This is a genomic window from Acinetobacter sp. A2 (assembly GCF_048537555.1).
Taxonomy (GTDB): Bacteria; Pseudomonadota; Gammaproteobacteria; order Pseudomonadales; family Moraxellaceae; genus Acinetobacter.
The window spans coordinates 980,414-1,095,756 of record NZ_CP183239.1 but is presented as its reverse complement, the minus strand read 5'-3'; the positions used below and the strand labels follow the sequence as shown (position 1 = coordinate 1,095,756).

Below are 115,343 nucleotides of genomic sequence, written 5' to 3'. Positions count from 1 at the left end.
GCAGCAGATTTAATGCATGATCTAAACCCACAACTATTACTACGATTAAAGCAACATCAATTCAATGGTGATGATGTGGTGGTGGTTTCTGCGAGTGTGGATATTTATTTGCAGTATATTTGTCAGCAATTAAATGTTGGTTTGATTTGTACCGAAACAGAAATTGAAAGTCAGCAATTTACAGGGCAATATTCAACACCTGATTGTAGTCGGGAACAAAAGCAAATTCGGATTTTAGAACAGTATGATTTAAAAAATTATGCTGCTATTTATGCGTATGGCAATAGTGATGAAGATGAAGCTATGCTGAGTTTAGCAACCCATCCATATATGGTCGGTGTAGATCAAACCTTACCTGAAATTATGGCTTATAAAAAACTGGCTTGATAAAGCCTAGTAAAAGTATTATTTTTAGGGGGGGATTACCACATAAAAAAAGCGGCTCATCTAAGCCGCTTTTCTATATCATTAAAGATATATTTATCACTGTTTGATGAATCACTTACTAATCTAAAATTTCATAAATGATATTCATGCTTATTTCTTGAATGGAAAAGCATATTTCACAATACGTTTTAATACACTGCCGTATTGCTTAACCAAACTAGCATTGTTGTAGTTCAAGCCATATTTTTCACACACAGCTTGCACTTTTGGCGCCATTTGACGATAACGACGCGCAGGCACATCTGGGTACAAATGGTGTTCAATTTGATGGCTTAAATGCCCTGTCAAAATGTGGAATGCTTCTGAACCTGTAAGATTAGATGAACCACGAATTTGACGCATATACCAATGTCCACGGCTTTCATTTTGCATGACTGACTTTGGAAACACTTCTACATCTTTAGTAAAGTGACCGCAGAAAATAATACTAAATGTCCAAATATTACGAATACCATTCGCAACCAAATTACCTGTAAATACTGGCAGAGCTGATGGCCCAGCAATTAGTGGGAAAAACACATAGTCTTTGAACAATTGTTTGCCAATTTTCTTCTGCATTGGCTGCCATTCTTTTTTAGCTTGTGCTTTGCTTTTTCGGCCATTCAAAATTTTACCAATTTCTAAATTCTGAATCGCAACGCCCCACTGGAACAATAAGCAGAACGGGATACTATATAAAGGTTGTAATAAATAGCCCGATCTCCAACGCTGTTCTGGGAACAAACGCACTAAACCATAACCAATATCATCATCCATGCCTTTAATATTGGTATAGGTATGATGTTTGAAGTTATGGGTTTGACGCCAGTTGTCTGAAGTACCCACAGTATCCCATTCATAGCTTGCGCCATTGAATTTAGGATCATTCATCCAGTCATATTGACCGTGCATGACGTTATGGCCTAACTCCATGTTTTCCATGATTTTGGCAAAGCCTAATAGCCCTGTACCCAATACCCATGCTGGCGGAAACCAACCAGCAAACAATAAGGCACGACCTGCCATTGAGCTATAACGAATCGTTGAGTAAACACGGCGGATGTATTTCGCATCTTTTTCGCCAATATCATCCAAAACTTCTTGTTTAATAGCATCTAATTCACGTGCAAGCTCATCTAATTCTAATTGAGTGAGTTCACGGTTTTTAGGATTGCGAAAGTATTCTATTTTCACTGGCATATTCATAATCGAAACTCGCTTATAAATCAATAATTAAATCTGTTTGTGCTGAGTTAACACATATTTTTAACTGGTTATTTGGTTCACTATTTTGAACACTATCTACCAAGTTTTTTGTTGAGCCTTCAGCTTTATTACATACGCATTTATGGCAAATACCCATGCGGCAACCATATTTCGGTTTGATATTTTGCTGCTCTAGGCTTTCTAAAATTGATTTGCCTTTTGGAATGGTCACAATCTTTTTAGATTTAGTTAAGGTGACTTGTACCAAGCCCACATCGTCCCCTAAAACAGGGGTCATGCTAAAAGCTTCAGTTTTAACCACAGCAGCCTGAGTAAACAGTTGTTCAACCTGAGTAGTAAAACCAGATGGGCCACATGCAAATACGGTGCTCTGATCCATATTTGCCAAGTCTTGTAGATGTTCCGCATTTAAACGACTGTGTTTCAAACTCGGCTCTTGGGTATAAAATACTTGCAATGTAAAGTTAGGAAATTGCTCTGCCCAAGCTTCGAATTGTGCTTTAAAAGCTGCATCTGCAAAGGTTTTAACCCAATACAGTAAATGAATTGAAGTACCACCCAAACGGCCTGACTGCACCAAATTCTGAATGAAGCTGTACATTGGCGTAATGCCACTGCCCGCTGCCAATAAGATTAAAGGCTGCGTTTGAGCAGGCAATTGCATGTCGCCATAAGGTGCACCAAATTCTAATGTGTCGCCCAACTTAGCCTGCTCAACCAGCCATGTACTGACTTTGCCCTGATCGACCTTTTTCACGGTCAATAAAACATGTTGTGCATCTAACTGAGTCAAACTATAAGTTCGCTCATAGCGTACACCTTGAATGTTTACATAAACTGGATGATGCTGACCTGCTGCACCCATTTGAAACTTTTTATTGACTTGTAGTGTGAGACTCACCACATCTTTTGCGGTTTGCTCTTTTTTTACAATTTTGCCGAGTGACTGATTCACCGACCATAAAGGATTTACTTTTTGCAACCAGAAGTTTGCTGCATAAGGGTCTAACACAGCCGTTGCAAGACTACTAAGGGGAGATTTTCTTTTTTCAGTTAGCTGCATGATTCAGCACCACCCGATGAAATTTTAATTATTATACACATGTATATATATTTGTATATACACTTGTATTGTTTCTAATCATTTCACAAGTACTAGCGCAGCCGCTATAATGCCTCTAAGCTTATAAATTATTGAAAATATGACTCAACCTGCCATGAAAACAAACCATGATGTGACTTTCCCAGAATCTGAAACGGTTCGTGAGCCTCTTGTCGTGCGTACGGTTGGGCGAAAAGCCACCATTACCAAACAAGAGCTATTTCAGGCAGCATTAAATTTAATTGGCCCACAGAAAAGTATCGCCTCGTTAAGTTTACGTGAAGTTGCACGTGCAGCAGGCATTGCACCAAACAGTTTTTATCGTCATTTTAAAGATATAGATGAACTTGCAATTGAGTTGATTGATCGTGCAGGTGTGGTCTTACGTCAAATTTTGCATCAAGCACGCTTAAAAGCATCTAAACAAAACAGTATTATTCGCAGCTCGGTTGAAGTATTTATTGAACAATTAGATACCGATGAAGGCAATTTAAGTCTGTTATTACGTGAAGGGTATACAGGTTCAATTCCATATAAACTGGCAGTAGAGCGTCAATTGAACTACTTCCAACAAGAATTGCAGGATGATTTAATTCGTCTAGAACGCTTAAATAACAGTAAGCTGGCGCATCCTGATATTGCAGCCAAAGCGATTACTCAACTGGTGTTTAATATGGGCGCCAAAGTGATTGATATGCCCACGGCTGAACGTAAAGAAACCGCCGAACAAACCATGATTATGATTCGTATGATTTTAGAAGGCGCACGTCATTTGGATGAAGCTAAAATTCGATAAATCTAAACTTTGCTCCTCTCTATCAAAGCGGCTTTGTGAATACAAAGCTGATTTTTTATTTGGAATGAATCTGTTTTGATATACAGCATAATTTACTAAGCAGAAAACCACAACGTCACTTTATGACGCAGAAATTCGACAATAAATCCCAAACTTTCTATGATAATAGTGTAATAACAACAAAATAAAGGAAAAATATGCTCTTTCTTGATGACACGAACGATGCACAACCGCAACAACAATTCAGCCTCGATGTATCACAAAATGCTGCCTCTATTCAGCGACACATCTTAGCACTCTGTCAAAAGCATAAACCTGAAGTGATTGTCGCTGAAGGTATAGAGGCAAATTATATTTTAGAAAATTTACCTGAAATTCAACCTCACTGCGGTGCCATTGCCCTCAAACAACCAACGCTAGAAAATGTTTCTTTTGAAAAGTTACAACAAGCCTTTTTACAACGTGGGCAACAGCGTTTTTATAATGTAATCGTGATGCTATCTCAGGATCATCCTCAATTTAAACAATTGAGTCATTTATTTTATATGATCAAACCCGATGCTAACTTTGAGGCAGAAGTCGAATATTTACTCAATACCTACTTTCTACTAGGTGATGCAACAGACACAGATTAAATGACAAACCCTAAATAGCAAAACCTGCATGACACAACTAAAGTCAAAAAATAAAGCACCCGAAGGCGCTTTATTATGGATACAGTAGATACAGATTTACTGTCACTGATTATGGCTTAACCACCACCATCACCTGAATGGCTTCAGGCGTAACCGACAAACCATCCAACAAACTCAAACCTTCTTTTTGCAATTTCTGTAAGCGTGTAATTTCATCTTCACGAATACTTGGGTTAAATTGCTTTAAATAGCTTAAACGGTCAATTTCGTATTGCCATTTTTTGCTATATACATCTTTGGCTTGTTGCTTAAATTCAGGCAACGCAGCTTTGGCCAATTCCAAGGCTTGTGTATAACGTGCTTCGATTACATCGCGGCGTGCTTTCACCACTTGGCGGCAACTGTTGCCATCTAAATGATGTAAATAAGGTTTTAAAATTTCAGGTGCAATTTTTTGCGATAAGTCCTGACCTTTTTCACTCAATAAAACACGAACAAGTTGCTGCGGCAGACTCGATGGCAAGTTCAGCGCTTTCGGTGCAATTACATCCACTTTAAACCAAACTTCCAGTAATATCGAACCTTGTGGCAAGGCAGCAGATTTTAATACTGCAACGTTAGTACTACCGAACCCTTGAGTATTGATCATTTCCATCACACTTTCTGTGAATGGATGCTCTAGTGTTAGATATTGCGCATCTTCACGAATTTGTGCCTGATCACGATAAAAAGTCGCAGTCATGCCCTCTTCGTCTAAAGTCAAACCTTGAACTTGCATTTGATCCGTAGGTTTAATAATCACTGTACCGTTACTTTGCTCATCGAAGTCAATATTGGTCGAGGCCATAAAGCGCTTCATAAATATTGGCAAAGTGGTATTGTCATCATACTCTTCAAGTGCCTGCACAATTTCTTGTGCTACCACAGGACGGCATGAGTTGTACTCCAACAAACGATCTCGGCCTGCTTGTAATTCTGCTTCCAACGCTTCTCGCTGTACGCTTACTGCTTCCAATAAATCTTCAAACTGTTGTCCCAAATCTGCAAGTAAGCAGTCTTTTAAATCGACAATAAAGTTTTCTTGTAAGGTTTGTGCAGTTGGGGAAATGTTGCTGAAAATATTAAGTGCTTCGTTGTACCAACGGAACATACGTTCTTGTGCTGTACCAATTAAATATGGCACATGTATCTGAATACGGTTTTCCTGACCAATACGGTCTAAACGACCGATACGTTGCTCCAATACATCTGGGTTGGCTGGCAGGTCAAACAAAATCAGGTCTGAGGCAAACTGGAAGTTACGTCCTTCAGAACCAATTTCAGAACACAATAAAATTTGTGCGCCGTAAGAGTCTTCTGCGAAATACGCTGCCGCTTGGTCACGCTCAAGTAAGCTCATACCTTCATGGAACATTGCTGTACGAATACCTGCATGTAGGCGCAGCGCATTTTCAAGCGCCTCTACTACAGGGCCGCTACGCGCAATTAAAAGCACTTTTTTGTGTTTTAAATCGCTGCGCAAACGCTCCATTAACCACATCACACGTGGGTCAGTTTCCATCCAGCTACCATCGAGCTGTGCTTCTTCTGGCCACATTTGTTCACGTAATTTACCATCTTTAGACCAGTTTTCTGGTGCAGCCAATGGCGCAGGCTGACAATCACGACCTGGGAAACCTTGAATTGCTTCACGCGTGTTACGGAACAAAATACGCCCTGTACCGTGACGATCTAATAATTCGTGGATAGCACGGAAACGCTGCTCGGTATTATCTTCAATGCGATGTCCCAACAAACCTTCCAATGCTGCAAAATGGTTTTCTTCCAATGCAGTATCTGACATTAACACTTCAGCAATTTTTGCCGTATGTTGATATTGTGCTTCTTCATCCAAGAAACGATCTAGTGAACTAAAACGTTGTGGGTCAAGCAAGCGTAAACGTGCAAAATGGCTTTCTACACCCAATTGTTCAGGCGTTGCTGTGAGTAATAACACCCCTGCCGTTTGTTCTGCTAACTCTTCGACCAGATCATAGCGGTCATTGCCGCCTTCTTCTTCGCTCCACATTAAGTGATGCGCCTCATCCACCACCAGCAAATCAAAACCGGCTTCTAGGGCTTGCTCACGTAAATCATCGTGGTCAATCATTAAGTCGACTGAAGCAATAATACATTGTTCAGTTAAAAATGGATTCAGGTCAGGGTCATGTTCTTTAATAGATGCTGTGCGGGTTAGATCAAACAAAGAGAATTGCAGATTGAAACGGCGACGCATTTCAATCATCCACTGATATTGCAGAGAATCTGGCACCAAAATCAGGATACGTTCTGCACGCCCTGTTTTGAGTTGCTGATGGATAATCAAACCTGCTTCAATGGTTTTACCCAAACCAACTTCATCTGCTAACAGTACGCGTGGTGCAAAACGCTTACCCACTTCATGTGCAATATAAAGCTGATGCGGAATTAAACCGACACGTGAACCGACCAAGCCTCGTAATGGACTGCTTTGCATATTGGCTTGCATCAACATCGCTTCAATACGCAGGTCGTACCATTCTTTATAATCAATTTGGCTGGCAAGCAAGCGGTCTAAAGGTTTAGACAGTTGAATACTGGCCCCTATACGGGTTTCATTCAGTGATTTATGTTCTTCTGTGCCATCGGCTAAACGGCGTCCGACGTTATAGCGCAGCACCCCATGGCGGTCTTCTACAGATTCAACCGTCCACAGATTGCCTTCTTGGTCTTGAACTTCATCATTTACATTAAAAATAATACGCGATAAAGGTGCATTGTTGCGTGCATAGACACGGGTTTCATCACTTTTAGGGAATAAAATGCTGACCGATCGCTCATCTACATCAATCAGAACACCTAGTCCTAATTCTGTTTCTGTGTCTGATAACCAACGTTGACCAATAGCAAACTGCTGCAATTTTTCCACCTTTATTTAGAAGTTAGGACGTATAAATTTTTGCGCAAAACTTGATGAGTATTTGAGCAAAAATTCAGTGCGTATAGCAATATATTTTGACATAAAGCGCACTAAAAAGAGAGCCTAAAGCACAGGCTTTACATAATCTTTTTAGCTTAAAATGGGACTGGGCAAACAAACTGCACACGTTGTTCAGTTTGCGGATGCAAAAAACTCAATTCGGCAGCATGTAAACACAAACGCGGCATGAGTTGTTGTTGTTCTGGCGTAGCATATAAGGTATCGCCAATAATCGGATGACCTAAATATTGCATGTGCACCCGCAGTTGATGTGAACGCCCTGTAATCGGAGTTAGCTCTACACGGGTCACGGTTTGCCCCTGCAATTCAAACTGTTCCAACGCACGCCAATGCGTTAAAGCTGGTTTGTTATGGGTTGCATCGGCAATATGTAATGGAGGATGTGCAGGATCATACACCACAGGCACATCTACAGTGCCTTCACCTTGCAGTTGCCCTGCTACCAATGCTTGATAGGTTTTGTCGGTTTGGCGCTCTTGAAACTGACGTGAAATTCGCTTTTGCGCCCATTTGCTTAAAGCAAAAACCAAAATGCCAGAAGTATCACGATCTAAGCGATGTATCAGCAAAGTACGTGGTTCAATTTTAACTAAACGACTAATCAGACAATCTTGCAAATCGACTGTTTTACCTGGAACTGTGAGTAGACCTGCGGGTTTATGTATCACCATAAACTCATCATCACGATGAATCAGGTGTTCGCTTAGAAAATTACTCAATTTCAATTCCAGGCCGATCGTGAAAATAAGGCGGCAATGATAAAAAGCCTGACACAGAATTACAATGCAAAATTTGCGAATTCCAGATGAATTTTCCGATTTACATTCCTGAATCCGACAATCTGCTGGATTTTAAATCAGACCACTTTTAGAAATGTGTTTTTATGACGTAGATGATATGGGTGACTTTAAAATCTGCAGCAATTGCAACAAATTTAAGCTCGGTTGATAATCTTCATAACGGATATTGGCGCCATTGGCTCGCCACAATCCAACTAAGCTGACTATTGCCACAGAATCGAGCCCATAATCTTTTAAAGCAACATGTGGATCAATTTCTAAGGCTTCCATATTGAGCTGTTCTGCAAGAGCGAGCAAAATTCCTTTAGGGGAAAGAACATAGTCGGATGGTGCAGTTAAACTCCATAAACGATTCAGCGTATAGCTATTTACATGATGTAAGCCTTGCTTGGAAATAGTATCAATCCATTGAATATGCTGCTCTAAATTGGACAATAAAATGGCGTCATCCACCACACAAATTGTTTCTGTGACACTTTGCAAATAAGGCAAAACCTGTTTCAAAGCGGGTGTGATCTGCCCTGCAAAAATAAGCTGTGGATGACTCGCTGCATATTCTCCAAGTTGCTGCATCCCTTGAATCAGATCATCGCCATATAAATCGACAATTGGAATATCAAGTGCTTTGGCTTTGTTGCTAATTTGAATCAGATGCTGCATGAGTTGGCTTTCTAAAGCCCCAGACAAACTTCTGATATGGTGTAAACCGACTAACACTAAAACTGAAGTAGATGCATGCAGTGACCATTTGGCTTGTGATGCTGCCAATTGGATTTTTTTAGGCATGGGGTAAAACATGAGCGGCTCTTAAAAACAAAGTAATACTTCAATCATTCGATGTTTATTGTAGTTTACAATTGAGTTATCTTTTTGATGTTATTTTCCAAACCTTCATTATCATATGTTATTCCCAAGTAGAAATGTCCTACCTTAAAACCAAATAGAAATGTCCCATACAGACATTATGTTAAATAAGCATACAATTTGTTTCTTAATTCATTTAAATAGTTATTTTCTTTAATAATAGGAATTCCATCACTATGTAAGATGAGATCATTAATTGATCCCATTCCACCAAAACTAATACGCAATTGATACTTTGCATAATCGGGATCTTCTTGAAGACATAAGAGCATATTCTTATATGATTTTTCCCAAATTTCAAATCAAACTCTTCAAATAATGTTATCAGCTTTTAAATTATTAAGGCTCTAGACTTTCAATTTCATTGTTCATCAATTATTTAATTTCCCTAAAATTAACATAGTACAGCTTATACGCAATTCAATTTTTTATTCCATATAAATCACACTCTTACAGCATTCCAAAAAGCCCATTCATACCTGAGTGGGCTTTTTTAATGATTTGTCAGGTTCCACGCTTCATGTTGGAACAACTTTAGTTGAGTTTATTGAATTGAGCTAATCAATTTCTATTTTGAATTAGCTTTGCTGCGCCAAAAACTTCTCAATCGCCACCTGAGCAATTTCCGCATCTTCAAATGACTTGACGCCAGACACACCTATTGCACCCACCAATTGCTCTTGATAGATAATCGGCTCAGCACCTTCGAGCATGCCTGAAAAACTGTCTAGGCTGAGAAAACCTAATTGTCCATTTTTAATCAAATCTTCCAACAATTTAGTTGGGCAACGGCTGAGCGCAGAACACTTGGCTTTTTCCAAACTCAAACTTGCTGTCATTGGCGATGCACCATCCATACGTTTCATCGCCAAAGCAGAACCTGTTTCATCGACCACTGCAATACTGACATTAAAGTTATTCTGAATTGAGTATTGATGGGCTTGGTCTAATAAAAATTCCGCATCGCTTAAAGTCAAATAATGTTTGGTTTGCATCTCGCTATTTCTCTTAATCAAAGTCGTATAAAAAAGCCCGAACGAATTCGGGCCTAATGTTTTGCAAAAATAAAATGTTTAAGCTTTCATTTCCGCAAATGTTTCTTTCGCTGCTTGAATGGTGAAAGCAATATCTTCATCACTGTGTGCAGATGAAATAAAGCCTGCTTCAAATGCAGATGGTGCCAAGTTCACACCACGTTGCAACATACCGTGGAAAAACTTACGGAAAGCATCTACATCACATTTCAGCATAGAATCAAAACTAGTGATGTCTTCTTGATCGGTAAAGTACAAACCAAACATCGCACCAACTTGTTGCGTCTTGAATGGAATACCGACTTCATCTGCTGCAGCTTGCAAGCCTGTAAGCAATTTTTCCAGTTGTGCGGTTAGCTTTTCATAAAAACCTTCGGCACGTAAATGTTTGAACATTTCAATGCCTGCACGCATGGCCAATGGGTTACCCGACAAAGTACCGGCTTGATACACTTTGCCTAATGGTGCGATACATTCCATCACTTCACGCTTACCTCCGAAAGCGCCCACTGGTAGGCCTGCACCAATAATTTTACCCAATGTGGTCAAGTCAGGTTTAACACCATAATGTGCCTGAGCACCACCTAAACCAACACGGAAACCAGTCATTACTTCATCAATAATAAAGACTGAACCATGTTCATCACACACATCACGAATGGCTTGCAGGAAACCATCGATTGGTTTCACTAAGTTCATATTGCCCGCAACAGGTTCAACAATTACACCTGCAATTTCAGCACCGAATTTTGCAAAACATTCTTTTAAGGTTGCAATGTCGTTGTATGGAAGGGTTAAGGTGTGTTTAGCAAAATCGGCAGGCACACCCGCAGAAGTCGCCTCGCCCTCACCACTGGTCAAAAGTCCTGAACCTGCTTTTACTAACAAAGAATCTGAATGACCATGATAACAGCCCTCAAATTTCACAATTTTGTCACGGCCTGTATAACCACGCGCCAAGCGAATTGCAGTCATGGTCGCTTCTGTACCTGAGTTGGTCATACGCACCAATTCAATTGAAGGCATGATTTCACAAATAATATCGGCCAAGGTTGTTTCATGCACAGTTGGCGCACCAAAGCTCAAACCATCTTCTGCCGCAGCTTGCACTGCCTGAATAATTGCAGGATGTGCATGCCCTAAAATCATTGGTCCCCAAGAACCAACATAGTCAACATAGCGTTTGCCATCGACATCATACAAATAAGCACCTTTGGCTTTTTCAATAAACACAGGGGTTCCACCTACCCCATTAAATGCACGTACAGGTGAATTGACCCCACCTGGAATATGTTTATTGGCTTGTTTAAACAATTGTTCTTGCTTTGGAGATAAGCTCATGGAGGCACTCAACTTAAAAGATAAAATTAAAAATTAGGCTTCTGCATTAAAAAGAGCAGACCAATCATAAACTCGCTGTGCAACGGTGTGCATCGGACGATCCAATACATCACTCACTACTGCACACAAATCTACACCTGCATCAATCACAGGTTGACTATTTTCGACCGTTAAACCACCAATGACACAAATAGGCACATTCAAATTTTGCTTAGCATGCTGAATGGTATCTAGGCTGACCTGACTCGCTTCTGGTTTGGTTGGTGTTGGATAGACTGCGCCGAATGCCACGTAGTTAGCACCATCGGCGATGGCTTGTTCCGCCAGTTTCAATGAGTTATTACAACTGCGACCAATCAGAACATTTTTAGGTAAACGCGCGACCGCTTCAACAATTGAACCATCGTCTTGGCCCAAATGCACGCCAACGCCATATTTAACCGCTGTTTCAAGATCATCATTAATCACAAAAGGAACTTTGTATTGATCACACATCGATTTCATATATTCAATTTCGTAAGCCTGCTGTTCTTTCGGCACATTTTTACGGCGATATTGCAATACTGCCACTTCTGCGGTTGCCATTGCTCCTTCCAGCTTTGCCAACAGAAGTTCAATCGGATCATCATTGGTAATCAAATATAAACCGCGCATCATCCCAACCACACAAAATACAATGCGCGCATTATGACATATTCGGATGCACTACGGCAGAAGCCTGCGGATAAAAGCTAAATTTACTCAAATGCTATGCGCTTCATTTATAGAGATAAAAATTTTAAAAATACCCAATTCTAGTGATAGCCGCATCTAGCAAATTTAGTTTTAATTGAATTGCGCAAAACAAAGCAAGAACTGTAAAAAGTTCAATAAGATATGGATACTTGGTGATGTAGACTGAGCAATCCATAATGTTTACCTAACATAATAACAATATATTTCGGTAAGCCATTAGACACCCGAGGGTTTGTGCCAGAGCGCATGTGGGGGTGCGACAAATCATCGGGTGTCTAAATTTTTTAATATATGTTGTATTCAATATAAATTTTTCTAAGGCTATCTCCAACTTACACCCTATAAAAGCTATGCTTAAAGGTATTAGATGGCTGATCTTTATTCATATTAAGTCGAAATTGCACAACCATAAAAAAAGCCTAGAGAAGGTCGCTCTAGGCTTGGAAAGTCACAAATGTCATCAAATTATCATATTAAATTTGATAAACACATTATTAGAATATTCACTCTAGTATTTCAAGAAAAAATTAATTTAATTTGTACATTTTTTATGAAAATAATCACACATCGGTAGTTTTTTGTCTAAACGGTATAAAAATACTTTAAATTCAACTTGGAATTTTATCTTTAGCACGGTTTTGTAAACTTAAATGACCGCGTAATACGTCGGCAAACATACGCCAATCTGAAATAAAACTATATACAGGTTGTTTAAAACTGGCAGGTTTGTTTTTTTCAAATACAAAATGCCCAACCCATGCACAGGCATAGCCCGCAACCAAGCCATACAACACATATTTAGCTTTTTTATGACGTATTGCTTTGCTCACACAATACAACCCAATACTGCTACCCGCCACGTGCAAACGACGACTCATGATATTGCGATGTTCGGTCAAATAAAAACGATAAAAAGTTGAGTAGTCTTGAATAGGTAATTCAAACTCAGGTTCTGGCGTTGGTTCAAATTCTGGTTTTAATGCAGCGTTCATGTTCATCATCCTGATGTTAATTAGCTTGGGCAAATTCTTATGGTCTATTACCACACTCTAAACGATGCTCAAATAAAAACCAACCCATGAAAAAGCATCAGGTCAAGTCTTACATCTTTGCTGATTTTAGTTACAATCAACGGCACTTTTGCAAAACTCAAATTTTGCGCTTTATCACAAATTTATAATACCAATATGTTTGCTGCTTCATGGCAGCTTGCTTTATTTTCAGGACGTCATTCATGGTCGAAGTTGAATTAAAATTTCAAATTCCAGTCGCACGCCGCACTGCTTTACTCAAAACTTTAGACCCTAAAAAATCCACTCAAATTGCATTAAAAGCTTTGTATTTTGATACACCAACTCATGATTTAGCACAACACGGAGTAGCCCTTAGACAGCGTTTAGAAGGCCAACAATGGATTCAAACGTTGAAAGCTGCAGGACAAAGTCATTTTCACAGTTTTGAACATAACCACCCGCTCGAAACAACAGAGATACAAGACACTCCTCCACAGCTTGATCTGCACATTTATCAAAATACTCCAGAAGCACAGGCAATTTTACAGCATGCTTTGGGTACAAATTTCGATCAGTTACAGCTTCAATTTGAAACGGATATTCAACGTACCTCACGTGTGATGACGCTAGAAGACACTGATATTGAAATCAGTTTAGACGTTGGCAAGATTCGTTGTGCAGATTCAGAAGTTGAGGTACACGAAGTTGAATTTGAGCTTAAACAAGGCTCTATTCAGCACTTGTTAGCCTTTAGTTTTGAATGGGTAAAAAAATTCCACCTGTGGTTGGATGTACGTAATAAAGCAGAAATTGGACATTTACTTTCTGTAGAACAAAAAGTCCGCCCTGCAACATTAGCTAAAGAATTTTACTTTAGCAAAAAGGACAATGCAGACCAAAATTTACGCCTCTTGATTGCACAACAATTACAGCATTTGTTGCCTAATATTGCCGCTATTTCTGCGCAAGTGGCGGAGCAAAGTCATATTGATCAGGCACAGCTTGCCTTGCAGCATTTACAATTCACCCTGTCGTTATTTAAAGACTGGTCTAAACATTTGGGTGATAAATGGGCCATGCAAATTGCAGCTTTTAAACAGCATTTTGACCATTTGCAGCACTTGGAACACATGCAGGCCACACTGGGTGCTTTTTTACAGAATCCAACCACAGCAGAAAACCTGAAAAAAGACACATTGTATGCACAGGAAAAACTGGTCAACTTAGTCCGCTCAACGCAAAATGTGCATCACTATTTAGAATTGCTCATGTTTAGTTTGGCACCAAACGACAGCACAGGTATTGACTTAAAAACTGCAGCACAGAATACCCTGCAACAACAATATAAACAGCTGCATGAACAACTACAGCAAAGCAATATTCATGACTTTGAAAGTTTAGATCAGCTGGCTTTGCGTATTCAGGAACTTAAATTTAGCTTCCCAGTTTTAACACATATTTATGATGTGAAAAATTTGCAAAAATATAGTAAAGCCCTGAATGATGCGCAACTGGCTGCACAGGAATATCAAATTTTGGCATCTTCTGCACAATATATTCAGCAAACGGAACTTGAAGCCAGCGACTGGTTTGTTTTAGGTTGGCTCACGGCTAAACAAGAAGTCTATGCACAACGTCTGTTAGAAGCGACAGAACAATTTATGGTGAGCCGTAAATTTTTAAAGTAATCACAAAAAATCATACATAGCAGTATGGGCACTCCCCCTGCTGCTTGGGCAAAACACCAACTTTAGATTTATTTTCCTTTTCAATCTTTTATTCACATTTTCTCTCTTGTTCATTTATAGATTTGCACTATAGTAAAAAGAACTTGGCTTGTTTCATCGAGGGTGTTCCCGATGTCTGAAATAGAATTAAAGTTTCAAATTCCGTCTACTTATCGTGCCGCATTTGAAAAAGCATTTAAAAAGAACAAACTGGTTCAGCAACAACGCTTATGGGCTAAATATTATGATAGCCCTGAACAGCACTTGGCCAAGCAGCGCATTGCACTGCGTCAGCGTTTAGAGGGTGATATTTGGCGTCAGACTCTAAAAGCACCCAGTCCACAACATTATGAACGCTTTGAGCTAGAGCATGAATTAGGATACGAAGCACCTGAACAATGCGACTTGGCATGTTATGAAAACCATAAACAAGCCAGAAAGATTTTGAAAAAAGCATTGGATGGTTCAAATGCGAATTTAACCCTGCAATTTGAAACCGATGTTTTACGCTACAGCCAATTGGCACATTATAAAAACAGTCAAATTGAAGTTGCTTTTGACTTAGGTGAAATCCGCCAAGGCAAACAATCGGTAGAAATTTACGAAGTTGAGTTTGAACTCAAACAAGGTGAGATTGCAGATTTAATTGCCTATATTCAGCCTTGGATTAAGAAGTACCATTTGTGGCTCGATACACGCAGTAAATCACAACGTGGCAATATGCTGCATAACAATGAAAGTATGATTCCTGTGCAACAGCAAAGTGCTTTACAACTGGAACATCCAGAAAATATGCACGCACTGTTGGCACAAATTACCCAAAATTGTTTGGCACATTTACTACCGAATGCAACCGCCATTGCCAGTCAAGATTATGCCAGTGGGCATGTGCACCAAGCGCGTGTCGCTATCCGCCGTTTACGCAGTGCCTTTAAAATCTTTGCTGAATACGATGCGCTGGCCAATCAAAACTGGGAAAGCCAATTGGCCACCCTGTTTCAGCAATTAGGCTCCACCCGCGATCAAGATGCCTTGCGTGAAAGCCTGATTCCACAACTTGAAAGTGCTGGTTCGCCAATTACAGAATTACCACCTGCGGCCAATGAAAATATTGCGATTGATGCGATTTTCCGCTCACCCACAACCACACTCTTACTTTTACAATTGATCAGCTTTAGCCATGCTTCGGCTGCTGAAGACCCTGAGCAAAAACCAATCAAGAAAATTTTGCGTAAACGACTACAAAAAATGCATCAACAGATTTGTGAAGATGCAGGTCATTTCCAACAATTTGATGTAGAAACCAAGCACCGTACCCGTAAACGAGTCAAACGCTTGCGTTATACAGTTGAATTTGTCAGCAGTCTATTTGCAGAAAACGAAGTCAAAACATATTTAAAAAACCTAAAACCGTTACAGGAAACTTTAGGACATTTTAATGATTTGATGGTGGCACAAGGTTTATACGAAAGCCACGCTCAAACTGAACCCAAAACGTGGTTTGTATTGGGTTGGATTGCATCAGAAGAACGTCACATTTCCGTGCAGGCCGAGCAAGATTTACAACAATTTGCGCAAAGCGAACCATTTTGGTCATAGCTGATTGTTCAGTTTTGATAAATAAATAGCTCAACACAGTCATTAGGATTGTGTTGAGCTAAATGGTTTTGTGATCATTTTTGAATCACATTTATTACCACAAGATTTAATCAATACCCCATACCTTCTAACGATACTTACCAAATACTTTCCAAGTCTGATTATCGGCTAAAGGGTCTTGATAGCTGTCACTGCGCTGTTTACGTGGCTTGTCACGAGCATCAACCAGTTCAAAATGCGGCTCTACACTTAAAACAATACCATTCACATAAAAACGGGTACGAGTATAGTCACTTTGCCCATGTTGAAACACGTAAGTGCGCAAATCAATAAACTCACGATGTGCTACCAGTGCTGCTGTATCATCACTATCTAACCAGCGCTGCATGGCCTGAATTTCAGATGGTTCAAATTGCCCACATTTTTCAATTAGACTGGCAATCCCCCGAAAAGTTTTAGACTCTTTGGCACGGGTTTTATTCACCCGAATTCGATCTACATGAAAATAAAACAACGGTAAATTTAAATGGCTAGGCAAATGAATGGCATCGATTACTTCATCTTGCATAAAAGGCTGGAATAAATCCTGAGCACGCTCAATTAACCCCGTCCACTGCCCATAATAATGTGCAACTTCGGCAGCAGTTCCATAGTAAATAGGCAGCCCTTCTACATGTGCAAGCTGTGCAGGTGGCCAAATATTTTGACGTAATAAGGCAATATCACTTTTTAAACTTTGTACTGCAATTGCATCTTGCATGACCCGCTCCAATCTTACTTAGGCTATTTTTAGATTAAGGCAAAGGTTTTGTTTCTGCAAGGCTTTGCCTATAATGAGGCATCTAAATTCTTAGCTTAGGAAAAGTTCATGGTTCAAAAGATTGAAGCAACCGATGTAACCGAAGAAGAAGCATTAAATGCCGCTTTTTTTGAACGTGCCGATGAATTTATTAAACAGGCGAATGGCTTTTGTCACTTTGAAAAAGGCTCTACAGTAAAACCCGCTGAAATTCGTGGTCAGGTCAGTGCTGCCATGTTGTTCGCTACAGCGCGTTTTAATACTTGGGTCGCTGCCAATAACTTTAAAGATGGCAATGAAATGCGCGATGCCAAAGATCAGGTGATGTCGTATATTTTGCAGCAATTTCAAATGATGCTAGAAGATAACTACGACGAATACTGCGAACAGTTTGAAAACTATTTGCGCTTCCGTCATAACGAAGAGTTTCATACCAATAAACATGATCATTCACACGATCACGAACATTAAGTTCTGCATAAAAGCCCTATGGGGCTTTTTTAATGCGCTAGTTTTCCAATTTGTAGTTTTTCGATCAATACCCTTCCCTTTTGCAACGTGATGGCTTTGAATAGTGAAATAACAGCGTTATAAAAAAGGATGATTATGCAGAATCTAGGATTTGCACTCATTGATGCGCATATTCACCAATGGGACCCGTATAACACGCCACACAGCGCAAGATTGGCGGTAAAACTTTTGGGGAAACATCCCAATTTACTCGATAAAACCATCCGCTTGATTAAACCCAAAGCGCTGATTGAAACATTGGGACGCACAGAACACGTTACTTCAGCCTATTTACCTGAACACTATGCACGTGATTTAGGCTTTTATCCTGCCGAAAAAGTCGTGCATATTGAAGCCAACTGGCACGATCATAAAGGCAAAGGTGTGGTTGGTGAAACGGAGTTTATAGAATGCCTAGATTTTAAAAATAATGGTTTCGCCTTGGGTGCAATTGTGGCTGCCGCAGACCCGCGTGACCCAAATTTTAAGAAAATTCTAAAACTGCATCATAAAGCTTCACCGCATTTTCGTGGTATTCGCAAAATGGCTGCAGTGCATGAAGATCGTGGGATTTTTGCATGGGCAGATGAACCTAATTTGTATCGAAATAAAAAGTTTCTAAAAGGCTTTGAAGTCTTGGCACAATACAATTTAAGTTTTGATGCATGGACATATTCGACCCAACTGAGTGATGTCTTGGCACTGGCCAAACAGTTTCCTGAAACATCCATTGTACTTGACCATTTGGGCACACCTGCTGGACTGTTTGGACAGGTGGGCCATCACACAGGTATGACAAAAACTGCACGGGAAAATATCCTGTTCCGCTGGCAGGAAGATATTGCAGAATTAGCACATTGTCCAAATGTTTACAGCAAAATATCAGGCTTATTCATGCCTGTTTTGGGGCACCAATTTCACCCACAAAAACGTGAAGCATCGAAACAGGAAATTATAGATTTGACCGCACCACTCATTCAGCATGCTTTGCAAAGCTTTGGTATGTATAGGTTAATGTTTGCCTCAAACTTCCCTATGGATCGAGTCAGTACCTCTTTGGTCAATTTAATTGATGCAACTAGCGATATTGTTGCTGCATATCATCCAAATGCTTTGCAACAAGTGTTTCATCATAACGCTAAACAGTTTTACCGCTTATAAAGCCGTGAAACAGCTTTTCAAAACGCTCCAATCAAACTTCAAGAAAAAAAAAGCGCATCGAAGTTGATGCGCTTTTTATGTGCCTGTTAAATACTAGATTGAATCTTATTTCTGTGCAGCTTTGGGTGTGACCATATCTGCTTGCACTTGACCGTATTGATCTGCCGCCACTTCCAGTAAATGTTCCAAATTTAAATATTTTTGAATCACAGCATCCACATCAGCTTTACTGAGTTTGGCCAAAGCCTGATCACGGCGTTCACGGAACAATAGATCACGCCCTTGTTCTAATTGCGGCACCAACATACGGTGAATACTGCGTTCATCCTCTAAAGTCGTAACACGTTTTTTTAGAATATCTGCTTTTGCTGCTTCAACTTCTTGCAGCGTAACACCATCACGGCGCAAGTCCATCAACACCTTATGAACAGCTTGCGATACTTGAGCCGACTTGCCTGCACTATACTGTGCCGAAATACTTAGCGCACCCGATTGCTCAAACTCACTTAGACTCAAGCCACTGTTAAAACCATAGACCAAAGCATTTTTTTCACGTAACTCTTGTGCCAAACGAGAAGACAATTGTGATTCACCTAAAATATAACTCAGCACCATCATGGCAGGTGTGTCTGGATGATTCACGCCCAAAGGTAAAGTCAGTAGACTCTGATAACTACCAAATTCACGTTGTTCTGCCAATACATGCAACTTTTGTGCAGGATATGCCGTGTATGCCGAATCTAGGCGTTGATATGGCTGATGACTTCGCCACTGCCCTAAACGCTTGCTCAATAGCTTCTGCATCGATTTCGGGTCGAACTCCCCTGTAATCGCAATATGGGCATGATCCATAGCAAAAAACTGACGATACAACTGCTGTACTTGTACCTGTGTCGCAGCTTGTAATTGCTGTTTGGCAAACTCTGGTTCAAAGTGATAGCGTAAATCGCCCTTTGGGTAAATTTCGATTAAACGTGCCATGGTCAACGCCGCTACAGTTTCAGGCTCGGTATAAGGTCGTTCTAAACTCGATAGACTTTGTGAGCGTATTAAATCGAACTGACTTTGTTCAAAGCTTGGGGCTTGCATCACATCTAAAACAAAGTTAAAAAATTCATCAAATTTTTCTTTTTTTGCCACAATTTGGATATACATACTATTGGCATCGGCTTGGGCAAAAGCTGAACCGCCTGCGGCAATGGATTGATCTGCAATGTCTTGCAAACTATGTTCCTGTGAAGCCCGTAGCAATAAATATGCGGTTAAATCTAGAATTTCACCTTGCTTAAATAAAGTCTGAGCCGTACCTAAATTGACTGAAATAGCGGCATAGGTTTTATCATCACGGGTCGCTGTTGGAAATAATGCATACTTGGCCCCATTTTTTAAACTTCCACGCAGAATCTTTTTTTCATTTTTAATCAAAGACTGTTTGGATTTTTGCACATACTCTGCAACTTCCTGCTGATAACTTTGCACATCTTTTAAAGGTATAACAGGTGCATCTTGCTGATCTAAAGTTTTAGCAACGCTTGAATTATTTTTTGCTGTAAGTGCCTGTTTTTGATCTTCAGGTGTGGGTTGAATATCGCCAATCACCCGATGTTCTGCGGTGAAAAACTGTTTTAAGTGTCGATTCAACTCATCTACATTTAACTGCTGAATATCTTGTAAATCGCGCCAATACTGCGTCCAGTCCCCCTGATAAGCCACCGCATAATCACTCAAGCGACCACCTAAAGCCACTGCATCACTCATAACACTATCTGATTGATTTTGAATCAGATTTTTAACCCGTTGTAATTCTGCTGCATCAAAATTCTTGGCCTGTTCGATGCTCTTATTCAAGCCAGCTTGTACTTGTTTAGCGTCGTGATTTGGCGCATACAATGCCCCCATCAGCACTAAATTAAAATCTTGATCTAGCCATGTGCTAGATTGCACCATGGTGCTTGTACCTGTTTCCACAAGATTTTGGTATAAATATCCGCTCGGCTGTAAGGTATGTAAATAAGGCGACAACACCAAAGCAGTTTTTAACTTTTCATCCTTGCCATTTAAATACAGATTAAATTTGGCCAGCTGACTGCCCTTTTGTACGACAAAATTGCGTGGCTGAATTTTCTTGCTGTCCAATAACGGAACTTGTACCTGCTTTGGAATTTGACGTGCTGCAATTGGACTAAAATGCTGATCAATTTGCTTTAACACTGCGGTCTGATCAAACTTACCGGTCATAACCAAAACAGCATTATTCGGCGCATACCAAGTCCGATAAAACTGGTTCAATTCCTGCATTTTAATGGATTGCAGTTCATTTAAATCGCCAATTGGTAAGCGTCCAAAATACTGATTCCCATAGGCCGATTTCCACACCTGATCCAACAAAACTGAAAATGGCTGATCCATACGCACTTCACGTTCACGTTTCACAATCGCAATTTCAGCAGGCACGTATTTTTCTTGCAGCACTAACTTATCCATACGTTCAGCTTCTAGAAAAATCATTTCATTGACTGCACGTGTTTCAGGACGAATGATATTGGTATATTTGGTCGAATAATAATCTGTACTGGCATTGTGCATTAAGCTGTGTTGATCTAGACGGCGCTGAAATTCCTCTGCAGGCACATTTTTTGTACCTTTAAACGCCAAGTGCTCTAATAAATGTGCTAAACCACCTTTGCCTTGTGGGTCATTGAGTGATCCTGTCAGATACACCATATTCATAAAGACTTTGTTTTCTTTTTGATTAGGTGCAAGAATGACACGCAAACCATTATCTAGTTGATATTCTTGTATATCTTGTTTTGATTTAACTAAAACAGGCTGGGCAAAAACCACACCGTTGAATGCCAACACACATAAAGACAAGCTTAAGGTTTTCAAACGTAGCAACATTATTTTTCCGATAAATTTCATTTTATTTTTGACTGCTACAGTGCACAGTCATCACGCATTTTTGCCAAAACAGCTTAACAAGATGTACTTCTTTGAACAGTAAAAATTTGCAAAATTCAGGATTTAAATCAAACAACCAACGCACTGCCAAATTGGACTTAAAGCATAATTTCACCCTGTAGATATAACTGGGCATAACCTGAAATTTCAATGCGCTCATGCTCTAGCACACGACAATACAACACCCCACCACGTGCTGAAGCCTGATAAGCCACCAATTCAGTTTTCCCTAATAGCTCTGCCCAAAGCGGGGCAATTGCTGTATGAATCGAACCAGTTACAGGATCTTCAGGAATACCCATGGCAGGCGCAAAATAACGTGAAACACAGTCATAATCGGCTTGTGAAGATGCAGTAATTGCAACATCAACACTTGAACATGCGGCAGTTAAAGCAGTACGTAACTGTCCAAGCTGTTTTAATAATTCTAGATTCGGCTGCTCGTCTAGTACATCTTGCACAGATTCATATTCCACAATATAAGCTTGCGCATTCAGATGTACATTTTTAAACGGCTTACTCAGTGCTTGTCGCAAAACTTCAGGATACTCCTTGACTAACTTGGCACGACGGATTGGAAAATTCATACAGATTTTGCCATCTGGCTGTTGATGTACCGTAAAAACACCCAAATTTTTCACATGAAATTGAATAGTTTTGGCAGCGGTATAGTCCTTAAATATAACAAAGCTACTTGCAAGCGTCGCATGTCCGCAAAAATCAACTTCTGTGGTCGGGCTAAACCAGCGGATTTCAAAATTTTCAGCATCCAACATTTTCACAAATGCGGTTTCTGACAGATTATTTTCCTGTGCAATATGTTGCATCAAGTCATCGTCTAACCATGTATCGATCAGCACAACTGCAGCAGGATTGCCTTTAAATAAAGTATGGCTAAAAGCATCGACTTGATAAATTTTCATGGCTAAACGGTTTGTCCTAAAAAAGATGGCATCTACCTAATATAAATAGGCTTGAAACGAAAATGGTGAAAATATTTGATATTTACACAATATTTGAGCTGAAATTAAGGTGCACTTGCCTGTAAATACGGATAAGGATTCACAGCCCCTTGCTCACGTATATAAATGCCATAATGCAAATGTGGTGGTGTGTTTTGGGCATTGCCTGTTGTGCCAACAAAACCAATAACTTCACCAGCTTGCACCCAATCTCCCACTTGAATATGTTCGGCATAATCATCAAGGTGCGCATAATAATGTTGGCTTAATGCAGGCCCTGTAATCCAAATGACTTTGCCACCCAAACCGTCTAAACCAATTTTATGCACAATGCCATCTGTCGCAGCAATGACGGCTGTACCACGCGCTGCAAAAATATCAGTCCCCTGATGCTTACGGCCTTCACTGCGGGCTGCACCCCATGTATCTTGTATTTGACCTATATTTACACCTTTCACAGGAATTTGTAGTGGAGTCGCAGCCAGTTCAGTTTGTTGCAATTTCCAATATAAATATGGAGTTTGAATTCCTGCAGATTCGCCAGACACAGGTGGCTGACATGCACTGAGCAAAGCCAACATTGAGAAGATAAGCGAGAGTTTTAAGCACCAACGACCTTGTTGCATAACATCCTAATTTTTATTCACACCAATTTTATCTTAATTTTATGCACTATAGATGCCTAGCCTGTTTCTGTAATTTTAAATGCACACACTAAAAATAATTGCCAATATGCAATACTTTCTGATGTTCTTATCGCATAATAGCGACATTCAAACCCACTTTATTTGAGTTTTAATTGGGAAATACTAGTTTCCTCATTTTAAAACAACTCACTTTATCTCCAATTTGTTGAATTTAAAGAAGAATTTCTTATGAAAATCGTCATCCTAAATAAGCCATATGACGTTCTCTCTCAATTCCGTGAGGATGAAAAACACCTCACCATGTCGGCTTTTGTAGATGACCCTGACTTACGTTTAGCAGGGCGTTTAGATATGGATTCGGAAGGCTTGGTATTCCTAACCGATCATGGCGGCTTAAATCAGTTTATTACCAACCCTGCCAATAAAAAATACAAAACCTACTTGGTACAAGTCGAAGGTGATGTCACAGAAGAAGCTTTAGCACAACTACGCAAAGGTGTAGAGCTTAAAGATGGTATGACTTTACCTGCACAAGCACACAAAGTAGATGAACCAGAATGGTTATGGGAGCGTGATCCACCTGTCCGTTTCCGTGCTTCTGTTCCGACCTCTTGGGTTGAAATCTCAATTTGCGAAGGACGCAACCGTCAAGTACGCCGCATGACTGCTGCTGTTGGTTTTCCAACCCTGCGTTTGATTCGTACTAAAATAGGTTCAATCGACTTGGTACAACTTGGCTTGCAACCTGGTGAAACCAAAGAAATTGAACCGTTATTGTATCCTGACTTTAAAGATGTCCCTGCGGCAGAGCCATATCGCTCGCGTTCTTATGTGAAAAAACCAGGTGGTACGGGCGGCAAGCCAATGCATCAAAAGAAAAATAAAGATGGTACGCCTAAGAAAAAATCTGGTACGCCACGTATTTGGCAAATGGAAGAAGGTGAAAAACCACGTCGTAAGACCAATGGTACAACACGCCCAAATACCAAAAGCCGTGGACGTCGGGCGCGTTAATGCTTGAGTGCCGCAATAGCTCAACACAAAAAATGGATGCCAAAGCATCCATTTTATTATTGCAGAATTTTAAAATTAACTTCAAATCAACCTTTTAACCACAATTCCACTTTCGCCTGATCTTGCAGTTTTAATTCAACTTCATGTAATTCAGTCTGTGCAGCATTCACTTTAAAGGTCATCAACTCATCACGGCGGAAAGCATGAACAGTATAAGCTGCATCTTGTTTAGCATATTGCTCAAGCGACTTTGTCGTAGCTTTTAAACCATCTATCGCAACAATCACGTCATGTGCAGAAAGCCCTGCTTTTGCAGCCGTACCTTCACGACGCGCAGCTTGGACCAACACCCCTTCAGGCTTATCTGTCAGTTTCAGACCAAATGGCAAAGACTTGTCCTGCTTAAGCTGATACTGAATACCAAATTCAGGCAATAACTGATCTAAAGGCAATTCATCTGTCGTGTTGATTAAATGATGGATTTGCTCTGACCAATCATCTCCTGTCAACTCTTTACATAACTCAAAAATTGTACGCTCATGCACTTGAATGCCCTGTTGCGCATTGGCATATAATTTCTGCATTAAGGCATCTAAACTTGAACCACGTAAACGCAAGCCCAAATCTAAGCACAAAGCAACCAAACAGCCTTTGTTATAGTAGCTGGTTCCTGCATGGTTCGAGTTTTCATCCTGACGATAGAACTTCACCCATGCATCAAAACTTGATTCTGCCACAGTTTGAATCGCACGCCCTGGGTTTTGTAAATAGCGATCAATTTGTGCCTTAAGTAATTCTAAATACGCTGCCTGATCAATCACGCCACTGCGCAATAATAACAAGTCATCGTAATAAGAAGTAAAACCTTCAAAAATCCATAACAGTGAGGTATAGCCTTCTTGATTCAAGTCATAATTAACAAAGTTTTCAGGGCGAATGAATTTGACTAACCAACTATGGAAATACTCATGACTACACAAGCCTAAAAAGCGCTGATAATCTTTAGATGGTTGTTCAGGCTCATTGGCTTTAGGTAAATCATCACGTGGTGTAATCAGGCTAGTACTGTTTGGATGCTCCAAACCACCATAACTATTGCCTGTTGCCATGGTCATAAAGGTATAGTTTTCAAATGGCGCAGAACCAAACATAGCAATTTGTGTAGCGCAGATTTTTTCAATATCTTGCTGCATACGCACAGCGTTCATCGCGTGTTTGCCCGATACCACAAATTCATGTGGAATATCTGCTGCGCTAAAACTAAAACGGGTTTGTTCTGCCAATTCAAATGGCGCATCAATCAATTCTGCATAATTTTTGGCTTTTAAGGTATACCGCCCTTTCACCAAACTTTTTGCAGCCAAACCTGTCGCAAGTTGAAAATGCTTTAATTCATCTGGTAAAAATAATTCGACTTCAACTGCTTTATCTTCCTGACCATCTAAGCCCAAACAAGCACAGGCAGGATTGACATATAAACGGGTCTGATCGACATAAGCGCCACGCACCGACAAATCATAGGCATAAACATCATATTCCACCGTAATCAATTCATGGTCGGTATTGAACAAACGCCATTTATTCTTTTCAAATTTCTGAATTTTGAGGATGCGCCCCGCCTCATCATAAGCACGCACCGACTCAATATGTTTTGAAAATTCACGAATTAAATAACTACCTGGAATCCAAGTGGGTAATGATAAAACCTGAGTAGGATTAGCCAAAAAACGCACGGTGACATGCATAAGATGCTGACGATAATCGTCAAATTCGATTTGATAATGCAACATAATGGGCAATACAAAATGTATAAATAAGAACTTGGCCACAAGCTTAACATTTTTTTAGCAATTGATGCGTCATCGCCTGATTTGTGGGTATTTTTGGCTAGTCATTCGGCAAAAAAAAGCATAGCATGCCTAAGTCACTCGACACCGATTTTATTGTTTAGACACCATTACAGCACCAACGGACTGGTGTACATAAGGAACTTCTTTGAAACGTGTTATTTATCTGATTGCGCTACTCTGCTGGCTTTGCAGCGCAATCACACATGCCGCATTATTGAATATCCAAGCCGAAAGTGTTGAAGCCGAAGCTTGGGCAATTTTAGACCCACAATCTGGACAAATCATTGCAGAGCACAATAGCCACGTACAACGTGCGCCTGCGTCACTGACCAAAATGATGGTGTCCTATATTGTGCTAAAAGATATTCAGGCAGGTAAATTAAACAAGCATGAAATTTTGACCGTAACACCTGTGGTACAGCAAGTGATGTGGGATGAATCACAAATGTACTTAAAAGCAGGTGAACAAATTTCGGTAGATCAATTGTTGGCTGGGCTAATTATTATGTCTGCCAATGATGCTGCGCTGACTTTGGGTGAACGAGTTGCAGGTGGTGTACCGCAGTTTATTGCTCGAATGAATCAGGAAGCACAAGCGCTGGGCATGCAAGATACACTGTTTCAGAATCCATCTGGCGTAACCATGCCAAACCATTATTCTTCTGCGGCAGACATGGCCCGTTTGGCACAAGCTATTGTGACCGAAACACCTGATTATTTGACCTACTCTAAACAGACCAGTTTTACCTATAATCAGCACTATCACCGTGCGACCAATATTTTATTAAAACAAGACCCGAGTGTAGATGGTTTAAAAACAGGTTATACCAAAGCAGCGGGATATAACCTTGCTTTAACCGCAAACCGCCCAACGTTAGACAGCGATGCACCAAAACGTCGTTTAGTGGTGGTAGTTATGGGCACCAAAAGCGTACAAAAACGTGCTGAAGTCGCGCATAAATTGTTAAATTTAGCCTATAGCTACACCCGTAACGAGCTTGCAATTAAACCAAAACAAATGATTGCTGAACTCCCTGTCGTAAAATCGACATTACGTATGTTTAAAATTGAAAGCAGCCAACCAAAGTTTGTGACAACATCTTTATACGAACGTGCAGATGCGATTGATTTAGCAGCATTTGACCAAAATACTTTACGCCTGCAAGTGGCAACAGCAGATGGCCTGCTACATAGCATTGAGCCTGCACAACGGACTCAAACCCACTTGAACATTGAATTGTCAGAAAAGTTACTGACTGCCCCACTTGAGCAAGTTATGAAGTTAGCAACGGTGCATGTCTATCAAAATAATCAATTGATTAATAGCTTCGCAATTGAAGAACAAGTGCAAATTGCAGAAGCCAATATTTTTGAACGTATTATGATGTGGTTTGGAAACTTGTTTAATTTCTTCGGGCAGCAAACTGCAGAAGATCAACATACTTCTTTGGGTTAGAACTAAAACATCACTCAGTTTTAATATAGTGAAGATGGGCCATGTCCCATCTTTTTTATTGTCATCTACACATCACAAAAAACTGGCAGAATCAGTTGCAGCGAAAAACCGTAAAAATTTGCAGACTTGCATATTTTTGCATTGAAATAATAAACTTTGCCCTTATTAATTAAAAAATGTCATAAAAAACTTGGAAAAGTGAAGAATTTGCAGAAATGTCTATAACAAATTCCACATTTCACTTTATGATGTACCCTTAAAAAATTGAATGGATCAATAACATGACTGCTATTGCAAATGACCTCGTGGTTTCTTTCCACTACACATTGACTAACGCAGAGGGTGAAACTCTCGACAAATCTCAAGGTGAACCACTTGCCTATTTGCATGGTGCAGGTAACATCATCCCTGGTTTAGAAAAAGCGTTAGAAGGTAAAACAGTAGGCGAAAAATTTACTGTAAACGTACCTGCTGCTGAAGGTTATGGCGAATACAACCCAGACCTAGTTCAAGAAGTTCCTGCACAAATGTTCCAAGGTGTAGACAACATCCAACCTGGTATGCAATTCCAAGCGCAAACTGATGATGGCGTTCAAATTGTAACTGTAAAAGCGGTTGAAGGTGACAACGTTGTTGTAGATGCAAACTTCCCACTTGCTGGTCAAGATTTAACTTTTGAAGTTGAAATCGTTGAAATCCGTGAAGCTTCTCAAGAAGAATTAGATCACGGTCACGTACACGGTGCGGGTGGTCATCACCACTAAGATCATCTGATCAAATGAAAAGGCAAAGTTATATAACTTTGCCTTTTTGTTTTTATTTTGGAAAGTAATCTTCAAGTCTTATCATTATTATTCTGCGCTATACATTGCCGATTTATTGAGCAAACAAACTTTTTTCATTGAACACAAGGCTGCACAGCCATGCTTATAATGAGACGACATTTCAGCCCACCGCAAGCATATTTTCCATGCGCAGCTATAATTTAGTTTGGTTCCGACAAGATTTAAGAATTTCAGATCACAGTGCGCTTTGGCATGCGAGTCAAAATGCGCCATGTATTGGTTTGGTGGTTCTGTCTCCACAGCAACACCTCTTGCATGATGATGCGCCTATTAAAATTGACTTTTATTTGCGTCAGTTACAGGCCTTAAAAAAGCAGTTAGCACAGCTAAATATCCCCCTTATTATCCAAACAGTTCCACTTTGGTCAGATATTCCAACTGCCGTAAGCCAACTCTGTACACAATTGAGTACCTCACACCCCATACAAAACATATATGCCAATATTGAACTGGGCGTAAATGAGCTAAAACGTGACTTTCAACTACAACAGACCCTGAACAAGCAAGGGCTGGATTTAATCCTCTACCATGATCGTACGCTTTTCCCTGTAGGCAGTGTGCGCAATCAGAGCATGAAACCCTATCAGATATTTAGCGCATTTAAAAAGTATGCCTATCAGCAATTAAGTTTGGCTATACCACGCTGCTTCCCCTCTCCACAGCCGCAATTTGCAATTGAATTACCCTCTGAATATGAATCGACTGTTCCCAATTTAGAAACTTGGGGATGGGCTGCTGTGCCACAAGAACAGCAAAATTTATGGGCAGTTACGGAACAACATGCGCAGCAATTGTTGGATGATTTTGTGCATCAGCACATGCAAGATTATCAGCAACAGCGTGATTTTCCTGCACGGTCAGGCACAAGTCGGCTCTCTGCTTATTTAAATTGTGGGATTTTATCTATTCGGCAGTGTCTGGCTGCGGTTTTTGCTTCGTCGCAAGGTCATTTTCATCTGGAAAATATTGGGCAACAAACTTGGTTAGATGAATTACTTTGGCGTGAGTTTTATCAACATATTTTGTTTGATTATCCCAAAGTTTCCCAACGCCAACCTTTTAAAGACCAGACTGCACAAATTGTGTGGCGTAATGATCCAGCAGGTTTAGCGGCATGGCAACAAGGACAAACAGGTATCCCAATTGTAGATGCAGGAATGCGGCAACTCCTGCATACAGGCTGGATGCACAATCGGGTCAGAATGATTACTGCAATGTTTCTATGCAAGAATTTGTTGATTGACTGGCGCTTAGGCGAACAGTGGTTTATGCAGCATTTGATTGATGGTGATTTAGCTGCCAATAATGGTGGTTGGCAATGGTGCGCCTCGACAGGGACAGATGCTGTGCCCTATTTTCGGATTTTCAACCCTGTAAGCCAGTCCCAAAAGTTTGACCCACAGGGAGATTATATTCGCAGCTGGTTACCTGAACTGGCACATTTAGATGCCAAACACATTCACGAACCTTATGCGAAAAATCCAAATTTAAAACTGAATTATCCTCAGCCGATAGTAGATTTAAAACAGAGTCGTCTGCGCGCGATTGAGGCATTTAAACAGTTATAGGCGAAATGCAGATTGAATCAACACTCCCATCAGCTAAACTTTAGCCATGATGGGAGTTTTAAGAATTAAACCGACAGTTTAGGCCGCCTGTTCATCACGTTTAAAGACCAGTTCACCTTTTAATGAGCTGTCTGCATCGAAATAATAACCTTCACTATTGAATGCTTTTAAGTCTTCTGCGCGTTCTAATTTATTTTCAATCATAAAACGTGCCATCAAACCACGGGCTTTTTTGGCATAAAAACTAATGACTTTGTATTTGCCATTTTTCTGATCTAAAAATACTGGCTTAATAATTTCAGCCTGAATTTTTGTTTCCTGAACGGCTTTATAGTATTCATCTGAAGCCAAATTCACCAATAGATCAGACTGACTTTGCGTTAAATCTTGATTAATCAAATTGGTGATAATCTCACCCCAGAAATGATATAGATTTTCACCACGTGCATTATGCAATTTAGTGCCCATTTCCAAGCGGTACGGCATCATTAAATCTAAAGGACGCAATAAACCATATAGCCCCGAAAGCATACGCAAATGTTGTTGGGCAAACTCAATATCTGCAGGAGACAGACTATAGGCATCTAAACCTGTATACACATCCCCTTTAAAGGCAAACATGGCTTGACGCGCATTGGCAAGATCAAATTCTGCTTGCCAGTCACGAAAACGCTCAACATTCAAAGTGGCAATTTTTTCACTCACGCTCATTAAACTGGCAATTTCAGTCGCTGATAGTTTACGTGCCACATCAATTAATTCTTGTGAATGTTCAAGTAATCTAGGTTGAGTATATACATCGCTAGGTAATGCAGTTTCGTAATCTAAAGTCTTGGCTGGAGAAATTAAAGCGAGCATAAACCACCTAAATAAAAAATACAGAGCTCACTATAGCAGCAGCACAAGGCAAACTCCAATGTGTGTTTTTGCTTAACTGCATCGGAAAAAGTTTTCTTAAAAATATTTTTTAAGTCGCTGTAACTTAGGCGATGTTTAATTTTATTATTCTCTGGGCAATAAAAAACCCACTTAACTCTCCCAAATTAAGCGGGTTAAAATCAGGTTGTTATGTTGTATTTTTCTTGCTGCTCAATATACGGTTAGGATGTGTCAATTAGATGACATATCATTTAAAAAATGAATAATTTTGATTTATAAATCAAGTATAAATTTTAAATGACTCATTTGCATCTACATTGTTTTAACCTTTCCATTCAAACTCGCTAAATGAATGATCTTCTTTCAGGGTGTTTTCTACTGCTTGCGCCAATTGATTTAGCAAGCTTTGCTCAGTAATACGCTCTAGCCAGTCTTGCTCTTCATTTGGGTATGAGGTAATTACACAAACCAAATGCCCATCTTCATCACGGCTTTGACAGTTTACTGCCAATGGTAAAGCGTATTCATCTACACTCACTGCCACCTGCGCACCGCTTTGTGGCAAAGTCTGAAAACCATATTGGGATAAATTCTGTGAAAGTAAATTTGCAACATAATTCTGTGCCAAGGTGCAATCTTGTAACTCTTGTTTATTTTCACAATTCGCCATAAATTTTAATTTGCGCATGCTCAGACCCAAAGGCTTTTTTCTTGTATGGGTTTAGCATAAGCAATAAAACGCAAACAGCCAAGCAAAAGCTTGGCTGTTTCAGCATAAAGTATAGGGTTTGTGATGCTTCATCTCATCCCCTATATCACTTTGGCTTATTCTGTTACTTGAATATTTAAACCCGCCACGCCAGCAAGTTCAGTAAAGGTTGGGAAACTGGTCGCAACAGTTTCTGTACCGACAATTTTAATTTCACCTGAGGTACGCAAACCTGCCATAGAGAAACTCATGGCAATACGGTGGTCATGATGTGATTCAATTTCACCGCCAGTAAATACTGGTGACCAGTCGCCTGCTTTACCTTTACCCTGAATGATAATGCCATCTTCAGTTGGTGTGCAGTCAATACCCATAGTTTTTAAACCATCTGCCATAACTTGAATACGGTCAGATTCTTTCACGCGCAATTCTGCAGCACCTGTCAGTACAGTTTCACCTTCGGCACATGCTGCTGCAATGAACAATGCTGGAAATTCATCAATTGCTAAAGGGACTTGATCTTCAGGAACATGAATACCTTTTAAAGTACGTGAACCACGAATACGAATATCTGCAATAGGTTCACCGCCTGCAATGCGCTCATTTTCTACACTTAAGTCCGCACCCATTTGTTTCAGAATTTCAATTACACCAGTACGGGTTGGGTTAATCCCCACCGCTTCCAAGGTGACATCTGAATTTTCTGTAATGGCAGCACCCACCATAAAGAACGCAGCAGAGGAAATATCGGATGGTACTTGAATATTAGTGCCAACTAATTTACCGCCACCTTGCAATGAAATACGGTTGCCTTCTGTTTTCACTTCATAGCCAAATGCACGCAACATACGCTCTGTATGGTCACGGGTTGGTTCAGGTTCAGTCACTGACGTTTCGCCTTCTGCCCAAAGTCCTGCCAGTAAAATACCTGACTTCACTTGCGCAGATGCCATTGGCAAGTCATATTGAATGCCTTTCAGTGCTTGCGCACCTGTAATAGATACAGGCGGTGTTCCACGTTCACCCGTCGTTTGAATTTGAGCACCCATTTCACGTAATGGTTTTGCAATACGTTCCATTGGTCGCTTGGTCAATGACGCATCACCAGTCATAACAGAGTCAAACTGCTGCGCAGATAACATACCTGCTAACAAGCGCATTGAGGTGCCTGAGTTGCCCATATAAATTGCGCCTGCAGGTGCTTTTAAACCTTGCATGCCCACCCCATGAATAGTGACTTCACCATTTTTAGGGCCTTCAATGCTTACACCCATATCACGGAATGCTTGCAAAGTCGCTAAAGCATCTTCACCTTCAAGGAAACCTGTCACATGCGTAGTGCCTTCAGCAATGGCACCAAACATAATTGAACGATGTGACACAGATTTGTCACCCGGTACGGTAAATTTACCTTGGAAAGTCTTAGCACCCGGCAAAATCGTAAATTGTTGTGTCACGTTATTGTTCTCCATAAAAGGTTTCTTGGCGAGCATGTAGTTAAAATGCTGTCGTGCCGCTTGCGCATGTCCTAGCAAGCCCATTAAAGCATGCGAGTCTTCTTGTTCAATCAATTGGCGAATAATCTCAAGTTGACTTTCAAAGCCATCCACCGCTTTTAACAGTGCAGTTTTATTGGCAAAGAAAATGTCATGCCACATTTGCGGATCACTGGCAGCAATACGAGAGAAGTCACGAAAGCCTCCCGCAGCATAACGGAAAATGTCTAAATTATCTTCCCGATTTGCCAATTGTTCGACCAAATTAAAGGCCATTAAATGGGGAAGATGACTGGTATATGCCAAGACTTCATCGTGCTTTTCCACATCCATGCAAATGACTTCAGCTTTGGCGCTTTCCCACATTTGAATCAGTTTGCTGACTGCCCATGACGCACTACTAGGTAAAGGAGTCAAAATCACTTTGTGGTTGGCAAATAGATCAACCTTACCTGCATGCACACCTGTATGTTCTGCCCCTGCTATTGGATGACCAGGGACAAAACCTTCAGGTAAGTTATCACCGAATACGGCTTTGGCTGCAGCCACTACACTACCTTTGGTGCTACCAACATCGGTCAGAATCACGTGATCTGCCAAATAAGGCTGAATCTGTCGTAAGACTTTTTCTGTCGCTTGTACAGGCAATGCCAACACCACCAAATCTGCACCCTGTACGGCCTCTACAGGATTATTAAAACCTTGTTCAATCAACCCTAATTCTAAAGCATCCTGTAAGGTCTTTTCAGAGCGGGTCGAAGCAACAATATGCTGAGTTAAATTTTCTGCCAGCATTACACGTGCCAAACTCGAGCCAATAAGCCCGAGTCCGATAAATGCAACTTTTTCAAACAATGGTTGCGCCATGTTTTATGCCTTTGCTTCCTTGCCCAATACTTTTGCTAATGCACGTAGGAACTTGGCATTTTCTGCTTCTGTACCAATTGAAACACGTAAATGCGTTGTAATACCTACAGGACGAACAATCACGCCTTCTTTCAATAAAGCATTAAATGTTTGACCTGGATCAGCCTCTACATCAACCAAAATAAAGTTAGCACGTGAAGGCACATAATTTAAGCCCAATGCTTTAAAGCCTGCTTCTAATTGCGCCATACCAGCTTTATTGCTAATACGAGATTTTTCAATAAAATCTTCATCTTGTAATGCAGCAACTGCGGCCACCATTGCCAAATGGTTAACGTTAAATGGCTGACGAATACGGTTTAAATAGTCAGTCACTTCTGCCGATGCCAATGCAAAACCAACACGCAATGCAGCCAAACCATAACATTTAGATAAGGTGCGGCTCACGATAAGGTTCGGATATTGCTCAAGGAATTTCAGGCTGTTGAAGTTTTCTGGGAAATATTCCACATAGGCTTCATCAAGTACCACAATCACCCGTGCAGGAACTTTTTGCATAAAGGCTTCAAATTCAGCCTCTTCAAACCAAGTACCTGTTGGATTATTTGGGTTCGCAATAAAAATTAATTTAGTGTTGTCTTGAATTGCTGCAGCCATTGCATCTAAGTCATGTGAAAAACCTTTGGCAGGTACTTCAATGGCTTGTGCATTAATTGCTTGCGTTACCAAGGCATAGACTGCAAAAGCATGCTGACTATACAAAACTGAATCTTTGTCTGAAACGAATGCACGAGCAAACATTTCAAGCAAGTCATTTGAACCATTACCTAAAGTAATTCGGTCATGTGCAAAACCAAACTGTTTTTGAATTTGGTCTTTTAAAATAAAACCACCACCATCTGGATAGCGACCAATTTCTGCAATTTCAGCCGCTACAGCTTCTTTAACTTTGTCTGAACAGCCCAATGGGTTTTCATTAGATGCAAGTTTGACGATATCTGTAATCCCTAGCTCACGCTCAAGTTCACTGATTGGTTTACCTGGTTGATAAGGCTTTAACTTCGAGATACCTTCATTGGCTGGGACAAACGACATTTTACACTTCCAGTAGACTAGGTGATGGACGTGGTGCGCATCATGGAATGCACACCAACAAATTAAATACGGTTATAGCACTGCAGCAGGATATGAACCCAAGACACGAATTTCTTTGACCAATGGGCGAATTTCTTCAATCGCTGCACGTACATTGTCTTGCTCGACATGCCCTTCTAAATCAATAAAGAACACATACGACCATTTTTCAGGTAAAGCAGGACGGGTTTCAATACTGGTCAGACTAATATTGTGCTTCGCAAATGGTGCAAGAATTTCAAGCAAGGCACCTGCACGGTCATGTGCAGACACTAACAATGAAGTTTTATCATTGCCACTTTGTGGAACTTTCTCACGACCAATCACCAAGAAACGTGTGGTATTTTCTGGGTTATCTTCAATATTACTATGCAAAGTTTCGAGTTCGTAAATGCTAGCTGCAATTTCAGAAGCAATAGCAGCAGAATGCCATTCATTGCGAATACGGCGTGCTGCTTCTGCATTTGAGCTAAGTGCTACACGTTCAACGCCCGGATAATGCACATCTAACCACTTACGGCATTGAGCTAAAGTTTGCTGATGTGCATAAATTTGTTTAATGCTGTCTTTACGGGTGTTTTCAGACACAAGGAATTGGTGATGAATACGCAACTCCACCTCACCAATGACATTTAAGGGTGAAGATTTAAAACAATCTAGCGTGTGGTTTACCACACCTTCAGATGAGTTTTCGACAGGTACTAAGCCATAGTGTGCACTGCCTGCTTCCACTTCACGGAATACTTCATCAATGGTAGGCAGCGGACGCACAATTGCATCCTGACCAAAATGTTTAAGTACGGCAGAATGTGTATAAGTGCCAATTGGACCCAAGAACGCAATACTTTGTGGCGCTTCTAGCGCCAAACATGCCGACATAATTTCACGGAATAAACGTGCCATGGTCACATCAGACAACGGCCCTTCGTTGCGTTCCATAACATTACGTAAAACTTGTGCTTCACGTTCAGGACGGTAAAACAACGGATTCTCTTCTGCTGCAAATTTTGCTTTCGCCACCGCCTCTGCAAGTCGTGCCCGACGGTTAATCAGCTGTTGAATCTGTTGGTCTACAGAGTCAATATCTTCACGGATTTTAGCGAGATCAAGAGAAGTCGTTGTGTTCTGATCGTCTTGGATCATTGTTATGTCGCCCTTCATAAACATTTTGCAAATAGTATAACAATAGTTAGCTTTCAAATGTTGCGCAATACAACTTTCAGTGTTTCAGATTTAAAAACATACAGTTGATCAAAGCATCACCAATCTCTTAAATACATGATGAATATAAGCGATAACTGACTTGGTTATTTGCCCGATTATTTTAACCTGCTCCAAACTTAGTTTGAGTGTAAATAGCAATCAGCTGATTGCTTTTAAGTCTGAATATAAAAAGAGCCAGCACAGGGCTGACTCTCCGTTTAAATTTTGCTGCTTGATATCAAAAATAGATGTATCTATTTAACGTCCTAATAAACTACGTGCCACAATTTCTTTCATAATTTCATTTGTTCCGCCGTAAATCCGCTGGATACGCGCATCCACAAAGAAACGTGAAATCGGATACTCAGTCATATAGCCATAGCCACCGAACAGTTGTAATAATTGATCGGCTATTTTCATTTGCATGTCTGTTGAAAAGCTTTTGAGCGCAGCTGCGGTTTCTACATCGAGTTTGCCTTGCATATACAATTCGACGTTTTGATTATAAAAAGCAGCTGTTGCCAATTCATCAATTTTGGCCTGCGCCAATACAAAGCGAGAGTTCTGGAACTGTCCAATCGCTTGTCCAAAAGCCTGACGCTCTTGCACATATTGTGTGGTTACATCAATCGAGCCGCGAATTGCGCCTAATGCTGTCGCTGCAATAGCAGTACGCTCACGTGGCAATTCCTGCATTAAATAGGCAAAACCTTGCCCTGCCTGACCCAACAATTGATTTTTTGGCACTTTAACATTGTCAAAAAATAGCTCTGACGTGTCTTGTGAATGCAAACCAATTTTTTCCAGATTGGTTCCTTTTTTAAAGCCATCTAAATGCGTATCGACCAACATCAGCGATACACCTTTGGCACGTGCTTGTGGATCAGTTTTTACAGCGAGAACCACTAAGTCTGCATGCTGACCATTAGAAATAAATGTCTTGGAGCCATTTAAAACATAATACTCATCTTGCAAAATGGCATTGGTACGCATGGCCTGTAAGTCAGAACCTGCACCTGGTTCAGTCATACCAATTGCGCCAACCACCTCACCCGACACCATGCGTGGCAACCAGTATTGTTTTTGCTCTTCTGTACCAATATGCAAAATATACGGCGCAGCAATTTCAGAGTGACAAGAAATACCTGTAGACAGTGCGCTATAGCCTGCACGTGCTGATTCTTCGACTAACATTAAAGAATAATGTGTCGGCACGCCATAACCGCCATATTCTTCTGGCACATCAATACATAAAAAACCATTTTCACCGAGCAAATTCCAGACACTGCGCGGCATGATGCCTTCGCGTTCCCACGTTGCATAATGCGGTGCAATATGTTCCTGCATAAAACGGCGAAAGTTATCTCTAAATAATTCTAAATCTGCATCATAAGCCAGCATATAACATCCTTGGTTTTTCAATTGTTGTTTTCAATCCATCCCATGCTATGCATTTTTAACCTAGCTGTCATGCATTATTGTGCGCACTTATATTACTTTGCAGTCAAACTTTAATGCACAGCGCAAATGCTCACTTAAACTTATAGCCAACGCTGTGAATAATGCTGCAAACTGTTGCCGAAGTTTATACACTAAGGTCATTGTGAAATTTCAAATGAAAGACGTATGAACCCGCTTATGCTAAATACAAACCCAAATAAAAGAAATATTTATAAAGATGCAGAACATCCTTTTGCACAATTTATCCGTATTATTGGCAAAGGCAAAACAGGCGCACGTTCACTAACCTATGATGAAGCCTATCAAGCCTTTGGCATGATTTTGCGCAATGAAGTGCTCGATGTGCAATTGGGAGCTTTTTTAATGCTGCTGCGTGTAAAAGAAGAATCGGTAGATGAATTGGCAGGCTTTGTCCAAGCGACTCGTGATCAGTTGCAATTTAAACCACTACACGTCGATTTAGATTGGTCTTCTTATGCAGGTAAACGCAAACATTATCCGTGGTTTTTATTGGCGGCACTGACTTTGGCAAAGCATGGCTATAAAGTAGTCATGCATGGCGCTTCTGGGCACACCATTAACCGCTTATATACCGAACAAGCACTGCAATATTTAGGTTTCCCCATTTGCGAAAACGACCTACAAGTTGAGGAGCAATTGGCACAACGCAATTTTGCCTATTTGCCGCTACATGCCATTTCACCCATTTTGAGTGATCTTATCAACTTACGCAATGTCATGGGTTTGCGCTCGCCAATTCATACCCTTGCTCGGCTGATCAATCCATTTAATGCCAAAGCCACGATGCAGGCTATTTTCCATCCTGCTTACCGCAGTTCACATCAACAAGCGGCATTTCAGCTAGGTTATCAAAACAGTGCGGTCATTAAAGGTGAAGGTGGTGAATTTGAACGCAATCCAGATGCCAGAACTTTAATTTGTGGTATTAAGAATGGCACCTTATATGAGCACGAACTACCTAAATTGACCGATAGCCGCAGCCCTGTAGAAGAAGAACTAGATTTGGCTGTTTTGAAAGCGGTGTGGTTAGGTCAGCAACCGCATGAATATGGTGAAATTGCAGTGACTGAAACCATGGGCATTGCTTTATACACCATGGGCGTTTGTGACGATTATGATGCAGCAATGCAAACCGCACAGCAGCTTTGGCAAAATCGCCATCACTAAAACCCAAAACTTTGCTAAAAATACGGCAATAAAAAAGACACCTTCAGAGGTGTCTTTTTGCGCTTTCAATTCTAAATTAAAAGTTACATGGCGTGATTTAAACAAAACGAATAGGTTTAAATTCCTCATGCTTGTGATGATCGTCATCACATTGCTCGCCTTCTTCTTTAGTGCCACGGTCAATATAGCCACTGCGCTCGGTTTCAGGCAGGTTTTTCATTTCCCATGCATATACCGCTTGCATGCAAATTTCACGTTGCTCCTTGGTCAAAGCAACGCCATTTGGCCATTTACCAATTTCAACTGCCGTTTTTAAACGTCCAACAATTTCAGGATCGAGTACGGCAAGCATTTGTTCAATATTCATCATTCATCCTGCTGTTGCATTGATTCAAAATCTTGGTTCCATCCTAACTTGGTACGACATGCCATATAAAAGTCATAACCAGGTGGATGTAATAAATTCAATTTATAAGGATGTTTGCGGATATGCAAACTATCTCCAACATTTAATGAAACACTATGTTGACCATCGGCACTGACCATTGGCAACACACGGTTTTCACGAATCTGGATTTTAATTTCACTGTGTCCGCCCACCACAATTGGACGCGAAGACAACGTATGTGGATGCATAGGCACCAACGCAATTGCATCCATGCTTGGATGTACAATTGGCCCACCACCCGACAAAGCATAAGCGGTTGAACCTGTAGGGGTTGAAACAATTAGACCATCACTATGCTGACGGTAGACATACTGCCCATCAATGTTCAGCTCAAAGTCAATCATGTGCACAGACTTGCCCGAATGCAGCACCACATCATTTAAAGCAATCGCTTCATAAATGATTTCGCCTTTAGAGCGCACTTCCATTTCCAGTAAAAAACGACGGTCTGACTGGAAATGCCCCTGTAACACCTGATCTAATTTAAAAATAACTTCAGTCGGTTTAATATCGGTCAAGAAACCTAAACGACCACGGTTCACCCCAATCACAGGCGTATTGTATTTGACCAGTGCCCGTGCTGCATGCAGTAATGAACCATCGCCACCCACCACAATCACCAAATCAACCACTTCCCCCAATAAAGCACGGCTAACGGTTTGTGTGTTGGCATAAGGCACAAGTTCAGCAGTTTCAGAATCAAAAACGGGATGCAAGCCCAAGCCTAAAATATGATCATGGATCAGACATAAAGTTTCTACGACAGAATATTTGTCTGGACGACCAATCAGTCCAATGTTCCGAAAGTTCTTATGTGAGAGTTGCACCTGCGATATCGCTCCGCTACGATTCGATGCCTATAATAGCACTAACCCGATTGATTTAAAAAAACTTTAAAACTACATTTTACGGCCTATTTTATGACGTAATTTTCTGTTCAGTCACAGATTAATTATTGCAAATTCAGTAAAAGCTTCGCATGATTAGCAAAATTTATCAGGATCTTATCGCGATTTATGAAGTCTGAGCGTGGCATAGGCATAATTGCATTACTGTTTTGCATTATCGTTATTGGTGGGTTTATTGCATTTAGTATCTACTTGATTCGTCTAGATAATATTGTCAGAGACAAATTCGAGGGACAACGATGGGATATTCCAGCCAAGGTATTTGCACGCCCATTAGAAGTGTATAGCAATGCACCTGTGAGTCAGACTGACTTTACGCAAGAACTAAAACTGCTGGGTTATAAAAATACGGATAATTACGCCAAAACAGGCAGTTATGTCACAGATGGCAATACCTTATTTGTGCATACCCGTGGTTTTGACTTTGGCGATAGTGTCGAACCTGAACAAGTACTAAAAGTAAGTTTTGCCAATAACCAAATTAGCGAAGTGAGTGCCACCAAACCGTCTAATACAGGTATTGCACGCTTAGAACCTATGCTGATTGGCGGGATTTATCCGCAGCACAATGAAGACCGTGTCCTGATTAAACTCAATAAAGTACCAAAACCTTTAATTGAAGCGTTAATTGCCACTGAAGATCGTAATTTTTATCAACACCACGGGGTTTCAATTCGTGGTACTGCACGTGCCATTGTCAGCAACGTCACTGGCGGAAAGCGTCAGGGTGGTTCTACACTCACCCAACAGTTGGTGAAAAACTTTTATTTAAGCCCAGAACGTACTTTAAAACGTAAAGCCAATGAAGCACTTATGGCTATGCTTATTGAGCTGCATTACAACAAAGATGAAATTTTAGAAGCCTATTTAAATGAAGTAAATTTAGGCCAAAATGGTAACTATTCAATCAATGGTTATGGCTTGGCTTCGCAATTCTATTTTGGGATGCCATTACGTGAACTGAATATTTCACAACAAGCTTTTTTGGTCGGTTTGGTACAAGGCCCTTCTTTATATAATCCGTGGCGTAACCCAGAAGCTGCAAAAAAACGCCGTGACATTGTTTTAAATAATATGTTGGTGATGGGTTATTTAAACCAAGAACAATATGAAAAAGAAACTGCACGTCCATTAAATGTCATTGCAAAACCAACCTTAGGCCCTGCCCGCTTCCCAGACTTTTTGGATATTGTGCGTCGTCAATTGCGTACCGAATACCAAGAAGGTGACTTGACCAATCAAGGTTTGCGGATTTTTACCACGCTTGATCCAATTGCCCAAACCAATGTGCAAAGTGCGTTTAAAGCTTCGGTTGAGCGTTTAAGCAAAATCAATCCAAAACGATTAAAAGACCTACAAGGTGCGGTGCTGATTTCTCATCCTGAAAATGGTGAATTGGTGGCAGCTGTGGGTTCAACTCAAGATTTCACAGGCTTTAACCGTGCATTAGATGCCAAACGTCAGGTTGGTTCATTACTCAAACCTGTGATTTATTTGAGTGCTATTGAGTCCGGGCGTTATAACTGGGCCAGCCCTGTAGAAGACAGCCACATCAGTATCCCAATTGATGGTAAGTCTTGGACACCACGTAATTACAGTGGCAGTGATCATGGTATTGTGTCTATGTCTCAAGCGCTCTCTCAGTCTTATAACCTGTCTGCAGTGCGCTTGGGTCAAGAGTTTGGACTCTCTACTTTCCGCAATCACCTGATCAAATTTGGTGTACCGAGTGATGCAGTTCCACAATACCCATCTATTTTCTTGGGTGCGGTAGATTTATCACCTATGCAAGTCATGGATATATACGGCAACTTTGCCACAGGTGGCTTCAAATATCCGACCAAAGCCATTCGTTCAGTGGTCGATGCCAATGGGCGTTTATTAGATCGTTACGGCTTAACCGTACAACAAACCATTGACCCATCGGCAGCCTATATTTTGAATTATGGCTTACAGCAAGTCATGAGCTCAGGTACTGGTCGCTCGGCATATAACAGCTTATCCACCGATTTAAAATTGGCAGGCAAATCAGGCACCACCAATGATACCCGTGACTCATGGTTTGCAGGTTATTCTGGCAACTATTTAGCGGTGGTTTGGTTAGGTTTAGATGACAACAAAGTCACTGGATTAACAGGTTCATCGGGTGCACTGCCAGTGTGGGCCAATGTGATGCAGCAATTGCGTCAAAAGCCAGTTAATTTACGTCAAACCGAGCAAATTCAATGGCACTGGATTGACCGCAGTTCTGGGCATCTATCTGCACAAGGCTGTGAAGGTGCAATGTATATTCCTGTGAATCGTAACAATGTACCACGACAGGCAACAGCATGTGGTATGCCACATTATCAGGTCGAGCCTATTTACCAACCCGATACCGAAACTCACCAAGCTACACCTGAAACGGACGACAGTATCGAGAATTATATCCGTGAAACTGAATCTGAATTTGATGACAATGCTGAAGGACGTGTCATCTCTAGCGGTAGTTATATCAATTAACACTTGAGGATATAGGTCATTGGGTCTTATGAAATTACATTTTACAGGTAAAACTTTTTTCAGCGCACTGTTGCTCGGTTCACTGAGTTTAATTGTGGGCTGTCAAAGTCTGCCTGAATCAACTCCTGCTCAGCCAACACCAGAAAAACCTAAAACGGTGACGACACCCGAGGGTGTGGTCATTCGACCTTATGAACGTGAAGAAATTAAACGTCAATCTCTGCAAGTGGTGGTGCCACAACAGAAGGTACAACAAAAGTTAGAAGATGGTCGCAGTTTACCTGCTTTTAAAAAGTTAATGCAGCAAACCCAAACGGCGTATAAACAAGGGCAATTTAATCAGGCTGAAACTGCAGCCTTACAAGCACAGCGTCTTGCTCCACAAGCGGCTGAAACTTATTTATATTTGGCTTTAATCGCCAATCAAAAAAACCAACCCGCCAATGCCGAAGCGTTGGCACGTCGCGGTTTGACTTATGCACAAAGTGATGCCATGAAGCGCCAATTGTGGCTGGTGATTCAAAAAGCTGCACAAAAACAAAATAATGCGAAAAGCCTAGCGCAAGCCCAACAGGCTTTAAAGAATTTGTAATGACAAGTGCATGAGCAAAATTTAGAAAATCGCTGAGTTAGACCACATCAGCGATTTTTTTGTTTGGGAATCAAAAGATCAAATAAAACGCACGCCCGCAATACCATAGGCATGGTGTTGCTCTGCCACGGCGAGATCATCCTGCGTTAAGCCCCCCAAAGCAAACACGGGAATATCGACAAGTTCGGTAATCTGTTGGAATTTTTCCCACCCTAAAGCAGTTGCATCTGTATGGGTAGCCGTTGGTAGAACGGGGCTAAGTAAAATTGCTTCACAGCCAATCTGCTGTGCATGCTGTGCCGAAACAATATCATGGCACGCTGCAATATAGCGCAGACCAACTTTTAAATCGCCTTTTTGTAATTGCATCAGTTGAGATTGTTTAAGATGAATCGCAGCGACTGCTTGCTGCTGCATCGGATTAAGCTGCTTCCATAATTCCAAATTAATAATCACCTGCCCCAATTGTTCAACGCAGTATTGGATCAACTCCATTTTCTGCTCAGCTGTTGGCTCGACTCGCCAATACAGTAATTTTTCTTTTGGTAAGCTGCTTAAAAGGCTTAAATCTTCACTAATTTTAATAGCTTTTGGCCAAACTAGCCGCTGTAGAATTGCACGGTTGGCTTGAGGGAAATTCAAATCTAATAACTGTGAGCGGCTAAACCAAGCCCAAGGCACTTGAATATCCTTTAATAAAGCAGTGGGTACTGCAGCATGAAAGATGTGTAAATTGACAATCACATCGTCATATTCATGGCAAATCACATCAAAGTCATGCCAATGCTGAAGTCCAATGCCTACTTCTTCAAATACCTCACGACGGCAAGCCGCTACAGGGCTTTCACCTGCTTCCACTTTACCACCTGGAAATTCATGCTTATTGCCTTGATGCTGTTTGGCTTCCCGCCATCCAACCAAAACTTTATTTTGGTGAAAAAGTAAGGCTATTGCCACATGAATAGTTGGCTTGAACATGAATCTCATTCCTTCTGTAATGCAGCATATTTCGGTAGGCATTACCGATTTTATAAATTCTACAATAATTCGTTGACAGGTTTACATGATAATGATTATCATTTAAAACAATTCTTACACACCACGGAGTATAACAATGAATGCCCCATTTCGCTTTTTTTCAGGTCATTCCGACACTCAGCATGCCTTACCTATGTTACATTCAAATAACTTATTTGCGCTAGGACGTGAAATTCGTATTCTGCATGCGGGCGAAGAGTATCGTTTGCGTTTAACCCGCAACAATCGCCTTATTCTCACAAAATAACAAAAATAACTAATACAACAATAAACGTGGGAACAGCAGTATGAATCAGCGCATACTGCTTTTTTGCGCTGAAGGATTTATTTTTTAGATCAATTTTAAAAACTAACGAGGCCTTTTAATTATTTTTAGGCAGTACAATTCGCACTTGCAAACCACCTTGTTCGGCTCGTGCAAACTCAATTTTACCTGCATGTAATTCTATAATTTTTTTACAAATGGAAAGCCCCAAACCAGAACCTTGAGTTTTACTGCCCAAAGCCCGATAAAAGCGCTCCCCCAAACGTGCCAAGACTTCATTGGTTACGGTTTGCCCATTATCGGCTATGCAAATTTCCTGCGTAAATTCATGGGTTTTGGTCTTTATCCAAATCGTCCCTTGTGGCGCAGCATAGCGCACTGCATTATCAACCAAGTTACGTAAGCAGCTAAATAATAATTCTGCATTGCCCAGTACCTGTATGGGCTGTATATCCAACTGAACATGCATATTTTTTTCCTGAATGAACGGCGCCAGGCTTTGTAGAACCTCATCCATGAGGGTTTGGACAGATACCGCACTTTTGTTTAAGGACTGTTCATCTGTCGGGTCTAAACGTGCCAGTAACAGCAAATTTTCCAACACTTGTGTACCACGGCTAACATCACGCTGAATTTGCTCTAGATCTAGTGCAAGCTCAGGTTGCTGTTGATATTTACGCTTCAATACCTGTAAACGCATTTGAATGGCAGATAAGGGGGAACGTAATTCATGCGACGCATCTGCCGTAAAACGCTGTTCTGCAATTAAAGATTGTTCCACACGTGATAGTAATTTATTCAGTTGCTGCACCATCGGTTGCAGTTCTTTCAATTCGGGTTGGCTAGGCACAATGGCACTTAAATCGTGCTGATTTTTAGCTGCAATTTGTTGAGATAATTGCTGAATCCGCTTAAATTGGCGACCAATCATAAAATGTACAATTGCCCATTGCAGTAACCATAACACCAATAAAATGGCGGCATAACCCAAACTAGTAGCAGCAATTTCCTTGAAGCGATACTTTAGCGGCTGCGTAACAATTACCTGTAAGCCATCTTCTTGCGCAATATAGCTTCGCCAAATTTGAGCATCGTGCCAATGAAATGAAAAACTATCTGTCGAAGTTTGAACTAGCTGAGGCAAGTTAAGCTGAGAAAGGTCATCTTCATCTTCTGATGTCGTCAGAATCAGATCATCCAAAGTTAATTGATAGCCAATATGAAATTGTTCGCTTAATTCATCAACTTGATTACCTGCATGATCACGCAAGTCTGCCCGCAGCAGCATATCGGCAATTTCATCCATAATTTCATCATGCACTTGCATGGTCTGATAACTTGCAACTGCCAACAGTAAAATTAAGGCAAGGCTTCCCGCCAAGACTGAACTCAGTACTGAACTTTTGACCAGTTTTGACTGTAAAGAAACCGTATGTTGTGACATGCTTAATCAGCTTTAGGTTGTATCTTGCTGCATACGATAGCCTAAACCACGTATGGTTTTAATACGAGTACTGCCAATTTTTTTACGTAACTGATAAATAAAAACCTCAATCGCATTACTTTCAATTTCATCGCCCCATGCATATAAAGATTCTTCTAACTGCTCGCGAGTCACTACATGCTGCGGGTTTTGCATCAGTTTATGTAAAATCTGAAACTCTTTGGCAGTTAAATTCACTGGCTGATCATCTACTTTCACCTGTTTGCTTTGTGTGTCTAGAACCAAATTAGCAAAAACCAAATCATGGCTTGGATGGCTTTGTGCATTGCGTAACTGACTGCGCACCCGAGCCGATAACTCTTCTAAACTGAATGGCTTGACCAAATAATCATTGGCACCCAAATCAAGTCCTTGCACCCGATCTTGAATGCTATCTCGTGCGGTGATGAAAATGACTGGAGTATCTTGTTGCTGTTGTCTTAAGGCTTGCAGAATTTCATCGCCACTGTGTTTAGGCAAACCACGATCTAGCAACACACAATCATATTGATGCTGCTGAATGGCTAAAATAGCATGATCACCACGCTCGACCCAATCGACGTTATAGCCATCCATTTCTAACCAAGTTTTAATACTTTCTGCTTGAGATACATCATCTTCAGCCAAGAGTAATCGCATGCCATCCTGTTCCTTAAAATGTATCAAACATACTCAAGGACTAATTCGCACTCTGTTAATGTCTTGTTGCCAAGCGTGTAACTAGAGCCTGAGTCGGTCAGTTCCGACTTGTAGCGGTCAGTCCGTTCTTGCAATATACGCTTTACAGTTTTATAAGGCGTATAACGACTTATCTCATTGTCGTTTAATCTTGCAAGCACGTTTCTCGCAGCATTCCAATCAGCTTGCACAACTTCCCCATTGAAACGGTGAAAACGATCTCCCTTACGTGTACCTATTAAAAGGCCATGCAAGAAAGAATCACTTTGCGAAGTATATGCAGAATTGACTAGATGCACCGTAGAACCTCTACGGTGAGATATAGAAGTTAGGGCATTAGCTAACAAACCTTTAGCCCATGTATTTAAGCGTCTATTGGTGTTTTTGCCATAGTTGCGTTTACTTTGAATTGGGGATGTTAAATCTTCCGCAACAATCACTTTGGCTTTATCAACCAACTTGTGAGTTGCTGTAAATATTAATGTTTTGAGCTTTGCTTTTTGAGTATCTTGTCGCTTATCTAGTTTTTTTCGACCTAGATTATTTAACTTAATTTTCTGTTTCTTGTGTGGTTTAGCTTTAGCAATCGCTCTGAGCTTGTTTCTGTGCTTGTACTTTTGATTTAAATAATCTGATTCACTTGAGATCAGCTTGCCTAGACCACTCCCATATACATCGCCATCAGAGTCCACAAAGGCTTCTGAGTACCCTTTATCAACACCTACTGTTTCCTGACCACAATCTTGTGTTTCAACTGCATCATAGGTTGAATGAACTTCAATATTGCCATTTTTTAGAATAATTCTTAATGTGCCTTGCGGTGCAAAATCAACAGTCGTATTTAATGGGATTTTAATGGTTTGTCGAGGGATTAGGCTTGGTACTTTAAGCCAACATTGACCATTTAACTCAAAAGTTTTACACATATCCGCACGAACAATAATTTGATTATGTGTGTGATTAACACCATGCTTAAAGTGATTACGCATTTGACGATGGAGGAAATTATCAGTCATCCATTCATCTTTTTTAAGCAAGGTGTATAGTCTTTTTTGTTCATTATTACAGGAGGTGCGTTTTCGGATCGCCTGCTTTACTTTGTCTTTTGATGCTTCTCGATAGGCTTTAATATCACCTATGCAATCACGTAGCGTTTCTTTCCACGCATTTGCAGAAACACCAAAGTCACGACTTTCTTTCATCCACGCATCACGAATAGCTCTGTCACTGATATTCAAACCTGAAATAGCACCATATTTAGCCCACACCTCGCTACGAATACGACCAAGTAAAACAGCTTGTTTCTCAAGCTGTTTGTACTTTTGCACATTCAAGTTTTTACAGTGATGAATGCGTGTTAATTTCACAAAGTCATGCCTAGGTTAAGGGATTGGATAATCAATAGATATGGATGCTAATATACCAAGACACTCACCTAAAATACAAAAGATAATCATTTAAATCTCTAATAAATACCCACCTTGCCACTACTGAATCGACATAGACAAAATGAGAACTTATGCAAATATTTGTCTATATTTTTAGTTATAGTTAATTACTCTGTTCATTATTAAAATCATTCGTGCTTGGAATAAGCCTTAAATTAATAAAACCACATACACCTTATGGCGTATGTGGTTTTTTAGTGAGATCAAGACGATGTAAAATGAATCTTGTCTTTACACTGCACAAACTTAGTAGCGCACCTGATCTACATCAATTTCAACACGTTTTGCAGGTTTGTGGTCTACATCCACTTCACCAATTAAAGTTACAGGCGTTTTGGCAGAAACTGCTTTGCCATTCCATAAATCATCATCAATATCAACAGTGATGGTGCCCGTGCTATCACGGAACTGATATTTTTCATCACCAATGGCTTTAACGACATAGCCTTTTAACTGCACTTTGCTGTCATCTTTTAAGCTTAGGGCTTGTTTCACCGTCACATTTTTATGCAGTGCTTGGGTGTTAATAGTGTCATCTGCCATCGTAACTGATGCTGCTGCCATTAAACCCGCCATCAATACTGCTTTCATTGTAAATTTCATTGCTTCACCTTTTTTGTGTGGCTCATTTCGTTAAATGTATTAAAACAAAGTAAGATGAGCTGAATCTTAAGATTGCATCATTTTTTTAATTTAATGGCACCACACGCAATACTTCTTCTAATGTAGTCACGCCTTCCAAAACTTTTCGTGCGCCTGCAATACGCAAGGGTTCAATCCCCTCTTTTTTAGCTTGCTGACGCAATTCATTTAAATTGGCATTAGCGCTGATCAATTGTTTGGTATCCAAACTTAAAGGCATAAATTCGTAAATTCCGACTCGACCTTTATAGCCAGTTTGACGACATTCATCACATCCAACCGGTTTAAATACCTGTGCTGGCATTTCCATAATGTAGTCAAAGGTCAAATGTTCCCAATCTTTTTCATTGATTGAGCCTTCCTGTTTACAGTGTGGGCATAGTTTACGCACCAAACGCTGCGCCAAGACTCCTAAAATTGTGGCGGCTGTTAAAAACGGTTGCACACCCAAATCATGCAAACGAGTCAAACTTGATGGTGCATCATTGGTATGTAGTGTAGATAAAACCAAGTGCCCTGTGAGCGCCGCTTGAATTGCCATGTTTGCCGTATCATGATCACGAATTTCCCCGACCATAATAATGTCTGGGTCTTGACGCATTAAGGCGCGTACCCCATCGGCAAAGCCAAGATCAATTGCGGTATTGACCTGCATTTGGTTAAAACTCGGTTCTAACATTTCAATTGGGTCTTCAATAGTACAGACATTGACTTCTTCTGTGGCCAATTGCTTCAGAGAAGAATACAAGGTGGTGGTTTTACCCGAACCTGTTGGGCCTGTCACTAAAATAATGCCATGACTATGTGCCGTCAGTGCATACCATTCGTTCAGTAAGCGACTGTCAAAACCGAGCTGCTGAAAGCTGCGCACCAGAACTTCAGGATCAAAAATACGCATGACCAGTTTTTCACCAAATGCCGTGGGTAAGGTCGATAAACGCAGTTCTGTTTCTTGTCCTTTAGGTGTTCGGGTTTTTAAGCGTCCATCTTGCGGCTTGCGTTTTTCAGCGACATTCATGCGACCTAAAATTTTAATTCGGGAAATTACTGCTGTGAGCGTATTGGCCGGCATGTTGTAGATGGTATGCAGCACCCCATCAATACGAAAACGCACTTTACCTGTGTCTTTACGTGGTTCTAGGTGTATATCACTTGCACCCTGCTCAAAGGCAAATTGCAGCACCCAATCCACCAATTTCACAATATGCTGATCATTGGCATCTGGGTTTTGGGTGTCGCCCAATTGCAATAATGCTTCGACCCCTTTATTTTCACGGTCATGCGCAGAAGATTTTTGCGAAGAATGAACAGCGCGACTGACTTGGTAATATTCAACCAAATAACGCTGCAGTTGATCTGGACTGAGCAAAACTCGCTGAATTTTTTTAGGCAATAAACTACGTTCTAAATTTGCGACCCATTCATTTTTATAAGGTTGGTCTGTCGCAATCAGCACCGCATCTGCGGTAATTTCAACGGCTAATATGCGATTACGCAATGCAAATTCTTGTGACATCACTGCCGTTAAAGCAGCAACATCGGCTTTTAGAGGATCAATAATATAAAATGGTAAGCCTGCTTTATCGGCCAGCCACTGGCATAAACGGTTGAGGGTAAGTGTCGTTTGGGGATGGCTTTGATCGACCAAATTAAAGTTTGCAATCCATTGCAGCGGATGCCATTTTAACTGGTCACGCTGACGATGCGTGGTTTGTACCAAAGCCTGATCGCGCTCGGTAATTTTGCCATCTTTGACTAATTGTTCTAAGCACCAAGTACTGTCTATCTCAAAATTAAAATTCATTGTTATTTGCCCCAAAATCTGGGTTTACTATAGCAGAGTTTACTTTCAGGACTGAATGTCTTCTTCAACTCATGTATGCCGTATTGTTTAATCTAGTCAGGAATTTACTGGAAAAATCGATTCTTAAATAGCGATAAGCGCATTTCAAATATATGATGTTTAAAATAGCGTATTGTATTTGGAATGTTGCAGTGGATTCACTTACACCACCCTCTTTAATCACAACCAATTTCCCCGAACTGCTCACCATTTTTGCAGCAGCGCTAGGCTGTGGTTTACTCATTGGTTTAGAGCGTGAGCGCAGCAAGAGAAATGGACAACATCATCACTTCGCGGGAGTGCGTACCTTCGGTATTTGCTCGCTGTTAGGTGCAATCTGCTTTTTATTTGGCACACCGCTCGCTATTGTGGGTGCACTGATTGTTGGTGGAATTGGTTTGTACTCCCTTAAAAACCAAACGGAAGATGACCCCGGTGCAACCACCGAATTGGCCTTTGTTATGACCTATTTTATAGGCGCATTGTGTTTGTGGAATATTCCACTTGCTGCGGGTTTGTCGGTTATTTTGACTGGCTTACTCATGACCAAACACACCATGCATGGTATTGTCAGCCAATGGATTACCGAAGCAGAACTGCGTGATGGCTTGTTCTTATTGGCCCTAGTGCTGATTGCTTTGCCATTGACTCCCAATACACCTTTATGGGGCAATGTCCTTAATCCTTATGTGATTTTAAAACTGCTGATTTTAATTTTAAGTGTGCAGGCGTTGGCACATATTGCTAAACGCTTACTTTCCAGCAGTAATGCGCTCATGCTTTCTGCCATTGCTTCAGGTTTTGTTTCCAGTACAGCAACCATTGCTAGTTTAGGCATGGAAGTGCGTGCAGGTCGTGGTGATGCACGTGCTAATGCTGGTGCAGCTCTGATGTCTTGTGTTGCAACACTTGCGCAAATGCTAATTATTGTGGCGGGAGTCAATTTGGCATGGTTTAAGCTGTTAATTCTGCCATGTTTAGCAGGAATATTGGTGCTCACTGTTGCAGGGGTATGGCTGCTCAAAAAGCATAAAAGCACCACAACAACAAAACCTGAAACCGACACACGTATGTTCAGCCTAAAAGAAGCTGCAATAATTGTAGCGACTTTAACAGCCATTCAAGCAATGGTTTACGGCTTAGAACAAACCTTGGGCGATGCAGGCTTAATCATTGGGACCTTACTCGCATCTTTATTTGAAGTTCATGCCGCCATTGCAACAGTGGTGATGCAAGGCCCACCTAGCCAGCAAACATTACTCTATGCCTTAATTTTAGGTGTGGTTGCGCATGCCATTGCCAAATGTGTGAATGCTGCGCTGATTGGTGGTTTGCGATTTGCCTTATATTTTGCCCCGACCCAAATTTTACACATGCTGGTTTTGGTCGGTATTTTATATATGTTGGTTTAATCCGTATGAAGTAAGACGATTTTGCAAATATAAACGCAGTTCAGATCAACTTTAAAACTCACATCAAAATCTGCAAAACGCATATTGTAAATTCGCTCAGGGTCATCCTGATATGCAGGTCGTGGGTCTAAAGCCAAGACCTGTTCCAGTTCCTGCACAATCTGCGGCTGCAACAAGCCTAAACTGAGCAACTCAGCTTTTTGTATTTCAGCAGTCTCCATCCACAATACTGTTTTTCGTATCGGCTCATCTTGCGCATAGCCACTTTGTGCATGAGGCACAGCATCTGAATATTGAATATAGGGCTTAATGTCTAAAATAGGCGTACCGTGGAGTAAATCTGCCCCTGTCACATAAATTCGGAGTGACTTACCCACTTTTTTGACCTGTTTAAATTGCACCACAGATAAACCAATGGGTGCAGGACGATACATACTGCGTGTCGCAAAGACACCTATTTTTTGATTACCGCCTAAACGTGGCGGGCGCACTTGGGCACGAAACTTATTGTTTTGCTGGGTTGATGCTGTTTGCTGATCTTCAATTTGATTTTTATTGTCATGAAACTGCCAAATTAACCATAAATGACTAAATGCTTCAATCCCTTCAAATGCCAGTGCATCATTATACGGCGCCTGCATTTCAATATAAGATTCGACCTGTACCAGATTCGGTTGACGAGGAATACCAAATTTTTCTCGGTAGGGAGAATGCATAAATCCGATTATTGGCATTTTTAGATCAGTCTTCATCACTTTTTCTGATAAGCTCAATTAAATATATTCAGTTTATAGAGAATGAATTTAGATTAGAATAGCAAGCTGTTCTAATTTGATAATTTATTGAGACCTTTAATGGCTGCTTTCAACGTCGAAAAGATTACTCACGTACACCACTGGAATGACACCCTATTCAGTTTTAAAACTACCCGTGACACGTCACTGCGTTTTAAAAACGGTCAATTTGTGATGATTGGTCTGGAAGTCAATGGCAAGCCCTTAATGCGCGCTTACTCAATTGCCAGTGCTAATTATGAAGAAGAACTAGAATTCTTCTCTATTAAAGTACCTGACGGCCCGCTTACTTCAATTTTACAAAAAGTGAAAGTTGGCGATGAGTTACTTGTTTCTAAAAAGCCAACAGGAACTTTGGTACTTGACGATTTAAATCCAGGTAAAAACTTATACTTGCTTTCATCTGGTACAGGTTTAGCACCGTTCTTAGCAACCATTCGTGACCCAGAAACGTATGAACGCTTTGAAAAAGTCATTGTCGTACACGGTACTCGTTTTATTTCTGAATTGGCATATCAAGACTTAATCTTAAATGAACTGCCAAATCATGAGTTTTTCCAAGAACTTGGTATTCGTGAAAAACTTGTGTATTACCCAACAGTGACCCGGGAAGAATATCCAAACCAAGGTCGTGTGACTACAGCAATCGAGTCTGGCGAAATATTTGAAAAAATTGGTTTACCACGTTTTAACCCTGAAACTGACCGTGCAATGTTATGCGGTAGCCCTGCTTTCTTAAAAGATGTTGCATCTTTGCTTGATCAGCACGGTTTAAAAGAATCACCACGTATGGGTGAACTAGGTGACTATGTGATTGAACGTGCTTTCGTTGAAAAATAATTGAATGTAGAAATAGTCTATTTAAATAAAAAACCGAGCATTGATGCTCGGTTTTATATTTAATATCAATTAGCGTACACTACGGCCTTCTTGGTTGGCACGCCCTTCACAGTGTGCACCACCGCCAATTACAAAACCACGCTCTGCTTGACATGAACCAATTACACGACCACTCGAATCATAAGTCGTAACTTTTGAAGCACAACCTGTCATTAAAATAGCCGCTGTTAATGCGATTAAACTAGAAATTTTCATTGGATTACCCCTCTTAAAAAATTAATCTTGTTGCAGCGAAATCTGCGTATTGGTCGGTACGGCAGGCAATAAACCCGTACGTTCATCTACTTTAGAATAGTTAATCCCTTGTAAATTGGCACCGCCATAACACACCGCTTTTGCCCCTAAAATAAAGCCCTGTGTCGCCACACATGAACCAATTACCTGCCCCGCAGTGTCATAAGTAACAACTTTAGAACTGCAACCAGCCAAAGCAACTAGGCTTGCTATAGAAATTAGTTTGATTAGTTTCATTAAACCCTCAATTCAAAAAAAATAATAAATATAATTTTTAAAATCATTTAAAATACATCAATTTATTTTTAATTTTAGATATATATTATTTTTTGTAAATAGCAATTCAGCATAACTTTCAAATATTTTTGACGTCAAATTCAACTTTCTCAACCATTAAAAAAACTCAGGAAAGTGTTTGACCTGAGTTTTCTAAATTAGATTTAAAATTTATTCTTTTATTCAGGCACATTCATCCGTCTCTCCGCCAAGGCTTGTTGAATCACATGATAACCTGCGGTTAAACCTAAACTGGCCATAATCACTGCTACCACAAGGTCAGGGATTAAACTGCCTGTGCCAAACACACCAATGGCCGCTAAAATCACTGCAAAATTACCAATCGCATCGTTTCGGCTACACAGCCAAACCGATTTCATATTTGAATCACCATCACGGAAGGTAAATAAAATATAAGCAGTAAATACATTGGCCAACAAAGCGATTGTGCCAATAACACCCATGGTCATGGCTTCAGGAGGAATGTCTTGCACATAGGCATATATCACCTTGCCCAACACAACAACACCGAACAAAGCCATAGTCATACCTTTCAGCAATGCCACTGTAGCACGCCAATATAAACTTGCGCTCAGCACTGCCAGTGAAATACCGTAATTCACAGCATCGCCGAAAAAGTCCAGCGAATCTGCCCATAAAGCAGATGAATGTGCATAAGCACCACCAATCAACTCCACCACAAACATGCTCAGGTTAATCACCAAAGCAATCCACAGTGCTGTTCTAAATTTACTGTTGGGTTTAATGGGTGCAGGTTCATGACTACAAGTACAGGCCATAGATACACCTTCTTTCAAAATACAACTGAGATGATGCTGCTGATTTAAAAAGACAAACTAGTCTTTATTTCATTTTAACAAATAAGATTATGCCTTGCTGATGATTGAGCAAAACTGTCATATTTAGCTACCCTGATCAATCTGCAGCATTTCTTTTTGAGTTCATCACTTATTTTTAAATTTTAATCCACAGCAAACCTATCTTTGATATCCAAATATTGATGGTCAACATGAGTTTTCTTCTGAATCCCGAGCTATTTACTAGGTTGAATCCTAAATTTAGATTCATACAATAAAGCCATATTTCTGCTATTGCTTTTTTGATCATGACCATTTCCCACGTCACCGAACTTCTTTCTCCTGCTGGCTCTTTAAAAAATATGCGCTATGCCTTCGCTTATGGGGCAGATGCTGTCTATGCAGGGCAGCCGCGTTACAGTTTACGCGTGCGCAACAATGAATTCGATCATGACAATTTAGCCATTGGCATTCAAGAAGCCCATGAATTAGGTAAAAAGTTTTATGTAGTGGTCAACATCCAGCCACACAATAGCAAACTGAAAAACTTTATTCGTGACCTAGCACCTGTGGTGGCGATGCAACCTGACGCCCTGATTATGTCTGACCCAGGTCTGATTATGATGGTGCGTGAAAACTTCCCTGACATGCCTGTGCATTTGTCGGTACAGGCCAATGCCGTGAACTGGGCCACGGTGAAATTTTGGCAGAATATGGGACTCACTCGTGTCATTCTTTCACGTGAGTTGTCGATTGATGAAATCGAAGAAATTAAAAACAACGTGCCTGGCATGGAAATTGAAGTATTTGTACATGGCGCATTGTGCATGGCCTATTCAGGTCGCTGCATGCTTTCAGGCTATATGAATAAACGTGATGCCAACCAAGGTGCATGCACCAATGCCTGCCGCTGGGAATACAAAATTCACGATGCTGTTGAAGATGAAACAGGCGACGTGATTCCTGTCAAAAATATTTCAGCAGAAGCCGATGCAGATGAACAGCACATGCAGGCGCAGCATCAATTCAACGAACCTGTACTGTTACAACGTAATGAAGAAGATATGTTTGCTGCCGAAGAAGATGAGCACGGCACTTACTTTATGAATTCTAAAGATTTACGTGCGGTACAACACGTAGATCGTTTAACTAAAATGGGTATCCACTCCCTTAAAATTGAAGGTCGTACCAAGTCTTATTTCTACTGTGCACGTACCGCACAAATTTACCGTAAAGCCATTGATGATGCGTTGGCAGGTAAACCATTTGACCCAGCGCTTATGACACAGTTAGAAGGTCTAGCCAACCGTGGTTATACCGAAGGTTTCTTGCGTCGCCATGTTCACAGCGAATACCAAAACTACGAAACAGGCTCATCTAGTTTTGATCATCAACAATTCTGTGGTGAAGTTTTAGAGCGCAATGGCGACTATATTAAAATTGATGTGAAAAACCGTTTTGTGGTGGGCGACTCGTTAGAATTGATGACACCACAGGGCAATATCTACTTCAACTTAACCGAAATTAAAGACAAAAAAGGTAATTTGATTGAAGATGCCAAAGGTTCAGGGCATATTGTAGAAATTCCTGTTCCTGCGGATGTTGATATGCGTTATGCCCTGCTCATTCGCAACCTGCCAAATTCGACTGCCGATATTTCTGCGTCTTCTTTGGCCTATCAAGCCTAAGTGGCAATGAACTAAGCGAGTTTCTGCAATGGCACTACTGATTACCGATCAATGCATCAATTGCGATATGTGTTTGCCAGAATGCCCGAATGAAGCGATTTATGAGGGTGAAAAGGTCTATGAAATTGATGTAGATCGTTGCACGGAATGTGTTGGATTTTACGACTATCAAACCTGTGTATCTGTCTGCCCAATTGAATGCATTATTCCGCATCCTGAGCATGTAGAAACCAAGGAGCAACTGCAAGAAAAGTTTAAGCAACTGAATCTGTTTGGACAAAATAATCCAAGTCATTAAAGCAAGCCTGGAACTATCTTCAGAAAGTCCAATCGTAACTTAGAAATAAAGCGGACTATTTAAGAAAAAAAGAACTGAGTTGTTAGCCGACTCAGTTCTTAAAACAAAAAATAGAATAAATAATCAATACTGTGCAGATACGCACTTTAGCGAATATAGCGCCTGAGTATTGGGGAACTCAGGCGCTATCCTTTTAGTTAGAGGGGTTCAGCACTTACTGACCTGAACGGATGATGTAATCGAATGCTGAAAGTGATGCTTTCGCGCCTTCACCAGTTGCAATAATGATTTGCTTGTACGGTACAGTTGTACAGTCACCCGCAGCAAACACACCTTTTACATTGGTTTCATTACGCTCATTAATTACAATCTCACCACGATTTGTTAGCTCTACTTTTGACTCTTTTAAGAAGTCCGTATTTGGCAATAAACCAATTTGTACGAAAATCCCTGCAAGTTCAACTGTATGCTCTTCATCTGTTGCGCGGTCTTTGTATTTCAATGCAGTGACCTGTGCACCATCACCAATCACTTCAGTCGATAACGCATTGGTAATCACGGTTGTATTTGGCATGCTGTTTAATTTGTTTTGCAAGACTTGGTCTGCACGTAATTTAGTATCGAACTCAACCAAAGTCACATGCTCTACAATTCCTGCAAGGTCAATCGCAGCTTCTACACCAGAGTTACCACCACCAATTACTGCAACACGTTTGCCTTTAAACAATGGGCCATCACAGTGCGGGCAATACGCTACACCACGAGTACGGTATTCTGCTTCACCCGGTACATTCATTTCTCTCCAACGTGCACCTGTAGATAAGATGACCGTTTTCGATTCAAGTACCGCACCATTTTCCAAAGTCACTTCAACCAAACCATTGGCTGTTTCGTCAGCACCTTTAATTGCAGATACTTTTTGTAGATTCATAATATCTACATCGTATTCACGCACGTGTGCTTCCATTTCTGCTGCAAATTTTGGACCTTGGGTTTTCTGGATTGAGGTAAAGTTCTCAATGTCCATCGTATCCATAACCTGACCGCCCATGCGCTCAGCCACAATACCGGTACGGATACCTTTACGTGCAGAGTAAATTGCAGAAGTATTACCTGCAGGGCCACCACCAATCACCAAGACATCAAACGCTTCTTTGGCATTCAATTTTGCAGCATCTTTGCTTGCAGAATCTGTATCCAATTTAGCCACAATCTCTTCAAGTGTCATACGACCTTGACCAATATGGTTGCCATCTTGGAATACCATTGGTACAGCCATAATTTTGCGTTGCTCAACTTCGTCTTGGAAGAAAGCACCATCAATCATGGTTGCAGTTGTACCTGGGTTGTAAATCGCAATCAGGTTCAACGCTTGCACCACGTCTGGACAGTTATGGCAGCTTAGCGATACAAACACATCAAAGTTAGATGTAAGATTTAATTCTTTGATTTGCGTTAAAACTTCATCCGATACTTTTGGTGCATAACCTGAAGTTTGCAATAAAGCCAAGATTAATGAAGTGAATTCATGTCCCATTGGCAAACCTGCGAAAAATACGCGCGGTTGCTCACCTACTTTTGCAATCCCAAAACTTGGTGCACGTGAATTTTGACCGTCAAAACGTGCAGTAACTTGAGGCGAAAGTGCCGCAATTTCTTCGACCAATTCTTTAATTTTGGCAGATTTATCTGAACCATCTAAAGTCGCCACAAGTTCAATCGGGCTTTCAAGACGTTCTAATAAAGTTTTAAGTTGTGCAGAAGTATTTTGATCTAACATGGCTAACGTCTCCAATGGAGTAAAATTATGTCGTTGAAGTTATCTTACGAAAATTTCATGTATAGGTGAAACGGTTTATTTTTATATTTATGATCGTTTTTTCAAATGGTTGCTCAATTTTACAAATACTGCATAAAATTTAGCGACACTCATTGAACACAGCAACTACACCTAAATCATTCATATTTCACAATAACATAATTTAGGTGTGACTGCTGAAGCGATTACTACGAAATCACGTTTTAATCCTACTTTATTCTAAACGCTGTTGAATACGGTAGATGCGCTGCTGCAAGTGCCATGATAAAAACCACAAAAATGCCGAAACAATTGCCATCATAACAATGAGCGCAAGACTAAGATAATGTGCCACTGTATTGAATTGTTCGGCTTGCTGCACTTGTTTACTTACACTTTGTGCCATAGGCGTTAGTGCTTTTCCATAAACCTGTTGCTGCATCGTCCATAACTGCTCAGGCTTAAAGCCATAATGTAAAAACTGAGGGTCTAGCTGTTCTGCTTTAACCAAATTCAGCACTTGTGGAATAGCTGCATCTTTATCTGCAGGATGATGCATCAGCGCAGTTTGTGCCAACAAATAGGCTTCCACTGGTGCAGCAAGGTCGGCCTCTTGTAAATAACGTGCCAGTTCGCTTTCCTGAATATTGCGCTCATAATGCACAATTTTGGCATACACATCCTGCGTATCATCTTGCAGATCATGCTGTACATAGCTCAAAGCCGACCATAACACAATAAAACTGATTAACCAGCCTACAAATTTCAGCACAAAAGACTGAAAGCGAATATAAAAAAAACGTATTTTTTTAAGCAAATAAATAAGGAAAAATGCGCCAATGAATGAGACCGATAATTTCAGTATCAGCCAGCCAAACCAAGACAACAAGCTAAAAAAATAATCAGGCTGCTGCCCTAAATTGGCTAATGTCGCATCCACACTTGCTGGCATGTGTAACTGCTGAACTTCAGTGCTTAAGCCAAAAAAACTGTAAATTACGTCTTGCTGAATAAAAAAGCCGATCACCGATGCTAGCAAAAGTGTCATAGACACTACTGCCAAAATACCCAGCTTTTTTTGGCGCTGCTGTAATGCCACAACACCTGTTTGCAACTGTTGTGGCTGGATGGCATATTCATCGAGTGGTGGCAAAATTAAACTCCTATTCAGCAATTTTCAGATTAAATTTACAATACCTGCCCATTAATGGCCTGAATGTTGACTGGAACTAATGACCAGTTGATTCAGATTATCCTGCAAAGCACGCAGACGTGTAGTTGCTTCAGCACGTTTTTGCATCCCCTCTTTTTGCACCTGAATCACATCATTAACCGTTTTAATGAGGGTATTTTGTACGTGTTCAAGGGTTTCAATATCAATCACCGAACGTTGATTGGCTTTGGCGGTATCTACAGAATTTTGATGTAATAAGTCTGCATTACGGCGTAGCAATTCATTGGTGGCATCATCAATACTGTTGGCCAACTGCACACTATTTTTCTGCTCGTTTAGAGAAATTGCTAAACTGATCTGGTTTTTCCACGCTGGTAAAGTAATGTTCTTAATCGCATAAAACTTATCGACCAACATTAAATTATTGGACTGAATAATCCGAATCATAGGTAAAGTTTGCATGGCAGATTGCTGCAACACTTGTAAATCACTGACCCGTTTTTCCAAATTATTGGCAAGATGATTCAGGTCATAAATTTTTTGCGTTGTGGTTTGGTCTTGGGGTTGTGCTGAAAATTCAGCGAGTTGCTGCTGAATTTCCTGCTGCTTTAGTTTGCCCGCTGCAATATAAACTCCTAGTTGCTTATATTCATCCTGCACACCCTGAAACATTTGATCAAGCGTGTTTACACGGGTTTTTAAACCATTTTGTGAGCTTTCAATTTCAGTGACTAAACTATCAATCTGCTCTTTGGTACTGTTAAAATTTTGATCAAAACTTTGCTTAGCGCCTTTGAGTTTATTGAATAAACCACCTAAGAAACCACTACTTTTTTGTGGATTTAAAATACTGTTGGTATTTAACTGCTGTGCAACCTGCACCACCTGATTCAGCTTCTGCCCAGTCACATCTAAATCTTTATTTTGTACTAAGCCTAAAAGCTCATCGGTATAAGCTGAGGTTTTACTGGCAATATTTTTTCCATATTCTGCAACTGCATGATGATTCAAATCACTCAACTCTTTACGCACAGCCAATACCTCTTGAAAATCTTCAGCCTGCAAACCAATTTCCTGCAAATTAAGTTGCTGAAACTGCTGTTCAGCCTGCGCATCACTCACTTGGACAGATAGCTGATGTTGCTCAGAAGTTGACATATTTTTACCTCTCTATAGTGCAAGACTGAACGCATTACGATTGCGCAGGCTTTTCTAAGGATTTTCTTAAACTCTTAATTAAATGTTCACGACTATGATCCAGCTTTTCTAACTGACTGTGCGAACCACTTTGCTGACTTTGTTTAACATGATATTGCCATGCAGGAATCAACACCTGTTGTGCTTCTTTAAAACGGTCTAACAAACTAAAAGAAAGTTGCTGTGAAAGTTGCATTTGTGTAATGGCAATATCATTGCTGCTTTGCAACGTCTTTAAACTATAAATTTTCTTGGTCAGTCTTTCGTTAAAATTATCTAAGGGATGCTGATTACGCACAAACTTAGGATATTCCAATAAAAATTCATCAGCCGCTTGAATATATTTGGCCATTTGCTCACGTAAACCAATAAGCTGCTGAAAACGTGATTGGGACTTTTGAATCTCAATTTGTAGCTTCTGACTCAGCGTATCTGCTTGCTGTAACAAAACATCTAGATGCTTATAGTATTGCACCTGCCCTGCACCATATTCCAAATCAATACCCAGCCACTTTTGCAGCGCATTGAACTTACGTTGCTTCAACACTTTTTTAGAATTACCCAAGGCTTGTATGAGTTGCTCAATGGTCGCACTCAATTGTTGGGTTAAATGCGGATCTACACCATCCAACAATACTGCTTGTGCCTGAATCAGCTGATCTGCATAATGATTTAAACGATATTGATCATTCAGCAAAGGCACCAAGTCATTACGCTGAATAGCCAATAGCTCAGTACGATCGACTGGAATATCTTGCAAGGCTGGTAAAATTTCAAACTGAGACATAGACCAATACAACCCTCGTTTCTGATTTTATAGTACGTGTTTTATGGCTAAGGTCATGTAATATTTTGCAATTTTTTATTTCGATCTGCATTCAAGGCTAATTAATATTCATGCTCACTCATCCATGTGTTAAAGCCTAATTGATAATTTCAGTGCATAAAAAAGCCATGATCTACATGGCCTTTGAATGTTCCAAACGCAGGATTATAAATAATCCCCTTCGCGCTCTGGTTGATACAGAATTTTCTCAATCTTGACTCTCATCAAATGACCGTCTGGCTGTGGCCATTCAATTTCTTGCCCTTCAGCTAAACCTAAAATGGCCGTGCCTACAGGTGCAACCACATTCACCTGTCCTTTCTCACCTTTAAAATCATGTGGATAAACCAAGGTAATTTCAGTCGGTTCTTTTGCAGGTGCAATGGTAATCAACGCACGGGCATTCATACTCACTACATTTGCAGGTACGTCTTGAGGAGCAACGACTTCGGCACGTGCTAACTCATCTTCTAAATGTTGCATCGTAGGCGTCAATTTTGGTTGATGCTCAAGCATTGTTTCTAAACGATGCAAATCTTGTTCTGAAATAATAATCTTTGGTTTAATCATTTACTTATATTCCTGTCATTAGACAAACACTGAATCAATCAGCTTATCTACCCTCATATTCAATACGCTTAAGTTATAACAGAAATTCAGCTTATTGAATGAAGAATCATTTTTTTACATCCATAAAAAAAAGCCCCTTGAGGGGCTTTTCTCAAGGATGTGCTTATTTTGCGTAAACTGGGAATTTCGCGCAAACAGCTTCAACTTTTGCTTTTACAGTATTAATTACAGCTTCGTCACCTTTGCTGTCAAGAATGTCTGCAATCCAACCTGCAAGATCACGCACTTCAGCTTCACCAAAACCACGTGTAGTTACTGCTGGTGTACCAATACGGATACCAGAGGTTACAAATGGAGAACGTGGGTCATTTGGTACTGAGTTTTTGTTAACAGTAATGTGCGCCGCACCTAACCATGCATCTGCATCTTTACCAGTAATATCTTGCTTGATTAAAGAAAGCAAGAACAAGTGGTTTTTCGTACCGCCAGATACCACATCATAGCCACGTTCAATAAGAACTTCAGCCATTGCTTGTGCATTTTTCACAACTTGTTGCTGATAAGCTTTGTATTCAGGCGCCATTGCTTCTTTAAAGCAAATCGCTTTTGCTGCAACTGCGTGTACCAATGGGCCACCTTGGTTACCTGGGAATACAGCAGATTGTAATTTTTTCTCGATCTCTTCGTTGGCTTTAGCAAGGATTAGACCAGAACGTGGACCACGTAATGTTTTGTGTGTAGTAGTGGTCGTTACGTCTGCAATTTGAACAGGGTTAGGATAAACACCTGCTGCCACTAGACCCGCAACGTGAGCCATATCTACGAATAAATATGCGCCTACTTTGTCTGCGATGTCACGGAAACGCTGCCAATCTACAATTTGGCTGTACGCAGAGAAGCCCGCAACGATCATGCGTGGTTTGTGTTCAAGCGCCAAACGCTCTACTTCTTCGTAATCAATTTCGCCAGTTTCTGGGTTTAAGCCATATTGAATAGCGTTATACGTTTTACCAGAGAAGCTTACTTTTGCACCATGTGTCAAGTGACCACCGTGAGCCAAGCTCATACCCAATACAGTATCGCCTGGGTTAAGTAAGGCTAAGTAAACTGCAGAGTTTGCTTGAGAACCTGCGTGTGGTTGAACGTTAGCATAATCTGCACCAAAGAGTTCTTTAGCACGGTCAATCGCCAGTTGTTCAATAATATCTACATACTCGCAACCGCCATAGTAGCGTTTGCCTGGGTAGCCTTCTGCATATTTATTGGTAAGTTTTGAACCTTGTGCTTCCATTACTGCAGGTGAGCAGTAGTTTTCAGAAGCAATTAACTCAATATGAGCTTCTTGACGCGCATCTTCATTGGTGATCGCTTGAGCTAATTCTGGATCAAATTCGGCAATAGAAATATTGGCAAACATTAGCGAGGTCCTATTAATTTAGGGCTTTTAAGCCGTGCTAAGATTGGCGCGTATTGTAGCATAAAGTTTGCGAACTGAGAGAATGAACTTTGCTCAGTTTTACATAAAAATAGCTCATGTTTCAGATAAAACACGAGCTATTTCAGATCAACTCAATATTATATCGGTATTCAAAGACTTATTGAATAGGCATTAAAGCTTTTACATCATTAACGATATATTCAATATTATTTGTTAAGACCGTGTGGTGATCCCAAGTTGCTTCTGCATGATATTGAATACTCGATTGCTTTGCTGCTGCACCACTCAACAATAAATCTGTTGCAACTTTAGGTACCACCGCATCAGCTCCACCTTGGTAAATAATAACTGGCTGATTAACTTTGACTTGTAATGGTTGTGAATCTTTCGATAAAAATTGACTCACATCTGCCAAGCTTAAGAAATTCGGTTGCGTCCGAGGATACCCATCGATACTCCACTCATTTCCAGCAGCGTATTGCCCCATTGCCACCCCTAGTTTAACACCTAAAATATCAGAACATTCAGTGTCTGCAAGTGCAGCAATCCCATCAGTTGGAGATTTAAACACTTGCTGATAACTTAGACTAGGATTTTTATTTCTTAGACCCGCCGTAATCAGTGCTGTATATGTATCCAGCATAGCTAAAGTATTAATTTTTGCTTCTAAATTTGTTAATTGAGCTGCCTGCTGTTCTCCCATGGTCAAAATCGCAGCTAAATTAGAAGCAGGGGCTATCGCAATCGTACCTTTATAATCCAACTGAGCACGTGAAGCATACTGCGCAGCCCCTAATGCAGCATGTCCACCTTGCGAATGTCCTACAGTCATCCATTGTTTAGCGGCTTGATTACCCAAATAATTACGTGCTGCAACCACCGCGTCTGTAATAGAAAATGCAGCACTCTGCAAGTTTAAGAAAGGATGGGCTTCATTTTCACTTGGCTCACCTAAACCCTCATAGTCTGGGGCGACCACGACATAACCTGCTGCCAGTAATTGATCAATCATCCCCTTAATATACATATTTAAAGGTGCTTTACTCGGTGCACAATCATCTGCCACACCTGTCGTGCCATGAGCCCAAACCACAATAGGCCAACCCGTGATTGGTGGTGCTGTTTTAGGTGTAAATAACAAAGAAGTCGCTTGTACTTCATTTCCATTTACCCCTAACATTTTATAGGTCATTATGACACTTTCCGCTGCTGTTGCTGACATATCTGACGCATCATAAGCTTTAGGTGTAAGCACCAAAGGATTGATAATACTATGTTTCGGAATACCATCATCAATTACTACAACGCTAGTATCGTCATGATCATCATTACATGCTGTTAACAACAAACTACTGCTGGCCAAAGCCACACTTAGCCATATTTTTTTCATTGCTTCGCCCTTCTCTTAATATTGTTATGTATGCGTCCTTCGCAATTTATAGTTGTACGCTTTTTTAGCAATTCAAGCAAGATTAGGAAAATTAATATGCAAATGTATTTTATTTAAAATTAAATACTTACAAACAAACGAAAGATTCATCACACATCAAATATCCAACATCAATCCAATTCAATTTGTCATACGCACATGCAAATGTTAGATTGCTTTTTTTCACCATTCAGTAAGCGAATCAGGACATGCAAGCCATTATTCTCGACACCGAAACCCATACCTTAAATGGTCAACCGATTGAGATTGCCTATGCCCCTATTCAAATTGAAGATGGAAAAATCAGCTTAGATAAAAGTCAAATTTTCGATCAGCTGTATCAAGTCGATGAACCGATTTCATTTGCAGCAATGGCAGTTCATCATATTTTAGAGTCAGATTTGGTCGGTCAACCACACTACAGCAGTTTTGAGTTGCCTGCTGAAACGACTTATATCATCGGTCACAATATTGATTATGATATTCGTGCATTGGAAAAATGTGGTGTAGATACCCGTAATATCAAAGCAATTTGCACGCTTGCGTTGGCACGTCGTGTTTGGCCGAATGCCGAAGCACACAATATTTCAGCCTTAATTTACATGATAACCAAAGGCAGTGAAAAAGCCCGAGACATGATTAAAAAAGCGCACCGTGCCGATATGGATATTATTTTAACGGCTAATATTTTAATGCATGAAGTTCATCAACTTCAAATTAAAAGTCTTGAAGAATTGTATGTCGTTTCTGAAGAAGCGCGTATTCCACAAATCATTAATTTTGGTAAGCATCGTGGAACTGCAATTGCAGAACTCCCTGCAGATTATGTGCAATGGTTATTACGTCAGGAAGATTTAGACCCATACTTACGCAAAGCCTTAGAAAATACCCGCATTCAAACCTTATAAAAATTTCAAGTGAAATTTATTGCATTTACTTGTCATAAATTGTTCATATTAATGTAATTATCAACATTTAAGCTGTGCCTTAATTTATTGGGGAATAAATTAAGGTCATGTTTAATTATCAAAAAACTCAACTCGGTTTAGATGCTCTACAACAACGCACTCGTGATTTAAATGCACGCCAACGTCGTTTGTTGGTACTCATAGGTACTGAAGATTTTGATTTATTGGGTGATCAGTTCAAGCAACGCCTTGCACCACCTGAACTCATTGAGCAGCTTTTAGATATGCAACTCATTGCGCCTGCTGCGCTTGATGAAACCCCAGACTTAACACTTACAGCAACAATCGAAAATACACATCAAGCAGAAACTACTTCTACCCCGCAGGTTTTTCAAACTGAAATTCAAACTCATCTTTCCAGTGCTCCCCAGCCCTCTCATGCAGAAAGTTTGGCAGCGCCGATTCAAACACAACATTTACACCTTACCCCACCACGTGTAAATACAGAAACATACGCCGAAGCTGTAACATCCACAGAAACAGTGGTAGAAGAAAAAACTGCACAGCATGAAGCAGCTCAACTAGAAATTTCAGCCTTAAGTTTTGAAGATGTTAAATTTATAATGATGGATACTTTGCAGCGTCATTGCGGACTCATGGCCAAGCAATTAATTCAGCGCATTTTACAATCGCAAGATATTCGCAGTTTAAAATTATGCCAAATGCAATGGATTACCTCTTTGCAAGAAACACGTTTGCCACCTAAAGAGTTAAATCGAGTTTTGCAGCAAATTAATTATTCTTTACAGAAACTTAATCCTACTTAACGCTTAGATTTTTTTAATTCACTCTAAGTCTTTTAAACGATTAAAAAACCATAAATAAACTTAGGTCTATTCTATTTTTTATTATTTTTCATATAGATTTGAAATCTAAAATAGACTGTAAGTATAGTATTCCAGCATAAACTAAGACTTTAGATGCATAGCTCTAAGCAATCCAAATCAGCGATATAGGGATTATCCAAAATTGTTGAAGCTAGGGTTTAGGCATGGGCAATGCATTTTTTTTAGAGTTTGATGCTTACGACAATCCAATGCAATTAAGCAAAGTGGGCAATTGGGTTATTACCTTTTTAAGCCCGAAAGACCAAGAGCATCAAGTACAACTGGCAATCACTAATGTATTGCCACGTCAAATTTCTGCACAACTGCAACCTCGTCGAATTGTGATTCAACAAAGCGCTGACGCACAGCAATGGCAAATTCAGCAAATTGAATGTTTTGATAGTCAGACGAATCAGGAAATTAGTTTTCAGGCCAAAGATTCAATAGGACAAACAGTCATTCAGAAAGTTATTCAAGAATTTGATAAATACGATGTAAGTATTCAGCTGATTGAAAATGGCAAATGATCAAATCGAATCGATTGATATTTTAATAATAAAGTTGGTCAGCATATTGCTGCATTTGCTTCTGTAAAAAATATCGACCCAAAACAAAAGAAGCTCATCAAGGTGAGCTTCTTTAAACGAATCTTGGAATCACAAAAATTTACTCCAAAACACGGAAAATACTGTCAGATTCACGACTTTCAAATAAAAGTTCGATACTTGGCAAAATCACTTCACCTTCTACAATAATATGTTCAATTTTGTGGAAAAGTGCCAAACCCGCGGCCAATGAGCTTTCTGGAATATTACGCAGCAATGCCTTTGCTTCGTAAATATGGCTGAATTGGTCCTTAACTTTAATATCGACTAGTTGCGTCATTGTTGTTCCCTTTTTTTTCTTGACGGAAATTTTTTATACCATAGCTTATAAATTTTTTAAAAAAGTGAGATGTTAAATTGTTTGACAATGTAGTAATTTTTTAAAGAACAATTTAATTATCGTTATATTTCAACATCATATTTTTTAAAATTTTATTTACAACTTACAAAATCACTGTAAAGTTGCTTGGTTTTTATTCTAGCATAGAAAAAGCTCGCATTGCTGCGAGCTTTTTTATGTTGGAAGGCTAGTGCTGATTTATTGTTTGAACCTATGTTGCAAACTCAACGAGCTGTCATTGATCCGTCCAACTTCATCGTAGCGTCTATTTCATTGAATGACCTACTGTAGTTTTAATATAGGTAAAGTTTTTGATCGCCACAAGGCCCTACTACATTTCAATACGATTGCTCAGCACAAATCATCTTGATTAGTTTGGTATTTACTGCATAATTTTATGCGCTTGCCACAACAAGCAAAATATATATAACTACAATGCAACCTCAGTAAAAAATTAATTAAATTCTTACTCTATCAATTCAATTTCATAATCAACATCTTGCACCATATCTTTGTTATACATTTTCGCCATAGCAGTAGCTGCTGCATAGTCATAAAATAAACCTTCAGCAACCGCTTTACTTCGAAATTCTGTTGTACCAATTTCATTATCATGTGGCACAAAATAAAGATTTTCTGGTATGAGTTTAACGATATAGCCCATCTAGCAGCCCTCAGATGTTTGAGTTTTTAAAATATGTGAGCTTTATAGGCTGAAATAATCAAACACGCTATGGCAAATAGCATCGAACGTTTATCTTAATTTTTTATATACTTTTCAAGTATTTTTATATTTCAGCTAGGTTGTGCTTTTCTTTTATGGAAATTTGGTGCGCTCAGCGCGCACCGAACTCTGCTGCTATCATATTGTTTTACATTAATAAAAACAAAAGGCCATTGAGCTTTACCGTAAAAAATACCGTATAAATATTATTTACTTTTTTCAAATTGCTAATTTGAAATTTATTGACCAAATTTTGATCCAAATCAGATTTAGTGTATTGAATCACTTAGAAATCTTGTTCAAATCCTAATTCAGGATTTGAAATGATGTACTGATTATATCAATATTAAAAGCACTATAAATAGCAACGATATAACATAGCATTTCTTCAATATTCTTTTTTGATGTATCATTCTTTTAGACACATTCAGGGACAAGGTAATGTTTGAAATTATTGATGATTTAAAAAATAAATTAGATCAGCATCGCCCCCTATCACCAGCAATAGTAAAAAATTTACAAGAAGATCTTATTGTACGATGGACCTATCATTCGAATGCAATTGAAGGCAATACACTTACATTGCTAGAAACAAAAGTCGTGTTAGAAGGCATAACTGTCGGTGGGAAGGCATTAAGAGAACACTTCGAGGCAATTAACCATAGAAACGCTATTTATTACGTTGAAGAAATTATTCGAAAAGAAGAACCATTTTCTGAATGGCAAATTCGCAATATCCATCAACTCATTTTAAAAAATATTGATGATGAGAATGCAGGTCGCTATCGTCAGCAAAACGTATTAATTTCAGGGGCTACGACTACACCGCCAGACTATACATTGCTAAATGACAAAATGGCTCAATTAGTCGATTGGTACCATTCAGAAGCACATAAACTTCATCCAATTGAACGTGCTGCTAAAGTACATGCAGATTTTGTTGGTATTCATCCATTTATTGATGGTAATGGACGTACATCACGTCTATTGATGAATCTTGAATTGCTTAAAGCTGGTTATCCCGCTTGTGTAATAACAGTTGAAAACCGATTGGCCTACTATGAGGCCCTAGATCAATGGATGGCTTATGGAAAAACTGAAGCATTTATCCAGTTGGTTTCTGAAGCTGTACTTGAAGGATTTAAACCTTATCAAGTTGTATTGGGCATTTAATCGGCTTGATCGGTGTATTGATCCCTAGTACTAGATACCATCCACAATTGCATCTAAAATCATTTGTAAAATAAACTCATTAGATGCTGTAACACTGAAGATATGAGCGGTACAAAGAATATCGCTAGTGACTCATAAATCCATGGTGATTTACCCAATCAATTTCTATCTGATGAGCGAACAGATTCTGTCTATACTGAGTTGTACGACACTATAGGCTGCAGTTTTTTGAACATATAGAAATATATATGCTTTCTGAACAGATCAATCACTAAAGTCATCATACTGTTTTAAATTAAGTTTATACAATTTGTCCCAATCCATTTCTTGAGATGGTAATGGCTTTACTTTGAAAGAGTTATAGCCTTTATGATGGGTAGATTTATAATTTGTAACAATATCGCGTTGACTATCATAGTCTAGATGAGTGTACTCATTTTTTATATTGTTCTTCGGTGTTGTTGATTGTGGTAAAAGAGAGGAGTAACACTCCCAACAATTACGAAAGCCCAAAATTTCCTGATTAATCTCATGAAGATGAATACGTTGATTTGCATCAAAGTCAATTAATTGAATGGTCAAATTCTTGGTTCTAGGCTGCTTAGCTACTCAGATGGACATATTTGAAATATCAAAATGTTGATGCTTGCCTATATCGTTATAAGAGTCACTAGGCAATCTATTTAAACGTTTGATAAGAATGTTGCCCTGATCACGAATCATCAGATTTGAATATCGTTCAATTCGTGTAATACCATCATGACCTTGCTGTAGGTTTTCATAATCAATTTGAAAATGTTCAGCAGCGCGCGCGGAAGTCACAGGGATCCATAAAATGATCAACACTAAACTGAATACGGATTTACATTTATTATTCATGATCAGTAAACCCTAGCGCCTTGATTATTTGTTGAAAGACCCAGGTATTATCCTGAGTACCTTTGAATAAATGAGCATTTTTCCCATCAGCAAATAACATTACATCACCACCCCCATGTGTTTCAGACCGATTAAGTTGTACACCAACAGCTTGTTGGTAATTATCATCAAATACCTGAGATTCAGTTACACTTTGCTGAATATTTTCTCTTTGCCGCTTACCATTGCCAAAAACTAAGACGGTATTGGTATTACCATTCACGTCAAGTGAAGGAGCATGTAGTTTGCCATCTGCCATTTTTTTAGCTAATGCATCTGGTTGTGTTGTTATTTTATAGTGATAATTTAAACCTAAAATACCTGGCTGATTTGGCGTGGTCTTTCCTGTTAGCGCATTGTACCCATTAAAAGTCATGACATGATCATGGTCTGCAGTGACCACAATTAAGGTATTACTGAGATCTACCTGCTGTATAGCTGCATGAATGGCATCATCAAAAGCTTTAGTTTCATGTAATGCGCGTTTGGCATTATTGGCATGCAAAGCATGATCAATACGTCCCGATTCCACCATTAAAAACCATCCACGTCCCTTAGACTGTGCTTCAAGCATTTGAATAGATTTTAAAGTCATCTCAGACAAACTCGGTTGTTCCACAATATTTTTGTTGATTCGATCTAGGTCATAATGCAGATGAGACGTCGCTGAAAATAGCCCCAGAATTTTTTGATTAGGATTAGCTTGCTGAAGGGCTGATGCTGTTTCTACATATTGATACTTTTGAGTTTGCATTTCCTGAATTAAATGTCGTTGATCAGCACGGCCCTGTGGATTGTTGATAGCATGGTAAGGTGTCCAATGGTTACGACCACCCCCCATGAGTACATGAATCCCCTCTTTAAGTTTTGGGTTATACCCCAATCCATTTGGTACTGCCTGTACTGCAATATCAAACTTTGCATCACGATGACAAATATGAGCATAGGTTGCCGCAGGCGTTGCATGGGTTAACTCTGCAGTGGTCACCACACCAACCGCTTTACCTCGTTGTATTGCTAACTCTAAAAGAGATGGAACTGTTTGTTCAGGTATTCGAGGTTGGCATAAATTAATGGCGTTATGAATACTCTGACCATTCGCAAGTTTTAAATCTTTGGGTTCTTTTGCGAGAGTGCCTGTAGGCATGGAAATCACATCATTTTTGTTTTTTAAGCCCGTCATATAGGCACCCATAGATGGAGCACTATCTGTAGTTTGTGCATCTTCAGAATAAGTTTTAATGCGAGCACTATGTTTTAGGCGATCTATTGTAAGCTTACCAGCCTCACCAACTGCGTAAATCCGACTTGCGGTTACTGTCGTAGGTCCCATCCCATCGCCAAGAAAAAAGATAATATTTTTTGCAGGAGTATTAGATGGTGGATCAGCCATTACAGATGTACAGCCACATAATGAAATCAACAACATACTGAATTTAGATTTCATTTCTCAAATCCCATAATCTGATTAAGTCGAAAAAAGACGTCAATATTTTCCAAACTACCTGAAAATTGATCTGAACCTTGACCTATTGCCCCTAGAAAAACATCTGTGCCACCATGGGTCTCAGAATCCTTAAAACCAGTTTGGATAACGGCCTCCTGCTGAAAATCATCTGCAGCTGCACCTGTACACCATCCCTGATAGGAGGGTGTATAACTAAATGTATAGGATGAGGTATTCATCACAGGACGACATTCATCATCATCACGTAATTGAGTTACCGAATCATCATTTCGATTTAGAGTTGGACGCTTTTTCCCATTGCCAAAACTAATGACTGGATAGGGATTACCATTAATGTCTCGTGTTAATCCATTTTGGTTTTTTACAAGTCCGAGTACACTAGTTTGCTGTCTTGGCAGATAAGGGCCAGTACGCTCTACATAGCCATTCAACATGAGCGTGTGATCATGGTCGGCAGTGATGATAATTAAACTATTTTCGAGCAGAGGATCTTTAATTTTCAGAAAATCAATGGTTGCCTGTAGTGTGTCATCTAGCGCAATCACATCCTGAAGTGCTCGTTTTGCATTGGTATCATGCAATGCATGGTCAATCCTCCCTCCTTCAACCATCAGAAAAAAACCCTTGGTATTAGATGAAAGCTTCTGTAAAGCTATTAAGGTCATTTCCTTCAGGCTAGGTTCATTTATCTGTTTGTTCTGACGGTCTAGATCGTAATTTAAGTGGGAGTCATTGAAGAGGCCTATGATTTTGCGCTGATCTGCAGGATCTAAACTGTTCAGCTGACTACGATTTTCAACAACTTGATAGCCCTGTTTTTTAAGTTCTTTTAAGAGATTACGACCATCTTGGCGTTTCCCTCCAGACTCTGTTGGCAGGAAGTGGCGTTTCCCTCCCCCAAGAATGACATCAATTCCATTTTTTAAACGCGTGTTGTAATTGCTATATCGATCTGCTTTTATCTTACTCGGTACCAATTGTGCAGCGATTTCATTTTCTGCATCACGGTGACAGATATGAGCATAAGTCGATGCAGGGGTTGCATGCGTCACTCGAGTTGTGGTCACAATTCCTGTTGCGTATTGGGCGGAAATTGCCTTTTCAAGCAAGGTTTCACTAAAAGCTTTGTTACGGTTTACTGGATCTGTATCACATTGCTGCTGTCCATTTTTTAGTTCAACGGCATTAGTTCCTGTTTGCATTGAAATGACTTCATTTTTCATTTTTACGCCGGTCATATAGGCTCCCATAGAGGGGGCACTATCAGTGACTTGAGCATTTTCTGAAAATGTTCGGACAAATGCTGTTTCTGGCAATTGATCAATGCTTAAACTTCCTGATTCACCGACCTTATAAATTCTTGCTGCAGTCAATGTCGTGATGCCCATTCCATCACCAATAAAGAACACTACTTGTTTAGGAGCTTTCACAGACATTTGACGACTAGAAACCTGTGTATCAGGAATGCCTTGGCAACCTATAAGCATACTGGTGCAGAATGAAACTCCTAGAAGTTTAAACGAGGACAGGTAATGCAAGGAGGTGAGCATATTTAGTGGCCTTTATTCAATTCGATATTCAAAGGTATTTCTAATTTTAGGTACTTCAACAGCCTGACCATTAACAATATGTGGCTGGTATTTGAACTGACGAGCCGCATTGAGTGAAGGGCGAATGAACACAGGATCACAGTCAGATAAGGCCTTAGGGTTAATAACGTGCCCTTGGGTATTCACGCTATATTCGATAGTACAGTTCCCTTCAAGTTCATTTTCCAAAGCACGCATTGGATAATCAGGTTTAAGCTTTGAAATCGGTTTATAGTTTTTCTCATCAAAGGTTGGAAGCGTTTTAACCTTTTCAGTCGCTGCAGGCTTATTTACAGGTGTAGCGGTGTTTGTTGAGACATCAGACTTGATGGGTGTAGGGGTAATATTTTTAGGCTCTTCAGCAGTGGAAGATATTATAGAAGCTGAATCATTAGTTGATGTTTTTTTAACAACTGCTTTGTCTAGGTTACTTGGTGAAGGTTTGTTTTGAGGTTGTGGCTTTGATGTCTGATTTGTTTTGACAGGTTCAGCCTGTTGAGGCGGTAAGGGCTGAACAGGGGTTGCTAAGGGTTGAGTCACTTTTGGTTCAGGTTGAGCGTGTTCAACTTGAGGTGAAGATACTGTAGTTTTGGGAAGCTGTACAAATTTAACCTGTACAGTTTTTGGCTCTACCTCTTTAATAGGACTATCAAAGTTCTGATTCAATAAACTGTAAATCACAGTTGCATGCAGTAGCGCAGTGATAGATAGAGCGACAGCAGAGCTAGAGTTGATCTGTGAGATACTGTTCACTGATCTTGCTCCTCAGTCACTAAGCCTAATTGCTCAACACCACTTTGTTGCAAAATACCTATCGTCTGAGCAACAAGTTCATAATTGGCAGTACTGTCAGCACGAATGAAAACTTGCAGGTCCTGAGGATTCTGTAACAATGGAGATAACTTCTCTTTCATTTCTGCCAAGTTGGTTGCCCGATCTGTCACTTGTTTTGTATCGACAGTTTCCCCAACATTCCAGTAGTATTGCCCTTCTTCCTGAATAGAAATAGTGATTACTTTCTGATCTTTAGGGGTGACCAATGTTTCTGCTTCTAGATTTGGTAAGTTCACTTTAATCCCCTGGGTGAGCATGGGTGCAGTGACCATAAAAATTACAAGCAGCACTAACATCACGTCGATATAAGGAACGACGTTCATTTCTGCGTTGAGCGCACGCTTTTTCTGACGTTTCTGCATCTGTTGTTAATTTCCTGCTTGTAAAAAACGTAGCATTCGAGTTTGTAACGCATTTCCGAAACTGTAGTAGCTATTAGAAATTTTTTCTGCACGTGCGCTTAGGCGGTTATAGGCAATCACAGCCGGAATAGCTGCAAATAAACCAATGGCTGTAGCAATCAAAGCTTCTGCAATACCAGGAGCTACAGCAGAAAGTGTTGCTTGCTCAAGTTGTGATAGACCAATAAAAGAATTCATGATGCCCCATACAGTTCCAAATAAACCGATATATGGGCTGACTGAACCAACTGTCGCAAGAAAGCTCAAGTGCTTTTCCAGTTTTTCTTCCTGTTCCGTGACACTGCTTAAAAGACGACGCTCAACTTGATCCGTTACCTCGACTGATGAAACCGAAGTTGTGGCATTTCTGAGGGCATTAAACTCATCTAGTCCAGCTTGGTAGATTTGTTCTAAACCACACATTTTTTGTTCAGATTCTTCTACCATGCTAAGAGGAAATTGTTGTTGGTGGAAATGCCCTAAGAAAACTTTATTTGCTAATGCTTCCTGACGCAGTTTGATCCCCTGCTTAATAATGACATACCAACTAATGACCGATGCGCACAATAATATCAGCATGACCATTTGAACAAGTAAACTGGCATGGCTAATCAGTTCCCATACTGAAAGCTGTGCCGTAGTTGGATTTGACATAAAAACCTCAATAAAATCATAATTTAATTCGAATATAGGTACAGCACGGTGCACTGTACCTGATGAAAAGTGTTATTCCAGGCCTAAGGCTTGAGCAATCTTTTCCCATGCTACATACTTATAGTTCTGATTCCCTTCTGGCATCCGCTTACGACCATCTTGAACAACCAACATACCTTGCTTCCAGACCCCACCCAGATTTGCTGAAGTCACTTCCAGCCCATCTGTTTCAGATACAGCATCAATCTCAGAGTTTAAATTGGCTGAAATTTTAAATTTTCCACGTAGTTGATATGGTGCTTCAGCATCGACTACAACGTAGCTGTCATCTCCTTGACTAGAAATGACCAAATAATCGCGTACTTTCCCTTTATAGATTGCAAGTCCTTCAACATCTGCCTTTACATGTTCTCCAACGCTAATAACGTTTTGCAGATTGATTTGCTGTGGATCATTCAGTTTTGTAGTCCAAACAGCTTTAGCCTCTTCTCCGACATAAATACGATCATTTTCATCATCAACTACGCAACCTTCTGGCTGTGATGCAACTTTGAATCTGAGTACCTCCTGTGCAGTTAGGCCTTTAGAATTATTTTGAATTTTGTACTGTACAAAAGTTCCATTTTTATCGTTTGGAATTGCAAAGGTGTCACCTTGTCGATTCTGATACATACAGAATCCGTATATATCCTGCAGGTCTGTAGGAAGTTTTCCTAACTCCTTCACTTGTCCCGTTTTTTGATGAATACTAAACAGATGCAAGCTGTTTTGATCACGATTGGTAGCAATTGCTAGATCCACTTTCTGTTGCCCAAGTTTGAAATTAGGTCGAATATCCACATTATTAAGACGCCCCACTCTCAAATATTGCAACTGCTTACCTTTCAAATCGTATACTGCAAGCCCACCCTGCTTATCTGTACCCAGTACACGTGACAGACTAGGGTTGGATGGGTTAATCCAGATTGCAGGATCATCTGCTGCATCTCCACTGCTAGGCACCAAATCTGTTTCTACATCTGCTGGTACAGCTAGTACAGCCTGTTTAGAAGGAGGTTTCTGGGTGGTCCAATCAAGATTCAACATTTTGATTTCGCCGTCTACGAGCAGGAGTTGTTTTTTATCTTGGTTACCTTTTAGGTGAATACGTTCAGCCTCATCCACATTTTGTAAAGTGATTGGCGGGAGCTTTTTCCAAGATGTTCCTTTAATACTGTAGCGATAAAGGATCGCTTTTGACTCATCTATTGCTGCCAGTGCATTATCTATTAAACTCAGTCCACTGATATTCCCAAGAATGGAGCCATATGGATCGTTTAAATCAACAGGATAACGGATGAGGTCTGCTTCAGGGTCTGCCTCATAAGACCAAATCCCTACGTTTTCTTCATTAATATAGAGCTTGGCATTATGGTCATCTACGACACAAAAACTACTATTAGGTGGCAAGCTCATTTTACGGATAAAACGAGGAGTAATTTGCGCTGAATCTTTGGACTGAATCATCCATTGCTCCCCAACCCCTTCTTCACCGATAAAGAAGCTATAAAGAGACTGATCAGAAGTAAGATATAGACAATTATCTTCAGTTTTAAACTTACGTACAGGGAGATAGGTAGGTTTTGCCCAGGTGCCTGCTTTAATATTAAAATTAAAAATTACAGGCTGCTGTATAGAGAGATCTGTAGTCTGAATAATGAGCTGATTATTAATTATTCGATAATCAATTTTACTAAAAGAACCAGGAATATACTGTATACGTTGACGGTCTTTATTCCACAGGCTTAAACCTTCAGTTTTACTAGAAGTTATCACCTGGGCATCTGAGCCTATGATCTCGATCCAATGAGCATCCTCTACTTTAATCGGCAATTTAAAAACTTGGTCAACATGAAGAGCGGGCTGATCAAGTTCTGAAAGGATATGCTCAGATTGCAGAGAGCTGCTGATATTTTTTTGCTGAGTTAGACTAGTGGATACACAGCCAGATAAAGTCAAAAATGCTGCACAAAAAGCGCTTAATTTAAAAAGTGTTGTCATGAATTTTCTCGAAATAAAAAGCACCCAAAGCCAATCTGGCTTTGGGTGAGCTAAAGGCTTAGAAATGTGTGAATTTCAGACCAACTTTATAGCTTGGACCGTATTCTTCATATTGAGCGTTATAATTACGGTTGCCGTTATAGTTGTAATACACTTCATCGGTAAGATTCTGAGCATTAAAGAACAGTTGCATGTTTTTGTTAAAATTCACATGTCCACTAAAATCAAGAAATACTTGATCATCGGTATATAAATCTTGCTCAGGTTCATCAATACCCGAAACTTCATTGAGATAACGTGATTTATAGTTGGCCGCAAGGCGTAGTCCGAATAGATCATTTTCCCAACCAACCATGGCATTTCCTACAACTTTGGACTGGCTTGGGAAGTTAATTGTTCTAGTCTTTCGTTCTCCATCAACCATGCCATCAATATCTGCTTTAGCACGGCTAAACGTACTATTTAAGCCAAAGATAAAGTTGTTCCATTTTTGGCTATAACCCAGTTCCACACCATAAATTTTGGCAGATGAGCCATTTTTGAAAGTTAGTGCCTCATCAAAATTAGCCCAGTCCCCTGTACCTGCTACATTGGAGTTATAAATAAAGTGCTCAATATCTTTATAAAATGCATTCATGGAAATAATGCTGGCATCACCCAAGTATTTCTCTACACCTAAATCAAAATTTGAGGCTTCAAGTGGCTTGAGATTTGGATTACCAAACTCTGCTTCATCACCATCAATGTAAATACCAGGTCTAGACTGTTCGAAGTTCGGACGTACCACGGTATTGGTCCATGCAGCTCGTAGTATGGCATCTGTGCTTAACTGGTATTTAAGATGTATACTTGGCAGCCAATGATCATAATCATTTTTGGTAGAAATATTGGTGGTTTCACCATCTAAGATTCGATAGCCTTGAGTTTCAAAAGCAGTATCTTCATAGCGTAAACCCGCAATGACGCGTAAACGATCAAAATCAATTGTATTCATGAAATATGCCGCATGAATATCTTCGGAGCTTTTATAGTCATTAATTACGGATTCTTCATCATCAACCCAATCTTCTAGGTTCAATTGAGCCAGTTGATTATGGATTGGAGCACTAGACAACGTTGGGCCGAACTGTGCAAGTTCATAGTGACCATTTTGTCCAAAATGTGCAGGTAAAGTTTGTAAATCCTCTACTTTCCAGATATCTGTATTATTCGTTTTAGTTCGCTGACTGACTTTTGCACCAAATTTAAAAACAGAAGCATAATCTTTGATCAAATAGTCTCGGCTAAGATCAAACTTGGCATTTTTCTCTTTATCTTTGGCAGTACTTTTTTCCCATTCTACTTCATCAAGCTCATACTGTGCCGGATCATACAAGCTAGCATTACCTTTAACCACGGGGATACGTGTACTTGTGTACTCTACATCCTCAAACTCACCTGCAAACCCTGCTTCAGCAATCCCACCAGGATTCTTTTCTGATGCTTCACTGTAGCCCACTTGTGTTTCTAGTGTCCATTGGTCAAAACGATTTTTGCCACCTAGTACAAAAGATTTGATTTCCTGAGTTTCCTCACGTTCTTTTAAACTGCGAACTACCTCTGCATCACTTGGAGTATGCATTGCCAATGGGTCTGAAAACTCAACACCCATACTTTGACGCGTTTCATTGTCTTTAAAGCGGCTATACAATGTCCGTAAATAGTATTCACTGTTCTTATTTGGACGATAGTCAAAATTTAGTCCGGCACCAAGTCTCTCACGTTCAATATCATATTGACGCAGTTCAGTTTCTTCTAACAGGTGATCGTCCCATGCTCCACCTGTTTCAACGTTATCTGAGCCAAAAGTGCGCTCTTGCCAACTTAGTGCTGCCGCAATACCAAGATTGTCAGTACCCGAACCTAGACTAAACTTTTGACTGACCGCGCCTGAAACTTTAGGACTATACTCTTCACGTTTATCATCATAACCACCTTCAACCGCAGCAGTATAGAACAGACCGTCATGATCAAAAGCAGATAAACTCTCTACCTCAATTGTTCCACCAAGTGAATTTGCATCCATATCTGGGGTCAAAGTTTTAACAACAGTTAATGACTGTACAAGTTCTGCTGGCAATACATCTAGCGCAACTCCACGACGTCCTGCTTCTGGTGCTGGGACTAACGTGCCGTTAATAGTGACGGTATTCAGATCAGCTCCTAAACCTCGCACAGTCACAAAACGACCTTCACCTTGGTCACGTTCTGTAGAAACACCAGGAATACGTTGTAGTGCTTCAGCAGCGTTGTCATCTGGCAGCTTCGCAATAGCATCGGCATGTACTACACTAGCTATAGAGTTTGATTTTCGTTGTTCTTTCAAGGCTTCATTAATACTTGCTGCTTGACCTACAACACGAACATATTCAGTTTTTGTTTCTGCAGCCATACTTTGACCAATAGCTGTTATACATAAAACTAAGGTAGTGACTTTAAAAGTGAAAGGTGATTTTTTCTTACTGCAGTGAGTGCTCATTTGTTATTTCCCCAAATAGCGCGATGGCTGTTTGTTGAGCACCTTAAATATGCACAATGACTAAATGATGACAAGGAGATAATCCAAATCTCGCAAAATAAGTTTTCTAGCTCAATTTGAGCTAATTTGATGGGGGATATTGATTTCAAGCCTCGTGTCGAATGACTTAAATGCATGTGAACTATAGAATTAAAAGGAAATTAAGTGGCTTTTTTAAATTTATAGTGAGCTAATTTGAAAGGTTGAAGAAAATATCAGTGCAATGAAATTGTCATCAAATACTGATTAGCTTTATTAAAACGATAACCACACCCCTGCTATGTTAAAACCCTTTCTACACTATCCACGATACTTTTTATTAATTATCACTGTTGCTCTGATCTGCTTAGCTTTATTTATTTTTTTTGGTAGTTTCAAAACTCAAAATGAAATTCAGGTCATTGATATTCTCGGAGAGGGGTTGGCCTGTATACTCGTTTTATTATGGATTTATCTAATTCTTAAAAGTCGCCCGAGAGGATATGTGACGCGCTACTTCTATTGTGGGTTGGTATGTGTATTTTTGGCTTTATGGATGGATGTACTGGATGAATTTATATCAATACCCGACGCACTGATTTGGGATGATTTATTAGAATCATTTACCACACCAATTGGCTTTATTGTACTTACTGCTGCTATGATTAATTGGCACAAAGAACAATTGGTTTTGTCCAAAAAGCTACAAACCAAAGAGCATGTATTTCGCGATCATCGTTTATTTGATGCAATTACCCCCTTGGCAGATGCTCAATACTTTAAACAACAATTACAATATGAAATAAGTCAGCGAAATAATTCAGAAAAAAACATACATTTGATGATGATCAATCTAAAAAATTTAACTTTGATCAATAGACAATTTGGTTTTGAATCAGGTAATCAAGTGCTCTCTATGATTGCTCAGACGATAAGTATGAACATAAGACCTTGTGACTTAGTTTGTCGTTTAGCAGGAGATAAGTTTATTTTGATGTTACTTGATTTGACAGAAATACAAGTCGAAATAATGGCTAGCGAATTACAAAAATGTATTCAGTCACAAATATTTTATACATCTGAAGATTTTCATAAATTTAAAATAGATTGCAGCTATAGCATTAGTCAAGTACATCAAGAAAATCCAGATGTAGAAATTCAAAAACTATATAAACAAATTAAAAATCAGCAGCATCGAAAGCTAAACAATGTAAAGGTTTCGGTATGAGCTATCAAAACGATCAATTGATTTTACCCACATATCTGGCCCCTGCATTATTGATTGATTTGGCTGAGCAATACGGTGTAAATCCCAATATTATTTTAAAGGGAACGCCCGTTTTTCTTGAGAGTTTGATCACAGAGAATCATGCTGTGAGTTTAGAACAACTGATACAAATGATACGAAATATGCATGAGAGTATTACCCATCCGGAAGTTCAATTTCTGTTTGGGCAACGTTATATTGAAACTTTAACTCACCCTGCCTTAAATGCAATTGCCTACAGTCAGAATATAAAAGAAGCCGTACAACGCTATGTTGAATTTCATATATTCCTAACCCCATGGTGCATTCCCGTTGCATTTTATTCGGAAAAAAAGATCATTCTATTTTGGTTAAATAATCAGGAGATTCATGCTAATTATTTAGCAATTAGTGCTATGACCGCTCTTCGGGCTATTTTGATGAATAGCATGCAAGAGGAATTGAATATTAGTTATAGTTTTGTGGGTGCAGAGCCAAACTTTATTGAACAATTCTGGGAACATCTTGGAGAGGACATTAAGTTTAACAACCTTGTCAATGCCATGCATATCGATATTTGTGAGAGCCAACAAAAGCAGAGTTATCAAACTAGTGCAATGCGTCAAGCTTATTATCGACAAGCAAAGTTGGTACAACAGCAATTAGGATTAGAACTGAGTTTTCTTCAAAAAGTTTTTAATTTTCTTATTCGCAATATTCACCAAGTACCGAATCTTGAGGAATGTGCTGAATATTTTCAAATGAGTATTGCTAGTTTTAAAAGAAGATTGCATAAACATCATACTAGTTATCAGCAACTATTAGACCAAACTAGATTATTCACATCAATACAATTAAAAGAATTACATCATTATAGTGATGAGAGAATAGCAAACTATTTAAATATTAATGATATACATAATTTTAAAAGGGCATTTAAGCGCTGGAGTAGCCTAGTTACATCCTAATTGAGCTATTTCTGTTGGGCTGGACTTGGACTGAATAGCAACTTAAGTGTGTGATTCATAGACATCATTTCAATATAATTGGTGTCTATGAACAGAGAAATTCAACAAAGACTCGTATGGGTCAAATTATTTGAAGAGATCAATGATGCTGGCCTAGTCTGTCGGAGATGTGGCATTTCTAGATCAACATTTAGTTCAATAATACTCAATGCAGCATCTACCCCAAAGTACCCGAAATGCAACTGTCATCAATTTGTAATAAAAATCGATTATATCTCGTGTGATAATGCAACTTTTCTTTGCGAGTTTATAAATGTCAGACAAAATCAGCTTAAACTATTTAAATGAACTCATTCGTAATGCTGAGAAAAAAGATAAAAAAATTGACAAGATCTTATTAGGCTATAAGGCGTATTATTTTTTTATGTCTGACAGCGAATTCCATAAAGAAGTCACTAACTCTGCCCTTTCACCAAGTAAACGTAAATATAAAAACTATAAAATCAAAGTGACTCAGGACGAATATCAAATTGATTTAAAATTTCAGGAAAAATAAGCAGGATTGCTCTAATTCTCAGGTTTAAACTCTTTATTTATTGACAGCCATTATGATTAAAGCATCAAAAAAGACAATCTAGACATTAGATGACCTGTTGTACTTAAGATCGTTACCCGCCAATTCAACATCATCTGATACAATCAAAATAACGGTTCACGTATCCTGTGAACTCCTGTTTTCTGACCAAATAGCACTCCGATAGTGTCCTCTTAAAATTTATTGGACACTATCGTGGTATTAATGAGTTAGAAAAGTGGGGCTCAGCGGATGCTTACGATTAAACAAACGATCGAGCCATCCGTTACCCTGCTCACACCATGACGAATCAGCTTTAAAGATTACGCTGATTGACTCGTTTAGACAGTTCTTCAGCCGATTCTTTTCGCTCCGAATAACGGTTGGTCAAATAGGCACTCTGACCGCGAGTCAGCAAAGTAAACTTGTATAGCTCTTCCATTACATCAACAATACGATCATATAGCGATGAAGGCTTCATCCGTCCTTCCTCATCAAACTCCAAAAAGGCTTTAGGAACAGAAGACTGATTTGGAATCGTGATCATCCGCATCCAGCGCCCAAGAATTCGCATCTGGTTTACACTGTTAAATGACTGTGATCCACCGCTCACTTGCATCAAAGCCAATGTTTTACCCTGCGTAGCACGAATAGCTCCTGCAGCAAGTGGAATCCAATCAATCTGTGCTTTAAAGATTGAGCTCATCGAACCATGCCGCTCAGGCGAACACCAAACCATGCCTTCAGACCAAGCCAACAATTCATGCAGCTCTTTAACCTTTGGATGTTCCAGATCACCATCTTCAGGTAAAGGTAAACCTTTGGGATGAAAGATTTTAACCTCACAACCAAAACGCTCAAGAATTCGCCCAGCTTCCATCACAGCCAGGCGGCTATATGAACGTTCTCTGTTTGAGCCATATAGCAATAAGATACGTGGTGGGTGACTCAGTTCTTTAGCCTGCACTTCCGCAAAAGTTGGTGTCGGTAAAAGATCAGATTCAAGATTAGGGAGTGTCATCTTTGCCTCTTAAGAATTTGGATAATATTTTTTCTTCAGCCATAAAGCTACGCTAACCAATGCAATCAGCACGGGCACTTCAACCAATGGGCCAATAATCGTGGTAAAGGCAATCGGTGAAGCCAAACCAAAGGTAGCAATCGCAACGGCTAACGCTAACTCAAAGTTGTTACCTGCTGCGGTAAATGAAATTGCGGTGGTTTTGGGATAGTCATTCCCCATCCACTTACTCATGAAAAAGCTGACAAAGAACATCACGACAAAGTAAAGCGTCAATGGAATTGCAATCCGCAACACATCCATTGGTAAACTCACTACATCACCGCCTTTCAAGCTAAACATGGCTACAATGGTGAATAACAAGGCCAATAAGCTGAGTGGACCAATTTTGGGTAGAAACTGATTCTGATACCAGTCCAGACCTTTGGCTTTCACTAAAGATAGACGCGTCAGGAAGCCCATCAGGAATGGAATCCCCAAGTAGATAAGGACAGCATTGGCAATGGTCCAAAAATCAACATTGATGACATTCCCTTCTATCCCAAAAAGTGGCGGCAGATAGGTCAGGAAGAACCAGGCATAACTACTAAAGAATAGAATCTGAAAAATGCTGTTAAATGCGACCAATGCAGCACCGTATTGATTGTCCCCGCATGCTAGGCCATTCCAAATCAGTACCATGGCAATACAACGCGCCAAGCCAATCAGAATCAGACCTGTCATGTATTCTGGGTAATCACTCAGGAAGACTATCGCCAATACAAACATCAGCACTGGCGCAATCAGCCAGTTCTGAATCAGAGAGAGCGCTAATGTTTTTTTATCCTGAAATACTTTGGGCAAAGCTGCATAATCTACTTTGGCTAATGGTGGATACATCATCAAAATCAAACCAATCGCAATTGGCAAGTTGACTGAATTTACACTCATTGCATCCAATGCGACGGATGCTTGTGGAAATACCACCCCAATCGCAACTCCCAATGCCATAGCCACAAAAATCCATAGCGTCAGGTTGCGATCCAAAAAGGATAATCCTGGTTTAGACATGATCTGCTCGCTTAAAGATGGGAAATTTGATTAATTTCAGCAATAAGCTGAGGACGGCTCATGTGATGGGTATCTAATGCAAAAAGTGCATCTAAGCGTTTGTTGATATGTTCTACAGTACTTAAAAATGCATGTAATTTTTCTTGTTCAGGCAAATCTAAATGTGATGGATCTGATAGACCCCAATGTGCTTTGATTGCTCCTCCTAAATACAATGGACAAGCTTCTTGTGCTGCCGCATCACACACGGTGATGACGACATCGGGCTGATACTGTTCACAGGCATCAATCGTTTTACTCGACAAACCTTCGGTAGACAACCCTAGGTTCTGTAAAGTCTGAATGGTTAACGGATGAACTTGACCAGAAGGTTTACTTCCAGCGCTATAAGCTACCCAACCTTCAGGCGCTCGACTATTAAACAGAACTTCAGAAAGAATACTGCGACAACTGTTACCCGTGCACAGAAACAAAAATTTCATGAAAACTTACTCGCAATGGCTCTGTATCGATAGAGCTGAGGGATCAAATAACACGGGAACATTGCTACGTTTAAGTGTATTCAGAATTTCAAAGCACCATTCAGGTAGTTGTGGGTTAATACTGTAATACACCCACTGCTTTTGCCGACGGTCATTCAGCAAACCACTTGATCTTAACAGGGCTAAATGCCGTGAAATTTTTGGTTGGCTTAACTGGAGTTTATCTGTCAAATTACAAACACACTGCTCTTCATTTTCTGCAATAAGCATGACAATACTGAGACGTGTTTCATCAGATAAACATTTAAAAAACTGAACGTGGTCCATAACTGCTCCCATTCTATTATGCAAATATACACATATCCATATATTCAGTAAAGAGTACTCATTATAAAAGTATACCCATATCTGTATATGCTTGCCAGAACGGGAAAAATTTAAAACTTCTTAATATCTCAAGACACAGATAAAAAAAGACCCGTGGCTTATGCCACAGGTCTTTTTACAGTTTTCCACATACACTTATTTATTTTTTTCAATCAACTCCACAATGGCTTGTGGTTCCAAAACTTTGCCACTTGAAACGATTTGATTATCTATGATCAGACCTGGCGTACTTAACAACCCTGTTTCAGCAATTTGCATCATATCAGTTACATATTCAATTTCTGCCTGAACACCCGTGCTTTTTACAGCTTCTTCAGTTGCAGCCAATAAGGCTTTGCATTTACGACAACCTGTTCCTAAAACTTTAATTTGCATCTTTATTCTCCACACTTTTTATAAAAACCAATAACCCAAAGTATTCAGGGTATAACCAACAATCAAGATTCCCACAAAAACGATCCCTACAAACAGGCTCAATAAACGGGTTTTCACCACTTGTTTTAACAAGATTAGCGATGGCAGAGAAAGTGCGGTGACCGCCATCATAAACGCTAAAACCGTCCCCAAGCCAACGCCTTTAGTCACAAGTGCTTCTGCAATCGGCAAGGTGCCAAATATATCCGCATACATTGGCATTCCCACAATCGTAGCAATCAGTACGGAATACCAGTGTTCCTGACCAAGTAAGGCGGTAATCCACTGCTCAGGAATCCAGTTATGAATTGCCGCACCAATCCCGACACCTATCAAGACATAAAGCCAGACCTTACTAAAAATGTCTGTCACCTGTTCCCAAGCAAATGTACGCCGCTCTTTTGCAGTCATGCTGAAATCTTCATCTTCGCCTGAGATTGTTTGATGATGAGTCACAAATTCAGCCACATACTTTTCCATTTTCAAGTAGCTGATTAATGACCCACCGATGACTGCCAGCACTAATCCAAGTAACACATAGACCAATGCAATTTTCCAGTTAAAGATACTCGCCAATAAAATAATTGAAGCTAAGTCAACAAGTGGTGATGAAATCAGAAAGGAAAAAGTGACGCCTACCGGTAGTCCTGCACGAGTAAAACCAATAAACAACGGAATCGAAGAACATGAACAAAATGGCGTAATAGTACCGAGTAATGCCCCCATGATATTGGCTTTGATTCCTGTCATCCGACCTAAAATCAGCCGAGTACGTTCTGGAGGGAAATAGCTTTGAATATAAGATAATGTATAGATCAACACTGAAAGCAGAATAAAGATCTTGAATACATCATAAATAAAGAAATGGACACTACCACCCAACCGGGTTGCAACGGATAAACCAAATACATTTTCAACAAACCAGCACACCCCATCCGAGAGCCAGGTCATTTTAAGTAGAACATCATTTAACCAAGCAAAAATTGCGACAACGTTCTCCATTTAGATCTCCTGCTCTACACTGATACAAAGTCCAACAGCGTTAGGGGTTTCACCTTTTATTTTAAGCGTCTGCCTTGCTCATCAATGATGACTTCACCATCTTCTTTAACGAAAGCTTTTAATTGCGGCAAAGGTAGAATATCTAGCACTACTTCAGATGGGCGACATAAACGAGTGCCCAAATCTGTCACGACCAAAGGACGGTTAATCAGGATGGGATGTTCAAGCATAGCATCAAGCAATTGCTCATTTGTCCAGTTCGCATCGTCTAAATTAAGTTCAGTATAAGCATCTACATTTTTGCGTAACACATCACGAACACTTAAACCAGAGTCCTGAATCATTTTAATCAGCTGATCTTTTGATGGTGGCGTAATCAGATATTCAATTACTTCTGGTTCGATCCCCGTGTTGCGAATAAGCGCCAAAGTGTTACGAGACGTGCCACAGGCAGGATTATGGTAAATTTGAACTTTTGGTATTTGATCCATGAAAAAACAGCTCGAAGAAAATGATAGCTTAATTATATATGAATATACGGATATTCATAATATCAAATGTCATATATTATTAAAAATGTGTACAACTTGGCTCTATCAGACTCTACATAAAAAACAGACTAACCGCTTATCTTCTACTTTTTATATTGTTTTTAATGGAAGATGACCATTTAAGCTTACTGATCAATCCGTAGCCTTATTCATTAACTGATCTAAATAATCAGACCATGCTTGCATCATCACTGTACGCTCTTCTAAATACTTTGTACGGTTGTATGCTCTTCCGTGCATGTCACGAACCTGATGAGCTAGTTGCTGTTCAATCCGCTCAATTGGAAATTTTAGAACCTCGTCTAATAATGTTCTTGCAGTCGCTCTAAAGCCATGACCTGTCGTCTCACCATTTTCAAAACCATATTGCTTTAAACGCTTGTTAATAGTTGACTCACTAATCGTTTTAGACTGATCTCACATCGATACAAAGCAATACTCGGTATAACCTGTCATCTGGTGTAATTCTTTAAATAAGGTTATTACTTGATCTGACAGAGGAACAATATGCTGTAATGCTGTCTGATTCTTCGTCTTAGGAGGAGTGTATTTCCAAACTCGATTTTCAAAATCAATGTCTGCCCACTTCGCCCCTCTTAATTCTCCTGGACGTACAAAAACATGTGGTAATATTTTGACGGCATAATCTATCGCGATATCACCACGGCCAACACTATTATAAATATTCCTTAATAACTGTCCTAACAGCTGCTCATCTGTGATCGCAGATCTATGCTTGGTTTTACCAACTTTTAAAATCCCACTGATTTGGTCTGCCACATTAAATTGGCATAAGCCTAAAGCAATCGCATAACGAAAGACTTGGGATGCTTTGCTTCTCATGCGCTTTGCAGAATCTGTCTTACCTTGCCTTTCGTATATACGACACACTTCTAAAATTTGCGATGGTGTAATACTGTCTATCGGATAATCTCCAATTGCAGCATACAACTTATCCCAAACAAATTGATTCCTTCGCTGAGTGCTAGGCTCCAACTCTTCTGTTTTACGATATTCATTTGCGATTAGCTTAAAAGTATTTTTTTTATGCGTTATTTCAGCTTCTCGTTTTTTCTGCATGGCAGGATCAATATTCTGAACAAGCTGTTCTCTGAACTCGCCTCGTTTTGCACGTGCTGATGCTAATGTACAGCTTGGATAAACACCAATTGCGATAGTAGCTCTTTTCTTTGTAATTGGGCGAACATAATCAAAGCGCCAATATGCCCCACCTTTTGTATCTAATAACAGATAAAGGCCGCCACCATCTGAAAGCTTAATATTTTTTTCAGATGATTTCTTTTGCATTGATATTGCTGATTTAATTTTTGAGTCAGTAAGACTAACAACGAGTTTAGGCATCTTTTTACGGTATATTTTTGCAAGAAACGGGATATACCGTAAAAAATACCGTAAAACTTTACGGTATCCAGAGGTGGTCCCACTTGTTTGAACAACTAAAAGCGTATTTATAAGTGATATTCCGCTCTAGTTAAGCCACCTTGTTTTGTTGGGGTAGCTGATCATAGTAAAACTCATTTGGTGTCAATTTGTCTAGACTCGAATGAGGTCGTTTCAAATTATAAAACTCAAAATATGCACTCAATTGCTTTTTCGCATCTGTGACACTGCTATAAGCTTTGAGATACACCTCTTCATATTTAACGCTCCGCCATAATCGTTCAACCATCACATTATCTACCCATCGACCTTTACCATCCATACTGATTTGAATGCCATTTGATTTCAATACATCAATAAATCCATCACTGGTGAACTGACTGCCTTGGTCTGTATTCAATATTTCAGGTGATCCATATTTTTCAATCGCTTCATTTAAAGCCGAAATACAAAAATCCACCTCCATACTAATCGATACCCTATGTGCAAGTACCTTGCGGCTATGCCAATCAATCACAGCACATAAATAAACAAAGCCTTTTGCCATAGGGATATACGTTATATCCGTAGACCACACTTGATTACTGCGCTGAATAGCCAATCCTTTGAGCAGATATGGATATTTACGGTGAGCTTGATTAGCCTGGCTTAAATTTGGTTTGCAATATAACGCCTGAATACCCATTTTCTTCATTAAAGTACGTGTATGACGTCGTCCTATATGATGCCCTTGACGATTCAACAAATCACGCATCATACGACTGCCTGCAAAAGGATATTGCATATGTAATTCATCAATACATCGCATCAGTTTCAGATCTGATGAGCTAACAGGTTTTGGGCGATAATAATAACAACCACGAGAGACTTTCAGTAACTTAGCCTGTTTAGATACTGAAATCTGAAGTGAGTGATCGATTAACTTTTGTGGTTGAAGCGGCCCAGTTTCTTCAACACACCTTCTAAAAAATCAATTTCTAATGCCTGCTCACCGATTTTTGCATGTAACTTTTTAAGATCAATGGGGGGTTCTGATGGAGCTTTTGATTGATCGAAAGCTTGCGAGGAAGCTGAGATCAATTGATTTTTCCAGTCAATAATTTGGTTTTGATGAACATCAAACTCAGAACTCAATTCAGCAAGTGTTTTTTCTGCTTTGATCGCAGCAAGTGCTACCTTAGCTTTAAAGTCGTTTGAATGATTTCTTCTTGGTCTACGTGCCATAAAATACTCCATATATTGATGTTTATAACATCATTTGAGGAGCAGAATATCACTTATAGGAGTTGTTCAAATTTCCGGATCCATCTCTTCCTAAAACGCCTTCGGACATTATCGGACAATAGAAGTACGTAAGCTATTTATTTTTAATGATTTTCGTATTTCTTCGGATGAGGTAAAACAGTGAAATGGTGCGCTCAGCGGGGATGGAGTCTACAATATAAGATATTGTTTATACTGAATAACTTTGAAAATAAATTTAAATGTATCCTTATTTATATCCTTATTATCAAACACACCTTTAATTGCTTATATTTTAATCAAACAGTAATTCAAGGTTTCTATTGCTGTCAATCGTCAATCTAGCAACATATTTTACTTCAGTATTCGTATCATTTATCAACCCTAAAGCGCATTGGTAGTGTTCAGCACAAACCTTTCTAACTTCAGGTTCTTCATCTTTCATTAGTTGAATAGCACCAGAATAATATTGAGCACAAGCTTTACGAATTTCTATATCATCATCTGTGACTAGCATTTTTGCAAAATCTTCATCTACTGCAACACATGCCTTTCTAACTTCCGAATCACAATCATTAATCAAGATAGTTGCAATATGGTAGTTATTAAATTCTTTCAAGGCTTCTAATTTTAGCTTTGTATTCTGACTTTCTAGAATCATGGATCGAGCATGCTCTGCTATAGCATCATCTTCATCATCTATTAATCGAATTGCACAGCTTTCATAAAGCTGAACACATGCTGACCTTACATCCCAATCATCTAAATGATCATCTAGTATCTGAAGTGCCAAGTCTTCATCTATACGACATAGCCTAACTAACTCTTCTGCATCTAAACAATACCAATCATTTTCTTCAAGTAGTGTTTCAATACATGTACTTTGGATTTCTGTGTCTTCATCATCAATTAGAGCTAAAGCAAAATCTCGTGAACTTTGAGCACATAAGAGTCGAAGTTGTTTTATTTCTGACTCCAAACACTCTTCAGCAAATTGTTCATCCTCATCAATTTCATTTCGCAAAATTTCAGAAGCGATAGCCTGTAATCCAATATCCTCAGAGCTAATTAACTCTGACGCAACTGTTCTTAGAATATCTGTATCCTCTTCATCCGCTTTAAGAATTAAAGGGTAACAGTACTTCCAATTCAAACATGCCCATCGAACATCCACATCTTCATCTCGATATAGATAACGAGCACAGGACTCCCATTTCTCTGCACATACAGAACGAACCATCGCATCTTCATCTGAAATAAGCTTTAAAGCTAAAAACTCATAATGAATGGCACATAATTGTCTAATTTCTGCATCTTCATCATTAATCAGTATCTGTGCAAAGATTTCACTTTTTGAAATACATCGTTTTTTAATTTCTTTATCAAAATAAGAAAGATATTTACTCGCTGTTATTGGATCAGTAAGTAAAGCATCTACTTGAGCATCAATATTCTTCATAGCCATTACCTACTCAAAGCCCCGTATAAAAAGTCTGAATAAACTTTCTTGTCTTATCCCATAGTTGGTTAAAGACATTTTCACGTTCAAACAGCTTCACTTTAAAGTTTGGCAAGTCTTTAAGTTCTTCTTTTCTCGGTAAACGCTTAGTGAACTCATAATTATCCAAAACTGTTTTCATTACTTCAGGCTTTAGATTTTCTTGTTCACACAAATGCTGGTATGCCTGTTCCTTCTGCACATCCCAATACTCTGCAAAGGCATCTTTGACACTTTGCCCATTGAGCATTTTTGGCATGTTTTCCTCGATGAACTTATTAATCAGTTCTTGCTTGTCATGTAGAGTTACGTCCCCACCAATAAGATCATGGATTTGAGCTTTATACTTCTGACGTTTTTCATCCGTATCAGCATTGACCATCATCTGGAGCAGATTCAGGATATAGCCCACATTGATACGATCACTGTGCAATAAATCAAGTTGGAAATCGACATCATCTAATACAGAGACTTTTTCTTTTTTGGTGGTCTTTCTCACCTCACGGCATAGATCACTATACTTGGATGCAAAATTTGCAAAATGCTGTTTATCTAACGCCGTAACATCTTGGTCATAATCCACAAAAGTCTGTAGCTGAGCGTTGTAACGCATTACCTCACGGAATGCCTTAATAAACTCTAATTGAGCTTCTTCTGTGATCAGCGTATCAACCGACTTATAGTCTGGTGTCAAAGCCAATAGCTTAGCGACAGCATTCTCATAATCATTTTTGATTTCATCAAAGCTCGGCACAAGGACAATTTTCTTGGCATCTTTATTTGAAAAAAGTGCCAATGCTTCATCCGTTGCTCGTTTTAGATTACGGAAACACACGATATTGCCAAAAGGTTTCTTATCATTGAATACTCGATTGGTACGTGAAAAAGCCTGAATCAGCCCATGGTATTTAAGGTTCTTGTCTACATACAGCGTATTCAACGGTTTTGAGTCAAAGCCTGTTAAGAACATATTAACTACAAGCAAAATATCAATCTGCTTTTTCTTCACTCGGTCAGCAATATCACGGTAATACGCATAGAAACGATCACCAGAGTTAAAGTTTGTGCCAAAATGCTCATTGTACTGACTGATATAGCGATCTAGCTTATCTCTGCTCGATTGATTCACCTGTGATGGGATATCAGCACTCTCTTCATCAATCAGCCCATTCTGCCCCTCTACAGGTACAGCTTCATTGGCTGAATATGAAAAGATCGTTGCAATGGTTAAAGGCTTAAATAATCGACCTTGCTCTTCATCCTCAATTTTCTTTTCAGCTTGGACTTTTTCAAATAACTCATAGTATTGAGTCAAAGTATCTACGGAGCTGACACAGAACATTGCCGTAAATTCACGATCTTTGGTTTTCTTGTCGTGTGTATTCACGATATAACGAGCAATCATTTCCAAGCGTTGAGGATTGTCATACAGCTCTTTGGTATCAATACCTTCTACATCTTCATCGTATTGATCATTGGTCTGCATACCTTTCGCCGTGTACTTGCCACGATAATCAATCTGGAACTGCAACACGTTACGGTCACGAATCGCATCAACAATCACATACTTATGTAGGCACTCATTAAACAAGTAGTCTGTTGTGAGTTTTAAGCCTGCTTTCGATAAGCTATTTTCTTCAAAGATTGGTGTTCCTGTGAAGCCAAACATCTGAGCATTTTTAAAGAATTTTTTAATGTTCTGATGGGTTTCACCAAATTGGCTTCGATGACACTCATCAAAGATAAAAACGACTTTTTTCTCTTTGAGGTAATCAATATATTCTAAGTAGCGGTCTGTACTGATTGCCTTATTGAGCTTTTGGATTGTGGTGACAATGAGCTTATCGTGACGTTGATCGAGTTGATTCACCAAGGTCGAGGTATTATCCGTACTATCCACACTTTCAGCTTTAAAAGCATTAAATTCCCTTGCGGTTTGCGTATCTAAATCATTACGGTCTACAACAAATAGAACTTTCTCGACATCAGGCATCTGCATAATGATTTGACTGGCTTTAAATGAGGTCAGCGTTTTACCTGAACCTGTCGTGTGCCAAATATAGCCATTCTGCTTGGTATTTCTAACCTGCTCTACAATCTTCTCTACGGCGTAAATTTGATACGGGCGTAAGACCATGAGTTCTTTAGACGTCTCATGGATCACCATAAACTGTGTCAGCATTTTGGTGAGATGCTGTTTATTTAAAAACACCTCAGCAAAGTCGACCACTTCATTGATATGTTGATTATTGATATCTGCCCATGGGAAGGTGAAATCAATATGTTTTGTGCCATTGGAGTAGTAACGAGTATTTGCGCCGTTGCTGATAATAAAAAGCTGAATAAAGCGGAATAGTCCCTGTCCTGCCCAATAAGCTTCTCTGGTATATCTTTGAGTTTGATTAAATGCTTCGGCAATCTCCATGCCTCGCTTTTTTAGCTCAATTTGTACGATAGGTAGACCATTTACTAAGAGCGTGACATCAAAACGGCTAGTACGCCCATTATGGTCACGGTGATCTACTGTAATTTGATTAGTGACCTGATAGCTGTTCTTATTTGGATCATCCGATAAGAAATAAATATGCTTACTTGTACCATCATCAAATTTGATAGGGAACTGATCACGGAGCTTCTTGGCACGTTCAAATACTGTGCCATTATTTAAAAAGCTAATGACTTGCTTCCACTCTGCTTCAGACAGTGGTGATAGTCCGTTTGCTTTTTCAAGTTGGGATTTGAGATTAGCCAATAGCTGAACTTCATCCTTAATAATGACTCTGCTAAACCCTAAGCTTTCTAGTTGTGCTATGAGTTCATTTTCAAGTTGTTGTTCACTTTGTGCTGTCATTTAACCCTCAAATCTTATATAAAATACTTGTATAATTAATAATTTATGAAAAGATTATATCTTTAATTTTTTTTGTATAAAAGTTGAATAACACTTAAGTATAAAAGTATTTTTAGGGGAATCTCATGGATGGATACAACATCTATAATATAGGTCTATTCATAGGCTTTAGCATTATCATCATTGGTATTTTTTTGGGAGCAGGCAAAAACCGTACTATCATTGTATTCAAAGATTATGATGATCTGGGACTCACTTTTCTTATTCCTACTTCTTTTTTCGGTATTATTTTTATTTTCCACATGTTTGGCGGAAGCCCTAAGTTCAGCCTACCACTTGCTTCCATTGTATCTTTTATTCTGTTCTGCATCATGGTTAGAAATAGTTATATCGATAATGATCGTGTCATTTGGAAATTACTCATGGCATTAGTAACCAAATTACCATTAGCCTTTTTATGGGTAATTAACCTTATCTCACTTATCAAGCCAAGTGGTCAAACTGCAAAACAACGACGTGAAAGTCGTGCAAACGCACTTCTTATTTTAGCTATTATCACGCCCATTATTGGGCTTCTAGTTGCGGATAAATCTGGTGAATTATTTAATCCAAAACAATGGATTAAAGGCAAGCGTGTTGGAAATATTCGAAACCATATGTAAAAAAATCCCTGCTTAAGCAGGGATTTTTTTAGTAATCGTTTAAGTTACTGATATCAACCAATGGTGGCTCGGGTGAATACATTCCATTCGCAAATAATCCGAGAATCCATTTAGTGGAGGGTGTAAATAATTCTGTGTAAATGTGGTTTTAAAAATACTTGGTTACACGTTCTTCAAACATGATACTAAAACGATTCATGGCAGCTTTCCAATTCTGAATGGGCATCGTCCATTTTTTGCTTGCTGCCATAATCGCTAAATATACCACTTTTTTCACAGAATCATCGGTTGGGAAGATTTTTCTTTTCTTGGTGGCATGGCGAATGACACTGTTCAAGGATTCAATTGCATTGGTGGTATAAATCGCCTTGCGAATGTCCATTGGATAGGCAAAGAACGTGTTGAGATTCGACCAGTTGGCAAGCCATGATTTACTGATTTGAGGATATTTATCGTCCCACTTTTGACCAAATTCATCCAGGGCTTGCAGGGCTGCATCTTCGGTAACAGATTGATAAACTTTCTTTAAATCGGCAGTAACAGCTTTGTAGTCTTTCCAGCTCACATATTTCAAGCTATTGCGTACCATGTGGATAATACACAACTGGATATGAGTGTCAGGGTAAACTGTATTGATTGCATCAGGGAAGCCTTTTAAGCCATCTACACACGCAATTAGAATGTCTTTCACACCTCGATTCTTGAGTTCGGTTAAAACCGATAACCAGAATTTAGCCCCCTCGTTTTCTGCTATCCATAACCCCAATAGTTCTTTATGCCCCTCTGTATTGACACCCAATGCAAGAAATACAGCCTTATTGATGATAGTATTATCCTGACGTACCTTGACCACGATGCAGTCTAAATACACGATAGGATACAAGGCATCCAAAGGGCGACTTTGCCATTCTTTGACTTGTTCTATAACTGCATCTGTCACCTTGGAAATCAGGGTGGGTGACACATCTGCATCATACATTTCCTTGAATGTAGCAACAATGTCCCGAGTCGTCATACCTTTGGCATAGAGGGATAAAATCTGGCTATCCATTTGCGTGATACGGGTCTGATTTTTCTTGATAAGCTGTGGCTCAAATGTACCCTCACGATCTCTAGGGGTATCTAGTTCAAACTCACCATCATCAGTCAGTAGACGCTTCGTTGTGTAACCATTGCGAGCATTTTTGCCTGTTCGTGGGCTATTCTTTTCGTAACCTAAATGGTCGGTGAGTTCCGCATTAAGGGCAGTTTCAACAGTCAATTTCTTTAAAGCCCGACTAAAATTATTGAGATCGGCTTCGGTTTTTAGGTTCTTGGCTAACTCTTTAGCGAGTGCCAACATTGCTTCATCTTTCATGGTAAACACCTTTTGTTTGACCCCAACAACGTTGGGGGGTAGTTTAAGCGTTTACACAGTTTTATTTACAGTCTCATTTAGTGATAAAGAAGATAATAATTGCTGCAAGCCCTGACAAACCAAATATATAGTTACCTGCTTCATAGAACACAAAGTTACTGTAGTCTTTAAACAATTGAGCTGCTCCGACTTTATAGTCATTACATAAAAATTCAAATACTAAAGCCCAAGCAACAAAGCCTAGAATCCCTCCTAAGCCTTTTGCTGCCCATCCATGAAACTCTTTCCATCTACTTTGTGGTAAATACTCTAAATATTCTTTAGTCTCTTTCAGGCTTTGCCATTCAGGAACAATATCATCTAAACGATCCTGTACCTGCTTACCCACTTTACTTTTACGACTGAAGTTACCATTTGCATTAATTGAAACTCTATTTCGTCTTGCTAGGCTGTGCAATTCTTCAATTTCGTCATCATAAACAATCCAGCTTTCATAGCTTCTCAAGAACTGTTGTTTCTCTTCTTCATCAAGCCAGAAGTCTGAATAGTTTTTATTTATTTTTTGATATTTGAAATAGAACTTCAAAATGAAGAACAATCCATATAACAGTATAAATATTGGTGAAACGGAAACAACAAATAGCACAAGGATAAAACCAAAATATAAAATTGCTGCACCACCAGATTGATCATTCTTTTTACGCCGTGCCATATCTTCCCCTCAATATTTATCTATTTAATTTATCGTAAAGTCTTTTCTATCTGATCTAGTAACCTTGCTTTTTCAAGTATTAACTTTTCAATTGCTTCAAAAGTTGGTTCAGGTGAATCCCAATAAATACATAACCAACGTTCAGCTCCACCCTTATATTTTTCTATTTTCCAATTTCTTAAACGTGAATCTTCATGACAGTTTAAGATTTGAAACGCCTCTTCTTGTAACTCTTCAGATAAATTTAAAATATAGGTTGTTACCCCAAAAATTGTTTCACCTTTATGTTCGCGAATATGCAAAGTTGTATTTGTTAAATTGCCCCATGCATGATTATAAAAACGGATGCCACCCCATGACTCATATTTGGTAAAAGAGGCATAATTGTCGATCATTAGATTCAATTGCTGGCTAATTTTTTCAACAACTTCTTTAATCGTATTGGTCTTGAGCTTCTGTAATTCTTGAATCTCTTGGTAATGATCAAAAATAAATTGGACACGGTTCATATCTAAGTTCTGTATTTTGTAATAGCTTTCAAAATGAAGTAAGAATTCACGAGCAAATAGGTTCCATTTATTCATGGGATGACTGAGCATCTGCTCCGCCAAATATGGACGTACCGCATTTACCAATTGTTGATAAGAAATACCATACCAATTTGTAGCTTCGCTTTTCCCTGAAATGCTCAGAATAAGCCCTAAAATCTTTTTCCCTCTTGCACGACTATCCGCATATTTCTCATAGTCATGGAATGGGTTATTTTGGTGATGATAGATCTTCGCTTCAACGAGCAATAGATGTGAGTCAGTTTCCAATATCAGGTCAATACGATTACCGCTATGCGTTACACATTCACGTTCTAAACGTTCAATTTGACCCATTGAAACGTCTGTATCCTTCTTTAGCTCCGCCTGAACGACATCGGCAAAGCCTTTCCAAAAGACATCTCCCAACTCGTGAGATTCTTGCGGATTTAAGAAGAACTCTAATAGCTCAGTCGTTGGATTTTCATAATGATTACGGATCGCCGTATCAAAGAAAGTCTTTTCTCGAGGCTGTTTTTTAAATTTCTTAGCAGACTCAAGTAAATCTTTAAAGTGCTCAATTCTTATATTCATTACTTCAATACTTGTTTAACTAAGCTAAGGATATATTCTAAGTTTTCTGTATTTGTAACGACAATTTCACAGTCACCACTTCCATGATGATCTACTCCTGTCATATCTTTGACTAATCCTTTAGGATCATCTATTTCATTGTACTTTCTATTCAAATACATCTTGATTTGATTCTTCCTGATTGAGAAATACACTAAATTTTTATTATTGACTTGAAAGGCGATATAGACTTTTTTAACATTCAGTTCAAAGTTTGAAGAGAGATTCAAAACAGAATCTCTGAACTTTTCATATAACTCTCTAATATCATCAGACTTATCACTTAAATGATGCTCTTCATCATATTGTTGGATTTCTTTGGCAATTTTTTGAATTTGCTCTGACTCAATTTTTTGCACTTGTTTAATCGACGGAGCTGACTTCGCTTTTTGCAAAGGATTTACTGAAATAATACCATCCTGATAACGTTTAATTTCCCAAAGTTCAATACCTAAGTCTTTAAAGTTTGTAGATTGCTTTTGGAAGTCTGTAAAGCTTGGAGAAACAAACATAATACGGCTTTGTGACCAATCCACATCTTGGCGTTTCAAAGGCTTATCTTGAGTTTCATTGTATTCAACAATGAAGTCTGCCTTGTACTCAAGCATTAGGTTCAGATATGAAACACCTTGATCAATCACGCTGTAATTGCGTTCACGCTTGTATTCAATAATCACAAATGCCTGACTTTCAGGATCAAATGCCAGCGTATCTATCCGATTACTCTTAATCGTAAATTCTGACTTAACGAATATAAGCCCCGTAAATTCAGTTAAATTCTGCTCAAATAAGGTCTGAATCTCTCGTTCTAAGCGAAAAGGTTGTTCCACCAGTTCAACTAAGTTATTTGTTTGGCTTTGATAAAGTTGCATTAAAAATCTCGAGTTTTTTATTCTTCAAAAGTTTGTCTAAGCGGATTCTTCAAATGCTCTTTAAAGTAACGCTTTAAATCGTCAATACTGATCGATTCACCATCTTTAGTCTTGTGCAACATGGCATGACAATTTGGGCATACAGGTCGTAGATCCTCTTTAGGATCGACTTCATATTCTTCACCAATTTCATGTAAAGCTTTTACATGATGAACATGAATAAAATCTTTAGCAAATTCGCCGTAAACATGCTCAAAACTCATGGTACAGACGTAACAACGTGATCCATATATTTGTAGGCACTTTGCTCTTGCTTCAGGATTACGCTCATATTTATTAACTACAACGGTTTTTTTTGCACCTTCTGGAAATATTGAATCACTCACATTAACTTCATCAGGATAAGTATTTAGATCATCGCTAATTGCAAAAAAACTATTTGCATGATTGAAGATTTTTTTATACTTCTCGATCACACGAATGTCTTTTGAGCTGTCAGAAACTCTACCTTGAAATCTATCTTTTTTTTCAATGAATCCTTTTTTAATAAGATAGTCTCTAGAAAGCTCATATCGATCAACTTTATTTAGTTTACTAAGAACTATAAATTCACCAGAGTAATCATGAAAGTCGCTTACGTTGACCCAATATTTAATTTGCTCAGGAGGTACTTCTACTTTCGATGCAAAACCTGCCACTTGATATAGATACATAATCTTAGCTTTAGGTTTTGTCACATATATATATAGTAAGTCTCCAATCTCGTGTTTAAAGCTACGCTTTACCCAATAAATATCTAAAAGATCTTCATAGGCTTGATGAATTTTATAGACCCCTTCATCTACAGACATTAACCAATTCGCCATTTTACAACCTCTTGCTTCCCCCTCGTTAAATGGAGAGGGAAAATCTTTTAAACAAACATCTGCTGTAACAAGCCTTTTTTCCACTGTTTCGCTTGTTTAATTTGCTGTGCCACCACTTCAATTTTTTGGTCAATGGCAGATAGAAAATTAGCGATTTTCGTTTGTTCTTCTAGGCAGGGATAACCAATTTCATAATCCTGAATTTGCTTCCCACTTATATGAGGAATACCCGAGCTAGTTTTAACTTGATCCACATATCTATAAAATTCTTTTGATATGATCCATTGATAAACGTATTGAATGTTTGTTTTCTCTTTTTCACGTAAAATACAAACACGCTGAACAAGCAAAGAACCAGCATCTTTTTCTGTGACAAAAGCAGAATTACGTCCTACTTTGGAACCATCCATACTCAAAACAATATCGTTAACTTTGACAAAATATTTTTCTAATTTAGAAATGTCTCTGAGAAAGAAACGATCAAGCTCGAATGAGTGTCTAATATGGTGCTCCCCAATATTAATCCCTCGCATTAGAGGAATACCGCTACTATCCTCAACCATTTCTTTACTATCAAAAGGATAGCCAAAAATTGTTTCTGTAATAGCACCTATTTTCGCTTTCTGCCACTCCCCAAATTCACTACCATCATCCACTTTAAAACGAATCTGCTGACTAAATAGCTTTTGCATCATGCCCTGTTTGTATTGGCTGAGCAGTTCATGTTTTTGTGTCAATTGGCTAATCTTTTCATCCACAGCGGAAAGAAAAGAAGCGATTTTGGTTTGTTCTTCTTTGGATGGAATATTGATTGAAAGATCTTTAATAATTCCAGCACTTAGATTTTTTTGACCACCATCATTACTCAAATCACGTATTTCATCATAACGATTCATTAAGTTCTGAAAAATAAATTGCGTATCAAAACCATCTTTTAATTTAATCGCACAGCAAGCTTGGTTTGTAGTTGCCTCAATACCTAAAATAGCAACCTTTCCACGAGTAATTCCCTGTCCGTACATAGCCATCAAAATAGTATCTTTAGGAAACAATTTAGCTGATGAATTATTTACACCTTCTTTAGTAATAAATTCTTCTGCTGAATGAATCACATTAAAATCAACTAAACTGGTTGTTACCCAAGGAATATCACCATTCCAGTATTCAGGATTGGCTCTACTTGGTGTCCCACCTGAAGTCACTGATGCAATTTCATCTATTTTTGATGTATTCCAATCACCATCAAACTCTTTAAACCGTAACTTAGGCGTTGCCATTACTTCACCTCCGCGAATGGAGAATCAATGCCTAGCTCTTTACAGAAATCTGCAATCACAGCATCGGTTTTTTGACTTTCTACTTCTAAAGCTTGAAGCTGTTTAGCAATTAAATCTAAATCAATCTCAGCTTCGGCTTCAAAGGTATCCACATAACGAGGAATGTTTAAGTTAAAGTCGTTGTCTTTCACTTCCTGCAAAGTGGCAACTTTGGCGTATTTCTCAATATTCTGACGGTTTTCAAAAGCAGCAATAATATTGTCTAAATGCTCAGGCAATAATTTGTTCTGAGTCTTTTGCTTTTCAAACTCATTGCTGGCATCAATAAACAAAATATTGTCTTTATGCTCACGGTCTTTTTTCAGCACCAAAATACAGGTCGGAATACTTGTGCCATAGAAAATATTGGCAGGTAAACCAATGATGGTATCAATCACATTCATCTGCTCAATCAAGTACTGACGAATCACGCCCTCACTTGAACCACGGAACAAAACACCATGGGGCAAGACCACCGCCATGGTGCCGTTGTCATCCAGTTGATACAGCATGTGCTGTACAAACGCCATATCGGCTTTAGAACTTGGCGCCAGTTTGCCATACGCAGCAAAGCGTTCATCTTGTAAAAATAACGGATCGGCAGACCATTTTGCAGAGAATGGCGGATTCGCCACCACCGCATCAAACTTTTTATCTAAATGCTGCGGACGGGTTAAAGTATTTTCCTGCTTAATGTCGAACTTGGCAAAATGCACATCATGCAGAATCATGTTCATACGTGCCAAGTTGTAAGTGGTACGGTTCATCTCCTGACCGTAAATCATATCGACATCTTTCACTTCACGTTTTACCCGTAGCAACAACGAACCTGAACCACAAGTCGGATCATAGACTGAACGTAAACGATCCTTGCCTTGGGTGACAATCTTCGCCAGTAAGGTCGATACCGTTTGTGGCGTATAGAATTCACCAGCTTTCTTGCCCGCGCCTGAGGCAAATTCGCCAATCAGGTACTCGTAGGCATCACCTAGTACATCGGCTTCGGTATTACTAATATCAAAATCAATGTCATCTAAATGACTCAGGACTTTCGCCACCAGTGCATTACGGTCGCTGGCATTATTGCCGAGCTTGGTCGAGTTCAGATCCAGATCTTCAAACAGGTTGGCAAAGTCATCGGCAGAGTCGGTGCCTAAAGTGCTTTGTTCAATCGATTTTAAGGTCGCAGTTAAATCATCTAGAATGAATTCGCCCTGACGACCACGCTCGGCTAAGGTATGGAATAGCTGTTTGGGTGTAAGCGCATAACCGACTTCGGCAATGGCATTCTTTTTAATTTCTTCGATGTAGGGCACATGCTCAGCATTATTTTCATCTAATTCTAAAAAGCTGAGGTCTTCGCCATCTAGCAATTCATTGGCAAAGTTCACCGACTTTTCCGATAAATATTTAAAGAAAATAAAGCCGAGGATGTAATCACGGAATTCATCTGCACCCATCGTGCCACGTAACGTATTGGCAATATTCCAGAGTTGTTTTTGTAGCTGTTGCAGTTGTACGTGGGTCATATTAAAAATCAACCAAAAATCATTATTTTAAGATGACGCTACTTTGCCATATTTGTTCCTTTTTTTTAAGTCATATTACCTATAAATTGATTCAAAGTTCACATTGGTTCGCCCCTAAATATCTTGATTCAAGAGTACAAACCTTTTATAAAAACAAGACGTTTTGCGCCAAGTTCATTCATAGAATGAAGCGTGCGCAGACCGTACGCAGCTAGACATTTTTAGGTACAAGTGCGCACACTGATTATCATATTTTCAACAAGATTATCATTAAAATAAAAATAATATTTATTATTAAAAATCAAATGTTTAATAAAATACAACCTTTTGAAAAACGACTATATCCGTTAAATTCCTACAGGCTTTACGAAGATATATCGTGCGCAAAACTGTGCGCAAAATGGTACGCACTCCAATATTTTTAGATGCTTACGCACACTTACAAATCACTCGTTTTCATTCGTTCATATTTTCAACACCTAAAATAATTAAAAATTAATAATAAAAATCAATATCTTATTAAAATAAGAATACTTTAAGAAATCATTGTACATCTCATAAAAGCTCATCATCTTTTTGTAAAATACACCGTGCGCACGACTGTACGCACCCAAATGGCTATTTTTTTATTTTGCGCACGTTAAATCAAGACCGGTTAGACAACTAGTTCAATGTTCTTTATGAAGTATCTTTACCCTATATATCAATTCACTAATCATTTTTCGCACTAAAACAGTATGTTTTTTAACTATTGATTAATGTTTGATTTCATTGAAATCCGGGAATAAAAAAGCCCTTTTCACAGGGCTTTTTGACTTATTTATTTTGCTCTAACAAAACTTGCTTAATAACTTTCCAACCTGATTCTTCATCTAAGGCTAAAGTGTATTTAAATTTATTGGCAGGAAAATTATTCCCCCCGTCTTTACCGCCATAAATATCATCTGCATAGTTCCAACTAACGATCTCCAACAAACCGTCTTGTGTCTTCTTCATAGAGTTTATAAAACGGTAATTAGTAAAAGATGATCTAGTCGCCCATGCCTTCTCGTTATTATCACCTAAAGCATCATCAGTATTTACTAAAAATGGACGGCTTGTTGAGTATCTTGATACCTCAGAAATATATGCTGACATTGTACCTGAACCACCTTCACATCCTTTATCACCGCTCCAAAGAACATAATAGGTTGAACCTGTATAATCTTCTTTAGGAGGATGAATATTTACAATGTCCTTCAGTTCAACCTTACTTGTTGCACAAGCTACAGCATTAATATACTGATTCATCATTTTCATAATTGCTTGTTTATCTTGAAATTCAGTTGCGAAAGCAGCATTAGAAAAAATCCCTAAAGTTAAAGCAGCAACAATCGTTTTTTTCAGCATTAATTTCCCCTCTAGAATATAAATTATTGCCTCTCATATTAGTTTAATTTTCAATAAATAAGAAAAATATTGATAGATTTTATATGCAACATCGGCAACAAAGGCAACACACCCGCCACACAAACCTTTGCACCGCTGCCTATGTAAAATTAACTCAGGAAACAAAGGCAACAATCCATTCAATGTTGCCCTTGTTGCATCTGTATTATTTATCAGGCAACACATCAAAAGCCTTTATTCATAAGCCTATTGCCCTCGTTGCCTATGTTGCCTTATGAGTTATCTATATTGCAACTAAAGATTAAATCTTTAATGGCGTACACACGGATGGACTGACTTCTATTCGGCAATCGGACAGTTTTGGTTTTCTTATCGGTGTCATGCTCGAGTACATCATGCTCCATCAGTACCTTTGCCACCTTGCGACTGTCATATCCTTTGCAAACTTCATTTTTGAATTGCTCAGGCAATACATAGAAAATCTTTTCATTCTTTTCGATCTTCCAATAGCCGACACGATTCACAACACGTTCGATATTGTCTGCATCAGGTGTAATGGCTTCAAAACGACTGGATTCATTCGCCTCGAAAAATGCTTTCACATGAGCAATGATTTCTCGATTCTCATAATCTCCGACATGCTCAAAACCACTTAACCAATGCTGAAATACTTTAGCAACGGCGTTCAATGCTGTGCCTGTTTGCCATCCTGTAATCTTGGCTTGTGTTGCCATTTCTCCAGCCACTGCCACCACTGCAAAGTAGTTTGCAACTCGACTGATATGCCCTTGAGTATGTTCACCGATTAGACTCTCACGATATTGGTTTAAAAGCTGTTTGGCTTGCTCCATACGCTCAGGTTTATTATTGCTAAGATAATCCAACCATGCTTCACTTGCCACGCCGTAGCAGTCATTCATTCGCTGGCTAAGTTCAATCGCTTGCTTTGCACCATCCTCTGCAAAATCCAAGCAATCAAATACACCATATTGAGATTGATCTATATCAATATCGGCGAGTCTGATTTCCTGTCCTAGCTTGGTCTTTTGACCTTGCTCGAGCATGATTTCTTTCATGCTCTTTTCACCACTGGATAGAAAGATCACTTTCCATTGGTACATGGGCTTGGCTGTAATTTGCTTAGTCATACGACCTTTACCAATGCCATTGGCAAGCATGTAGACTATATTACCAAGCTCTTTTGGATTGGTAATTTCTCCGATTTCGTCCAATACTAAAAAACCGTCATTGTGCATATAGGCTGTATGCTCAAGTGCATTGCCTGTTGCTCTCCATGTACGATAAAACTGTTCAGGATTGCCCCATACAGAACAGGCAAGGTTTAAAGCTGTGCTTTTGCCTTTGGATGAGCCTCCTTTAAAATGAAAACCACATCCCTGTTGTTGTAATGGTCTAAGCAATTGCCCTGCAAACGCTGTACACAAGGCAAAGACTAAAAAGCTGTGTTGCTCCACCAATTGCGCTATTTGGCTTCGCCATTGTTCCAATGTGCCTTTACTTTTATAGCGATTGTCTAAGCCTGTCACCGACTGATAAACAATGTGTTCATTCATCTGCCCATAGTGTTGATGGGGCAATACAAATACATCACCATGCCAACCGACACGATCCACACATAAGGCATATTGCTCGATGGGATAATTCATCAAGTAACACTGGAATAAGTTTCTGCTTCGTTGATCGGATGCAATTCTCACGCCCTGATTGGCTAATGTGGTGCGAAGTTCCTTGCCATCTGTTTGGAAAAGCTCCATTGCCACCGCTTGAGTATGTTTGACCTGTTTATCATCGTGCCATTCGAGCAACACACCCCAATTGTTACTGGCGTTATCTCTCGTTTTGGCTTTGACCAAAATCGGACTACAGATAAAACGTGTATGACTATCTCCCTTACTATCTTCATCCACAAAAAATATGCCGTCCTGTTTGATATGAAAGTATCCTTTCTCCCATTTCATTGGCTTGGCAATATGTCCTTTCGGCAATGTGTATTGCTCAGGCAACAATGCAATCGCATCCTGTAAAAATGCTTCGATTTCCAAAGCATCGTCATCCTGTGATAGTTCGGTCAGATATTCTTTTTCACCTATCAACTGAAATTGATTGAGCAGTCTAAGTTCTGTGTGTTGTTCCAGCTTTTGAAATGAATCAAGCTGTATATGTTCGGCTCTGACTGGCATATATAAGCGCTTATATCCAGCTTTGGATAATTGATTCACCACAGATTGAATCTGCTCAAAATCGAATGCCTTGAGTTCTTTTAATGGCTGTCTGCATAAGTCTTGTAAGATCACCAATACAACGGCGTAACTCGTTTGAGCGATTTTAAAAAATGCTTCCAAACTGTATGTGATTATCACAGGATGATCTTTTTGCAATTCGCCGTAGTAAGCGAATCCTTTTTCCATGCCATCAGGAATAACTTTTACAGGCTGTTGGTTCTGTAACACGGCACATTGCACCAGTTCAAGCTGTGCATTATGTACAGGTAAAATCAAAGGCTGTTCATATTGAATACCGTTTAAATTAACGGTCAGTTCATCTATATAAATGCTTTGTTCAGGACTGCCAAAAAGGTTGATCACAGGATGACGCAAATAAGCGTCATCTTGTGGATTATGTTTTCGGCAATTTGCTAGAATGTCTAAAGGCTGTTCTAAGCTCGGGGCTTCTTGAATTGCAGGGCTTTGTTGCACAAACCTATCTGTAAAGGCTTTTTCAGCGATATAATTTTCAAATGAAGAAGCCTACACACAAAATCTACCGCACAACCAATTGGCCCGCATATAACCGAGCACTCATAAGTCGCGGAAATATTGCCCTTTGGTTTGATCCTGCTACGCAATGGTATGCTCCATCAAAAGGCAAACAAGGGCGAAATCAAACCTACTCCGACGCAGCTATCCAATGCTGCTTAATGATTAAATCCTTATTCCGTCTATCTTTACGTCTGGTCACTGGCTTTGTGCAAAGTCTGATTAAACTTTGCGGATTAAATTGGACCGCACCAGATTACAGTACGCTTTGTAGAAGACAAAAGCATATTGATATTGCAATCAGCTACCAAAAAAGTAGCGATGGGCTGCATCTACTCGTAGACTCTACAGGCATGAAGTTTCTAGGTGAGGGCGAATGGAAACGCAAGAAACATGGAGCTGAATATCGTCGCCAATGGCGTAAACTACATATTGGTATAGATGCCAAAACCCTACAAATACGCGCTATTCAGCTCACAACCAATAATGTCAGTAATTCACAGGTGCTTGGTGATTTACTTAATCAGATTCCACAAGATGAGCAGATTGACTCTGTTTATACCGATGGAGCTTATGACACCAAGCAATGCCGTCAGGTCATTGCAGATCGGCAAGCACATGCGGTGATTCCACCTAGAAAAAATGCGAAACCATGGAAAGATACAAAGAGTAGCTCGCTAGAGCGAAATGAATTACTTCGAACAGTTAAACGTTTAGGCAGGACATTATGGAAAAAATGGTCAGGCTATCATCGCCGCAGTTTGGTGGAAACCAAGATGCATTGCATCAAATTATTAGGCGATAAATTAATGGCAAGAAGCTTTCCTAGTCAGGTGAATGAAATTCATGCACGTGTAGCAGTCCTCAACAGATTTACGGAATTAGGTCGACCACTTACCCAAGTTACGCCTTAAATTTGGCTCAATTAGGGGCGCTTTGCATTTCAAATCTTTGTGCAACAAAGCCGAATTGCAGTCATGTCGCCCCCTTATTCATCATCAAATGGCAACTTCAATTGAAGCTGTTCCATAATGTCCAATATTCTTTGCCGTAGTAAAGGCTTGGCTATTTTTCCTAAAAATTGCAGATTTCGCCCTGCATGACTTGCCCCTTGATCTGCCAACATATATTCCAATGTAGCTTTATTTAATTGTGTATAGAGCGATTGTTCTTCATGGGCAATTTGCTGTGCCATTTCTTCAAATGCTCGAATATACATTTCGACATATTGGTCATTAATACGTCCTCTCGTACGTGAAATTAGAAAAGTGAATCCCTGTTGAGTGATTTTATACATTGGTCGTTTTTGGCCTTTTTGATCGACGTATTCAACCAACGAAAAATTTCTTTGGTTAAATTCGTCCGAACATTTAAAGGAACGAATTTTCTTTAATACATCAAAGTGGCGAATACCAAAATCATGAGCAAACTTGAGGCTAGAAATAGTCGGTTTCATCCTAAAACCTCCTGTTCCGATAATTTCTTTTTTTGTGCTTCATGCCACTGCATGAGTTCAGCATAGTCGATGAAAACTGCCGATTGCTTCGAATCGCCAGTCTTAATTGGTCGTGGAAAATTTGCATCTGTACGAATGATATGCCGTAAGGTTTCACGGCTAATATCTAACAACTCACAGGTTGTTTTAAATTGAATACGGATTGGTTTGATAGTCATAAAAAAGCCCATACATGAAAGGATATGGGCAAGTTTGGGGGATTTTTTTGGTTATTAAAATTTGAGCAAGTACACTTAATATAGATAAAGTCCCACTTACTCTAGATTCTTTTTTCTTCCTGCTAACTTTGCATATGTAGGAGCTATAGATTTAATCCAGCCTTTGATAGACTCCGGTTTATCAGGCAACTCATCTCTATATTCTGAATCGTATAGCGTATTCCAAACTATTTGACACATTTCTCCTGTCTTAATTAGTTCTTCTTTATCATTCTTCCACAAATGCAATGCGATTGCTTTAGCTGATATTTGTGCGTAGTCCTTTGCAGCACTTTTCCCTTTTGGCTTAGAAAAATCATGTTTTTCTTCTAAATCCTTTTGATGAATGCTCTGACTATCACGAACACGTAATTCAGAATTTAATAATCTAAGTAGCTGGTTATACGTTATACAAAGATCTTTTTTTCTGATTATAGGGTGATATATAAAATTACCTTCATCATTTTCAAACTCATAATACTTTTTAGGTCTACTAAAATCCTTTTCACTGATTGATTTAAGCATCGGATAAATAGCCAATATTTTTATTTCATTTATTTCCTTTTCTTCTATATATTTTAAATATCTATGCTTCAGAGTTGTGTAAGATAGAAAATTAGATATATTTTGTGCTTCAGCTTGCAGATTCGTTATATTACAAAAACCAAAATCGTTGGTCTTAGCTTTACCAAAGAGGACTATTTGATGAAGTGAATAATATTCTACTTCCAACAAAGTTCCCCACATCATTTCCGTCTGAATTATATCTTCTGTTATTCTTATTAATTCAAGGTACTTACCACTCTCTTGAGGCAAGGCAATCGGACAGTCAATATCTACTGATACATCAAAATTTCCTAAAAAATATGTATGTAATTTTAAGTCGTATACCAAGGCTATATTTAACAATTTCTGAATGTTGTAACAATCAAAGTCTAACGTCTTATTCAATTCTTGAACTGCGTCTTTTAAACTATAAAATGGTGCAGGATGTTTGATACTATTCATTCTTAGCCTTATTTTACCTACGCATAACCATTAACTAATGGAATCGAATTCAGCACTAGCCTTTCACCCCGTCAGGCTAGGCTTAGTAAACTCAATATAAATGATACTTTGTTATAAGTGTTTATATTTTGGCATTTAATCAGATAAAAAAACCTGGAGGAATCCAGGTTTAACTTCACGAGTAATCTTGTATAGATGAAAGTAATCTACTTAAACACTCTCCACTACATCTCTCTTAATCATTGCTTGTAAGTCTTCAACTGTTAAAGTCTTATCTCTTTTTCTATGCACAACTGCATGACAGTTTGCACATAGCGGCACCAGATCTGTTTCAGGATTCACGATCTTTTCACCAGTTTCAAATAGAGGCTCTACATGATGGATATGAATAAATCCTTTTGCATACTCTCCATAAAATTCTTCAAAATTAAAACCACAGGCAGCACAAGTACACCCATGAATTAAAATTGCTCGCTTCCGAAGCTCCTGGTCTCTCTCATATCTGGTGCCAGTATATGCACTTGATCTACCTTCCACACCTGATTCAAAACTTTGATTATCACTATCAGACAATATCGTTTTCGTTTCCGACACTGGCCCTACAATTGCAAGGCTTAGAATTTCATTATACGTATCTTCATCAATCCGTCTTACACCATCTCTCCAATAGTTTGTTTCCTTACTTTTTGGGATTTTTTCTAAATATTCACCATCTTGTTGAAAATCAATGGCCACTTCAAATGGCCTAAAATTGATAATTTTCGCTAATAACTCTTTACCATTCTTAATGGGAAAAACATCTCCTACTTCAGCAATCCCAAAATAATGTGGAGATTTACTTAAGCGACTTCCCTCAAAACGTTTATCTTTCATTCTGCCTTTGTAGTAAATTACTCTTTCACCAGGTAGCAGTAAATCTCTATACCTTTTAGGAAAATGATAAACCTCTCCTGTTTGGTCATCCCACTGTGAAACATCATTTTCTACAATAACCGTTGGCATACTTATTCCTAATCACAGAGGTGGTCCCACTTGTTTGAACAACTAAAAGCGTATTTATAAGTGATATTCCGCTCTAGTTAAGCCACCTTGTTTTGTTGGGGTAGCTGATCATAGTAAAACTCATTTGGTGTCATTTTGTCTAGACTCGAATGAGGTCGTTTCAGATTATAAAACTCAAAATATGCACTCAATTGCTTTTTCGCATCTGTGACACTGCTATAAGCTTTGAGATAGACCTCTTCATATTTAACGCTCCGCCATAATCGTTCAACCATCACATTATCTACCCATCGACCTTTACCATCCATACTGATTTGAATGCCATTTGATTTCAATACATCAATAAATGCATCACTGGTGAACTGACTGCCTTGGTCTGTATTCAATATTTCAGGTGATCCATATTTTTCAATCGCTTCATTTAAAACCGAAATACAAAAACCCACTTCCATACTAATCGATACCCTATGCGCAAGTACCTTGCGGCTATGCCAATCAATCACAGCACATAAATAAACAAAGCCTTTTGCCATAGGGATATACGTTATATCCGTAGACCACACTTGATTACTGCGCTGAATAGCCAACCCTTTGAGCAGATATGGATATTTACGGTGAGCTTGATTAGCCTGGCTTAAATTTGGTTTGCAATATAACGCCTGAATACCCATTTTCTTCATTAAAGTACGTGTATGACGTCGTCCTATATGATGCCCTTGACGATTCAACAAATCACGCATCATACGACTGCCTGCAAAAGGATATTGCATATGTAATTCATCAATACATCGCATCAGCTTCAGATCTGATGAGCTAACAGGTTTTGGGCGATAATAATAACAACCACGGGAGACTTTCAGCAGCTTAGCTTGCTTAGATACTGAAATCTGAAGTGAGTCGTCGATTAACTTTTGTGGTTGAAGCGGCCCAGTTTCTTCAACACACCTTCTAAAAAATCAATTTCTAATGCCTGCTCACCGATTTTTGCATGTAACTTTTTAAGATCAATGGGGGGTTCTGATGGAGCTTTTGATTGATCGAAAGCTTGCGAGGAAGCTGAGATCAATTGATTTTTCCAGTCAATAATTTGGTTTTGATGAACATCAAATTCAGCACTCAATTCAGCAAGTGTTTTTTCTGCTTTAATCGCAGCAAGTGCTACCTTAGCTTTAAAATCATTTGAATGATTTCTTCTTGGTCTACGTGCCATAAAATACTCCATATATTGATGTTTATAACATCATTTGAGGAGCAGAATATCACTTATAGGAGTTGTTCAAATTTACGGATCCATCTCTCACCACATTTAAAATATTAATCTTCAAGCGCTCATCATTTGCATTTTTTGATGATCAATTGTTATTTCATTAACTTTGCATATTTAAAGTCTATGACATCTTCACTTAATAATTTCTGAGTGAAGTCAAAAGGACTGATATAGCTTTCTTGGTTCGCATCTAAATAATCGCTCCACCAATTCAGCATTGCTTTACGTTCTTCCATATATTCCGCTTGATGGGTATAAGCTAAACGCACTTGGTCACGCTCTTGATGACTCATTTGCTTTTCTACAGCTTCCTTTTGAAACAGCTTACTTTGTACCAACGCCGTACAAGCCATTCCCCTAAAGCCATGTCCACAAACATCCTTTTCTGTGTCATACCCAATACGGCGCAACGTATCATTTACAACCTTGTCACAGATAAAACCTTGAGGGTCGCCGTTTTTAGGAAAAACATGGTTCGTCATTCCGCTATAAACTTTAATATCTTCTAAAATTGAAATAACTTGAGGTGACAAAGGAATAAGATGCTCAGTTTTCATCTTTGCACCACGATCAGAAAAACGCTGCCCTTTAATCAGTTCACGTACTGCTGGAATCGTCCACATTGCATTTTTAAAATCAAACTCTGACCAACGTGCAAAACGAATCTCACTAGATCGAGCAAATACATGTAAAGTAAATGCAGTGCATAACCGTGTTAAAGGATAGCCATTATCTACTTTTAGCCTTTGCAGTAGTTCAGGCAATTGTTCTAAAGGTAATTGGGGATAATGCTTGGTCTTTTTGGTCAGTACAAAAATATCCTTTAAGAAGTATGCAGGATTATCTTCAATCAAACTTCGAGAAATGGCATAAGCGAAAATGGCATTAAAACGCTGGCGTGATTTCTTTAAGACTTCGGTTAAGCCTTTTTCTTCAATTGAACGTAAGACAACAACTAAATCTTTCGACTTCACTTCATCAATCGGTTTATCACCAATTAAAGGAAAGACATAGCTTTCTAAAACACGTAAAGCCTTAATAGAAGTATGTTCAATCCATCTGCCTGTTTTGGTGTATTCCTTGTGCCAATCTCGAGCCACTGCCTCAAAACTAAAAGCATCACTCTTTTTAACTTTTTGAGTGGCTTCATGTTCAATGGGGTCTATGTCCTGAGCAAGCAACTTTTCATATTCACGGCGTTTATCTCTCGCCTGTTTTAAGGTCAAAGATGGAAAATTACCTAAAGTCATTAATCCATCTTTGCCATTGGCTTTTTTATATTTGTAACGCCAAACCTTTGTACCCGATTTTCGGATGTACAAAATTAAGCCACTCCCATCATATAAAGAATAGTCTTTTTCTTTCGGTTTTGCGCCCGAACACTTTGAATCTGTTAGAGGTGTAATCTGCTTAGCCATAGCGAATAAGGATACAAAATTTTGTCGAATCCATTATATCCTTATTTGTATCCTTATTTCTTGCAACTATATTCTGATAAGATAAGGTATATTTTGGCATTCATATTAAATTAAATTGTTATTTTTCAACAACTTTTAACTATATTTTGTTTTATTCTTTTATAAAAGTGGTGCGCTCAGCGGGACTCGAACCCACGCCACAGGCTTCGGAGACCTGTACTCTATCCAGTTGAGCTATGAGCGCGCGCTGCACATCATAACAAAAAATTGCTCAAGGTAAAGCAACTATATATAAGTTGAACAATTTTATGCTTATGCTTTAAGCAATGTTCCAAAGTTGCAACATAGAATTCCATGCTGCTCACTTGGTTTATTGCGCAAGATCGCTCACAATAGTTGCTCTATTCCTCAAGTGAGAATTTCATGACTGATGCATTGACGTTAAGGGACGTATCGAAAACCTATCGAAATGGCTTCCAAGCACTTAAGGGCATTAATTTGAGCGTACCTGAGGGTGAGTTTTACGCCCTACTTGGGCCAAATGGTGCAGGTAAATCTACAACCATTAGCATCATCAGTTCTCTCACCAAAAAAACTTCAGGCACAGTAGAAATTTTTGGTCATGATCTAGATACACAGCCATCGCAAGCCAAGCAGTGTTTGGGTGTTGTTCCGCAGGAATTTAACTTTGGTCAGTTTGAAAAAACCTTTGATATTTTAGTTACTCAAGCAGGTTACTACGGTATTCCAAAAAAGATCGCAGAACAACGTGCAGAAGAATATTTAGAAAAACTTGGGCTTTGG

At 39.4% G+C, this 115,343-nt stretch carries 104 protein-coding genes, 1 tRNA gene and 4 pseudogenes (2 of these 109 running past the window's edge); 30 read left to right on the top strand and 79 right to left on the bottom strand.

What is annotated here, in order from left to right:
• Positions 1–387 carry the 3' portion of an HAD-IB family hydrolase gene (locus ACNS8M_RS05130; protein ID WP_168525426.1) on the top strand. The gene continues 261 nt to the left of window position 1, outside the view, so the window shows 387 of its 648 coding nt (coding positions 262–648); its start codon lies beyond the left edge, outside the window; its stop codon occupies positions 385–387.
• A 150-nt stretch (positions 388–537) separates the two neighbouring features.
• Here ACNS8M_RS05130 and ACNS8M_RS05125 read toward each other — a convergent pair whose 3' ends face one another.
• Both ACNS8M_RS05125 and ACNS8M_RS05120 read right to left on the bottom strand, forming a co-directional pair.
• Positions 538–1,632, bottom strand: a complete 1,095-nt coding sequence (locus ACNS8M_RS05125; protein ID WP_168417957.1) for a fatty acid desaturase family protein — start codon at positions 1,630–1,632, stop codon at positions 538–540.
• A 13-nt stretch (positions 1,633–1,645) separates the two neighbouring features.
• Complete coding sequence (locus ACNS8M_RS05120) at positions 1,646–2,716, bottom strand: ferredoxin reductase (RefSeq protein WP_168417958.1); 1,071 nt, start codon at positions 2,714–2,716, stop codon at positions 1,646–1,648.
• Positions 2,717–2,870: 154 nt separating this feature from the next.
• Between ACNS8M_RS05120 and fabR the strand changes: the two genes are divergently transcribed.
• Both fabR and ACNS8M_RS05110 read left to right on the top strand, forming a co-directional pair.
• A complete protein-coding gene (fabR, locus tag ACNS8M_RS05115) occupies positions 2,871–3,551 on the top strand; it encodes an HTH-type transcriptional repressor FabR (RefSeq protein WP_168461349.1) in 681 nt (226 codons plus the stop codon).
• A gap of 197 nt (positions 3,552–3,748) precedes the next feature.
• A complete protein-coding gene (locus ACNS8M_RS05110) occupies positions 3,749–4,186 on the top strand; it encodes a hypothetical protein (protein ID WP_168461348.1) in 438 nt (145 codons plus the stop codon).
• A gap of 109 nt (positions 4,187–4,295) precedes the next feature.
• On the opposite strand, the gene rapA is transcribed toward ACNS8M_RS05110, so the two are convergent.
• The 8 genes from rapA to ACNS8M_RS05070 all read right to left on the bottom strand — a co-directional run bounded on the left by rapA (position 4,296) and on the right by ACNS8M_RS05070 (position 12,971).
• On the bottom strand, positions 4,296–7,133 hold the full coding sequence (gene rapA, locus ACNS8M_RS05105; protein WP_168461346.1) for an RNA polymerase-associated protein RapA: 2,838 nt from the start codon (positions 7,131–7,133) through the stop codon (positions 4,296–4,298).
• 146 nt (positions 7,134–7,279) lie between these two features.
• Positions 7,280–7,924: an RluA family pseudouridine synthase gene (locus ACNS8M_RS05100; RefSeq protein WP_168461344.1), complete on the bottom strand. Its 645-nt coding sequence runs from the start codon at positions 7,922–7,924 to the stop codon at positions 7,280–7,282.
• 162 nt (positions 7,925–8,086) lie between these two features.
• A complete protein-coding gene (locus tag ACNS8M_RS05095; protein ID WP_168461343.1) occupies positions 8,087–8,803 on the bottom strand; it encodes an acyl carrier protein in 717 nt (238 codons plus the stop codon).
• Positions 8,804–8,967: 164 nt separating this feature from the next.
• A complete protein-coding gene (locus ACNS8M_RS05090; RefSeq protein WP_418910435.1) occupies positions 8,968–9,165 on the bottom strand; it encodes a DUF6966 domain-containing protein in 198 nt (65 codons plus the stop codon).
• 282 nt (positions 9,166–9,447) lie between these two features.
• Entirely contained in the window at positions 9,448–9,864 is a 417-nt protein-coding gene (locus tag ACNS8M_RS05085; protein WP_168417964.1) for a GlcG/HbpS family heme-binding protein, read from the bottom strand.
• A gap of 78 nt (positions 9,865–9,942) precedes the next feature.
• Positions 9,943–11,244 carry a glutamate-1-semialdehyde 2,1-aminomutase gene (hemL, locus tag ACNS8M_RS05080; protein WP_168417965.1) on the bottom strand — a complete coding sequence of 434 codons (1,302 nt, stop codon included), beginning with the start codon at positions 11,242–11,244 and terminating at the stop codon, positions 9,943–9,945.
• A 33-nt stretch (positions 11,245–11,277) separates the two neighbouring features.
• Positions 11,278–11,898, bottom strand: coding sequence for a thiamine phosphate synthase (gene thiE, locus ACNS8M_RS05075; RefSeq protein ID WP_168417966.1), 621 nt, complete (start codon positions 11,896–11,898; stop codon positions 11,278–11,280).
• A 689-nt stretch (positions 11,899–12,587) separates the two neighbouring features.
• Entirely contained in the window at positions 12,588–12,971 is a 384-nt protein-coding gene (locus tag ACNS8M_RS05070) for a DUF962 domain-containing protein (protein ID WP_286429732.1), read from the bottom strand.
• A 242-nt stretch (positions 12,972–13,213) separates the two neighbouring features.
• On the opposite strand from ACNS8M_RS05070, the gene ACNS8M_RS05065 reads away from it, so the two are divergent.
• Together ACNS8M_RS05065 and ACNS8M_RS05060 are read left to right on the top strand one after the other, a co-directional pair.
• The gene (locus ACNS8M_RS05065; RefSeq protein WP_286429731.1) at positions 13,214–14,680 is read left to right on the top strand and encodes a CYTH domain-containing protein; all 1,467 of its coding nucleotides are present in this window, start codon (positions 13,214–13,216) and stop codon (positions 14,678–14,680) included.
• A gap of 171 nt (positions 14,681–14,851) precedes the next feature.
• A complete protein-coding gene (locus tag ACNS8M_RS05060; protein ID WP_286429730.1) occupies positions 14,852–16,318 on the top strand; it encodes a CHAD domain-containing protein in 1,467 nt (488 codons plus the stop codon).
• Positions 16,319–16,445: 127 nt separating this feature from the next.
• On the opposite strand, the gene ACNS8M_RS05055 is transcribed toward ACNS8M_RS05060, so the two are convergent.
• Positions 16,446–17,078: a hypothetical protein gene (locus tag ACNS8M_RS05055; protein WP_168417969.1), complete on the bottom strand. Its 633-nt coding sequence runs from the start codon at positions 17,076–17,078 to the stop codon at positions 16,446–16,448.
• Between the two features lie 108 nt (positions 17,079–17,186).
• Here ACNS8M_RS05055 and ACNS8M_RS05050 point away from each other — a divergent pair, with 108 nt between their 5' ends.
• Positions 17,187–17,588: a DUF3144 domain-containing protein gene (locus ACNS8M_RS05050; RefSeq protein ID WP_019836689.1), complete on the top strand. Its 402-nt coding sequence runs from the start codon at positions 17,187–17,189 to the stop codon at positions 17,586–17,588.
• 135 nt (positions 17,589–17,723) lie between these two features.
• Positions 17,724–18,788, top strand: a complete 1,065-nt coding sequence (locus tag ACNS8M_RS05045) for an amidohydrolase family protein (RefSeq protein WP_286429729.1) — start codon at positions 17,724–17,726, stop codon at positions 18,786–18,788.
• Positions 18,789–18,893: 105 nt separating this feature from the next.
• Here ACNS8M_RS05045 and ACNS8M_RS05040 read toward each other — a convergent pair whose 3' ends face one another.
• The 3 genes from ACNS8M_RS05040 to ACNS8M_RS05030 all read right to left on the bottom strand — a co-directional run bounded on the left by ACNS8M_RS05040 (position 18,894) and on the right by ACNS8M_RS05030 (position 23,337).
• Complete coding sequence (locus ACNS8M_RS05040; protein ID WP_286429728.1) at positions 18,894–21,689, bottom strand: M16 family metallopeptidase; 2,796 nt, start codon at positions 21,687–21,689, stop codon at positions 18,894–18,896.
• A 158-nt stretch (positions 21,690–21,847) separates the two neighbouring features.
• Positions 21,848–22,672, bottom strand: a complete 825-nt coding sequence (locus ACNS8M_RS05035) for a PhzF family phenazine biosynthesis protein (protein ID WP_286429727.1) — start codon at positions 22,670–22,672, stop codon at positions 21,848–21,850.
• Between the two features lie 104 nt (positions 22,673–22,776).
• Complete coding sequence (locus ACNS8M_RS05030; protein ID WP_286429726.1) at positions 22,777–23,337, bottom strand: M23 family metallopeptidase; 561 nt, start codon at positions 23,335–23,337, stop codon at positions 22,777–22,779.
• Positions 23,338–23,586: 249 nt separating this feature from the next.
• Here ACNS8M_RS05030 and ACNS8M_RS05025 point away from each other — a divergent pair, with 249 nt between their 5' ends.
• Positions 23,587–24,372, top strand: coding sequence for an rRNA large subunit pseudouridine synthase E (locus ACNS8M_RS05025; RefSeq protein ID WP_168417974.1), 786 nt, complete (start codon positions 23,587–23,589; stop codon positions 24,370–24,372).
• Between the two features lie 86 nt (positions 24,373–24,458).
• On the opposite strand, the gene ACNS8M_RS05020 is transcribed toward ACNS8M_RS05025, so the two are convergent.
• Complete coding sequence (locus ACNS8M_RS05020; RefSeq protein ID WP_286429725.1) at positions 24,459–26,162, bottom strand: M61 family metallopeptidase; 1,704 nt, start codon at positions 26,160–26,162, stop codon at positions 24,459–24,461.
• Positions 26,163–26,367: 205 nt separating this feature from the next.
• Between ACNS8M_RS05020 and ACNS8M_RS05015 the strand changes: the two genes are divergently transcribed.
• The 3 genes from ACNS8M_RS05015 (at position 26,368) to ACNS8M_RS05005 (ending at position 30,091) form a co-directional block, all read left to right on the top strand.
• Positions 26,368–27,678 carry a D-alanyl-D-alanine carboxypeptidase family protein gene (locus ACNS8M_RS05015; RefSeq protein WP_168525424.1) on the top strand — a complete coding sequence of 437 codons (1,311 nt, stop codon included), beginning with the start codon at positions 26,368–26,370 and terminating at the stop codon, positions 27,676–27,678.
• A 281-nt stretch (positions 27,679–27,959) separates the two neighbouring features.
• On the top strand, positions 27,960–28,442 hold the full coding sequence (gene slyD, locus ACNS8M_RS05010) for a peptidylprolyl isomerase (RefSeq protein WP_168417977.1): 483 nt from the start codon (positions 27,960–27,962) through the stop codon (positions 28,440–28,442).
• A 206-nt stretch (positions 28,443–28,648) separates the two neighbouring features.
• The gene (locus ACNS8M_RS05005) at positions 28,649–30,091 is read left to right on the top strand and encodes a cryptochrome/photolyase family protein (RefSeq protein WP_168525423.1); all 1,443 of its coding nucleotides are present in this window, start codon (positions 28,649–28,651) and stop codon (positions 30,089–30,091) included.
• Between the two features lie 78 nt (positions 30,092–30,169).
• On the opposite strand, the gene yaaA is transcribed toward ACNS8M_RS05005, so the two are convergent.
• From yaaA to ACNS8M_RS04975, 6 genes are all read right to left on the bottom strand, one after another.
• Complete coding sequence (yaaA, locus tag ACNS8M_RS05000; RefSeq protein WP_168525422.1) at positions 30,170–30,949, bottom strand: peroxide stress protein YaaA; 780 nt, start codon at positions 30,947–30,949, stop codon at positions 30,170–30,172.
• Positions 30,950–31,292: 343 nt separating this feature from the next.
• Positions 31,293–31,658 carry a hypothetical protein gene (locus ACNS8M_RS04995; RefSeq protein ID WP_168461328.1) on the bottom strand — a complete coding sequence of 122 codons (366 nt, stop codon included), beginning with the start codon at positions 31,656–31,658 and terminating at the stop codon, positions 31,293–31,295.
• A 137-nt stretch (positions 31,659–31,795) separates the two neighbouring features.
• Positions 31,796–34,042 carry a bifunctional prephenate dehydrogenase/3-phosphoshikimate 1-carboxyvinyltransferase gene (locus ACNS8M_RS04990; protein ID WP_168461326.1) on the bottom strand — a complete coding sequence of 749 codons (2,247 nt, stop codon included), beginning with the start codon at positions 34,040–34,042 and terminating at the stop codon, positions 31,796–31,798.
• A gap of 3 nt (positions 34,043–34,045) precedes the next feature.
• Positions 34,046–35,137, bottom strand: a complete 1,092-nt coding sequence (gene hisC, locus ACNS8M_RS04985; RefSeq protein ID WP_168461325.1) for a histidinol-phosphate transaminase — start codon at positions 35,135–35,137, stop codon at positions 34,046–34,048.
• A 72-nt stretch (positions 35,138–35,209) separates the two neighbouring features.
• The gene (pheA, locus tag ACNS8M_RS04980) at positions 35,210–36,319 is read right to left on the bottom strand and encodes a prephenate dehydratase (RefSeq protein ID WP_168417981.1); all 1,110 of its coding nucleotides are present in this window, start codon (positions 36,317–36,319) and stop codon (positions 35,210–35,212) included.
• 318 nt (positions 36,320–36,637) lie between these two features.
• On the bottom strand, positions 36,638–37,780 hold the full coding sequence (locus ACNS8M_RS04975) for an acyl-CoA dehydrogenase family protein (protein WP_168417982.1): 1,143 nt from the start codon (positions 37,778–37,780) through the stop codon (positions 36,638–36,640).
• Between the two features lie 237 nt (positions 37,781–38,017).
• Here ACNS8M_RS04975 and ACNS8M_RS04970 point away from each other — a divergent pair, with 237 nt between their 5' ends.
• The gene (locus ACNS8M_RS04970; protein ID WP_168417983.1) at positions 38,018–39,028 is read left to right on the top strand and encodes a glycosyl transferase family protein; all 1,011 of its coding nucleotides are present in this window, start codon (positions 38,018–38,020) and stop codon (positions 39,026–39,028) included.
• Positions 39,029–39,125: 97 nt separating this feature from the next.
• Here ACNS8M_RS04970 and ACNS8M_RS04965 read toward each other — a convergent pair whose 3' ends face one another.
• Positions 39,126–39,395 carry a YeaC family protein gene (locus ACNS8M_RS04965; protein ID WP_168417984.1) on the bottom strand — a complete coding sequence of 90 codons (270 nt, stop codon included), beginning with the start codon at positions 39,393–39,395 and terminating at the stop codon, positions 39,126–39,128.
• Positions 39,395–40,312 (bottom strand): NAD(+) kinase, encoded by a 918-nt coding sequence (locus ACNS8M_RS04960; protein WP_236162403.1) that lies wholly within the window; start codon positions 40,310–40,312, stop codon positions 39,395–39,397. Before ACNS8M_RS04960 ends, ACNS8M_RS04965 begins: the two co-directional genes overlap by 1 nt.
• A 180-nt stretch (positions 40,313–40,492) precedes the next feature.
• Here ACNS8M_RS04960 and mrcB point away from each other — a divergent pair, with 180 nt between their 5' ends.
• Both mrcB and ACNS8M_RS04950 read left to right on the top strand, forming a co-directional pair.
• Complete coding sequence (mrcB, locus tag ACNS8M_RS04955) at positions 40,493–42,886, top strand: penicillin-binding protein 1B (RefSeq protein ID WP_168525421.1); 2,394 nt, start codon at positions 40,493–40,495, stop codon at positions 42,884–42,886.
• A 28-nt stretch (positions 42,887–42,914) separates the two neighbouring features.
• A complete protein-coding gene (locus tag ACNS8M_RS04950) occupies positions 42,915–43,478 on the top strand; it encodes a tetratricopeptide repeat protein (protein ID WP_168461320.1) in 564 nt (187 codons plus the stop codon).
• A 78-nt stretch (positions 43,479–43,556) separates the two neighbouring features.
• Here ACNS8M_RS04950 and ACNS8M_RS04945 read toward each other — a convergent pair whose 3' ends face one another.
• Positions 43,557–44,456: an NUDIX domain-containing protein gene (locus ACNS8M_RS04945; RefSeq protein WP_168417988.1), complete on the bottom strand. Its 900-nt coding sequence runs from the start codon at positions 44,454–44,456 to the stop codon at positions 43,557–43,559.
• 136 nt (positions 44,457–44,592) lie between these two features.
• Here ACNS8M_RS04945 and hemP point away from each other — a divergent pair, with 136 nt between their 5' ends.
• Complete coding sequence (gene hemP, locus ACNS8M_RS04940) at positions 44,593–44,763, top strand: hemin uptake protein HemP (RefSeq protein ID WP_168417989.1); 171 nt, start codon at positions 44,593–44,595, stop codon at positions 44,761–44,763.
• Positions 44,764–44,878: 115 nt separating this feature from the next.
• Here the strand turns inward: hemP and ACNS8M_RS04935 are convergent, their stop codons facing one another.
• From ACNS8M_RS04935 to ACNS8M_RS04915, 5 genes are all read right to left on the bottom strand, one after another.
• Positions 44,879–46,225, bottom strand: a complete 1,347-nt coding sequence (locus tag ACNS8M_RS04935) for a sensor histidine kinase (protein ID WP_168417990.1) — start codon at positions 46,223–46,225, stop codon at positions 44,879–44,881.
• A gap of 12 nt (positions 46,226–46,237) precedes the next feature.
• Positions 46,238–46,903: a response regulator transcription factor gene (locus tag ACNS8M_RS04930; RefSeq protein WP_168417991.1), complete on the bottom strand. Its 666-nt coding sequence runs from the start codon at positions 46,901–46,903 to the stop codon at positions 46,238–46,240.
• Between the two features lie 23 nt (positions 46,904–46,926).
• The gene (locus ACNS8M_RS04925; protein WP_419225244.1) at positions 46,927–48,309 is read right to left on the bottom strand and encodes an IS200/IS605 family accessory protein TnpB-related protein; all 1,383 of its coding nucleotides are present in this window, start codon (positions 48,307–48,309) and stop codon (positions 46,927–46,929) included.
• A 327-nt stretch (positions 48,310–48,636) separates the two neighbouring features.
• Entirely contained in the window at positions 48,637–48,993 is a 357-nt protein-coding gene (locus tag ACNS8M_RS04920) for a NirD/YgiW/YdeI family stress tolerance protein (RefSeq protein ID WP_168419244.1), read from the bottom strand.
• Between the two features lie 85 nt (positions 48,994–49,078).
• The gene (locus ACNS8M_RS04915; RefSeq protein ID WP_168419243.1) at positions 49,079–50,836 is read right to left on the bottom strand and encodes a GspE/PulE family protein; all 1,758 of its coding nucleotides are present in this window, start codon (positions 50,834–50,836) and stop codon (positions 49,079–49,081) included.
• Positions 50,837–50,991: 155 nt separating this feature from the next.
• On the opposite strand from ACNS8M_RS04915, the gene ACNS8M_RS04910 reads away from it, so the two are divergent.
• The gene (locus ACNS8M_RS04910) at positions 50,992–52,287 is read left to right on the top strand and encodes a DUF4010 domain-containing protein (RefSeq protein WP_252726726.1); all 1,296 of its coding nucleotides are present in this window, start codon (positions 50,992–50,994) and stop codon (positions 52,285–52,287) included.
• Here ACNS8M_RS04910 and tsaA read toward each other — a convergent pair.
• Positions 52,284–53,039 carry a tRNA (N6-threonylcarbamoyladenosine(37)-N6)-methyltransferase TrmO gene (gene tsaA, locus ACNS8M_RS04905; protein WP_168419242.1) on the bottom strand — a complete coding sequence of 252 codons (756 nt, stop codon included), beginning with the start codon at positions 53,037–53,039 and terminating at the stop codon, positions 52,284–52,286. The two genes, ACNS8M_RS04910 and tsaA, sit on opposite strands and share 4 nt — an antisense overlap.
• A gap of 102 nt (positions 53,040–53,141) precedes the next feature.
• On the opposite strand from tsaA, the gene ACNS8M_RS04900 reads away from it, so the two are divergent.
• A complete protein-coding gene (locus ACNS8M_RS04900; protein WP_168419241.1) occupies positions 53,142–53,921 on the top strand; it encodes a ferredoxin--NADP reductase in 780 nt (259 codons plus the stop codon).
• Positions 53,922–53,990: 69 nt separating this feature from the next.
• On the opposite strand, the gene ACNS8M_RS04895 is transcribed toward ACNS8M_RS04900, so the two are convergent.
• The 3 genes from ACNS8M_RS04895 to ACNS8M_RS04885 all read right to left on the bottom strand — a co-directional run bounded on the left by ACNS8M_RS04895 (position 53,991) and on the right by ACNS8M_RS04885 (position 55,291).
• A complete protein-coding gene (locus ACNS8M_RS04895) occupies positions 53,991–54,176 on the bottom strand; it encodes a hypothetical protein (protein ID WP_168419240.1) in 186 nt (61 codons plus the stop codon).
• Positions 54,177–54,197: 21 nt separating this feature from the next.
• Positions 54,198–54,452, bottom strand: coding sequence for a hypothetical protein (locus ACNS8M_RS04890; RefSeq protein WP_168419239.1), 255 nt, complete (start codon positions 54,450–54,452; stop codon positions 54,198–54,200).
• Positions 54,453–54,670: 218 nt separating this feature from the next.
• On the bottom strand, positions 54,671–55,291 hold the full coding sequence (locus ACNS8M_RS04885) for a cation transporter (protein WP_168419238.1): 621 nt from the start codon (positions 55,289–55,291) through the stop codon (positions 54,671–54,673).
• A 326-nt stretch (positions 55,292–55,617) separates the two neighbouring features.
• Here ACNS8M_RS04885 and yegQ point away from each other — a divergent pair, with 326 nt between their 5' ends.
• Together yegQ and ACNS8M_RS04875 are read left to right on the top strand one after the other, a co-directional pair.
• A complete protein-coding gene (gene yegQ / locus ACNS8M_RS04880) occupies positions 55,618–56,997 on the top strand; it encodes a tRNA 5-hydroxyuridine modification protein YegQ (RefSeq protein WP_168461162.1) in 1,380 nt (459 codons plus the stop codon).
• 28 nt (positions 56,998–57,025) lie between these two features.
• Positions 57,026–57,295, top strand: coding sequence for a YfhL family 4Fe-4S dicluster ferredoxin (locus ACNS8M_RS04875; protein WP_168419236.1), 270 nt, complete (start codon positions 57,026–57,028; stop codon positions 57,293–57,295).
• A 214-nt stretch (positions 57,296–57,509) separates the two neighbouring features.
• Here ACNS8M_RS04875 and ahpF read toward each other — a convergent pair whose 3' ends face one another.
• The 7 genes from ahpF to ACNS8M_RS04840 all read right to left on the bottom strand — a co-directional run bounded on the left by ahpF (position 57,510) and on the right by ACNS8M_RS04840 (position 65,688).
• Positions 57,510–59,075, bottom strand: coding sequence for an alkyl hydroperoxide reductase subunit F (ahpF, locus tag ACNS8M_RS04870; RefSeq protein ID WP_419225243.1), 1,566 nt, complete (start codon positions 59,073–59,075; stop codon positions 57,510–57,512).
• Positions 59,076–59,328: 253 nt separating this feature from the next.
• Entirely contained in the window at positions 59,329–60,246 is a 918-nt protein-coding gene (locus ACNS8M_RS04865; protein ID WP_168419234.1) for a hypothetical protein, read from the bottom strand.
• A 51-nt stretch (positions 60,247–60,297) separates the two neighbouring features.
• Complete coding sequence (locus tag ACNS8M_RS04860) at positions 60,298–61,425, bottom strand: toxic anion resistance protein (protein ID WP_168461167.1); 1,128 nt, start codon at positions 61,423–61,425, stop codon at positions 60,298–60,300.
• Positions 61,426–61,459: 34 nt separating this feature from the next.
• Positions 61,460–62,251, bottom strand: a complete 792-nt coding sequence (locus ACNS8M_RS04855) for a tellurium resistance protein (protein WP_168461169.1) — start codon at positions 62,249–62,251, stop codon at positions 61,460–61,462.
• Between the two features lie 204 nt (positions 62,252–62,455).
• The gene (gene rnk, locus ACNS8M_RS04850; RefSeq protein WP_168461171.1) at positions 62,456–62,860 is read right to left on the bottom strand and encodes a nucleoside diphosphate kinase regulator; all 405 of its coding nucleotides are present in this window, start codon (positions 62,858–62,860) and stop codon (positions 62,456–62,458) included.
• 163 nt (positions 62,861–63,023) lie between these two features.
• Entirely contained in the window at positions 63,024–64,277 is a 1,254-nt protein-coding gene (gene glyA, locus ACNS8M_RS04845; protein ID WP_019836649.1) for a serine hydroxymethyltransferase, read from the bottom strand.
• 178 nt (positions 64,278–64,455) lie between these two features.
• The gene (locus ACNS8M_RS04840; protein ID WP_419225242.1) at positions 64,456–65,688 is read right to left on the bottom strand and encodes an alpha/beta hydrolase; all 1,233 of its coding nucleotides are present in this window, start codon (positions 65,686–65,688) and stop codon (positions 64,456–64,458) included.
• A 248-nt stretch (positions 65,689–65,936) separates the two neighbouring features.
• Between ACNS8M_RS04840 and ACNS8M_RS04835 the strand changes: the two genes are divergently transcribed.
• The 3 genes from ACNS8M_RS04835 (at position 65,937) to ACNS8M_RS04825 (ending at position 68,049) form a co-directional block, all read left to right on the top strand.
• Positions 65,937–66,635 (top strand): exonuclease domain-containing protein, encoded by a 699-nt coding sequence (locus ACNS8M_RS04835; protein WP_325781610.1) that lies wholly within the window; start codon positions 65,937–65,939, stop codon positions 66,633–66,635.
• Positions 66,636–66,742: 107 nt separating this feature from the next.
• Positions 66,743–67,462, top strand: a complete 720-nt coding sequence (locus ACNS8M_RS04830) for a hypothetical protein (RefSeq protein ID WP_419225241.1) — start codon at positions 66,743–66,745, stop codon at positions 67,460–67,462.
• 224 nt (positions 67,463–67,686) lie between these two features.
• Positions 67,687–68,049, top strand: a complete 363-nt coding sequence (locus tag ACNS8M_RS04825; RefSeq protein WP_168419227.1) for a hypothetical protein — start codon at positions 67,687–67,689, stop codon at positions 68,047–68,049.
• Between the two features lie 139 nt (positions 68,050–68,188).
• Here the strand turns inward: ACNS8M_RS04825 and ACNS8M_RS04820 are convergent, their stop codons facing one another.
• The gene (locus ACNS8M_RS04820) at positions 68,189–68,407 is read right to left on the bottom strand and encodes a hypothetical protein (protein WP_168419226.1); all 219 of its coding nucleotides are present in this window, start codon (positions 68,405–68,407) and stop codon (positions 68,189–68,191) included.
• A gap of 526 nt (positions 68,408–68,933) precedes the next feature.
• Positions 68,934–69,131 carry a hypothetical protein gene (locus ACNS8M_RS04815; RefSeq protein WP_168461177.1) on the bottom strand — a complete coding sequence of 66 codons (198 nt, stop codon included), beginning with the start codon at positions 69,129–69,131 and terminating at the stop codon, positions 68,934–68,936.
• A gap of 501 nt (positions 69,132–69,632) precedes the next feature.
• Between ACNS8M_RS04815 and ACNS8M_RS04810 the strand changes: the two genes are divergently transcribed.
• Positions 69,633–70,364: a Fic family protein gene (locus ACNS8M_RS04810; RefSeq protein WP_286381450.1), complete on the top strand. Its 732-nt coding sequence runs from the start codon at positions 69,633–69,635 to the stop codon at positions 70,362–70,364.
• Positions 70,365–70,628: 264 nt separating this feature from the next.
• On the opposite strand, the gene ACNS8M_RS04805 is transcribed toward ACNS8M_RS04810, so the two are convergent.
• The 9 genes from ACNS8M_RS04805 to ACNS8M_RS04765 form a co-directional block, all read right to left on the bottom strand.
• Positions 70,629–70,946, bottom strand: coding sequence for a hypothetical protein (locus tag ACNS8M_RS04805; RefSeq protein ID WP_419225240.1), 318 nt, complete (start codon positions 70,944–70,946; stop codon positions 70,629–70,631).
• A gap of 27 nt (positions 70,947–70,973) precedes the next feature.
• Complete coding sequence (locus ACNS8M_RS04800) at positions 70,974–71,186, bottom strand: hypothetical protein (protein WP_419225239.1); 213 nt, start codon at positions 71,184–71,186, stop codon at positions 70,974–70,976.
• Between the two features lie 49 nt (positions 71,187–71,235).
• Positions 71,236–72,729, bottom strand: coding sequence for an alkaline phosphatase (locus tag ACNS8M_RS04795; protein ID WP_005104753.1), 1,494 nt, complete (start codon positions 72,727–72,729; stop codon positions 71,236–71,238).
• Positions 72,726–74,300, bottom strand: coding sequence for an alkaline phosphatase (locus ACNS8M_RS04790; protein WP_407066138.1), 1,575 nt, complete (start codon positions 74,298–74,300; stop codon positions 72,726–72,728). Before ACNS8M_RS04790 ends, ACNS8M_RS04795 begins: the two co-directional genes overlap by 4 nt.
• Before the next feature lie 12 nt (positions 74,301–74,312).
• Positions 74,313–75,092: an energy transducer TonB gene (locus ACNS8M_RS04785; RefSeq protein ID WP_419225238.1), complete on the bottom strand. Its 780-nt coding sequence runs from the start codon at positions 75,090–75,092 to the stop codon at positions 74,313–74,315.
• Positions 75,089–75,535 (bottom strand): protein TolR, encoded by a 447-nt coding sequence (gene tolR / locus ACNS8M_RS04780; protein WP_005104756.1) that lies wholly within the window; start codon positions 75,533–75,535, stop codon positions 75,089–75,091. Before tolR ends, ACNS8M_RS04785 begins: the two co-directional genes overlap by 4 nt.
• 6 nt (positions 75,536–75,541) lie before the next feature.
• Complete coding sequence (gene tolQ / locus ACNS8M_RS04775) at positions 75,542–76,228, bottom strand: protein TolQ (protein WP_004646183.1); 687 nt, start codon at positions 76,226–76,228, stop codon at positions 75,542–75,544.
• Between the two features lie 72 nt (positions 76,229–76,300).
• A complete protein-coding gene (locus ACNS8M_RS04770; protein ID WP_286381447.1) occupies positions 76,301–78,268 on the bottom strand; it encodes a phytase in 1,968 nt (655 codons plus the stop codon).
• A gap of 58 nt (positions 78,269–78,326) precedes the next feature.
• Positions 78,327–80,699: a TonB-dependent receptor gene (locus ACNS8M_RS04765; protein ID WP_419225237.1), complete on the bottom strand. Its 2,373-nt coding sequence runs from the start codon at positions 80,697–80,699 to the stop codon at positions 78,327–78,329.
• A gap of 649 nt (positions 80,700–81,348) precedes the next feature.
• Here ACNS8M_RS04765 and ACNS8M_RS04760 point away from each other — a divergent pair.
• The 4 genes and pseudogenes from ACNS8M_RS04760 (at position 81,349) to ACNS8M_RS04745 (ending at position 83,574) form a co-directional block, all read left to right on the top strand.
• Positions 81,349–82,032 (top strand): GGDEF domain-containing protein, encoded by a 684-nt coding sequence (locus ACNS8M_RS04760; protein ID WP_286381445.1) that lies wholly within the window; start codon positions 81,349–81,351, stop codon positions 82,030–82,032.
• The gene (locus ACNS8M_RS04755; RefSeq protein WP_419225236.1) at positions 82,029–83,018 is read left to right on the top strand and encodes an AraC family transcriptional regulator; all 990 of its coding nucleotides are present in this window, start codon (positions 82,029–82,031) and stop codon (positions 83,016–83,018) included. Before ACNS8M_RS04760 ends, ACNS8M_RS04755 begins: the two co-directional genes overlap by 4 nt.
• A gap of 87 nt (positions 83,019–83,105) precedes the next feature.
• A pseudogene (locus ACNS8M_RS04750) lies at positions 83,106–83,207 on the top strand (IS481 family transposase); the annotation flags it as partial.
• 124 nt (positions 83,208–83,331) lie between these two features.
• Positions 83,332–83,574 carry a hypothetical protein gene (locus ACNS8M_RS04745; RefSeq protein ID WP_017395738.1) on the top strand — a complete coding sequence of 81 codons (243 nt, stop codon included), beginning with the start codon at positions 83,332–83,334 and terminating at the stop codon, positions 83,572–83,574.
• 334 nt (positions 83,575–83,908) lie between these two features.
• Here ACNS8M_RS04745 and arsH read toward each other — a convergent pair whose 3' ends face one another.
• The 11 genes and pseudogenes from arsH to ACNS8M_RS04690 all read right to left on the bottom strand — a co-directional run bounded on the left by arsH (position 83,909) and on the right by ACNS8M_RS04690 (position 95,491).
• On the bottom strand, positions 83,909–84,613 hold the full coding sequence (gene arsH, locus ACNS8M_RS04740; RefSeq protein ID WP_106986394.1) for an arsenical resistance protein ArsH: 705 nt from the start codon (positions 84,611–84,613) through the stop codon (positions 83,909–83,911).
• A gap of 9 nt (positions 84,614–84,622) precedes the next feature.
• Complete coding sequence (arsB, locus tag ACNS8M_RS04735; RefSeq protein ID WP_419225235.1) at positions 84,623–85,663, bottom strand: ACR3 family arsenite efflux transporter; 1,041 nt, start codon at positions 85,661–85,663, stop codon at positions 84,623–84,625.
• A gap of 11 nt (positions 85,664–85,674) precedes the next feature.
• Positions 85,675–86,145 carry an arsenate reductase ArsC gene (locus ACNS8M_RS04730; protein ID WP_419225234.1) on the bottom strand — a complete coding sequence of 157 codons (471 nt, stop codon included), beginning with the start codon at positions 86,143–86,145 and terminating at the stop codon, positions 85,675–85,677.
• Positions 86,146–86,151: 6 nt separating this feature from the next.
• Entirely contained in the window at positions 86,152–86,472 is a 321-nt protein-coding gene (locus ACNS8M_RS04725) for a metalloregulator ArsR/SmtB family transcription factor (RefSeq protein ID WP_419225233.1), read from the bottom strand.
• A gap of 195 nt (positions 86,473–86,667) precedes the next feature.
• Positions 86,668–86,907 (bottom strand): thioredoxin family protein, encoded by a 240-nt coding sequence (locus ACNS8M_RS04720; RefSeq protein WP_004988479.1) that lies wholly within the window; start codon positions 86,905–86,907, stop codon positions 86,668–86,670.
• An 18-nt stretch (positions 86,908–86,925) separates the two neighbouring features.
• Entirely contained in the window at positions 86,926–87,948 is a 1,023-nt protein-coding gene (locus ACNS8M_RS04715) for a permease (RefSeq protein ID WP_419225232.1), read from the bottom strand.
• A gap of 56 nt (positions 87,949–88,004) precedes the next feature.
• The gene (arsC, locus tag ACNS8M_RS04710; protein ID WP_419225231.1) at positions 88,005–88,439 is read right to left on the bottom strand and encodes an arsenate reductase (glutaredoxin); all 435 of its coding nucleotides are present in this window, start codon (positions 88,437–88,439) and stop codon (positions 88,005–88,007) included.
• 192 nt (positions 88,440–88,631) lie between these two features.
• A pseudogene (locus ACNS8M_RS04705) lies at positions 88,632–89,861 on the bottom strand (tyrosine-type recombinase/integrase).
• Positions 89,862–89,991: 130 nt separating this feature from the next.
• Positions 89,992–91,136, bottom strand: a protein-coding gene (locus tag ACNS8M_RS04700) for an IS3 family transposase (RefSeq protein ID WP_323712719.1) whose coding sequence is annotated in 2 segments (ribosomal slippage) — positions 89,992–90,872 and positions 90,872–91,136 — 1,146 coding nt in all. Because the reading frame shifts where the segments join, the coding sequence is not laid out codon by codon here.
• A gap of 301 nt (positions 91,137–91,437) precedes the next feature.
• The gene (locus tag ACNS8M_RS04695; RefSeq protein ID WP_419225230.1) at positions 91,438–92,601 is read right to left on the bottom strand and encodes a hypothetical protein; all 1,164 of its coding nucleotides are present in this window, start codon (positions 92,599–92,601) and stop codon (positions 91,438–91,440) included.
• Positions 92,602–92,614: 13 nt separating this feature from the next.
• Positions 92,615–95,491 carry a type I restriction endonuclease subunit R gene (locus ACNS8M_RS04690; RefSeq protein WP_419225229.1) on the bottom strand — a complete coding sequence of 959 codons (2,877 nt, stop codon included), beginning with the start codon at positions 95,489–95,491 and terminating at the stop codon, positions 92,615–92,617.
• A gap of 125 nt (positions 95,492–95,616) precedes the next feature.
• Here ACNS8M_RS04690 and ACNS8M_RS04685 point away from each other — a divergent pair, with 125 nt between their 5' ends.
• Positions 95,617–96,153, top strand: a complete 537-nt coding sequence (locus ACNS8M_RS04685) for a hypothetical protein (protein ID WP_153389357.1) — start codon at positions 95,617–95,619, stop codon at positions 96,151–96,153.
• Between the two features lie 148 nt (positions 96,154–96,301).
• On the opposite strand, the gene ACNS8M_RS04680 is transcribed toward ACNS8M_RS04685, so the two are convergent.
• The 10 genes and pseudogenes from ACNS8M_RS04680 to ACNS8M_RS04635 all read right to left on the bottom strand — a co-directional run bounded on the left by ACNS8M_RS04680 (position 96,302) and on the right by ACNS8M_RS04635 (position 108,071).
• Positions 96,302–97,510 carry an IS256 family transposase gene (locus tag ACNS8M_RS04680; protein WP_419225228.1) on the bottom strand — a complete coding sequence of 403 codons (1,209 nt, stop codon included), beginning with the start codon at positions 97,508–97,510 and terminating at the stop codon, positions 96,302–96,304.
• Positions 97,511–97,583: 73 nt separating this feature from the next.
• Entirely contained in the window at positions 97,584–98,222 is a 639-nt protein-coding gene (locus ACNS8M_RS04675) for a hypothetical protein (protein WP_419225227.1), read from the bottom strand.
• 29 nt (positions 98,223–98,251) lie between these two features.
• Positions 98,252–99,343: a PD-(D/E)XK nuclease family protein gene (locus ACNS8M_RS04670; RefSeq protein ID WP_419225226.1), complete on the bottom strand. Its 1,092-nt coding sequence runs from the start codon at positions 99,341–99,343 to the stop codon at positions 98,252–98,254.
• Positions 99,343–100,254 carry a DUF5655 domain-containing protein gene (locus ACNS8M_RS04665; RefSeq protein WP_419225225.1) on the bottom strand — a complete coding sequence of 304 codons (912 nt, stop codon included), beginning with the start codon at positions 100,252–100,254 and terminating at the stop codon, positions 99,343–99,345. The genes ACNS8M_RS04670 and ACNS8M_RS04665 overlap by 1 nt, the downstream gene beginning before the upstream one ends.
• A gap of 17 nt (positions 100,255–100,271) precedes the next feature.
• A complete protein-coding gene (locus ACNS8M_RS04660) occupies positions 100,272–101,120 on the bottom strand; it encodes an HNH endonuclease (RefSeq protein WP_419225224.1) in 849 nt (282 codons plus the stop codon).
• A gap of 47 nt (positions 101,121–101,167) precedes the next feature.
• Positions 101,168–101,917 (bottom strand): annotated as a pseudogene (locus tag ACNS8M_RS04655) (restriction endonuclease subunit S); the annotation flags it as partial.
• Between the two features lie 327 nt (positions 101,918–102,244).
• Positions 102,245–102,397 (bottom strand): annotated as a pseudogene (locus ACNS8M_RS04650) (restriction endonuclease subunit S); the annotation flags it as partial.
• A complete protein-coding gene (locus ACNS8M_RS04645; RefSeq protein WP_419225223.1) occupies positions 102,397–103,965 on the bottom strand; it encodes a type I restriction-modification system subunit M in 1,569 nt (522 codons plus the stop codon). The pseudogene ACNS8M_RS04650 and the gene ACNS8M_RS04645, both read right to left, overlap by 1 nt.
• Positions 103,966–104,781: 816 nt before the next feature.
• Positions 104,782–105,354: a hypothetical protein gene (locus ACNS8M_RS04640; protein WP_086199858.1), complete on the bottom strand. Its 573-nt coding sequence runs from the start codon at positions 105,352–105,354 to the stop codon at positions 104,782–104,784.
• Positions 105,355–105,626: 272 nt separating this feature from the next.
• Positions 105,627–108,071, bottom strand: a complete 2,445-nt coding sequence (locus tag ACNS8M_RS04635) for a DUF927 domain-containing protein (RefSeq protein ID WP_419225222.1) — start codon at positions 108,069–108,071, stop codon at positions 105,627–105,629.
• Between the two features lie 41 nt (positions 108,072–108,112).
• Here ACNS8M_RS04635 and ACNS8M_RS04630 point away from each other — a divergent pair, with 41 nt between their 5' ends.
• A complete protein-coding gene (locus ACNS8M_RS04630; RefSeq protein ID WP_419225221.1) occupies positions 108,113–109,045 on the top strand; it encodes an IS5-like element IS17 family transposase in 933 nt (310 codons plus the stop codon).
• Between the two features lie 74 nt (positions 109,046–109,119).
• On the opposite strand, the gene ACNS8M_RS04625 is transcribed toward ACNS8M_RS04630, so the two are convergent.
• The 7 genes from ACNS8M_RS04625 to ACNS8M_RS04595 form a co-directional block, all read right to left on the bottom strand.
• Positions 109,120–109,587 (bottom strand): Rha family transcriptional regulator, encoded by a 468-nt coding sequence (locus tag ACNS8M_RS04625; protein WP_144724583.1) that lies wholly within the window; start codon positions 109,585–109,587, stop codon positions 109,120–109,122.
• Positions 109,584–109,805, bottom strand: a complete 222-nt coding sequence (locus ACNS8M_RS04620; protein ID WP_144724582.1) for a transcriptional regulator — start codon at positions 109,803–109,805, stop codon at positions 109,584–109,586. The genes ACNS8M_RS04625 and ACNS8M_RS04620 overlap by 4 nt, the downstream gene beginning before the upstream one ends.
• 96 nt (positions 109,806–109,901) lie before the next feature.
• On the bottom strand, positions 109,902–110,852 hold the full coding sequence (locus ACNS8M_RS04615; RefSeq protein ID WP_144724581.1) for a hypothetical protein: 951 nt from the start codon (positions 110,850–110,852) through the stop codon (positions 109,902–109,904).
• Between the two features lie 210 nt (positions 110,853–111,062).
• Positions 111,063–111,854: a restriction endonuclease gene (locus ACNS8M_RS04610; protein WP_419225220.1), complete on the bottom strand. Its 792-nt coding sequence runs from the start codon at positions 111,852–111,854 to the stop codon at positions 111,063–111,065.
• 77 nt (positions 111,855–111,931) lie between these two features.
• A protein-coding gene (locus ACNS8M_RS04605) for an IS3-like element ISAba14 family transposase (protein WP_180062549.1) occupies positions 111,932–113,076 on the bottom strand; the annotation gives its coding sequence in 2 pieces (ribosomal slippage) (positions 111,932–112,812 and positions 112,812–113,076; 1,146 coding nt in all).
• Between the two features lie 137 nt (positions 113,077–113,213).
• Positions 113,214–114,539: a tyrosine-type recombinase/integrase gene (locus tag ACNS8M_RS04600; RefSeq protein WP_419225219.1), complete on the bottom strand. Its 1,326-nt coding sequence runs from the start codon at positions 114,537–114,539 to the stop codon at positions 113,214–113,216.
• Positions 114,540–114,707: 168 nt separating this feature from the next.
• Positions 114,708–114,783 (bottom strand) — tRNA-Arg (locus tag ACNS8M_RS04595).
• Positions 114,784–114,962: 179 nt separating this feature from the next.
• Here ACNS8M_RS04595 and ACNS8M_RS04590 point away from each other — a divergent pair.
• A protein-coding gene (locus ACNS8M_RS04590) for an ABC transporter ATP-binding protein (protein ID WP_168418075.1) crosses the window boundary here: on the top strand, positions 114,963–115,343 show its 5' portion. 555 nt of this gene lie beyond the right edge of the window; the window shows 381 of its 936 coding nt (coding positions 1–381); the start codon lies at positions 114,963–114,965; the stop codon falls past the right edge of the window.

Bases quoted from the DNA above. Each gene is read 5' to 3' on its own strand.
- ACNS8M_RS05125 (WP_168417957.1), bottom strand. From the start codon at position 1,632: ATGAATATGCCAGTGAAAATAGAATACTTTCGCAATCCTAAAAACCGT.
- ACNS8M_RS05120 (WP_168417958.1), bottom strand. From the start codon at position 2,716: ATGCAGCTAACTGAAAAAAGAAAATCTCCCCTTAGTAGTCTTGCAACG.
- fabR (WP_168461349.1), top strand. From the start codon at position 2,871: ATGAAAACAAACCATGATGTGACTTTCCCAGAATCTGAAACGGTTCGT.
- ACNS8M_RS05110 (WP_168461348.1), top strand. From the start codon at position 3,749: ATGCTCTTTCTTGATGACACGAACGATGCACAACCGCAACAACAATTC.
- ACNS8M_RS05095 (WP_168461343.1), bottom strand. From the start codon at position 8,803: ATGTTTTACCCCATGCCTAAAAAAATCCAATTGGCAGCATCACAAGCC.
- ACNS8M_RS05085 (WP_168417964.1), bottom strand. From the start codon at position 9,864: ATGCAAACCAAACATTATTTGACTTTAAGCGATGCGGAATTTTTATTA.
- hemL (WP_168417965.1), bottom strand. From the start codon at position 11,244: ATGAGCTTATCTCCAAAGCAAGAACAATTGTTTAAACAAGCCAATAAA.
- thiE (WP_168417966.1), bottom strand. From the start codon at position 11,898: ATGCGCGGTTTATATTTGATTACCAATGATGATCCGATTGAACTTCTG.
- ACNS8M_RS05070 (WP_286429732.1), bottom strand. From the start codon at position 12,971: ATGAACGCTGCATTAAAACCAGAATTTGAACCAACGCCAGAACCTGAG.
- ACNS8M_RS05065 (WP_286429731.1), top strand. From the start codon at position 13,214: ATGGTCGAAGTTGAATTAAAATTTCAAATTCCAGTCGCACGCCGCACT.
- ACNS8M_RS05060 (WP_286429730.1), top strand. From the start codon at position 14,852: ATGTCTGAAATAGAATTAAAGTTTCAAATTCCGTCTACTTATCGTGCC.
- ACNS8M_RS05055 (WP_168417969.1), bottom strand. From the start codon at position 17,078: ATGCAAGATGCAATTGCAGTACAAAGTTTAAAAAGTGATATTGCCTTA.
- ACNS8M_RS05050 (WP_019836689.1), top strand. From the start codon at position 17,187: ATGGTTCAAAAGATTGAAGCAACCGATGTAACCGAAGAAGAAGCATTA.
- ACNS8M_RS05045 (WP_286429729.1), top strand. From the start codon at position 17,724: ATGCAGAATCTAGGATTTGCACTCATTGATGCGCATATTCACCAATGG.
- ACNS8M_RS05040 (WP_286429728.1), bottom strand. From the start codon at position 21,689: ATGTTGCTACGTTTGAAAACCTTAAGCTTGTCTTTATGTGTGTTGGCA.
- ACNS8M_RS05035 (WP_286429727.1), bottom strand. From the start codon at position 22,672: ATGAAAATTTATCAAGTCGATGCTTTTAGCCATACTTTATTTAAAGGC.
- ACNS8M_RS05030 (WP_286429726.1), bottom strand. From the start codon at position 23,337: ATGCAACAAGGTCGTTGGTGCTTAAAACTCTCGCTTATCTTCTCAATG.
- ACNS8M_RS05025 (WP_168417974.1), top strand. From the start codon at position 23,587: ATGAAAATCGTCATCCTAAATAAGCCATATGACGTTCTCTCTCAATTC.
- ACNS8M_RS05020 (WP_286429725.1), bottom strand. From the start codon at position 26,162: ATGTTGCATTATCAAATCGAATTTGACGATTATCGTCAGCATCTTATG.
- slyD (WP_168417977.1), top strand. From the start codon at position 27,960: ATGACTGCTATTGCAAATGACCTCGTGGTTTCTTTCCACTACACATTG.
- ACNS8M_RS05005 (WP_168525423.1), top strand. From the start codon at position 28,649: ATGCGCAGCTATAATTTAGTTTGGTTCCGACAAGATTTAAGAATTTCA.
- yaaA (WP_168525422.1), bottom strand. From the start codon at position 30,949: ATGCTCGCTTTAATTTCTCCAGCCAAGACTTTAGATTACGAAACTGCA.
- ACNS8M_RS04995 (WP_168461328.1), bottom strand. From the start codon at position 31,658: ATGCGCAAATTAAAATTTATGGCGAATTGTGAAAATAAACAAGAGTTA.
- ACNS8M_RS04990 (WP_168461326.1), bottom strand. From the start codon at position 34,042: ATGGCGCAACCATTGTTTGAAAAAGTTGCATTTATCGGACTCGGGCTT.
- hisC (WP_168461325.1), bottom strand. From the start codon at position 35,137: ATGTCGTTTGTCCCAGCCAATGAAGGTATCTCGAAGTTAAAGCCTTAT.
- pheA (WP_168417981.1), bottom strand. From the start codon at position 36,319: ATGATCCAAGACGATCAGAACACAACGACTTCTCTTGATCTCGCTAAA.
- ACNS8M_RS04975 (WP_168417982.1), bottom strand. From the start codon at position 37,780: ATGCTGGCTTATGATGCAGATTTAGAATTATTTAGAGATAACTTTCGC.
- ACNS8M_RS04970 (WP_168417983.1), top strand. From the start codon at position 38,018: ATGCTAAATACAAACCCAAATAAAAGAAATATTTATAAAGATGCAGAA.
- ACNS8M_RS04965 (WP_168417984.1), bottom strand. From the start codon at position 39,395: ATGAATATTGAACAAATGCTTGCCGTACTCGATCCTGAAATTGTTGGA.
- mrcB (WP_168525421.1), top strand. From the start codon at position 40,493: ATGAAGTCTGAGCGTGGCATAGGCATAATTGCATTACTGTTTTGCATT.
- ACNS8M_RS04950 (WP_168461320.1), top strand. From the start codon at position 42,915: ATGAAATTACATTTTACAGGTAAAACTTTTTTCAGCGCACTGTTGCTC.
- ACNS8M_RS04945 (WP_168417988.1), bottom strand. From the start codon at position 44,456: ATGTTCAAGCCAACTATTCATGTGGCAATAGCCTTACTTTTTCACCAA.
- hemP (WP_168417989.1), top strand. From the start codon at position 44,593: ATGAATGCCCCATTTCGCTTTTTTTCAGGTCATTCCGACACTCAGCAT.
- ACNS8M_RS04935 (WP_168417990.1), bottom strand. From the start codon at position 46,225: ATGTCACAACATACGGTTTCTTTACAGTCAAAACTGGTCAAAAGTTCA.
- ACNS8M_RS04930 (WP_168417991.1), bottom strand. From the start codon at position 46,903: ATGCGATTACTCTTGGCTGAAGATGATGTATCTCAAGCAGAAAGTATT.
- ACNS8M_RS04920 (WP_168419244.1), bottom strand. From the start codon at position 48,993: ATGAAATTTACAATGAAAGCAGTATTGATGGCGGGTTTAATGGCAGCA.
- ACNS8M_RS04915 (WP_168419243.1), bottom strand. From the start codon at position 50,836: ATGAATTTTAATTTTGAGATAGACAGTACTTGGTGCTTAGAACAATTA.
- ACNS8M_RS04910 (WP_252726726.1), top strand. From the start codon at position 50,992: ATGTTTAAAATAGCGTATTGTATTTGGAATGTTGCAGTGGATTCACTT.
- tsaA (WP_168419242.1), bottom strand. From the start codon at position 53,039: ATGAAGACTGATCTAAAAATGCCAATAATCGGATTTATGCATTCTCCC.
- ACNS8M_RS04900 (WP_168419241.1), top strand. From the start codon at position 53,142: ATGGCTGCTTTCAACGTCGAAAAGATTACTCACGTACACCACTGGAAT.
- ACNS8M_RS04895 (WP_168419240.1), bottom strand. From the start codon at position 54,176: ATGAAAATTTCTAGTTTAATCGCATTAACAGCGGCTATTTTAATGACA.
- ACNS8M_RS04890 (WP_168419239.1), bottom strand. From the start codon at position 54,452: ATGAAACTAATCAAACTAATTTCTATAGCAAGCCTAGTTGCTTTGGCT.
- ACNS8M_RS04885 (WP_168419238.1), bottom strand. From the start codon at position 55,291: ATGGCCTGTACTTGTAGTCATGAACCTGCACCCATTAAACCCAACAGT.
- yegQ (WP_168461162.1), top strand. From the start codon at position 55,618: ATGACCATTTCCCACGTCACCGAACTTCTTTCTCCTGCTGGCTCTTTA.
- ACNS8M_RS04875 (WP_168419236.1), top strand. From the start codon at position 57,026: ATGGCACTACTGATTACCGATCAATGCATCAATTGCGATATGTGTTTG.
- ahpF (WP_419225243.1), bottom strand. From the start codon at position 59,075: ATGTTAGATCAAAATACTTCTGCACAACTTAAAACTTTATTAGAACGT.
- ACNS8M_RS04860 (WP_168461167.1), bottom strand. From the start codon at position 61,425: ATGTCAACTTCTGAGCAACATCAGCTATCTGTCCAAGTGAGTGATGCG.
- ACNS8M_RS04855 (WP_168461169.1), bottom strand. From the start codon at position 62,251: ATGTCTCAGTTTGAAATTTTACCAGCCTTGCAAGATATTCCAGTCGAT.
- rnk (WP_168461171.1), bottom strand. From the start codon at position 62,860: ATGATTAAACCAAAGATTATTATTTCAGAACAAGATTTGCATCGTTTA.
- glyA (WP_019836649.1), bottom strand. From the start codon at position 64,277: ATGTTTGCCAATATTTCTATTGCCGAATTTGATCCAGAATTAGCTCAA.
- ACNS8M_RS04840 (WP_419225242.1), bottom strand. From the start codon at position 65,688: ATGAAAAAAATATGGCTAAGTGTGGCTTTGGCCAGCAGTAGTTTGTTG.
- ACNS8M_RS04835 (WP_325781610.1), top strand. From the start codon at position 65,937: ATGCAAGCCATTATTCTCGACACCGAAACCCATACCTTAAATGGTCAA.
- ACNS8M_RS04830 (WP_419225241.1), top strand. From the start codon at position 66,743: ATGTTTAATTATCAAAAAACTCAACTCGGTTTAGATGCTCTACAACAA.
- ACNS8M_RS04825 (WP_168419227.1), top strand. From the start codon at position 67,687: ATGGGCAATGCATTTTTTTTAGAGTTTGATGCTTACGACAATCCAATG.
- ACNS8M_RS04820 (WP_168419226.1), bottom strand. From the start codon at position 68,407: ATGACGCAACTAGTCGATATTAAAGTTAAGGACCAATTCAGCCATATT.
- ACNS8M_RS04815 (WP_168461177.1), bottom strand. From the start codon at position 69,131: ATGGGCTATATCGTTAAACTCATACCAGAAAATCTTTATTTTGTGCCA.
- ACNS8M_RS04810 (WP_286381450.1), top strand. From the start codon at position 69,633: ATGTTTGAAATTATTGATGATTTAAAAAATAAATTAGATCAGCATCGC.
- ACNS8M_RS04795 (WP_005104753.1), bottom strand. From the start codon at position 72,729: ATGAAATCTAAATTCAGTATGTTGTTGATTTCATTATGTGGCTGTACA.
- ACNS8M_RS04790 (WP_407066138.1), bottom strand. From the start codon at position 74,300: ATGCTCACCTCCTTGCATTACCTGTCCTCGTTTAAACTTCTAGGAGTT.
- tolR (WP_005104756.1), bottom strand. From the start codon at position 75,535: ATGCAGAAACGTCAGAAAAAGCGTGCGCTCAACGCAGAAATGAACGTC.
- tolQ (WP_004646183.1), bottom strand. From the start codon at position 76,228: ATGTCAAATCCAACTACGGCACAGCTTTCAGTATGGGAACTGATTAGC.
- ACNS8M_RS04770 (WP_286381447.1), bottom strand. From the start codon at position 78,268: ATGACAACACTTTTTAAATTAAGCGCTTTTTGTGCAGCATTTTTGACT.
- ACNS8M_RS04765 (WP_419225237.1), bottom strand. From the start codon at position 80,699: ATGGCTGCAGAAACAAAAACTGAATATGTTCGTGTTGTAGGTCAAGCA.
- ACNS8M_RS04755 (WP_419225236.1), top strand. From the start codon at position 82,029: ATGAGCTATCAAAACGATCAATTGATTTTACCCACATATCTGGCCCCT.
- ACNS8M_RS04745 (WP_017395738.1), top strand. From the start codon at position 83,332: ATGTCAGACAAAATCAGCTTAAACTATTTAAATGAACTCATTCGTAAT.
- arsH (WP_106986394.1), bottom strand. From the start codon at position 84,613: ATGACACTCCCTAATCTTGAATCTGATCTTTTACCGACACCAACTTTT.
- arsB (WP_419225235.1), bottom strand. From the start codon at position 85,663: ATGTCTAAACCAGGATTATCCTTTTTGGATCGCAACCTGACGCTATGG.
- ACNS8M_RS04730 (WP_419225234.1), bottom strand. From the start codon at position 86,145: ATGAAATTTTTGTTTCTGTGCACGGGTAACAGTTGTCGCAGTATTCTT.
- ACNS8M_RS04725 (WP_419225233.1), bottom strand. From the start codon at position 86,472: ATGGACCACGTTCAGTTTTTTAAATGTTTATCTGATGAAACACGTCTC.
- ACNS8M_RS04720 (WP_004988479.1), bottom strand. From the start codon at position 86,907: ATGCAAATTAAAGTTTTAGGAACAGGTTGTCGTAAATGCAAAGCCTTA.
- ACNS8M_RS04715 (WP_419225232.1), bottom strand. From the start codon at position 87,948: ATGGAGAACGTTGTCGCAATTTTTGCTTGGTTAAATGATGTTCTACTT.
- arsC (WP_419225231.1), bottom strand. From the start codon at position 88,439: ATGGATCAAATACCAAAAGTTCAAATTTACCATAATCCTGCCTGTGGC.
- ACNS8M_RS04695 (WP_419225230.1), bottom strand. From the start codon at position 92,601: ATGAAGAATATTGATGCTCAAGTAGATGCTTTACTTACTGATCCAATA.
- ACNS8M_RS04690 (WP_419225229.1), bottom strand. From the start codon at position 95,491: ATGACAGCACAAAGTGAACAACAACTTGAAAATGAACTCATAGCACAA.
- ACNS8M_RS04685 (WP_153389357.1), top strand. From the start codon at position 95,617: ATGGATGGATACAACATCTATAATATAGGTCTATTCATAGGCTTTAGC.
- ACNS8M_RS04680 (WP_419225228.1), bottom strand. From the start codon at position 97,510: ATGAAAGATGAAGCAATGTTGGCACTCGCTAAAGAGTTAGCCAAGAAC.
- ACNS8M_RS04675 (WP_419225227.1), bottom strand. From the start codon at position 98,222: ATGGCACGGCGTAAAAAGAATGATCAATCTGGTGGTGCAGCAATTTTA.
- ACNS8M_RS04670 (WP_419225226.1), bottom strand. From the start codon at position 99,343: ATGAATATAAGAATTGAGCACTTTAAAGATTTACTTGAGTCTGCTAAG.
- ACNS8M_RS04665 (WP_419225225.1), bottom strand. From the start codon at position 100,254: ATGCAACTTTATCAAAGCCAAACAAATAACTTAGTTGAACTGGTGGAA.
- ACNS8M_RS04660 (WP_419225224.1), bottom strand. From the start codon at position 101,120: ATGGCGAATTGGTTAATGTCTGTAGATGAAGGGGTCTATAAAATTCAT.
- ACNS8M_RS04645 (WP_419225223.1), bottom strand. From the start codon at position 103,965: ATGACCCACGTACAACTGCAACAGCTACAAAAACAACTCTGGAATATT.
- ACNS8M_RS04640 (WP_086199858.1), bottom strand. From the start codon at position 105,354: ATGCTGAAAAAAACGATTGTTGCTGCTTTAACTTTAGGGATTTTTTCT.
- ACNS8M_RS04630 (WP_419225221.1), top strand. From the start codon at position 108,113: ATGAAGAAGCCTACACACAAAATCTACCGCACAACCAATTGGCCCGCA.
- ACNS8M_RS04625 (WP_144724583.1), bottom strand. From the start codon at position 109,587: ATGAAACCGACTATTTCTAGCCTCAAGTTTGCTCATGATTTTGGTATT.
- ACNS8M_RS04620 (WP_144724582.1), bottom strand. From the start codon at position 109,805: ATGACTATCAAACCAATCCGTATTCAATTTAAAACAACCTGTGAGTTG.
- ACNS8M_RS04615 (WP_144724581.1), bottom strand. From the start codon at position 110,852: ATGAATAGTATCAAACATCCTGCACCATTTTATAGTTTAAAAGACGCA.
- ACNS8M_RS04610 (WP_419225220.1), bottom strand. From the start codon at position 111,854: ATGCCAACGGTTATTGTAGAAAATGATGTTTCACAGTGGGATGACCAA.
- ACNS8M_RS04600 (WP_419225219.1), bottom strand. From the start codon at position 114,539: ATGGCTAAGCAGATTACACCTCTAACAGATTCAAAGTGTTCGGGCGCA.